Source organism: Alkanindiges illinoisensis, assembly GCF_004377485.1.
Lineage (GTDB): Bacteria > Pseudomonadota > Gammaproteobacteria > Pseudomonadales > Moraxellaceae > Alkanindiges > Alkanindiges illinoisensis_A.
Window position 1 is genome coordinate 1 of sequence record NZ_SNTY01000067.1, and the last position, 112,935, is coordinate 112,935.

Below are 112,935 nucleotides of genomic sequence, written 5' to 3' on the forward strand. Positions count from 1 at the left end.
CAATTACGCAAAATAATTCGGTACTATTGAACATCAGGACTAGAGTTGTGAGTTTGGTGTGGTAACTCAACTGATGGCTCTAGTCCTCTTATTTTTCAAGTCAATTGCTTATCCGCGATTCGGGTTATTTAATCTTTTTAACCATAAAAATAAGGACATTGAAAATGAAGAACCTAATCCCTATTTGACTAAAGAGCTAACATGGGATGATGAAAAAATAACAGAGATTCGATTCAATGGCACTCAAAGAATTATGCGCTATAAAGACATCATAAGAGTGAGTAGCATCTTTGATAGTTTTGACTTACCAGTACCAAAGTGGACTATACAAGATGATAATTTAGAAGATCTTACAACAATAAATTTTTATAATGACCTACAGCCTAATTTGACTGATTTAGTTATTGATATGTTGAGTAAAAAATTAAAAGGCTATGACAATGAAGAAGTACATCAAATGATTTTAGAAGCAATGGGCGCTACCATGGGATTGTTTCACTTATGGCAACGAGATGATCTAAATCAAGTGCTAAAACTTATAAGAGAGGCTAATAAACCTAGAATGGAAGCAGAAATTGAGAAAATCATCAGAGAAGCTGAACAGGAAAAAGCAAATAAATGGTGGCGGAAATGGTTTAATTGACTTAATCATCTTGCTAATCATAAAAATAAATAAAGCATAATCTGGAAAAGTTTAAGAAGCGATTAAAAGCTCTGGAGGTGAAAGTTGCAAATGAAGGTATTTAGCTGCCCGCACACAAGGCAACAAGAATAAATAACCTAATCCAGAAAGAATGAATATAAGGGGAGAAGTAATCTCCTAAGCATTAGTCATGTTTTCAGTATCATAAAGTGTTCTATAATTACCCAATATCTATTAATGTGCAGGGTTATCTTCATTTAATGTGCTGTTATAATGCCCCTTAAAATCTAACGCCAGCCAAGGAAATCCCATGCGCTTTGACCAACGCAGTAACGATCAACTCAGACCTGTAACGTTTACCCGTCAATATACCCGTTATGCTGAAGGTGCTGTGCTGGTTGAGTTTGGCAACACCAAGGTGCTGTGTACGGCCAGTGTGGAAAGCAGCGTGCCACGCTTCCTAAAAGGTACTGGCCAGGGCTGGATTACTGCCGAATATGGCATGTTGCCGCGTTCTACCCATACCCGCAATGACCGGGAAGCGGCGCGTGGCAAGCAATCTGGCCGCACGCAAGAAATCCAGCGCTTAATTGGCCGTAGCCTGCGCGCGATGGTTGACCTCAAAAAACTGGGTGAAAACACCATTACCATTGACTGCGATGTATTGCAGGCTGATGGTGGCACCCGTACAGCAGCCATTACAGGTGGCGCGGTAGCACTGGTTGATGCGTTGACTGCATTGCAAGCACAAAAAAAACTGAAAAGTGATCCGCTAAAAGGCTTGGTAGCGGCGATTTCTGTAGGCATGTATCAGGGTGAAGCCCTGCTGGACTTGTGCTACGAAGAAGATTCCAAATGCGAAACCGACTTGAACGTGGTGATGACCCAATCTGGTGAATTTATTGAATTGCAGGGTACTGCCGAGAGCAAGCCTTTTAACCGCGCGCAATGCAACCAGATGCTGGAACTGGCCGAAAAAGGCATTGCCGAGCTGATTCTGGCGCAGCAAAAAGCACTGGGCTGGTAAGCATTGTCTTGGTGAGCCTTATCTTAAAGGGTGTTTTTTTGATAAGTGCTGTTTGATAAACATGGCGCTAGCTTAACCGCAAATTAAAAAAGGCGAGAAATATCTCGTCTTTTTTTATGCTGCAAAACTTTCAGGGTAGACCGTCACAAAACTCATGCACAGGCATGGAAAAACTGTTTTATGGTCAATTCGTGAGATGTTGATCTTAAATGTTTAGTTTGATATGAACCAATAAAAACGGTGAACTGGCCGTATGGCTTGAAACCACCTGATGGAGAAGTCCATGTTTAAGCGTACCACCTTGACCCTGCTCATGGCTGGCCTGATGGCGAGTTTGGTGGCCTGCAATAATTCGTCCAATAGCACGGCTGCGGAAGCTGCCCCTGTCGTGGACAGCAAAACCAGCTTTAGCAGCCGTAAAGTCACCCAGTTTAATGAACCGTGGGCCATGACCTTTTTGCCCGACGGCCGCTTGCTGGTGACTGAAAAAAAAGGCCAGTTAAAGCTTTATGATACTAAAACCGGAAAAACCGGCAGCATTACTGGCATCCCGCAAGTGGCTTATGGCGGACAGGGTGGTCTTGGCGACATCGTGCTACATCCGGACTTTGCCAAAAACGGTCTGGTCTATTTAAGTTATGCTGAAAGTGGTACAGGTGGCAAAGGCGCAGTAGTAGCGCGCGGCAAGCTAACACTGAACAACACGGGTGGCGGCCAGTTATCCCAGCTTCAAGTCATCTGGCGGCAAGTGCCCAAGGTCTCAGGCGATGGACATTTTGGCCACCGTATTGCTTTTGATCAAAGCGGCCTGCTGTGGATTTCCTCTGGCGAACGGCAAAAGTTTGATCCCGCGCAGGATATGCGCACCAATCTTGGCAAAATCATCCGGCTTAAGGATGACGGCAGCATTCCAGCGGATAACCCATTTGCCAGCCAGGGCGGTGTGGCGGCGCAGGTCTGGAGCCTTGGCCATCGTAATCCACTGGGGCTGGCTTTTAATGCCAAAGGTGAACTGTGGGAAATTGAAATGGGTCCCAAGGGCGGCGATGAGCTTAACCTGATTGAAAAAGCCCGCAATTATGGCTATCCGCTGGTGTCTAACGGCGATCATTATGATGGCACACCCATTCCTAACCACGACACCCGGCCTGAATTCAAGGCACCTGCCGTGAGCTGGTCTCCGGTGATTTCACCCTCTAGCCTGATGTTTTATAGCGGCAACCAGTTTCCAGCCTGGAAAAATAGTGCCTTTGTTGGGGGCTTATCTTCAGAGGCGCTCATTCGTATTGAATTTAATGGCAATATCGCACGCGAGGCTGAACGCTTTGAGATGGGCGCACGTATTCGTGAAGTAGAACAAGGCCCGGATGGGTCAATCTGGTTGCTGGAAGATGGGCCAAATGCCAGCTTGCTGCAACTTCAGCCGAAAACATAGCGGCTTAAGTGTGATAAGCCGCTACCCTGCATCAGCTTGATTAAGGGTAACGGCTTAAAAATATCGTTAAAGCTGTTTTAAGTTGCATCCACATGCTGCAACAACTGCTGGGTCGGCGTTTGAAAATAAAGATCAAAACTGGCACTCACTGTCTTATCTGACTGACTGAACTTTTTAAAAATGGTCGTGAGCGGTGCAATATAAGTATTCATCCAGTCACTTGTAGAGCGACATTGCTGCGGATTGCGTAAATTTTGCTGTAACTGAATAAGCTCCTGATAAATTGGGCTAATGTCCTCATTAAATACGAATAATTCCATGGTCATTGGCTCAATTGCATTGACCACTATATTTTCTGCAAATCTGCCTACCGTTTTTAAGCAAATGCCTGTTCCCGTAGTATACGAATAAAGCAGCCGGGTTTTTTCAAGTTGTGCATGCTCACCAATTTCCAGACGTCTTGCCTCACAACCATCACGCAATAATGCAGGTAATTGCTCAGGATTATTATTTTGTTGAAAAGATTTAAAAATTCTTTCAAGTACAAGGCTTTCACCCGTACCAGTTATTATGCCCTGCGGCCAGAAACGGATTTTTTGTAAGGTATCGGCATGGCGACTCTTAGCCAAACTGTTTTCAATGGTTATGCGATTGTCGGCAGCCACCACGACACTGTCTTCAAGCTGGGTTGCAACAATAAAAGTCATTTGGTAAAAATTCAGAGTTTGGTTAGAATGCGAACTAATTTGAATAATGCATCATAATTAAAGATAAGGCCAATAAGATGAATCAGCAATCAGCCCTCGATGATTTGGGGTTTGCCACGCCTGTATTAAGTGCAGGCGGCTCACAAGTCAAAATCAGTGCTCAAGGCATTGAAGTCATAACTGGCGGCAAGTTTGAAGCCAAAGCCGGACAGCATCAGTTTTTAGGAGGCGAGAAGGTAGATGTTTTAAGAACATTTTTGCCTGATATCAGAGTAGATTCACATCATAGAAATTTTAAAGCCATAAATGCCACCACAAATGAAGTGATCGCAGGTATTCCGTATTCTATTTTGAATAAAAGAACAGGATTAAAAATTTATGGTTATACAGATGATGAAGGACTAACCAAAACTATTCATACCCCTGAGCCTGATGAGCTGGAAGTCAAATGGTTTGATCAGGAGGATATGACCCATGGGGGCTAAAGTTACATCAAGTCAAACCGTTAATAAAACGAGCTTACCAACGCAAAATGTTCACCTTACACCAGAAGCAGAATTACATTTATTAATAGGTAGTGCTTATGGTGAGGGCGATACAGAATCTCCTTATGGCCATACAGCAATCTATATTAAGCTTAAAGGTCAGGATTATATCTACGACTTTGGACGATATGGAAAAGTTAAACCTGAGAAATTTGGCTGGATTACTTTGGAAGGTGCCAGTAGCCCCAGGGGAGAGGGTGTATTAAGAGTATGGAATAATTTTCAGGCATATATTGCTGATGAAAACAGACAGGGTTTAAATAGTGCCAGATCCCGAACAACCTATGGCTATGGATACAAGATTTTTGATAATCAGGCCAGTAAAGTGATTGCGTACTATAATAATTTAATTAAAACAGCAAAACCTGCAAGAGAAACAGTGCATTATAAAAGCTATATTCTAGCGCAAGATTATTTTGCATTAGGCCCTAACTGTACTACCCAAAGTCTGGAAGCAGCCAGACAGGCAATCCCTGATATCGTTAAACATTCTGAAAGGTTTATAAACCCCGATAAGGTGTTTCCAGTCACAGCAAAAGCAGCATTTAAGTTGAGTAACTATCAGACGCCCAGTTTTATATTTTACCAGATAACCTGAATGACTATCTAAAAACTGCGCCTGCGATAAGGATTGATATGAAAAACATCTATAGATCTCAAAAAAAGTAAATCTTAATGATGAAAAAACAAAATTTATTTTTAACAGGGCTGTTTTTGATTATTTTCATTCAGGCCGCAGTCAATATTTATCTATGGAGTAAGGAAGAAGTGCCCAAAATACATGTGCTGGAAAGACCTTTGCTGATTTCATCCAATGCAGGAAATTATGCGCAATATACTGTCCTGCCTGAAGGTACTGTTTTATATCAAGATAGTGATCATTTAAATGCAAGAGTGAAGGTTTATTTTAATCTTCAGGGAGTGAATTTTGATTTTAAAGAGCAGGATGCTGATATTTTGAAACAACCCAGTGAAGTAACAGCTATTAGAACGGTAGATTTACCGCAAATAATGAAATCTGTGCCACTCACCAAAAAAGATATTTATTTAATTATTAAACATGATGAAGATATTAGTGATGCTGTGCGCTCTATGTTTTTTAAAAAATATAAAATATTGCCGGCTGATTATGAAAATAAAAACGATGAGTAAATAAAAAATGGAAACTTATGGTGAATATCTCATTTTTTGATTTTGATGGCACGATTACGCAGAGTGATACATTTACACCATTTATTTATAGAACGGTTGATCCCAAACGACTCAAATGGGGCAAGCTAATGCTGCTTCCTTATATCGTGGGATACAAGCTGGGGTTTATATCTGGCTCAGTAATCAGGTCAAAAATCTTTAAATCTGGATTTCAGGGGGCTAATGCTGCGCTGTTACGCAAAGCCGCCCTTGAGTATAGCCAGAATGATCTGCCACAGGTGATTCGCCCAAATGCCATGCAGCAGATTGACTGGCACTTGGCACAAGGCGATAAGGTTGTGGTGATTTCTGCGTCAATAGATGTGTATCTAAAGCCATGGTGTAAATTACATGGGCTGGATTTGATTTGCAACGAAATAGAAGAAAACCACGGCGTGTTGACCGGGATGTATAAGCATCAAGATTGTAGTGGCATCATCAAGAAAAACAGAATACTTGAGAACTATAACCTCTCTGATTTTGAAGAGGTCTATGTTTATGGCGATACCATTGAGGACAGGGAAATGCTGTCACTGGGCACCAAACGATTTTATCAATGGCAAGAAGTAGCCAATGATTTTTTTGCCTGAAATATAGAATAAATGCAGGCTGGGCAATGCACCCAGCACGTTACACTCAGCTTACTTCACCAGTCGCATCGACAAATCAATGGCTTTCACATCCTTGGTTAAAGCGCCCATGGAAATATAATCCACGCCAGTTTGCGCCACTTCACGCAGGTTATGCTTGCCAATATTGCCAGAGGCCTCCAGCTTGCAGCGACCAGCCACGTGCTTTACAGCATCTGTCATTTGCTGATTAGTAAAGTTATCCAGCATCACAATGTCAGCACCTGCCTGCAATGCTTGATCCAGCTCGTCAAAGCTTTCCACTTCCACTTCAACAGGTTTACCGGGTGCAATCTGGTGCGCAGCTGCTACTGCCTGCGCAATGCCTCCTGCCGCCATGATATGGTTTTCCTTAATCAAAAACGCATCAAACAGGCCAATGCGATGATTTTGTCCACCGCCAATCGCCACGGCATATTTTTGTGCAATCCGCAGGCCGGGCAGGGTTTTGCGGGTATCCAGCAACTTGGTATGCAGGCCATCAAGCAGCACCACATATTCGGCCACTTTAGTTGCCACAGCAGAGAGAGTCTGGATAAAGTTCAGGGCCGGGCGCTCGCCAGTCAGCAGGCTACGGGCATTGCCTTCTAGTTTCAGAAAAGCCTCATTGGCTTTAAGCTGCGTGCCTTCAGCATGCAGCCAGTTGAGTTTAACCGCTGGATCAAGCTGTTGAAAAAGGGCATTGACCCAAGGCTGGCCTGCCAGCACCATGTATTCCCGGGTGATCACAACAGCCCGCGCCTGTTCATGTTCAGGGATCAAACAGGCAGTAATATCACCCGTGCCGATATCTTCATTTAAGGCCTGTTTAATATTATGTGAAATCGCGCATGCAAGCAGCTCAGAAGAGATCATATCGCCAACCAGAAATTTGAATAAACTAAAGATAAAACAACAAATATTGGTGTAAAATCGTGACCGATTATACATAATTCAAGCGTTAAAAAACTCGCCAAGAATCGCCAAACAAGTATATAGTAAGCGTTCAAGGATCGATAACTGTATTAGTGTGTATGGCCATGAGTAGTCAAAATCAGATACCGAGTGGATCTGCAATATTGCTGCGCTTTAGTGACATATTGCGCCCTCAAGTGCTTGCATATTTTCAAACCAGATTTCAGTCGTTTCTTGCTGAGCTGCCTTCCTACCTGATGACAGCATGTGAAGGAATTCCTGATGGTCAGCAGCAGGCCTATCTGGACATTATTGTATTATTGCGCCATCGCCGTGATGAGATCAATGGCCAGGTTACTGGGCTGTTCAATGAAAAATGGCAAAACTTCCAGCAACTGGCGCATCAGCCCCAGGAGCAAGGCACGTCTGTAGCTGGGCTATCGCTGGATTCCATTGCACTGGTAGGTTCTGACGAGCTTGAACTCAATGTGGTTATCGAAACGCTATCTACCCGTTTACTGCATCAGGCAGATCAGGTCATTACTGATGCCTTTAACCGCCTGAGCGCTTTACTGCCTGCCCTGAAATATGCCGATCAGTTGCCTTTTCATCCCAAGGTATTATTACACCTGGTGCCGGAGTGCTTTGGTGACAATAACCTGACCATCCTGCAAAAAACTGTCTTGCTACGGCAGTTTGCCACGCTGTTGGACATGCGCGAAGTAACTGCCCTGGTGAGTAATGCACTGGAGCAGGCGCAAATACCTGTGCCGGTTGTTGCTGCCCGGGTGAGTGATGATAGTAGCTTTATTGAGGAAGAAGAACCCGATCTGGTGGATGTGCTACGTGATATCCGTGACCTGAACCAGAAAAATGCAGGCAGCGGCTCGGCAGATGGTAGTAGTAATGGCAATACCAGCGGGCAGGTGACTGAACTTAATACCGATCTGAATTCACCGTTGCTGCAAACCACCACCACAGGTGGCATTGTGGTTGATCCGGCACGTCTGGTGCAGCAAGCCCAGCATTTTGCCCAGATTAGTCAAAGTGTGGCCAGTGTTCCCTTGATGCCACAAAACATTTTTCCGCTGGCGCAGGAACAACTGATTGCTACCACCGAGCTGATGACCCGCCTGAGCAAGTTGCAGGACATCCAGCCGCTCACGCCAGTGGCCGTAAATGCTGATATTCCATCCGTGGCTGAAGTACGCGAGCACATTCGCGGACAATTACAGAATGATGAAGACACTGTTGAGCTGATTGGCCAGAAAGACACCGATATCATCAATCTGGTATCGGCCATGTTTGACTATATTCTGGATGATCAGGATTTGCCGACGGCCATGAAGGCGCTGATTGGCCGCTTGCAGATTCCCATGCTGAAAGTTGCCTTGCTGGATGACCAGTTTTTTAAGACTGAAAAACATCCGGCCCGCTTGCTGCTTAACAGTCTGGCCAAGGCCGGGGTTGGCTGGGATGAAAAAGCACCTGCATCAGACATTCTTTACAAGAAAATTGAAGAAACCGTTTTTAAAATTCTGACCGATTTTACCAGCGACATGAGCGTGTTTACCGAGTTGCTGGAAGACTTCAACAAGTTTTATGAAGAACAGCAGGCACGCATTGCCCTGATAGACCAGCGTACCCGTGAGGCTGAGGAACGCCGTGCCAAGGCCGAACTGGCGCGCAGTGAAGTGCAACTGGTGTTAAACCAGAAGCTGACTGGCCGTCGCTTGCCGATGGCAGTGATTCGCCTGTTGCAGGAAGGCTGGCGTCATGTGCTGTATTTGTCTTTCTTGAAGGATGGCAAGGATGCAGAATCATGGCGGCAGGCCGTAAAGGTAGTAGACGCGTTAATCTGGTCGATGATGCCGGTTAAAAAAGACCCGGCATGGCTGGATCGCTTAAAAAGTGTTGCGCCCAAGCTAAGTAACAGTTTGAAAAAAGGATTGTCTTCAGTTAATTTTGATCCCATCAAGTCTGAGAGCCTGCTGCGTGAAATTGACCGCGTGCATCAGGAAACCATTGATGGTCTTGAAACGCCCGTGGTTGAAGTGCTGACCGAAGACCAGGATGTGCGGGCTGATGGGGTAGATCGGATTGCAGTCGATCAGGCGGTAAGCGGTTCAGGCAATGATTTCAAGAGTGTGGTGTTACCCAAGTCGGAACTGGTGGATTTATACCAAGGTGAAACCTTGCCTGCTAGTGACAAGTATGTACAAATGGTCAAGCACCTGAAAGTGGGGGCTTGGATTGAGTTTAGTGCCACCGATCAGCTGGAACGTCACAAGCTGGTGGCACGTATCCGCAGTATGGAAAAGCTGATTTTTGCCAATCGGCGCGGCATTAAAGTGGCTGAAATGTCACAAATGCATCTTGCGGTTGAGCTGAGTCAGGGCCGTGCCCGTCTGGTGGATGACCAGCCACAGATTATTGACCGTGCCCTGCAATCAGTGGTGGGTGGCCTTAAACAACTTACCGCCTAACCAATAAAGTTATTCTTACTTTTATTTGAATCAGTGAGGTATTGCATCAATGGACACGGGCACTGACGCATTACCTGTTTCTGCCTGGTCACCCCTAACCATTAATCCGGATGGCTGGCTGCAAGTTTCCAGTCCTGATAATGGCTGTTCGATTTCAATCCGGCATGTAGTCTCTCCCAATTTTAACCCACGCCCTGAGCAGACCAGCGTCCGCCTGATTGTGCTGCACAATATCAGCCTGCCGCCAGCCCAGTTTGGTGGCGGTTATATTGAGCAGTTTTTTCAAAATCAGCTTGATCCCAATGCCCATCCGTATTTTCAAACCATCCATGAACTGAAAGTATCGGCGCATGTGCTGATTCTGCGCACGGGTGAAATTATCCAGTTTGTCTCATGCCATGACCGGGCCTGGCACGCGGGACGTTCCAGTTATCTGGGTGTGCCGGAATGCAATGATTATTCGGTTGGGATTGAATTAGAAGGCACGGATGACCAGCCATTTACTGATGAACAATATGCGGCTGTGATTGCCGTTATTCTTGGTATTCAGCAGGCTTATCCGCATACCCGGCAGCATTTGGCCGGGCATTCTGATATTGCACCCGGGCGCAAGACTGATCCGGGCCAGCATCTGGACTGGCAGCGCATTCGCCGGGCCATCGCCAGTTATTATGCGGATGCATCGTAGGAAAAAGCAACTATAGCTACTATCAGCTACTGCCCAGTTTGAAATTTGAACAATAAACGTTTAAAACGAGAAATACCATACCGGTAAAGTGTTGGTTCAAGTCATCAATAATAAGGGATGATGTCCACTGTACTGGACTGTTTTAGCAAGGAAACTCATTCAAAAGGAAAGTCCCATGCGCTATGCCTGCCAGCGATTACCTGTACCCGGTGTTGCACCGGAAGATGTGGCTATTTTACCTAGTGGCGAGTTGGTGACTGGCCTTGCTGATGGCCGGATTTTCCGGATTAATGCCACCACAGGGGCCAGCCAGTTAATTACTACGCTGCAAGGGCGGCCTCTTGGCATTGAGGTGCAGAATGAAACCCATCTGATTGTATGTGACGGCCAGTTGGGCCAGTTATTACGGGTTAATATCCAGACTGGGGCAGTGCGGGTACTGGTGGATCAGATTAATGGCAAACGGATACGGCTGTGCAACAATGCCAGCATTGCCCGTGATGGCCGGATTTTCTTTAGTACTTCATCACAGCATCATGCGGTGGATGAATGGCAGATGGATTTAATTCAACATCCCAAAAGTGGCGCACTGCATTGCCTTTACTCGGATGGCCATGTGGAAACCTTGCTGGACAAGCTGGCCTTTGCCAATGGCGTAACCCTGTCGTCTGATGAATCCATGGTACTGGTGGCAGAAACCGGCAGCAATCAGGTGATGCAGGTGAATATTGTATCAAGGCATGCCAGCCTGTTTAGTGCACTGCCCGGTGTGCCTGACAATATGTCCACGGGTCAGTCCGGCATCATCTGGATTGCAATTCCCAGCGCCGCTGACTGGCGCCTGCACTGGCTCAAAAAATTGCCTTATGGCGTGCGGACAGGCCTTGCCCATACGCTTGGCCGCCTGAACATGCCAGTGAAGCGACATGCACAGGTGCTGGGTTATAACGCTCATGGCAGGCTGGTGCACAATATTGAAATCAACCCGGCTGACTATCACATGATTACCGGCGTGCGCGAACATGCAGGCAAGCTGTTTTTAAGTAGCCTGCATGAAGATGCCATTGGAGTTGTGCAGTTATAACTCAGAATTGCTGAACATAGGCGCTTGGACAGTCACTGGTAAACAGTAACCTGCAAGGTTAAGGTGAATTAAAACACGGGTAGCGCAGCGATATTACAACGGCTGCTATTAATTTCATCTACAATAGCGCATTTTTAGTCAGCAGTTGCTTGGGGATATGGCTTTGTGGCGCTCGACCTTTATTTTTAGTGCAATGACCATGCTGTCGCGTATTCTGGGCCTGGTCCGGGATATGGTGTTGCTAAATGTATTTGGCGCAGGCGGGGTATTTGATACGTTCGTGGTGGCCTTTCGCATTCCCAATTTTTTCCGTCGCCTGTTTGCCGAAGGGGCATTTTCACAGGCTTTTATTCCGGTACTGACCGAATATAAAACCCAGCGCGCCCATGCCGAAGTCCAGTTGCTGATCAGTAGTGTGTCCGGCACGCTACTCACCATTTTAATGCCGCTGACCATTATTGCGCTGTTTGCAGCACCTGCCATCATGTATGTGTATGCGCCGGGCTTCCATGACAACCCGGAAAAATTTGGCATTGCGGTTGAGCTGTTCCGCCTGACCTTTCCCTATTTGCTGTTTATGTCGCTGACCGCGTTTTCCAGCAGTATCCTGAACAGTTATGGTTCATTTGCCAGCACGGCATTTGCCCCGGTTTTGCTGAACATTACCCAGATTGCAGCAGCATGGTGGTTTGTTGATTTTTTTGAAGGCAAGCAGCAAATCATGGTGCTGGGCTGGGCCGTGCTGGTGGCGGGTATGCTGCAACTGGCGCTGCAAATTCCCGAGCTGTGGCGTAAAAAACTGCTGGTGCCACCCAAAGTGGACTTTAAGCATGAAGGCGTAGAGCGTATTTTACGCCTGATGCTGCCTGCGCTGTTTGGCGTATCGGTAACGCAAATTAACCTGCTGCTCAACACCATCTGGGCGTCTTTTATGCAGGATGGTTCAGTGTCGTGGCTGTATACTGCCGAGCGCATGACCGAGCTGCCGCTGGGCCTGATTGGCATTGCCATTGCCAGTGTAATTTTACCCTCACTGTCCGCCCAGCATGCCGAAAAAAACCATGAAAAATTCCGCAATATGATTGACTGGGCAGCGCGGGTAATCATGCTGGTGGGCATTCCATCCAGCTTGGCCATGATGGTGCTGGCCGAACCCATGATTCAGGCCTTGTTTCAACATGGTGCGTTTAGCGCGCGTGATGTGGAAATGACAGCATGGGCCTTACGCGGCATGTCCGGTGGTATTCTGGCCTTTATGCTGATTAAAATCTTTGCGCCCGGTTTTTATGCCCGGCAGGATAGCAAGACCCCAGTCAAAATTGGCCTGATTTCAGTGTTTGCCAATATGCTGCTTAACGTAGTGCTGATTGGAACTTTTAAGCTGATGCACTGGGATGCTGCCCATATTGCACTGGCCATTTCTTCAACGGGATCGGCGTTTGTCAATGCAGGTCTGCTGTACTGGTACTTGCATAAGCAGCAGGTGTACCGCTTTGGCAGTCACTGGAAAAAAATCTTTGTGCAGTACGGGTTTGCAAATGCTGCCATGGTGGCTGCCCTGCTGGCCGCGATACAATTTTACAATGGCGATGTGTCGCAATGGATGCGCATTATTGAGCTGCTGGCCTTGTGTGCGCTGGGTGCGGTGGTGTATGGCATTGCGCTGTTGCTGGCCGGCTTTAGACCGCGTCAGCTGCGCCATGACTAGACTCACGACTCACTTTTGCCAAACTTTATTTTTAACAGGATGAGGTAGCCATGACCCTACAAACCGAACTTGAGCAGCGCTTGCAGGCTTTGTCCCCAAGTCATTTGCTGATTGAAAACGAGTCACATGGGCATGGTGGCTATTTTCCCGGCAAGGAATCACACTTTAAGGTGGTGGTGGTGAGCAGCCAGTTTGAGGGCTTGCGGCTGGTACAACGGCACCAGAAGGTGTATGGCGCGGTGGGTGACCTGATTGCACCCAGCCGCATTCATGCGCTGGCAATTCATGCCTATAGTGCGGATGAATGGACGGGTGATGCACCAGACAGCCCGCAATGTGCGCATCAGCCTAAATCTTAAATTTAAACAGCATATTCAGGCATTTGCTTTAAATAACCTTTAGTTTAAATAGCCAAAGCGCGAGCTATCACGCAATCAATAAGAGGACATGGGGTGGATTCACACTTAATTTTAAAAATTATTCACATGACCTTTGGCAGTCTGGCACTAATTAGTTTTTTAATCCGGGCTGCCTTGCTGTTCCGCGCACCGCAAAACCAGCCTGCAAAAGCAGGCCGTATTGTGCTGGTGGCCTTGCAGCATCTGTCCTTTACCGTGCTGGTTTTGACCGGCATGGTCTTGTTGTACCAGAACCAGTTTGTGGTGCAGCCCTGGTTTTATGGCAAGATCATTTTATTTGTGGTGATTTTATCGGCTACCATCAAGGCGTTTGGCAAACGGGACATGAGTCTGGCCCAGCGTAAGGCGGGTGCTTTTGTGGCAGCCATTGCCTTTGCCGGCTTACTCACGCTGGTGGTGTTGAAACCTGATTTTTCCGGTAACGTAGCTTCCCAGCAAAATGCTCAGTCCGTTGCTGTTGTTCCACAAATTCAACCAATTCAGCAAAACCAGTTAACTGCCATGACTGTTATACAGTCTGCAACACATTAGCCTGACAAATAAACTAATCTCAGAATCAGGTAGGCCAGCTTTTATTGAAGGGGAAAACAAATGCGTCGTGTGGTATTTAATCAAAAAGGTGGTGTCGGCAAGTCCAGTATTACCGTGAATCTGGCAGCGATTAGTGCAGCCCGTGGCAAGCGTACACTGGTGATTGACCTGGATTCGCAAAGTAATTCCAGCCAGTATTTGCTGGGCGAAAAAGCCACCTATGGCCAGAATAATCCGGTGCTGGAACCTAATATTGAAACTTTTTTTGATGAAGTATTGAATGCCGCGCAAGGTAAGGGCCTGATTGGCTCGGCGCTGGGTTCCATTTTAAAAAACAAGGAACGCGGTCTGGATGCAGTGATTCACAGCACGCCATTTGACAACCTGTTTGTGATTCCTTCCAGCCCAAATCTGGGCGCGCTGGAACATCCGCTACAAAGCAAGCACAAGATTTTCAAACTGCGCGATGCATTGAATGAATTGGCTGGCCAGTACGATGAAATTTTTATTGATACGCCGCCTGCCTTTAACTTTTTTACCCTGTCGGCATTAATTGCAGCAGAAAAAGTGATTATTCCATTTGACTGTGATGTGTTTTCCCGCCGTGCCCTGCAAACCCTGCTGGAAAATGTGGTGGAAACCCGCAGTGACCATAATCCGGCGCTTGAGGTAGAAGGCATCGTGGTGAACCAGTTCCAGAGTCAGGCCAAGCTGCCACAGCAGGTGGTACAGGAACTTAAAGACGAAGGACTGCCGGTGTTTGATACCATGCTGCCAACCTCGGTGGTGATGAAGGAATCGCACCAGAAAAACCAGCCACTGATTCATTTAAATGCCGACCACAAACTCACGCAGGCCTATGTGAACCTGTTTGATGAAATCAGCAAGGCTTAATATAAGCTATTTAAACTAATGGGAAAGAGGGCATCATCGTGGCTTTAAAACATCGGGCTTTACAACATCATTTTCTATCTTTTGGCGTGCTGATGGCCAGTGGACTTGTGATGACTGGCTGTGCCTCCAGCGTCAAGCCCATGTATGTGTCACCCACCCAGTATCAGGCATTCAACTGCGCCCAACTGCATGCTGAATATGGCCGCATTGCGCAGTACATCCAGCGTGGCGTCAGCAGTCCCAGAACCACTGGTGTGGGGGTAGGCTTAGGCGTGGGGGGTGGCTTTGGACGTGGTGGCTGGGGTATTGGCCCCAGTGTATCGGTGAATGTGGGCCAGTCGCAGCGCACGCAAAACTCCGAGCTGTCCCGCGTGTTGGGAGAGCAGGATGCCATTGCACAGGCCGCGCAATTTAAGGGTTGCCCGATTATGGCCGCCAGTAAAAAGTAACAGGATAAAAGATTTAAATGATAAGAAGCCGGGCAAATAGTCCGGTTTTTTTCAACCCTGACGCAGACACAGCCTGTCGCGCTGAATTTTTCCTCTCTTTTAACCCTGTTTGAAATCTTGCTAAGCTAAAAATCATTATTACTGCCCAGCAAAATTATCATCATGTCTGAACGCATCCGCGAAAAACTGCAAATTCTGGCCGATGCCGCCAAATATGATGTGTCCTGTTCATCCAGTGGCAGTAACCGAAAAAATACCAGCAAGGGCGGCGGGCAAAAAGGTGTGGGAGACACGGGTTCCGGCATTTGCCATACCTATACCGAAGATGGGCGCTGTGTGTCGCTGTTAAAAATCCTGTTTACCAATGTGTGCATTTTTGATTGTGCCTATTGCGTGTCACGCCGTAGCAATGACATCAAGCGCGCCTCCTTTACCGTGGATGAAGTGGTGCAACTCACCATGAATTTTTACCGGCGCAACTATATTGAAGGCTTGTTTTTAAGCTCGGGCATTTTTAAAAACGCCGATTACACCATGGAGCGTATGCTTCAGGTGGTGAAAAAACTGCGGCTGGAAGAACATTACAATGGTTATATTCATTTAAAAACCATTCCCGGTGCCAGTGAGGCCTTGATTCAGGAAGCCGGACTTTATGCTGATCGCATGAGCATTAATCTGGAAATGCCCACCGAAGCCGGACTAAAGCTGTTAGCCCCGGAAAAATCACATGCCGAGGTAAAACATGATCTGGGCATTGTGCACCGCAATATTGTGCAGTTTAAGCAGGATCGCAAGCTCATTCGCAGTACGCCGAAGTTTGTTCCTGCAGGTCAAAGCACGCAAATGGTGGTAGGTGCAACGGCAGATACGGATAAGGATGTGTTGCTGCTGGCTGATCAGTACTATAAGAATTTTCAGCTTCGGCGAGTATATTATTCCGGCTATATTCCAATCAGTCACGACCAGCGTATGCCTGCCATTGGCACACCGCCGCCTTTAATCCGGGAAAATCGCCTGTACCAGACTGACTGGCTGCTGCGGTTTTATGGTTTTGGCGTGCAGGAAATTGTCAATGAACAGCATCCCAACCTTGAGCTGGAGATTGATCCCAAGCTGGCCTGGGCCTTGCGCAATCCGCATTTATTTCCCATTGACATTAACCGCGCAGATTACCCGATGATTTTGCGGGTACCGGGCATTGGGGTGAAATCAGCGCGCAAGATTGTGCAGGCGCGGCGCTTTGGCAAGTTGCATAGCGATCAGTTGCAGCGTATGGGGGTGGCCTATAACCGGGCACGGCATTTTATTCGCTGTGCCGATACGCCCTTTAGCTTGCGCAATCCCACGCCTGAACAAATCCGTAGCAGTATTCTGGCGGTGGCCAATTCCAAGTATGCCACTACCTTATCGCCACAGTTGCAGCTTGGCTTTTAAGTCATGTGTTTTCAAGTACCCGCATGATTAGCTATATTTTTGATGGCAGTTTTGCCGGATTACTGTGCTGTATCTTTCGCGCCTATGCCTTTAAGGAAAGGCAGCGGCTTAAGGACGGTCAGCTGCGGATTTATTGTGAAAAAGACTTTCAGCCGGAACTGTTTGCACAGGGCTTAGGTGCATGGGGTTCGGATGAACAAGGCCTAAATGAGCAGGGCCTGGATGATCAAGGCAGGCTGGCCGAAGAAATTACGATTATCAGTAATGACGCCAATGCCAAACGGGTCTGGACGGCCTTGTGCCAGAAAACCAGTGGTAATTTTAGCCGGCAGTTTTATTTTAGCTATTTGTCCGAGCAGGCCGCCACCTTTCAGCACTTGTTTGAGCTGGCCTGCTATGTGTTTGACCATCAGGATGCGGTGCATGCCAATTATGGTCATCCAGCAGTATTGGCCGTTACGCAAATGGCCAAAAGTGTGAGTCGGGAAAAACACCGGATGGAAGCCTTTGTGCGCTTTAAAAAAACCAGCGAGGGCATTTATTTTGCCGTGATTAGCCCGGATTTTAATGTGCTGCCGTTGATTGCGCCGCATTTTAAACGCCGCTATGCCGACCAGCACTGGCTGATTTATGATGAAAAACGTCAGTATGGCCTGTTTTATGATTTAAAGCAGGTGCATGAAGTTCAGCTCTCCAGTGAAGCCAATAAATCCATGATTGAGCAGGCCCGGCTCACCGCCAGCAGCATTACCTTAGACGCACAGGAAGCGCTGTATGACCAGCTGTGGAAGGATTATTTTAAAAGCACCAACATTGTTGAGCGCAAAAATCTGAAACTGCATATCCAGCAGGTGCCGCGCCGTTACTGGAAATATTTGAGTGAAAAAAACTAGGCACAGCGCATCAACCCATAATAAATAAACAGCCATCAATCAATCGTGTTAAGCCAGTAAGCAGGTTTAAGCCAGTTGCTTAAGCAAAATTTAAGCTGGCGCTTTTACCGTTTGCATACCCCAAGAGATGGCATTAAATAGCAATGGCAATCACCACAACCCAATATTCCAAAACATTCTGGCTGTTCAATGCGGCTGGATTGCTGGCCTATGCGCTGCTGCTCATCCAGTTTTTCCCGGTCAATGGGCCGCTGGATCACTGGTTGATTGCCCCGTGGGTGGATAACACTGGCCACTTTTTTGCGCGTGACAACTGGTGGCTGACCCATATTGCCCATCATGGCGTTAAGAATGTGATTATTGGCCTCATTGTTATACTAATGATTCAGTTGATCGGCAGTTTTTACCGGATCAACTGGCATCACTATCGCTGGCCAAGCGGCTATGTACTGCTCTCTACTGCCTTAACCACCACACTGGTGGGGCTGCTAAAATCACAATCTGAACATGCCTGTCCATGGAGTCTGGTGCAAGTCCAACAGCAGCATGTGGTCTGGCTGGATCATTTGACCAAGGCGGGGCATTGCTTTCCCGGTGGCCATGCGTCTGCCGGATTTGCCCTGATTGCCCTGTTTTTTGCCTATTGGAACCAACAGCCCAAGCGCGCAGTGTGGTATTTGCTGGCCACGTTGATTCTGGGTTTTGCCATGGGCTGGGGGCAAATGATGCGTGGCGCGCATTTTTTAAGCCATAATTTATGGACACTATGGGTAGCGTGGGCCGTAAATCTGGGCTTATGCGCTATCATTCAAATGTATGGCTGGTACGCTCAGCACAGACAGAGCGTTCAGTTAGTACGGCAGGCTCACCTTAACCATTAAGCCACCGAGCCGTACTGACTGGCTAAATTCCAGCGAGCCGCCCAGATGCTGTACCGCGTTTTTTACAATGGCAAGCCCCAGCCCACTACCGACAATGTCCTGATGGGTTTGCGGCAGGCGCACGAAGCGTTCAGTCAGTTTGGGATAATCGGTGGCTGCTACGCCAGGCCCACTGTCCTCTATACTCAAATAAACCCGATGTGCATCCTGAGTTAAACAAATGGCAATTTCACCGCCTACTGGTGTGTACTTGATGGCATTGTCGATCATGTTAAACAGGATGGATTGCAGTTGTACCGGATCAGCGGCAACCTGAAGCTGCGTAATACGGCTATCCAGTCCCAGCTCAATCTGTTTTTTGCGGGCACTCAGCATTAGCTGTTCAATCACAAAATGCACCTGTACGACCAAATCTGTTAGCGGTTGCGGGCTGGCAGACTGGGTTTCCTGATGCGCCAGTGTCATCATTTGCAGCACCAGATGCTGAATGCGCTGTAAGCCCTGCGTTAAGCTGGCAAAGTTGCGATCCTGCGTTAATTCAGCCGGCAGGGTCTTTTGCAGGACTTTAAGTTGCAGATTAAGGGCAGTAATGGGTGAGCGCAGTTCATGCGCTGCATCGGCAATAAACTGCTGCTGTTGCTGCTGTGCCTGTTCAATGCGTTGAAATAGCTGGTTAAATTCATCAATGGCAGGCTTGATTTCCAGCGGTAAATGCCGGGTGTCAATCTGGGTTAAATCACCATGATTGCGTGAGGCAATGGTGCGCTGCAGCGCATCAACTGGCTTAAACAAGCGTCGAATCAGCAAGCCCAGTCCCAGCACCAGAAAAGGCACCAGCAGCACATACGGAATCAGCATGCTCAAGGCCAGTTCCTGTGCCAGATGCCGTCGTACCTTAAGCTGCTGGCTAATCTGGATTTGCCGGTCTGGGAGCGGCAACACAAATACTTTCAGTTCCCCCCGCGATGAATGCACCTGCTGGAACTGTGGCTGGGCCATGCGGGGCAGGCGAATGCGATCCGGGTCTTCACGCAGGACCTGCTTGCGCTGGCTGGCATGGGCTGACGGATAAGTCCAGATGTCAATAAACACATCGGTTTCATCATAACGGTGGTTGGGCCGAAACGCAGAATCCAGATGGTCAATAGAGGTTTCCGCCAGAAAATATGCCATTTCCTTCATTTGCTGATCCAGAATTTCCTGGGTTTCTTCCAGTGCAATCCTGTAGGCTGAATAGCCCAGCAGCAAAAACAGCAAGACACTAAAGGCGGTCAGGCTAAACAGCAGCTTTTGCCGCAGTGAGCGCTGCTGGGGTGACAGGATGCGAAAGGCTGGCAGCGTTAGGGGCATAAACACAAATCCGGCTTAATCAGAGGGCTGGTCAATACAATAGCCGATTCCACGTACGGTACGGATAAAATCCTTGCCCAGTTTTTGCCGCAGATGATGAATGTAGACTTCAATGGTGTTGCTGCTCACATCACTTTGCCAGTCATACAGTTTTTGTTCCAGATGGCTTTTGGAAAAAATCTGGTGGGGATGCATCATCATGGGTTCTAAAATGGCCCATTCCTTGTTGGACAGCTCAATTTCCTGTTCCCCTTTAAACAGGCGATGCGTAGTCGGATACAGGCGAATGCCGCCAATCTGGTAATAATCCTGCAAGGCTGCCGGACTGGTGCGCCGTAACAAGGCATGAATGCGGGCAATCAGTTCCTCAAAGTCATAGGGCTTGACCAGATAGTCGTCTGCCCCCTGATTCAGGCCGCGTACACGGTCTTTTAAGGTGTCACGTGCGGTAATGATCAGCACGGCAACCTGGCTGTCACTATTGATACTGTCATTGCGAATACGGCGCAGCACCTCCATGCCCTCCAGCTCAGGCAGGCCCAGATCGAGCAGTACCAACTGATAATCATGCCGTGCCAGTGCATCCATGGCGGCCAGCCCGCTACGCACCCAGTCGACGCTAAATCCTTCATGCTGAAGCAGAATCTGGGTGGATTCGCCAATCATGGGGTCATCTTCAACAAACAGTAATTTAATCATCAGCAAACCTATGCGTGGCACAGTGACAGCATGTTGAACTGCGGATCAATGACCCGGGTATTAATATGTAACACAGACAGCAGGGTGGGGAACAGATTGTCCTGACTGCGCGGCAGGCCTAATTGCTGTTGCAGGCAGGGCAGCAGCGTGGGCTGTTGCTGCTGCCACGCCTTGGAAAACCACAAAATCATGGGAACATGGGTTTGCTGGCTGGGTGCCAGTACATACGGTGCGCCGTGCAGGTACAGGCCATGTTCACCAGTTGATTCGCCATGATCGGAAACATACCACATCCCGGTTTGAAAGCCGGTTTGCTGTTTTAAACGGGCAATCAGGCCAGCCAGGATGTGATCGGTATACACAATAGTATTGTCATAGCTGTTGATCAGGCTGGCATGGCTGCAATTCTGGATGGCATTGGTATCGCAGCTTGGCACAAATTTCTGGAATGCCGCTGGATAGCGCTTGTAATAGGCTGGGCCATGGCTGCCCATCTGATGCAGCACAATCAGCTGGTTTGCTGGATGCGGCTTATTTTTCAACTGGCTAAGATAGGCATCCACACTATCCAGCAGGATATCGTCATAACACTCGCCATTATTGCACCAGCGTTGCTTGTCTGCCAATGGCAAACCAAAGCGGCTTACCCGGTCACAGGTTCGCTTGCAGCCCGAATTGTTATCAATCCAGGTCACTTCATAGCCTGCACGCTTGGCAATATCTAGCAGACCCTCGCGATGGCTGGCCAGTGAGGCATCATACTGCTGGCGCGGCATACCGGAAAACATGCAAGGCACCGATACGGCGGTTTCAGTGCCACAAGATGCCACGTTAGAAAAGTTCAGCACATCCAGCTTGGCGAGTTCTGGATTGGTGTCCCTGTGATAGCCATTTAAGCTAAAACTTTCAGCGCGTCCGGTTTCTCCAACCACCAGTACCATCAGGCGCGGCAAGTCAGTAGCGGTGCCTGTCATTGTAGTGCCTGTCATTTTGGCATCAGTGCCGTAATGCAATAACGGCTTGTCTTCCAGCTTAAAGTAATGCTTGCCGTAACTCAGCAGCCCGCTAATACTGTTATTGGGATTGAGTTTTTCCTTTAAATTGCGGTGTTCGCGGAACATCGGCGCATACTGGCCATAATAGGTAAATACCAGCCCTGCAATAATGGCCAGTGTGGCCACGCAGGTCAGCAGTTTTTGCAACAGCACGGTTTTAATAGAAGCTTTGGGCAACCTGACCTGCCAGATCACCAGGAGGGGTAAAATAATGGTCAGCACGCTAAGCTGGGCAGCGCGCCAGGACACCAGATCCAGCATCTCATGCAGGTCGGTTTGCATCATGTTCAGGATTTGGCCCTGATTAATATCAATGCCCAGTTCCGACACAAAATAATTGCCCATGGCACTCATCACCACCAACACACCTGCCACCCACTTGGCATTGAAGCGCCAGCTCAGCAATTGCAGCGCAAACAGGTAATAGGCAAAGATAATTAGGCCAGTTGCCAGCAGGAAAATGGCAGCCGCAAGGCCATGATAGGAGCTTAAGGCAGCAATGGCCTGATAAAACGGAATATTTACCGCACTGGCCAGCCAGAAAGCCACCATTGCATTGAATTGCAAGACGCTAAGTGCAACCGAAAGCTTGAACGTGCGGGAACGGTGATAAGGAAAATCAGCAAACATGGCAGGTCATTAGTGTCACGGGAATGGCCTGCACACTAAGCAGCCTAGCTTAAATTTAGCTTAAGGAATTTTGCCCGCGTAGCCTTCAACCCAGATAATGGTCGATATCAAGCTGCAACAACGCGCAGATTTTTTAAATGGCGTGCCTGATCATTCCATTGATGCAACGCGTTGTCATTATTTTTGCAGTAGGAAGAACAGGCCTGATTTTATACAGTGTGTGCAGCAACCCTAAATACTTATTAGACCTGATTCTGGAGCACCGTATGTTTAATCCCAATGTTTTTCTGGCAAACCTTATTCGTCAACCCGCACTGGCAACCATTATTCAATTGCTGGCACGCCTTGCACTTGCTGCTATTTTTGTGAGTTCGGGCTGGAGTAAGCTCAGTGACTATGCAGGTACTGTGGCCTATATGGAGGCCATGCAGGTGAGTGGCAGTTTGTTACCGCTGGTAATTTTTGCTGAGCTGGGCGGTGGTCTTGCCATTTTACTGGGCTTTCAAACCCGCGTGGCTGCACTGGGTCTGGCGGTGTTTAGTATACTGACGGCCTTGCTGTTTCATGTCGGCGGCAGTGATGCTGCCCAGCAATACAACAACAGTATCCATTTTATGAAAAATATTGGGCTGGCAGGTGGTTTTCTGGCGCTGATGCTGCTGGGTGCAGGCCGCCTGAGCATTGATCATTGGCTTGAAAAAAAATAACACCATTGATAGTAGCGAGGATTCTGGTAATGCAGCAGGTTTGGAGTGAATAGATCAGGCCCGCTGATTTAGGGTTTAGGCTGCCGTGTCCTCATGCTAAGTAACCCAACCTGATAGCCTGCCTGCCGTAATGCTCGCGTTGCTTTCATATTTAAATACAGCAAAATCAGGGTACTAATAACAGGAACAAACTGGGCAATCACACTAACAAACGTGGTGATGCTATTAAAGCGTAAGCCACGTGCCATTAAAAAAATCCCAAAAATCGCCAGCATAAAGGCTAGGCAATACAAATACAGCACAATATCGTGTGATATTCCCGCTGTTTTGCCCAGGCTTGCTCTAAGCAGCAACAGTAGCAATTGCAGCCCAATGGCATATATCGCCAGCTTCCGGCCACGGCCTGCAAATTGAAGCTGTGCCTGTTGGGCTTCTTCACGTGCTTTGCTCAAACTTCGGGCTGCCGGGTTGGCTATTGATGCAGTAGATACAGGATTGTTAGCTTGATCTGGGGCAGGGACAGATGCAACCGGGTTAATTGCAGCCTGCTTGTCTGTGGCGCGTTGGTTTGCAGCGCTGTTATTTACAGAATCGTCAGTTGGCATGCGTCATTCCTGCGCTGGGGCAGCCGGGCAATGCTGCGGATTAAAGGCCTCGGACAACAGCACAAACTGATTGCGGTTTTGCAAAATCAGCCGGAATGAAATGTATTTTTGCACAAAAATCTGGCGGATCTCCGGAGTATAGCTGTTGCAGATAATGTCCTGAAAATGACGTGACACATAATTGGCGGTAGTATTGCCATCGGCATACTGAAAATCGTTAAGCTGGTTATCGGTATAGGTAAAGCTGATCTGATTGTGGCCATACTTGGCAATGTCGGGCAAATCAACGTGTTTGGCATCCGTCATTTTTGCCAGTGCCTTATGCTGGTTTAAATACGCCAGAATATCCTCAAAAGAAGTAGGCAAAGCGGACGCAGGCGCGGCAGCTACATTTGGATTGCTGGCGTTGACCTTTGATGCAACGGCGTTGTTTACAGGTTCTATCGGGACAGGAGACACAGCCTGTTTATGAGCAGAACCGGCTACTGGCCAAAATGCCTTAAGCAATGCAAAGGGAATCAAGGCAAGCACTGCTGCCAGCAGCACATAGCGCCGAACATCCATGTTCTGAACGGTTTGCAGCATAAGCAGGCTGCCCTGTAGGAAGATGGCTTAACATGACAAAATTACCGCACGCCGTCCAGTAGGCAAGCCTTAATTTTTTAATCCATTGATTAAAAGCTATTTTTTGGTGGGTGTTGCACCCTGCCAGCGACTGTCCTGCAAGCGGGCAGTTTCCTGTTCACGCGCGTTTTGTGCCGGGTTATAAAACCGCTTGCCCTGCAATTCGGGCGGTAAATAGGTTTGCGCCACAAAATGATTGGGAAAATCATGCGCGTATTTATAACCCGCGCCATAACCCTGCTGTTTCATCATTTTGGTTGGGGCATTGCGCAAATGTAGCGGAACCGGTAAATGTGAGGTTTTTTCAGCGGCTGCCAGCGCGGCATCAATCGCCAGATAGGTGCTATTACTTTTGGCACTGGTGGCGAGATATACTGCGGTTTGCCCCAGAATAATCCGGCATTCGGGATAGCCAATCGCCTGCACCGCCCGGAAGCATTCACCCGCCAGCAACAGGGCATTCGGGTTGGCATTGCCAATGTCTTCACTGGCCAGAATCAGCATACGGCGTGCAATAAATACCGGATCTTCACCACCCTTAATCATGCGTGCCATCCAGTAGAGCGCAGCATCCGGGTCACTACCACGCATGGATTTAATAAACGCCGACACAATGTCATAGTGCTGCTCGCCACTTTTGTCATAGCGGGCAATATTTTGCTGGGCGCTGTTAATCACCAGATCATTGTCAATAATAATCGGTTCAATGGCTTGCGTGCTGATCACCAGTTCCAGCAGATTCAGCAGCTTACGCGCATCCCCGGCTGCCAGTTGCAGCAGGGCATCAGTTTGCTTTAGCTCAATATTTTTTTCTTTTAAAAACGCATCCTGTGTGAGTGCCCGCTGGATCACCTGCAATTGTTCTTCAACCGTTAGCGATTCCAGCACATAGACCTGACAGCGCGACAGCAAGGCACTGTTCACTTCAAACGACGGGTTTTCAGTAGTCGCGCCAATCAAGGTAATTTTGCCTTTTTCCACCGCCGCCAGCAGTGCATCCTGCTGCGACTTGTTAAAGCGGTGGATTTCATCAATAAACACCACAGGCGTGCTGAGTTCGCTGCCCTGACCAATTAGCTCGCGCAATTCCTTTACGCCCGTACTAATGGCCGACAGGCTAATAAATGGCCGGTCTACCGCTTCGGCCAGCAATAAAGCCAGCGTGGTTTTGCCCACCCCCGGCGGCCCCCAGAAAATCATGGACGGTAAATTGCCCTGATCAATCATCTTGCGCAAGGGCGCCTGTTCGCTCAGCAGGTGTTGCTGGCCGATCACTTCAGACAATTGGCGGGGGCGGATACGTTCGGGCAGGGGAATAGCTGGATTCATAATTGTCATTTGAATGAATTTATAGTCAATCATAACCAATTTTAAAGGGCTGTCAGTGATTGCCTGCTAGAAATGATGATGAGTTGCGTAGAGTTTAAGTATCTGGTTTTAAAAAGAACTAAAGGATACATGCCTTTAAGGGTGCTGAATCCGGTACAGTTTCACGGCAATCAGGGTAAGTGCCAGCCAGAACAAATAGGACACCGCAAAGCTGCTGGGTACAAACTCATCCAGATGAACAAACAAAACAACCAGGGGATTGATGGACACGCTACCCACTGGCGAGATGACTCCATCGACTAAAAATGGCATGGGAAACCCGGCAGCCACGACTGGGCAGCCTTGCTCACAGCCCATGATTTCGGGACGCACGACCTGAGCTTGTGCCGGAACCAGCAGGGACAAATAAGTCAGGATCAGTGCAACCAGCATCCAGCGGATAAATTTGATTTTTTTCATATTGGTGTTCATGCTAGAAACGCTAAAACAAGCTTAACTATTATCAGTACAGGCAGTGAAATCAAGCAGATCAATATATTCAAATTGTGTTTAATATAAACGTAGAACCAAAATATGAAATAGGGATATTAATCACGCCACTGGTGATTTTCTCAAGACTACCCTATTGAAGGTGATTTAATTGAAAACTACGACATGAATCTAGCGCACCCAGCGCACCACATATTCCTCAATGTCATCAGGGTCAATATCGTGCTCAGAAATACAGCGCCCAGCCGCAGACTTTTTGGCAGGAATATCTGATTGTGCCTTGCCGGTCATTAACGGATGCCAGTCCGGCAAGTCCAGCCCCAGTTGCACGCGCTTGTAGCCACATGTCTTGGGCAGCCAGTTGAGTTGTGGCACCAGTTCTGGGGTGAGTTGTAGGCAGTCCGGCACAAACTGCTTGCGGTTGGCGTAGTTGCTGCACTGCGCCGTTTTTGTATCCAGTAGCTGGCAAGCCACTTTGGTATAGACCACTTGTCCGCTGTCTTCATCTTCCAGCTTGACCAAGCAGCATAATCCACAGCCATCACACAGGGCTTCCCATTCGGCAGCGTTTAACTGCGCAAGCGAATAATGCTTCCAGAATTGCGGGCGAAGTAGGGACATGGCTGGTACTAAAAAACAAGTGGCAAGTTGAAGGCACAGTATAACATAGCCCTCATGCAGCCCGTTTAATCGTATGGGTCAAGCACGCAGCACTTGCCCGCTGACAATATCCCTGATTTTGCTGGGCGCAGTACTTTGACCCAGTGGCCCATCCAGTATCGCCAGTTGCTCACCAAAATAATTTACAATCTCTGTGCTGTTTTTGGCGGGTGGCAGTCCAGCCGGATTGGCACTGGTGGACACAATCGCCCCACCAAAGCCCTCACACAACTGGCGTACCAATGGATGCGTGGTCACCCGAATGGCCACCCGGTTATGGTGGCCGCTAATCCATGTAGGTACGGCATGCGTTAACGGCACTAGCCAGGTGCTGGCCTGCTCTTGTTCAGTAATATCCCAGGATTGCTGCATCTGGGCAATTTGCGCTGCACTCAAACCTGTCAGAAACGGTTCAACCTGTTTAAGGCTGGCCGCAATCAAAATCACACCTTTTTCGATAGGACGGTTTTTCAGCTGTAGAATTTGCTCAAAGGCTTGCTGGTTATAGGGATCACAGCCCAGCCCCCAGACGGCTTCAGTGGGATAAGCCAGCACCTGTCCACTGTGAAGGGTTTGAATCGCCTGCGAGAGATCAAGCTGCATGATACGTACCTTGCTTATTTTAATGGGAGCTATTTTAAATAAGTCTGGCTATAAAAGATAAGATGGTGCGTGCAGAATTTAAAGCGGTTTTCGTTGGTGTATCACCTTTTTATATAGAAGCGTGCAAAGACGCTCTACAGGCATTACTCAATATAAAACATTAGCTTAAAAATCTATTGACGGCAGCGTAGGTACAAACCGCCTTGCTGTACCGCAAAGCCCAGTAGCTCCAGTTCCATCAGATGACTGGTGAGCGTGGCCACATCAATCGCGATGCGGTCTACCAGATCGTCCAGACTGATGCCTACCCAGTCCAGTGTCTGATAAACCGGTTGTAAATGCGCTGAAACTTCTAGAGCAGGCGCTAAAGCAACTGAAGCAGGGTCAACTGAACCAGCGGATTTAGCTTTATGCTGTGCGGACGCCTGGCTGGCCACGGTATGAGCTTCGGGCGCAATAATTTGCTGGGGCAGGTTTTGCGCGTGCTGTTGCTCCTGCAGGTGCCAGCGACGTGGCAAGTCCAGTTCATCCACGATTTGTTGCGGGTCATCGACCAATAAGGCACCGTCCCGAATCAGCTGATGGCAGCCCCGGCTTTGTTCATTGTAAATATGGCCGGGCACTGCAAAGACCTGCCGATTTTGCTCCAGTGCATTTTGCGCCGTAATCAGCGAACCACTTTTTAGCGCGGCTTCCACCACCAGCACACCCAGTGATAGACCGCTCACAATGCGGTTACGGCGTGGAAAATGATATTCACGGGCTGCAGTGTTGGGCATAAATTCAGAAATCACTGCCCCGCCAGAGGCTATAATTTTCCAGTACAGGGGCTGATTGGCACTGGGATAGCACAGGTTGACGCCTGTTCCCATCACGGCAATGGTCTGGCCCTGACCAGCCTGCAAGGCACCCTGATGCGCACTGGCATCAATGCCATGCGCCAGACCACTGGTGAGCACAAAGCCCTGTTGTGCCAAAGCCTGTGCAAACTGGGCGGCAATCTGGTAACCACTCTGGCTGGGCTTACGGCTACCCACCATGGCAATTTGCGGCTGATTGAGCGCATGAATACTGCCGCGTACAAACAAAAACGGGGGCGGGTCAGGAATATGCTTGAGTTGCTTGGGATAATGCAGATCATTTAGCGCAATGACATGATCCTGCGCATGATCAAGACTTTTAATCGCCTGTTCAAACTGGCTGGCCAGCGCCGGGTTTTGCTGCCAGTCCTGCAGTTTCTTGGCATGGGCATGATGTAGCCGCAAGGATTGCCACGCGGTGGTAGAAGCCCGCAAGGCTTGATCAGCGCTGCCAAAATGTGCCATAAGCGCCGTAAAGGCGCTTACAGAATGCTGAACCACAAACCACAGGGCCAGCTCATCAACCAGTCGTTGCGACCAGTGAATAGCCATATAAAGACCCTGAATTAAAGCTGGTCGTTAATATCGCCCAATGGAGAGCGAATTTCGTCTTCCACCTTAATCGGCAGATCACTTTCCAGCACAATGGCATAACTGACGCGATTAAATGTACGGAAAATCATGGCCATGCCGATGCGCTCGCTGGGGAGCTGAACTTTCTCACCGGTTTTGGGGTCAGTGGTCACCTGGCCACGCTGATAGATGGCAAATACTTGTCCCGGTACTGCACCATCAGCCGTCCCCCGGTCAAGTGCAACCACACTGTTTTTGGCCGCAGAGCTAATGGAATCCAGAATGCGAATGACTTTACCGCCACTGGCCACCTGATCCGGCTGGGTGGGATAGAATGCATTGGGCAGCGGAGTGGTGTCCTCAAGCATGACACGGTCGCCCTTGCGCACTTCACCATCAAAACTACGGGTTAGTTCAATGGTGGCAATATCCCCGTTTAAGGCCGTAATGGTGCCGGAAGCCACCTGACGCAGTTCACGTCCCAGGTTATCAACCACTTTGTTACGAACGGTCACCAGATAATCAGCGCCCTCGCGGTACACGCCATATTGCTGGCCAATGACCAGGCCCTGACCACGAACATAAACCGACTGGCCAACAGCAGCAATCACCCGGTTATCGCGATTCCCCAGAATATAAGGCGTACCTTCAATATCTTCCACATTCACCACACGGCTGTGCCTGAGCCATTGCTGGATGCTGGACAGGGGAATGACAGGAATGGCCAGATCCAGCGGTAATATGCGAATACGCGGGTCAAGCCTGACACTGCCATTCATGCGGCGTTCAATTCCGGCACAGCCATCGCCTTCATCACGGCCCACCACAGTACGGCCATTAATCAGACAGATCAGCAGACGGTCACCCGGATAAATCCAGTGCGGATTTTTGACATGGCGGTTCACGGCCCAGATTTCCGGCCAGCGCCATGGCTTGCTTAAATAACGGCCAGCAATATCCCACAGGGTATCGCCTTTTTTAACAATATAAACACTGGGAGCATCGACACGCAGGCTGGGTGGTGTGCGATTGGGTGAATCAGCAAAAGCAAAATTCGGGATTGCAAAGGCAACACCAACGGCCAAGGAAAGCGCCAGTAATCTACTTGTGATTTTGCCAGTAGTTTTGGCAATGTGATGCTGAGTGGCAGCAGGTTGTTGTGATGTTTTCATGTGCTTGTTAGAGGCCATATTCATGAACAATACTGTTCTCATTATGATAATCCCTAATACTGAGCGATGTACTTTGCGCTATACTATCATACTGTAAGCATAGCCCAATGAAGCGCTCCCCCCGTGACTGGTTTACAATAAGCGTTTATTGAAGCGAAGTCCAGCCGCTTTAACCTGAGAATGAGTACTGCATGGCACTTTTACCAATTTTAAATTTTCCGGATCCACGTTTGCGCACCAAGGCCAAACAGGTTGAAGTGGTTGACGACCAGATCCGCACACTGGCTGCCGACATGCTGGAAACCATGTATGCGGCGCCGGGCATTGGACTGGCTGCTTCACAGGTAGACCGTCATATCCAGCTGATTGTGATGGACCTGTCGGAAGAAAAAAACCAGCCGATGGTATTTATTAATCCCAGGATTACCCCGCTGACCGAAGACACCCAGCCGTATGAAGAAGGCTGTCTGTCGGTGCCGCAGATTTTTGACAAGGTTGAACGTCCGGCCCGGGTGAAAATTGAGGCGCTGGATCTGGACGGCAAGACTTTTACACTGGAAGCTGATGGCTTGCTGGCGGTATGTATTCAGCATGAAATGGATCATCTGGATGGCAAGTTGTTTGTGGATTATCTGTCGCCCTTAAAACGCCAGCGTATCCGTGAAAAAATTGCCAAGGCTGAACGCATCCGTGAAAAAGAAAGAGTAAAGGTGCGTCGCTAGCACTTTTTCCGGTTTAAGTAATATTTAAAACAAGCGCTGCTGTATAGATAGGTTTATAGGGCAGCGCTTTTTAATGCATAAATTTTCATTTTTATAACTCCAATAAAATCACCTGTAATCTGTTTTTATTAGCTTAGTGCATTATTCTAACTACTAGACTTTTTTCATAAGTTGTACCAACTCGCCTTCGGCAGGCTCAGGCAGCGTTGGTTGAGCTTGTCGAAACCAGACTTATGCAAGAGATCTACTGTTAAATCAACTTATTAAGCACCAATTAAGCTCTGCCATATAGCCGCTTGCGGTAAAATGCTATATTGCCTGTAGCCATAACCAAGGCTAGCCTATTCACGCACTGCATCAGAAGCCATGCTATGAAAAAGAAACGCTATGAAAAACTGGCTGATGACATTGCCGAATTAATTCATATAGGCGTACTTCAGGCGGGTGAGCGCGCACCTTCCATACGCAGTGCCTGTGCTTCATGGGATGTCAGCCCGGCTACGGTGTTTAAAGCATATTATTTGCTGGAAAGCCGGGGCTTGATTCAGGCACGGGCAAAGTCCGGCTATTATGTGCTGCCCCAATCTAAAGCCACAGTGTTTACCTCTAATGCAGTGACCACGCCATCCGAAAAAAGCGCTGTGGCTATGAATACCCCAACCATTGTGCAAGTCAGTGATCTGGTATTTTCACTACTGGAATCTGTGCGTGACCGCAGGATTGTGCCACTGGGTTCAGCCTTTCCAGACCCGGCGCTATTTCCGGTACAACGGCTGGCCAAGTCGGCTGCGCATGTCTTGCGCTTTGTGCAGCCAGAAACGCTGGTGACAGATATGCCGCTTGGGGTGCTGGAGTTGCGCCGGCAAATTGCCCAGCGTTATGCACTGGCGGATGTATTGCTTTCGCCAGATGAGGTCATGATTACGACCGGAGCGATGGAAGCATTAAATTTATGTTTGCAAGCCGTGACCAGACCCGGTGATTATGTGGCGATTGAATCCCCAGCATTTTATGCCAGCTTGCAGGTGCTGGAACGCTTGCAGCTTAAAGCAGTAGAAATTCCGGTGGGTGCGCAAGGCATGGATATTGATTTGCTGCAACAGGCACTGGCGCAATATCCGGTCAAAGCCTGCTGGTTGATGAGCAGCTTTCAAAATCCTACAGGTGCCAGCCTGAGTGATGTCAAAAAACAACAACTGGTTGAGTTGCTTACCGCGCAGCACATTCCTTTAATTGAAGATGATGTCTATCACGAATTGTATTTTGGCAATGTTGCGCCCAGGCCTGCCAAACATTTTGACCATGACGGCTGGGTGATGCATTGTTCGTCATTTTCCAAATGTCTGGCGCCGGGTTATCGGGTGGGCTGGGTGAGTGCCGGGCGCTTTAGCCAGCAGGTGCAGCGCCTAAAACTGATGACCACCATTTCGCCATCTATTCCGGCGCAGGCCGCACTGGCGGATTATTTGCAGCATGGCGGTTATGATCGCCATTTGCGCAAGTTGCGCCAGCATTTACAGCAGCAGTATCAGGCCATGGTTCAGGCGATTCAGCGTCATTTTCCAGCAGATACGCAAATTTCTGCACCAGACGGTGGCTATTTTTTATGGCTAACCTTAAATCCGGCGATTAATAGCTTAAGCCTGTTTCAGCAGGCATTGGCAGCGGGAATCAGCATTGCGCCGGGGCCAATGTTTTCAGCCAGCCAGCAGTTTGCCAATTGTATAAGGTTAAATTATGGTGCAGTAAAGCTTGAAGAGATTGAGCCTGCGATTCAACGGTTAGCAGGGTTAATTAATGCTGCGGAATAATAGTTTGAAACTGGATTTTTAAAATGACTACGGATACTGGAAATTAGAGGCTAACAATTAGAATTGGCGATGTAATTGTAAAGTGCTATCCAGTGCAATGAACTTTACGGAGTTTGATCGCATTTAGTAAATGAAGATCGTTTTCAAATTACCTGTAATATTAAAAAGATTGCTAGAAAGCTTGATTTTGGAAAGTATGAATGTATGAAGATATCTGGGTTTTTATGGCACCTGGAGCAACATTTGCTTCAGGGACTTTTAAAGAACTTAAAATCGCTGAAGAATGGATAGAAAGACATAAATTAACAGGTGTTTTGACTAAATACCCTGTGAACGTAGGAGTTTATGATTGGGCCATTGAGATGGGTAAATTTAGGCCAAAACCTAAAAAAGAAATTGACTCAAAATTTATAGGGCAATTTACAACGGCTTTGATGAGCCATCATCATTATGAAGATGGTATTTGTGTGGGATAACATTTTCTATCAGCTTAATTATAGAGGTAATTAGTGGAAAAACCTAAGCCAAGTGATAAAATTTATGGCAATGAAGCATGAGTCAAAAAATCACTTACCTCGACCCATGCCTAAAATGCTCCTTATTATCTGATACTCAGCTTAACGCCAATTGATACCAAATTTACTTCCGATTCCGTCCATACGCATCATGGCTTGATACCCATTCATTCGACACAATCGCTGAAGCCAGTGAAAGCTCACCACATAGCACGGTGGCAGCAATAATTTCTGCCAGCTTATATGCCTTGCCAGCGCCATAGCAATCCATGGCTTGCAGGCATTCGCGCTGGGTGGGCAGGCCGGTACCACCACCATAAGTCGCCACAATCAGGGATGGAATGGTGACTGACATATAATAATCGCCATTGTCCTTGAGTTCGGTATAAACAAAACCGGCACTGGATTCGGCCACATTGGCAATATCCTGCCCACAGGCTAGAAACACTGCCGCCACGCCGTTGGCAAAGTGCGCGCCATTACTGACTGAACCACACATGAATGCACCCAGATTGGACAGGCCACGCTGATGCATTAAATCCTCAGCGGTACAGTGCATGATTGGCTGAAACAGTTCGGCTGGAATGGTGATTTCCGCCACCACGCGCTTGCCACGACTGTGCAGGTTGTTTACTGCCGAGTGTTTTTTGTCAGTATCAAAGTTGGCTGCCAGCGTAAAGTGCTCTAAACCGGGTGGTTGCTGCGCCAGAATCCACTGGCAGGCCGCGTGGGTGGCTTTGGATACCATGTTTTGCCCGGCAGCATCGCCTGTGGTCATGTTAAAGCGCAACCAGCGCATCTTGCTGGCGGCATATTGTTCAATGTCGCGCAGCTTGCCGCTGCGAGTAGTGGTTTCGGCAGCGGCTTTGATCTCTGAAAAATGGGCATCGACCCACTGACCAAAATCGCGGGCGGCACGGGCATCCTTAAATACAAATACGGGCGCACGCTGCATGGCATTGTCAATTACGGTGGTGGTAATGCCACCCGCTGCACGGGTCAGGCTCATGCCACGGCTATAACTGGCCACCAGTGTGCCTTCAGTGGTGGCCATTGGCACATAAAACTCGCCTTGCGCATGTTCGCCATGCACCAGTAATGGCCCGGCAAAACCCATTGGCACCTGCACAATGCCGCTAAAGCCTTCAATATTGCCGGGTAGGGCTTCGGGTGGAATAGAGTATTGTCCGGTGTGATGCAACGCATGGCCGCTGTTATTTTCAACCACAGTACGGCGTGCGGCAGCCATGTCATGCGTGTAATCATTGCTTTTATTGCGTGGCAGTTTTTCCAGCGCCATGTGGTTATCCTTAATTTTTAATCAGTGGCTCAATGCATAAACCCGGTTATAAGCCATGTACCCTGCACAGGCAAGCGGCTTTTAACGTAAAATCAGTAAGGCCCCAGTCGTCATAAAGTTGCGATGTTTGCTGGGGCCTTTTAATGTTTACTGATAGGCAAACTGGGCAAAGAAGCGGAATGCCCCGGCAATTGCACCCATGGCCAGCACGCCCAGCACCCACAAGCCTACAAACCATAACAGTTGACGTGCTTTGCCCTGTGCCGGAGCAGGCTTGCTTTCAGGGACTTGCTTACCTGGATTCATGGCATACTCCTCATTATGTTAAGTTAATGATAGCCTTCGCTGCCCACATGGATTTTGCCGCGAAATACCCAATACGACAGCGCGGTATAGGCCAGAATAATCGGAATTAAAATTGCTGCGCCTACCAGTGTAAACGCCTGACTGCTACGCGGTGCCGCGGCATCCCAGATGGTAATGTGGGGTGGAATAATCATTGGCCACAAACTAATGATAAAACCGCTAAACGCAATGAAAAACATGAGCAGGGCGTAAATAAATGGTCTGGCCTGCTGCTGTTTCTGGCAGGCACGCCAGATCGCATAGGTACACCACAGCACTAAAATAGGCACAGGCAGGAAGTAAAAAAACTGCGGCATGCTAAACCAGCGTTCGGCAATGGTGGGATTGTTGAGTGGTGTCCACAGGCTGACAATGCCAAAAATCACCAATAACGCCAGTCCCAGCTTGGGCATCAGGCGGTACATTTCCTGTTGCAAGTCATGACTGGTTTTCAGGATCAGCCAGCCACAGCCCAGTGCTGCATACGCCACCAGCACGCCAATTCCGGTAAACACAGAAAACGGGCTTAGCCAGTCAAACGCGCCGCCAGCAAAACGCTGGTCAACAATGGTAATGCCCTGAATGTAAGCACCCAGGATGATGCCTTGCAGCATGGCAGTGGCAATGGAACCGCCAATAAAGGCCATGTCCCACAAATGCTTGGTGCGGTTGGCCTTAAAGCGGATTTCAAAGGCAACACCACGGAAAATCAGCGCCACCACCATTAAAATAATGGGCAGGTATAGCGCTGACAGCACCGCTGAATACACCAGTGGAAATGCAGCAAACAAGCCCGCACCGCCCAGCACCATCCAGGTTTCATTGCCATCCCAGACCGGAGCTACGGTGTTCATCATGACATCGCGTTCCGGCTGCTGGGGAAAAAACGGAAACAGGATGCCAATGCCCAGATCAAAGCCATCCATCACCACATACATCAGCACGCCAAAGGCAATAATGCCAGCCCAGACCAGTGATAAATCCAGCATGATTAGCGCTCCTCATCTGATGGCAGTTTGCGGGGGTCAGTGTTGTCGGTAGTGTTGTTAGCACCTGTTGAGGCGTCAGGTGCTGAGGGACGCGGGGAGGGATTGTCAACTGGTGCCTCATCGGCAGCAGTTACCGGACGCATCGGGGTTTTAAACTGACCAGGGCCGCCGGTTTGCTGATCCTGTGCCAGTGGCTGCGGCCCTTGGTTGAGCAGTTTTAGCATGTAATAAATACCCACGCCAAATACCACACAATACACCACCACAAAAATAATCAGGGTCAGGCCCACTTGCTCGGCACTCACCGGCGATAGCGCATCCCTGGTTCGCAACACGCCATATACTACCCATGGCTGGCGACCCACTTCGGTGGTAATCCAGCCTGCCAGCAGACTTACAAAACCGCTGCCGCCCATCAAAAAGGCAAACCGATGGAAATTCCGGCTGTCATACAGGCGATTTTTGAGGCGTAAATACAGGCTAATAAACCCGAGCAAAATCATCAGCAGGCCAACACCCACCATGATCCGGAAACTCCAGAACACAATCAGGCTGTTGGGGCGATCTTCGGGGGCAAATTCTTTTAAACCTTTGATTTCGCCTTCTAAGGAGTGTGCCAGCAGCAAACTGCCCAGATAAGGCACACCGATGGCATATCTGGTTTCTTCTGCCTGCATATCTGGAATGCCAAACAGCAGCAATTCCATCGGTTCATGCTTGTTGGTTTCCCAATGCCCTTCAATGGCAGCCAGTTTGGCCGGTTGGTGTTCAAGGGTATTTAAGCCATGCTGGTCACCAATGATGGCCTGCAACGGGGCAAGCACTGCAATTAGCCACAGCGCCATGGAAAAGGTTTTTTTAATCAGGGCATCACGGCGGCCCTTAAGCAAATGCCAGCCACCCGCACCAGCCACCAGTAAGGCAGCAACCAGAAAAGCTGCTACCACCATGTGCGCGAGACGGTAGGGGAAGGACGGGTTAAAAATAATCGCCATCCAGTCCACCGGGACAATGCGGCCACCTTCGATGGCAAAACCCTGCGGTGTTTGCATCCAGCTGTTACTGGACAAAATCCAGAAGGTGGAAATACAGGTGCCTACCGCCACCATCAGCGTGGCAAAAAAGTGCAGCTTTGGCCCCACCTTGTTCCAGCCAAACAGCATGATGCCCAGAAAACCGGCTTCCAGAAAAAAGGCGGTCATCACTTCATAGGTCAGCAAAGGGCCAGTGACTGCCCCGGCAAAGCGGGAAAACTCGCTCCAGTTGGTGCCAAACTGGTAACTCATTACCACCCCGGACACCACGCCCATGCCAAATGCCACGGCAAAAATCTTGATCCAGAAAAAATACAGATCACGATAGACAGGATTTTTGGTTCTCAGCCACGAGGCTTCTAGCACGGCCAGAAAACTGGCCAGTCCAATGGAAATGGCCGGAAAGATAATATGAAAGGATACGGTAAAGGCAAACTGTATCCGCGCCAGCTCAAGCGCCGTTAGGCCTAAAGTCATGCTGCCTCCGCAATGCTAAAGATCAATTCATCAAGACCAGGATATAAAAATCAAAAATACAGATTGAAATAAAAATTACAGTATTTGTATTTCAATCCATACCGCACACTAAAATAATCAGGCTGGTGTGCACTGAATATTTAAACCATGCCTGTTTAAATGATGTTTAACCGATTTATTAAAATCAGGCTGTTAATTTTTGTTTTGTATCATTTGATTATATAAGTGGGTTGGTGAATAAACAGAATCAGCTGATATAAATAAAAGCAGATCAGTTTTAAATTGATTAAATTAAAACCGTTTAAAAATAGACAAATTTTTTTTTGAGGTTAAACTAGGCTCACTTGATAAATCATGAGATGGTCGTGCAGCGACAACATGTCGGCTTAATACTGGGTTTAATAGCCTGGTGTATGCAGCTGGTGGTTTTTGTCCAGCCATTTTTACCGGGTCATAGCGTACCTGGTTTTGGTGTTTGTCAGATCATTATCGATGCGTTTGGCTCCTCTCTTTCTGGACAGGCTGCTTCCCACGCGCAAGGTCAGTCGCATAGCCAATCCGGGAATGTGTTGGCTGTTCAAGCTCAGCAATCTCAATACCGTCAGCTTCAATATCATCAGTCTCAACAGCGCCAGTCATTTCAGCATGATTCGCCTCCACATCAGCATGCAATGGCTGATGCGATGGCTGGGTCAGCAGCGCCAGTCCACACGGTAGACCATCACTTTAGCCATTTGTCCTGTGGCTTTTGTACGCTGTATGGGCATGCCATTCCACCGCCTGATTTGCAGCCTTTCTGGTCTGCTGCTGCCTTAACGGTTTACGTCACTTTACCGCGCTTTTACTATGCTGCGATTCCTGCCTTAACACCTGATTATATTACTCCGCAAAGTCGCGCCCCGCCGCCTGATTATATTGCCTAGCGGTATCACTAAAATTTTATTTAAATAAACTGCTTTTTATAATGAATATAAAAGGTGTGGTGATTATTTATTAAAATTTTATAACTCAAAATTATTGGTTAATATATTCTGGATTAATGATGACTCATTTTAATCAGCCGAGCAGCACTATATCTTTATCAAATTCGATAGTTTTAAATAACCCTGCTTTAAAACTGTCAACCATGGCATTATCAGTGGCCTGTATTGTCTATACAGGATTTCATGGCAATCTGGCCCATGCCGAAACCTCACCTGCGGCTACAGATAATGTGGTCACACTGCCGTCTGAACTGCCATCTGATCAGGTTGCTGCGTCTGACGAACGGAGCAGTACGATGTCATCTGCGGCCATTCCAGACTGCCATCACGAAAGTATGCACAGCGGGCGTACGGGTCAAAACTGTGAGCTGGCCCCGATTGTGGTGACGGCCAGCAATCCGCAAAACAGTCAGGCGTACCTGATTCAGGCTGATCCCAAGCAGCCGATTCAGCCCGTACCTGCCACCGATGGCGCCGATTATCTCAAGCACATTGCCGGTTTTAATGCCATTCGTAATGGCGGCACCAATGGTGACCCGGTGTTTCGGGGTATGTTTGGCTCACGCCTGAAAATATTAACCAATGGCAGCGAAATGCTGGGTGCTTGTCCGGCACGGATGGACGCGCCAACTTCCTATATTTCCCCGCAAAACTTTGATGAAATTACCGTGGTTAAAGGCCCGCAAACTGTCTTGTTTGGTGCGGCTTCAGCGGCCACCGTGAATTTTGCTCGTATACCGGAACGCCTTACAGGGGACACTATCACTGGGCAGGCCAGCGCCACCGCTGCATCCAACCAGCGCTTTGACAATGACTTTGAAACCATTTTGGGCAACCAGCAGGGTTCTATTCGCCTGAATGCCAACACCTCACGGTCGGATGACTACAAGGATGGCAATGGTAAAAAAGTGCCGGCCCAGTGGCGCAAGTGGAATGCAGACCTGAGTGCCACTTACACACCCACCGATGACAGCTGGATTGAACTGAGCGCGGGCAAGGGCGATGGCGAAGCTCGTTATGCAGGCCGCAGCATGGATGGCAGCCAGTTTTTACGTGAAAGTGTGGGCGTGCGTTTTGCCCAGAACAACCTGTTGCCGTGGCTGCAAAAGCTGGAAGGGCAGGTCAACTATAACAATGCCGACCATGTGATGGACAATTTTACCTTGCGCACACCCAGCCCCATGGATATGGGCGGTGAGCATGAGCATACTTCTGGTGTCATGGATGGCATGGACGGCATGGATGATTCAGATGGCATGGGCAATATGGATTCGGCCATGGCCATGGAATTGGCGCGCAAAACCATCAGTGGCCGTCTGGCGGTTACCCTGAACTGGCTGGATTACACCCTGGTGAGCGGTCTGGATGCCAGCCACAGCGAACACAAGGGTCGTATGGGCGGACAATATACCTATAAAGATGCAGTATGGGACAAGGATGCCGAGTTTGAACAAACCGGAATTTTTGCCGAACTCAGCAAACCATTGGGTGAAACCCGCAAAATTATTACCGGCCTGCGCATCGACCAGCATGAGGTCAAATATCTGGCTCGTGATGCCGCCACCAATGCCTATCCCACACCTTATGGCAAAACCCGTCGTGAAACCCTGCCCAGCGGATTTATCCGGCTGGAAAACAGCTGGCCTGATCAAAACCTGAATGGCTATGTGGGCGTGGGGCATGTTGAACGCATGCCGGATTACTGGGAGCTGTTTAGCCCGGTACATAGCGGCAGCACTAGTGCCTTTTTGGGCGTTAAGCCGGAACAAACCACGCAGCTGGACTTGGGCTTAACCCATCGTGCCGGGCCATGGTCAAGCTGGATTTCTGCCTATGCTGGCCGGATTAACAACTTTATCCTGATCAGCTATCACCAGCATGCAGGCCATGCAGGCAAGAGTGCTGGGGCTAAAAATATTGATGCCAGCATTGCCGGTGCAGAAGCCGGAACAAGTTATCAATTCACGGATAACCTAATTGCCGACCTGAATGTGGCGTATGGCTGGGGCCGTAACGAGACTGACAACCGGCCGTTGCCACAAATTGCCCCGCTGGATGCCCGCATTGGACTGACCTACCAGCAGGAGCAGTTAAGTGTCGGCGCCTTGCTGCGTCTGGTAGACCGGCAGGATCGGGTGGCGCTCAATCAGGGCAATATTGTGGGCTATGACCTCGGCAAAAGTAGCGGTTTTGGGGTGTTTTCCGTTAATGCCGCCTATCAGTTTAATCCCCTGCTGAACCTAAGCATTGGCGTGGATAACCTGCTCGATAAAGCCTATAGCGAACACCTGAACCGTGCAGGTAATTCAGCCTTTGGTTATGCCGCTACCGAAATCATCAACGAAATGGGGAGAAACTTCTGGGCAAAGGTAACAATTAAGTATTAATTGCTGCCGTGTCATCAGCTTGTCCCAAAAAATAAATAAACTGGCAGGATACCGCCAAAGTATTGAAACGGTGCAGGGAAGGCACCGTTTTTGCCCCTGTAAAAGCAGCGGAAAAATGCTGTTAAAAATGCCTGAAAATTGCTGGCCAAAGGTCTTGTAACGCTGCATAAATACAGGCAAAATCCGCGCTTTACAGGCTGTGTTCTAAAACACTTGAGGCAGCGTGTTAAGATAGTTAAATGATTCGTTAGTACTGTGTTGTTTTACTTGAACCTTTTCAGTAAACCCGACATAGTAAAAACTCTTCGCGGCCTAACCATTGGCTACTTTTTGTTTTTCTAATCGCCGAGTTAAATGCCCATGCGCCTTGAAAACTACTGTTCACCCGAAGAATGGGAAAAAATTCAGGAATTCTCCAAAGACAAGGAGACTCCATTCCTGGTGGTGGACCTGGAAGTTATTCGCCAAAAATATCAGGAACTGGCGACCTGTTTTCCGACTGCCAAAGTGCATTATGCCCTGAAGGCAAATCCGGGCGCTCCAGTGGTTAACCTGCTGCGTGAACTGGGTTCAAATTTTGATATTGCCTCCATTTTTGAACTCAACCGCGTACTGGAATGTGGTGTAGAGCCAGACCGTATTTCCTACGGCAACACCATCAAAAAAGCCGCGCATGTGAAGTATGCCTATGACAAGGGCGTGCGCCTGTTTGCCACCGATTCCAAGGCGGATTTGCAAAATATTGCAGATCAGGCGCCGGGCTCCAAGATTTTTGTGCGTATTCTGGTAGAAGGCGGTGAAACGGCTGAGTGGCCATTGTCACGCAAGTTTGGCTGCCACCCGGACATGGCGATTGACCTGTTGGTACAGGCCAAAAATCTGGGTCTGGTGCCTTATGGCATTTCATTCCATGTGGGCAGTCAGCAAAAAGACATCGCGGTATGGGATGCTGCCTTGTCCAAAGTTAAATACATGTTTGACTGGATGAAGTTTGAAGAAGGCGTTTCCCTCAAAATGATTAATATGGGCGGTGGTTTCCCAGCCAACTATATTTCTGAGGTTAACCCGATCCAGATTTATGCTGAAGAAATCTTGCGTTACCTGCATGATGACCACGGTGATGACCTGCCGGAGATTATTCTGGAACCGGGTCGTTCGCTGGTGGGTGAATCAGGTGTGCTGGTGTCTGAAGTGGTACTGATTTCGCGCAAATCCCGTACTGACTTGAACCGCTGGGTGTATCTGGATGTTGGTCTGTTCCAGGGCTTGATTGAAACACTGGGCGAAGCGATTAAATATCCAATTTATACGCCAAAAATGGAAGAAAAAGTTCAGGAAGGTACTGTGGTACTGGCTGGCCCAACCTGTGATTCTACCGATATCATGTATGAAAACTCGCACTACCAATTGCCATTGAATCTGGCAGTGGGTGACCGGGTTTACTGGTTAACCACAGGTGCTTATACCAATTCGTATTCTTCGGTTGAGTTTAATGGCTTTCCGCCTTTAGCTACTTATTATCTGGATTGATTTCCTGGAATGTTAAAAAGCCGTGTCGATTGATGCGGCTTTTTTATGGAGATTTTTTATTCAATGTTTTAATCAATTATAAAAATTAAAGTATTTACTCTAAAAAAGTAGCATAATTAAAATTCTAATAATAAGGAAAGGATGCAACATGACTCAGTCGGTCTATGATTTTGTCATTATCGGTGGTGGTTCAGCAGGCTGCGTGCTGGCTGGCCGCCTCTCGGAAGACCCCAATGTGTCGGTGTGCCTGCTGGAAGCCGGTGGCAATGGCAACAACTGGATGGTCAACACGCCTGCTGCTGCGGTGCTCAGTATTCCCACGCGCCTGAACAACTGGGCCTTTGAAACCATTGCTCAGCCCGGCTTGAATGGCCGTAAGGGTTATCAGCCACGTGGTAAGGGACTGGGCGGCTGCTCGGCCATTAATGCCATGGTATATGTGCGTGGTCACCGCGATGACTACGACCAGTGGGCAGCACTGGGCAATACCGGCTGGTCATACGATGAAGTATTACCCTACTTTAAAAAATCCGAGCACAACGAGCGCATTAATAACGAATACCACGGCCAGCATGGGCCATTGAATGTGTGCGACCTGCAAACTGACAATCCCCTGCAGCAAACCTACTTGCAGGCTGCCGAGCAGGCTGGTTATCCCTTAAATGATGACTTTAATGGCGCTACGCAGGAAGGGCTGGGCGTGTATCAGGTGACCCAGAAAAATGGGGAACGCTGGAGTGCTGCCCGTGCTTATTTACTGCCGCATCTGGGCCAGCGTCCCAACCTGCACGTGATTACGCAAGCTTCGGCTACCCGCATTTTAATTGAAAACAACCGCGCCACTGGGGTTGAATACCGCCAGCAGAAAAAACTGCATACCGTGCAGGCGCGCTGTGAAGTGCTGCTATCGGCCGGGGCATTTCAGTCGCCACAAATCCTGATGCTATCCGGGATTGGCGCGCGTGCCGAACTGGAGCAGCATGGCATCAAGGTTATTAAGGATTTGCCAGGTGTGGGCAAAAACCTGCACGACCACCCCGACTTTATTTTTGGCTATAAGGTCAAACTGATTGGCGGCACATTTGGCCTGTCACCTGCTGGCACGTTTGACCTGATGAAACAATTGCGTTTGTATCGCAGCAATCGCCGTGGCCTGATTTCCACCAATTTTGCCGAGTGTGGCGGCTTCTTAAAAACCCGGCCGGAGCTGGACAAGCCCAACCTGCAACTGCATTTTGTGGTGGCGCTGGTGGATAACCATGCACGCACCATGCATGGCGGTCATGGCATTTCCTGTCATGTCTGTCTGCTCAATCCACGCAGTCGCGGTTCGGTGAAAATTAGCGGACCAAGCATCGATGATCCGATCCTGATTGACTTCAAGTTTCTGGAAGATGAACAGGACATGCAGGACATGGTGGATGGTTTCAAGGTCACCAAAAAACTGATGGATGCCCCGGCATTTGCCCCCATCATCAAGCAGGATATTTTTTCCGGCCATGTGAAAACCGATGATGACATTCGTGCGCTGTTACGCCAGCGGGTTGATACCGTGTATCATCCGGTAGGCAGCTGCAAGATGGGTATTGACGGCATGGCAGTGGTTGATCCTGAGCTGAAAGTATACGGCATTGAAGGCCTGCGCGTGGTAGATGCCTCGGTAATGCCAAACGTAGTGAATGGCAATACCAATGCACCAACCATCATGATTGCAGAAAAAGCCGTGGACATGATTCGGGCAAGCCATCAGGCAACATTTGCTGAGGATGCGGATAAGGTGAGTATTGCTGAAGTGGTGTATGCCTGATGATTGAGATATGACCATTATGGTTATAAGCCATGCTATTGACCGGGTATTCAATACCTTAATAATTTAGCTCCCGGTCAATAGAGTTATGCGAATGTCATAGAATAAAAATTGTACGATTCCTAATCAACAATACAATTCATGCTAAAATGAGCGGTTCTCACGTTTGCTTTATTTCTTTGCCTGGAAAATGGCAGCCTGTTTAGCAAGCCCGTTTTACTGCGCAAGTCCAATTTGCCGTTCAAAGAGCCGCCAGCATGTCTACCGCTTATAAAGATATTGATACCCCAACCCGGTTGTTTGATTACAACAAGCATTGGGCATCATGTTTTGAGCCTGCCCCGTTTTTGCCGATGTCACGTCTTGAGATGGATGCATTGGGCTGGGATGCGTGCGACTTTATTATCATTTGTGGTGATGCCTATGTGGATCATCCGTCATTTTGTTCGGGCATTATTGGGCGGACGTTAGAAGCGCAAGGCTTTCGGGTAGGCATTATTGCCCAGCCGGACTGGACATCAGCCGAGGCCTTCAAGGCACTGGGCAAGCCAGTGTATGCCTATGGTGTTACTGCTGGCAACATGGATTCCATGATCAACCGCTATACGGCTGACCGCAAGATTCGTTCGGATGATGCCTATTCACCGGGCAATGTACCTAACAAGCGCCCAGATCGGGCGGCAATTGTCTATTCGCAGCGTTGCCGCGAGGCTTATCCTGATGTGCCTGTATTGCTGGGCGGGATTGAAGGCAGTCTGCGACGCATTGCGCATTATGATTACTGGTCGGACAAGGTGCGCCGCTCCATTTTGATGGATGCCAAGGCCGATTTATTGATGTATGGCAATGGTGAACGTTCCATTGTTGAGGTGCTACATCGCTTGGCCAAGGGCGAGAACATCAAGGACATTACCGATGTGCGCGGTACGGCATTTATTTTGAATAAAAACGGCAAGCAGGCCAAGAAAGACTTTATTGAAATTGCCAGTAATGACGTAGATAGCATTGGCCGCGTTGACCCGATTATTAACCCGTATGTGATGACGGAAGACCTTGCTGGTTGCGACCTGGAAAATGGAAAAGGGGAGCAAAAGAAGGATTCTGTGAGCCAGTATCAGGGGTTTACCAAAGAACCAGTGGCGAATCCCATTGTGCGTGAAGGCACGCAACTTGATGCCGATACGCAAATTGTGCAACTTAAAGCAGCGCCCAGCAAAGCCATTAAGCATAAGCTACCACCGCGTGAGCTGTCGGTGATTCGCCTGCCGGATTTTGAGCAGGTCGCCAATGACCCCGTGCTCTATGCACATGCTAATCGCATTTTGCATCTGGAAACCAATCCCGGCAATGCCCGTGCCTTGGTACAACGGCATGGTGACCGCGATGTATGGATCAATCCACCGCCGATTCCACTCACCACTGAAGAAATGGATTACGTGTTTGACATGCCTTATGCGCGTTTGCCGCATCCGGCCTATGGCGATGCCCGCATTCCGGCGTTTGACATGATCAAGTTTTCGGTCAACATCATGCGTGGCTGTTTTGGCGGTTGCACCTTTTGTTCGATTACCGAGCATGAAGGCCGTATTATCCAGAACCGTTCGGAAGAATCCATTTTACGGGAAGTGGAAAAAATCCGTGACACCGCACCGCAGTTTACTGGCGTGATTTCCGATTTGGGTGGCCCAACCGCCAATATGTACCGGTTGGCCTGTAAAGACCCGCAAATTGAAAAAAACTGCCGCAAGCCATCCTGTGTATATCCAGGTGTGTGTGATAACCTGCATACCGATCATGCACCACTCACCCAGCTTTACCGTAAGGCACGCGCCATTAAAGGCATCAAGAAAATCCTGATTGGTTCCGGCCTGCGCTATGATTTGGCAGTATTGAATCCTGAATATGTGCGTGAACTGGTGACCCATCATGTGGGGGGTTATCTTAAAATTGCGCCGGAACATACCGAAGAAAATGCCCTATCCAAAATGATGAAACCGGGCATTGGCACGTATGACCGCTTTAAGCAAATGTTTGACCGCTTTAGCAAGGAAGCCGGCAAGGAACAATACCTGATTCCGTATTTTATTGCCGCGCATCCGGGCACCACCGACTACGACATGATGAACCTGGCCATCTGGCTGAAGAAAAACGGGTTCCGTGCCGATCAGGTACAGACCTTTTATCCAAGTCCAATGGCAACCGCCACCACCATGTACCACACCTTAAAGAATCCGCTGCGCAAGGTATCGCGCCATTCTGAAACCGTGGATATTGTGAAAGGTGAAAAACGCCGCCGCTTACACAAGGCGTTCTTGCGTTATCATGATCCTAACAACTGGCCATTGTTGCGTGAAGCCCTAAAAAGCATGGGCCGCAGTGACCTGATTGGCAACAGCAAGCAGCACCTCATTCCGACCTATCAGCCGCAAGGTACGGAAGGCGAATACAACTCAGCCCGTAAGAAAAACTCCAGTGTGGCAGGCGATTCGCAAAAGCGCAGTCATTCCCAGCCACGTAGTACGCCATCAAGCCAAACTAAGCGTCCCCAAAAGGGCCAGATCCTGACCCAGCATACGGGTCTGCCACCGCGCGAGCAAAAAGACAGGGATCAGGATCATAAAACCCGTCCGGCCAGAACCAAGCAAAGAGCGCGTTAATTTCCAGCACAAATCTAAAAAAGGACTCCAATGAGTCCTTTTTTACGGTCTGGTTTTAGGAGTTGGGCGCAAAAGCCGCCTGAAAGCTGGGACGCTGTTTCAGGTTATCGGTATAGCGTAAAATGACGGGATGCGGTTCAAGGCGCTGAAAGCTAAGCATATACATTAGATGTGAGCCAACAAACACATCAGCAGCAGTAAATTGCTCGCCACACAAATAGGGATTTGCTTCACTTAAGCCACTGATTAACGCATGCAAGGCGGTTTCATAGTTACCATAACCGACAAAACCTTCCTGCTCTTTGGAGGGTGTGGCGCCCAGGACCTGATCAGTGGTGGCCATTGACCACGGGCCAGCCACCATAAACAGCCAGCGATAATACAGGCCGCGCTTGGGATCATTCAGTGCAGGGGCCAGCCCTTTGTCGGCATATTTATCCGCCAGATAGGCACAAATGGCCGCTAATTCATAAATGACCACCTCGCCATCCACCAGCGCGGGTACTTTACCAAACGGGTTAATTGCCAGATATTCAGGCGCTTTCATGCTGGTGCCATATTCCAGTTGCACCCGCTCACAATCAATTCCCAGCTCTGCCAGCATAATGTCAACCACACGGCTACGTGATTCTGGATGGGTATAAAATGTCATTTGACTCATTGTTGGTTTTCCTTGCTGTTGTTGTCTGTCCTGCATCATAAGCTGTCGTTGTGTCAGTTTCTGTCAGCAGTGATGGTAATGCGCTGGCTGATGCACCATTGTTGAAATAACTGTTTTTTATACGATGGATAATATTCATCAATCACTTTGCAGGCCTGTACCCGATCCAGCCGGAAATGCCGGAAATCACCGCGCAGCTCACACCAGGCGGCCAGGATCATCTTGTCGTTAAAATAACCAATAGTAAATGGCCAGACCATGCGCTCCCCTTGCTGTCCGGCTTCATTTTCATAACTAATGTGCAGCTTTTTTTGCTGGCGCGTGGCCAGCCGGATGCAGGCCACAATGTCCTGATTCACCGGCAACCATTGATTGATGGCATACAGCGTGGTTTGCTCAAACAGGCGCTGCTGCGGTTCAGGCAAGATAGCTTGCAGTTTAGCCAGAATGGACGTTGCGGCCTGTTTCAACGGATCATCCGGTAAATGGGCCACCCAGCGCGTACCCAGAATCAGGGCTTCAATTTCGTTTTCAGTCCACATCATCGGCGGCAGGAAAAAACCGGTTTGTAGCTGAAAGCCCAGGCCTGCTTCGCCAGCAATATTGGCGCCCTGATGTTTAAGTGTTTCAATATCGCGGTAAATGGTGCGCACGCTTACATCCAGCCGATGAGCCAGCGTTTCCGCAGTGACCGGAAAGTGATGTTCCCGCAGCAATTGAAGAAGTTGAAGCAGGCGCTGGCTACGGTTCATGGTCTGTATACAGGGGCAAAGAATAAAATTGAATAGTTATAGCATTGTTTTCTAAGAATTTAGAAGGCTATTCTGATGTATTGGCAATCCCATAATTAAGGCTATTACCGCTGGACAGTTGCTTATGGATAATAAATCAACCTGCCATAAAAATGAAAAAATCCCAATAGGGATGTAGAAAAATGCGTTTGGGATTTTAATCTGAATCTGGTGATTGCGTGTAGTAATCGATAAAAATTTAGCCAGTTTTTTAATGATTCAACATAATTTAAAACCAGCTTACGCACTAGGCTAGGGCACAAGTGGTAAGGCTGGTTAATTGCGCCTGATAAAACTTCTGGCGTTGCTGCAGTTCCTGAATGCGCTGCTGTAGCGTATGGCGTGATGCCTGCTGATGGAATTCATTCAGCTTTTTATTAAGTATACGGATTTCCTGCACACAGCGGACTTGCAGCTTATACAGTCGTTCCCGATACACTTCCGGATTTTCAGCCTTGGCCAATTGGCTGCTCACATCAATACTCATGATTTCACCTCTTGAATGATCACAGGGTTTTTTGAGCCTTATTTTTAGCAAAGGCATATGACGGTCTGGTGACAGCTTGCAAAATCAGTCCAGAAATTGCGCACTGAAATGTAAAAAAATATCACCAGCCAGTTGCCCAATTTCAACCAAGCCCGTACAGCCGCCTGCATGAATTGCGTCACAATCAACTTAGTGAACGTCCAGTATTGCCGGGAGATTGCCCATGATGCATGCCAACAGATCAGCCAGCACTGCACAAGCTGCCAAGTCCGGCAAAAATCAGGTGCCACGCCGTGCTGCGCGGGTACACTCAAACAGCTTTGATTACAGTCTGGATTTTAAGCAAATTGATTTTCGCCAGCATCCTGAACTGTACCGGGTAGGCCGGGGTGAGCAGGGCGTGTTACTGGTGGAACCATATAAGTCAGAGATTTTGCCGCATTGGCGTTTTGCCGATGAGGACAAGGCACGGCTGAGCAGTGAAAAGATCTTTGAGCTGTTTTTAAATTATCTGGACAATGATGACTTTGTTGGGGCCGACATGGCGCGCAAGTTCCTGCAAATGGGTTACACCCGGGCGCGGCGTTATGCCAACCACAAAGGCGGCAAAAAATATGATGGCCCGGTACCGGATGATAAAAAAGGCTTAAGTGGGGCGCATGGCCGTGATGAATTGCCACGCACCCCGGAAGACCCAGTCAAGGCTGCGGCTGCGCGAATTTTTAAGGCCAAGTGGGATGAAGCCAAAGTACATCCGCGTTATCTTGCGCTTAAGCAGCAATTTGAGCAGCAGGTGCAGTCAGGCACTTTCAATGGCAAGGCCTGAAAAACAGGGCTGTGCTTTTGCTGTATTAATGGGCAGGGCTGAAAAAATCTGGTGCAGGCTGGTGATATTACCTTAATCCTGCTCCTGAAAATGCATTGTTAAAAAAAGCCGTTAAGCGTTAGGGAGCAGATTGAATTCTTAAGCCTGAGTGCATTGTCCGGCGGGTCCTTAAGTTTGGCTTACTTATTGCTTTAGGGTAATGAGTCCAATAAGGAAAGAGGGATACCCGGTTTTGCGGCCCGGTAAGCCTTTTGATGCCAGCCATGCTTGAGGAAACAATAGAATGAAAAACAGTTTTGGGCACAATGATTATGTGAATGCGGAATTTTTTTCACTGGCCAGCCAGTTGTATGTGCGCTTACGCCGTCAGCAGGGGCGGGTAATTGACAGTGTATATATGACCCAGAATCAGGATTATGCACTGGAAATCCTGCGGCTGGCGCGGATTGATGCCGATGCCGATATGGCAGGATTGATCCAGCGTATTGAGCGGTTCGTTCCGGCTGCGGTCACTGAAATTCCCGTATTACAGGAAAGAGTGAGTCGTGCTACTGAACAGGGCAGCAGTGCCTCAAGCGTGTATTTCTCTGCTGGAAGTGAAGACAAATATGCACAGCAGGAAGTACCGCATCATTATATTGGCGCGTTGCGTTAAGCCTGTAACCCCATAATTATAATGCTGGCTTAGGATGATTCAGGCAATCCTACTTCGGCTTGTTCCTGCCGTTTGCATTGTTTGTCTTCCGGCTCAAGCTGCCAGAAAATCCAGGTGGCAGCCATGGTCATGGCGCCCATACAAATAAAGGTGGCATGGAAAGCACTCAGCACATTGGCTTGAGAGTGCAGGGTTTGATAATGCGCGGTAAAACCGGACAGGATTGCCCCGGCTGCTGCTACCCCCAGACTCATGGACAGCATCATAATCATTGAAAGCAGGCTATTGCCGCTACTGGCATGGCGCTGTTCCAGATCTTTCAGGGTGAGAGTATTCATGGCGGTAAACTGCACCGAGTTAAACATGCCAAATACAAAGAAATGTATGGCTTTTAACCAGGTGGGCTGGTCGGCAGGAATCAGCGCAAAACTGGCAATGCCCAGACCTACAATTAACGTGTTGCTGACCAGCACGCGCCGGTAGCCAATGCGCTGGATTAACGGCGTGATAATCCGCTTAACCGTCATGGCACCCAGAATCAGCGGCATCATCATCAGGCCTGCCTCTACCGGGCTATAGCCCAGTGCCAGTTGCAGCATCAGCGGCATTAAAAAAGGAATGGAACCACCGCCAAGCCGGGCAAACAGGTTGCCAAAAATACCAATACTAAAGGTGCGGTTTTGAAACAAATCAGCCCGAAACAGCGCATTGCTGTGCTTATGCGCATGAAAGCCATAACCGACCACGGCGGCAATACCCATGATCAGCAAAATAAGCATCACGGCCACCATGCTATGATCGGACAGGCCATCCAGTGCCAGCGACAAACACACCATACCGACTACCAGCAACACATAGCCACTTATATCAAAGCTGGGGACAGCCGGATTTTTTAATACCGGCATCACGCGCAGGGTTAACAGTGCCCCAATGATGCCAATGGGCAGGTTAATCAAGAAAATCCAGTGCCAGCTGGCCACTTCCACCAGCCAGCCGCCCAGTGCCGGGCCAACCAGTGGGCCAATCAACCCCGGAATGGTAATAAAGCTCATGGCTGCCAGAAACTGGGGTCGCGGCACAATCCGCAAAATGGCCAGCCGCCCAACGGGCAGCAGCATGGCACCGCCCACGCCCTGTAATACCCGCGCCGCAATCAGCTGGTTCAGGTTTTGCGACAGGGCACAAAATAACGATGCCAGCGAAAAAATCACAATGGCACCCAAAAAGGCATAGCGGATGCCAATACGGTCTGCCAGCCAGCCACTGGCCGGAATCACTGCTGCCACCGACAATACATAGGCCACCACCACGGATTGCATTTGCAGCGGACTTTCCCCTAAATTCTGTGCAATGCTGGGCAGGGCAGTATTTACAATCGTGGAATCCAGCGACTGCATAAAAAAGCCCAGCGCCACCAGCCACAGCAGGGTTTTATAATCAGGATCAACCTTGATTGGCGACTGCACTGGCTGACTCGAAGATGCGGCAGGAATAGAATTGGCCACAAGCGACCTCACAGGCAACAGGCTGAAGCAAAGCCAGCTCAAATCAAACGAAATAAAAAGCCAAGAACAATAGGGGCAGCGATGTCTCATAAGAAATAGGCCCCATAGCAGCTAGCCACAGTGTAAAGCTTAGGACTGATCTGGGCTGTAACAAGCTGTTGTATGATGATAAGTTTTGCTTGTTTGATTAAAGCCTGACTAAAAAACCTGACCTGCCTGACCTGTGCTGTCTCTTGCAAAACTAAAGTACAATCAGCCCAGTGTTGGATTGAACCGAGAGAGAAATGACCCCGGCCTGCCGCCTGCTGAACCAGCAGAAAATCAGCTACAGCATCCATGAGTATGAGCACGACCCCGCCTGTAGTAACTTTGGACTGGAAGCCGCCCAGAAACTCAACCTGCCGCTGGAACAGGTGTTTAAAACCCTGCTGGTGACGGATGACAAACAGTTTTATGTCACCATCTTGCTAGTCAGCCATACCTTGAACCTGAAAAAAGCGGCACAGACACTGGCTTGTAAAAAACTGCATCTGGCTGATATCAAGGATGCCGAACGCATCACGGGTTATCTGGTGGGTGGCATTAGTCCGGTAGGCCAGAAGAAACGCCTGACCGCCCTGATTGATGCCTCGGCGCAGTCATTGGCAGTCATGTATGTCAGTGGCGGGCGACGCGGGCTGGATATTGGTTTAAAACCACAGGATTTGGCAGCCGTCATTCAGGCGCGGTTTGCTGATATTCTGGATGAGCATTAATATCCTTTGATGGTTAGTGAGCTTGTCGAACTACAGACTCAGGAGCCGTGTCAAACCACAGTTGCTGAGCTTGTTAAACAATAGGCTTAGAAAAGGATCAAACCCTAATTTTGCAAGCCTTTTACTCAAGGAAAATTCCAATTGAACTTAAAAAAATATTACTGGGCTTACTTTGGCCTTTATATTCTGTTGAATGTAGTTTTATTGGCAATCAGCTTTTTTATTGATTTTGGCAGTAGCCTGTCGTTTTTAACGGCTTTTATGGCTGCGATTACTACCGGGCAACTGTTTGTTAAAGACCAATTCAGGGCGCCCAATCCCGCTGAAAAAAAGCGGCTGCTCTGGGCATCACTGGCCATTAGCTGGGGCAGTTCACTGGTGCTCACGCTGGTTGCACTGGCATTCATGGCATGGGCTGGCGAAAATATGGCATTCTTAAGTCAAACCCTAAGCTCGGGCATTGGACTTGTCATTATCCTGATTGTGTTGGTTATTTTATTCTTAATCAGCTATGCCATGATCAGTTGGGCCTACGGCGGTATGGCACGCATGCTTGCGGTTAAAATCAAAAAAAGCTGATGCTAGGCGAGCGCATGCCATTTTAAACCTGAGTTACGGCTATACATGCTCGGTTTGTAGGCTGCCGGGTTGCTGCGTGGCAAGCTGGATGGCCTGCATCACTTCCTCGACGGTCTGGCATACCACCACCTTGGCACAATGTTCAGGGCTTAAAAATCCTTCATTCACCGCATGCGCCAATTGGTCAATCAGTCCCTGATAATAGTTTTGCACATTAAACAGCACGATGGGCTTGCTGTGCTGTGCCAGTTGCCCCCACGTTGCAACTTCCAGGATTTCCTCAAACGTGCCAAGGCCACCGGGCAAGGCAACAAAAGCACTGGCACGCTCTGCCATCATGGCCTTGCGCTCGTGCATGGTGTTCACCACATACAATTCGGTGAGTGTGGCATGGGCAATTTCATTTTGCAGTAAAAATGCCGGGATCACACCTACGACTTCACCACCCTGCGCCAGCACAGTATCGGCCACCTGACCCATCAGGCCAATACTGGCGCCACCGTAGACCACCCCCAGATTGTTTTGGGCCAGCCGTTGTGCCAGTAAAATGGCCTGTTCACGGTAAATCGGCTTGTTGCCTGCACGTGAGCCACAATACAAGGCCACTAAGGGTATGGTGGTTTTCAGGCTCATGGCATGGCCAGATGTTTTAGTATTAGGTTTTTCAGTTTGTGTATTAGAAGATAAGCCAGTATGGGGCTTGGCATAAGGCTCAGTATTGGAATTTGAGCCGAGATAGGAAGACGCTGCTTGATTCATTATTTCTCATGATCCATTCGTAGGAATGACTAGTGCCTTAAATAAGCACTGTCATAGTAGTAAATTTTGCAAGGATTATAATGGCCCGCCCAGTGTTCATATGGCCTTGCTTTTCCATGACGGATAGCCATAACAGGCACGGCTTATAGCGTAATAATAGCGGGTAATTGTGCAATTTTTGAGTGGCGCTTTGCGTGCTTTTGCAGCATTTTACAGGGCTTTATTTGTTGTATTGCTACGATTCGTCAATTGGTCATCAATTGGGTGTAACATAATGCGCTTAAGCATTTGCTGGCTTGCTTTTATTTGCTGATTCTATAATGAATAGCCTGCTGATTTTAAACATATGCTATTTGGTTGGGCTTGAATTTTCTTTATAACAAAATGCTTTAAAAAAAGGATTAAACCTACAAACCATAAGTTACTTATCTTTTAAAGACTTCTTAATCAACTTTCCATAATAGCCAGGCACTTTAAGCCAGCCGGGCACTCACCAGCACATAATGAACCAGTCCGTACTTTGCCAGAAAAGCACACAGCCGGGCAGTCATTTTAATTTTAAGCCAGTCTGCTTTTGCAGCCAGTATGAGTGTGTTTGGCGCGTTGAGTTGCTCAATATAGCGAGCAAATCCTGTAAAAACTTCAGCATCAAGTACTTGCAGGCGGATGTCGGTAAAGCCTGCTTGCTGTAAGGTTGTTTTGATCTCATCATTTTTCAGCAGGTTTTGCGCGGGCACATAGGCCAGATTGAGCAGCTTTAGCGTGAGGATTTGATTTAAAAGCGAGGCTTGTGACCAGTCATTACTTTTGCTTAAGGTAGTAAAGGCAATTCGCCCTTGTGGTTTAAGCGCAGCCATGTTCACGGCCAGAAAATCACAAAAATGGGCGTGGTAGGCGGCATCCACACAAACTACCGCATCAAAAGCATGGTTTAACGCATTGTCCGGTAGCGGCAACTGGTCAAATGCGGCCTGATAAATCCCATTAAGCTGTGGCAAGTTTGCTGCCTGTATGCGTGCAATGCAGGCAGGCTGGATTTCAAACGCGCTCAGGTGCTGAGTGCCAAACTGCTTTGTCCAGTACACCAAGCTGGCACCTTGCCCACAGCCCAGATCAAGTACATGGTCATTGGGTTGCAGGTCAGCTGCCAGCCCAACCTGTTGCGCCAGTTGTGTACAGGCAACCTGATACGGACTGGTTTTAAAATCAGTGGTTTTAAGATCCGGGATATTGTGCCAAAAGCCCAGATTACTCCAGGCCAGCAGGTTCGGGTCACCCAACAGCGTGCTGGCAATGGCAAAGCGGTGCTTTAATTGCTGATGGCGTGATAAAACGGGTAGCCATTGTTTAAGCTGCTTGGCAAGGACAGGTTTGAATGTGTTTTTCATGGATGGGCCTGTCAGCGTGCCAAGCCCTGCGTTTGCACCAGTAATGGCGCTTTACCGGCAAAAGCTGCCCTAACGCCCAATTGGTTGGCCACCCACATAGCGGAAGTCACCGCAGATTCCAGAATGGGCAAACCTTCACACGACCATGAACCGCAAAAGAATACGCGCTGGCCGGGCTGCTGTTGCAACTGCCGCAACTGGCGCAGCAGTCTTGTGGTGTGTTGATCGACAATGGCGCGGGTGAGCTTAACCCGTGAAATCACCAGCTCGGGTTTGGGCTCAAATACCGGATTCCAGGTTTGAAATACTGGCGGCTTGCCCACCAGCGTAGGTTCAATGGCATTAATCCAGATGCTGAACATTTGCTGGCTAAACTGCCGGTTCATGCTGTAGTTAAGTACTGTCCAGTCCTTGCGCTGAACAGGCATAAAACGGGTATCACGGTGAATCACCAGTTCGCCACAATCAAACTGAAACTGTTTTAAAATTGCCAGCTCAGGCGCAAACTGCTGTACATCCACAAAATCCATTTGGGTGGTGGGCGTGGCCACAATTACATAATCATACAGGCCCTGTTCACCACGTACATTGCGCACCAGCACCTGCTGGCCCTGTTGCTGCACTTGTTCCACTTTGGCGCCACTAATGCTGGGCATATCCTTAATTAACGCATTCACCAGCGCTGGTGTGCCACCCTGCATGCGCAGCAACGGTTCGCCATCCAGCAGTTTTTCCAAAAACGCCAGCAAAGGCTTGGCTGGCCAGCGGGCAGTATGTTGTGGTTCACAGGTGCAAATGGTATTGATCACTGGCAGTACTGTGCCATACCAGAATAGCGGGTCAAAATTGTGCAAGCTGGCAAACTCAGCCAGACTCATGTCCTGATGCGGATGCTGCTTAAACTGCTTAAGGGCTTTTTTAAGTTGAAACAGTCCTTTAACCAGCTTGAGCGTATCGCGGTTAATAAAGCGCAGGCTGGCCGCAGTGGGCAAATTGCCCAGACGGGTGCGCTGGCTTTTAAACCATGGTGTCAGGCGTGGGGAACGGTCAATTTCTCCATCCAGCCAGTTGCATGACATGAAGGTATTCACCCGGAACACGGGCACCTGCATGTGGCTGGCCAAAGCCAGTGTGTTGCGCCACAGTGAGGGATTCATAACCCGTAGTGGAGCATCGACAATGCCGCCATCCAACAGCACCGTATGGCTATCCATGCCGCGCCCCTCTAAGGCTTCATAAATAGTCACCGCAAAGCCGGCCTCTTTCATCAGGCGTGCTGCGGCAAGGCCTGCCATGCCGCTTCCAATGATTGCAACGGTTTTTGTCATGTGGCTTTTTGTCATGTTGAATCGTCAGTTCCAGAGTCAGTGGCATCAGGTAAAACAGGGTGCCACAGTGCCTTAAAACAAGGCGAAAGTCCATGACTGGCATGACATCCATGCCCTGAAGGAAGTGGTCAGGACAACAGCAATTAACCCATAGTTTGGTCAACGGATTCCTTGCAACAAGCAGCCCTACAGCTTAACCCTAACTTAATTTTGAGGATTTATAAGTACATAGCTTTATCATTCACATGATTGGTAACATAATTTAATGAAACCTGTCGGAAAAAACTTAATGAAGCTGGCGTAAATCCTGCTTTATACTGCTATCACTTTTGGTCAGAAATTTTTTCTTATGAGTAGTGGTTGTTGTCCTTTGGCACCCTATAGTCCTGATGACTTATCTCTCCTTACTTCCTGCCGGGCCTGTTATATGATGCTGTCATCCAGCAGGTTCGCAGATTGCCATAACAAGATAGCCACGATGCACTGCATTCAGGAGGCTACAGCATGATGTTTGAATGGATTTCTGACCCGTCCGCCTGGCTTGGCCTTGCCACGCTGGTCATTCTGGAAATTGTGCTGGGTATTGATAACCTGGTGTTTATTGCCATTCTGGCCGAAAAATTACCTCCTGAGCAACGCAACAAGGCACGCCTGATTGGTCTTGGGCTGGCGTTGCTGATGCGCTTTGTGCTGCTGGCGTCCATTGCCTGGATTGTCACCCTCACCGAACCGCTATTCAACGTCATGGGTTACGACTTCTCCGGGCGTGACCTGATCCTGATGTTTGGCGGTGTGTTCCTGTTATTTAAGGGCACCATGGAGTTGCATGAACGGCTGGAAGGCCGACAGGCACCCAAGGAAGGCAATGTAGTGCATGCCGCTTTCTGGGTGGTGATTGCCCAGATCGTGGTGCTGGATGCCGTGTTCTCGCTGGATAGTGTGATTACTGCCGTGGGCATGGTGCAGCATTTGTCCATCATGATGATTGCCGTCACCATTGCCATTGCCATCATGATGCTGGCTTCCAGACCGTTAATGGCATTTGTGTCCAAACACCCAACGGTGGTGATTCTTTGTCTGGGCTTTTTGATGATGATTGGCTTTTCGCTGATTGTCGAAGGCTTTGGCTTTCATATTCCCAAAGGCTATTTGTATGCAGCCATTGGCTTCTCGGTCATTATTGAAGCCTTTAACCAGACTGCACGCCGCAACCGCGAACGCCTGATTACCACCAGTGACCTGCGTGAGCGCACCGCCGATGCCGTCCTGCGCCTGCTGGGTGGCCGCCGTGCTGATGTAGAACCGGTAGAATTGGGTGAAACTGCTGATGTACTGGCCAAGGAATCGCTGGCCAATGAAGTGTTTACCCCGGAAGAAAAGGGCATGATTCATGGCGTGCTCAGCCTTGCTGAACGCCCGGTCAAGTCGATCATGACGCCGCGCCCTGATATTGAATGGATTGATCTGGAAGAAGATGAAGAATCCATTCGCCAGCACATCATGAACATGAATCACTCACGGTTGCTGCTGGCGCGTGACAATCTGGACAATCTGGAAGGGATTGCCCTCAATCACAACCTCCTGAATCACTATCTGGAAACCGGTAAGCTGGGCGTCGAGCAGGCCTTGCGCCAGCCACTGGTGGTGCATGAAAACATCAAGGTACTGAGCCTGATGGAACAGTTACGTCAGGCGCCGCTGCAAATGGCCATTATCCTCAATGAATATGGCTCGATTGAAGGGATTGCCACACCCATTGATATTCTGGAAGCCATTGCCGGTGAATTTCCCGATGAGCATGATAATGACGACTGCGAAGTACAGCTTGAAGATGGCTCGTGGATTGTGGATGGTTCCAGCGACATTCGCCGTGTTTCCCTGTTGACTGACGTGGATCTGGTCGATGATGCCGAGCAATATTCCACGCTGGCAGGTTATTTGTTATTACAGCTGGGTCACTTGCCAGAACAGGGCGAAAAAGTAGTGAGCGATGGTCTGGTGTTTGAAATTATTTCGCTGGATGGCCGCAAGATTGAGAAGGTAAAAATCCAACCTTCTAGCGGCATGGAAGATCTGGCCAACGACCAGTAAGGTACAAACAAAATCCAGTAGGCCTGTTGCTTAGGCCATACTGGGCATTAAATGGCGATGTAGCCAGCGCATGCCTTTTGGCGTAATCAGCACTTGTGAGCGAAATCCGGTTTCACCGGTGCTATGAGTAAACTCTACCGGACGCTGCACCAGTAGCCCGGCATTGAGCTTGTCCTGATAGCCCAGCCAGTGTTTGGCGGGTTTGTAAATCAGCTTTAAGGCATGCAATTGTTGAATAAAGGCCTTGGGTGCGATGCCAAAATACTTGGCAGCCTCGGTTAAACAAATGGAGCGATCAATCAAAGCCTGCTTTTCCTGCTGAAACAGGGTGAGCTGACGATAATAATCACCATTGGGTAAACTCGACATGAAAAACCTCGTTTGGTTGAAAAAACATTATGCAATTACTGCCTTGACCGAGCACTTCAGACAACGCAATCCGCATTAAGTTCTTTATATATTAGGGTGTTTAAAAAATAATCAAGCTAATAGCCGTGAGTTAATAATCATAAAAATCAAAGGCATAAACTTAAAATAGCAGTTAAAAAGTTACTACTAAATAGGTGTGGCATAATAAAATTAAATTAGAGAAACTACAAAACAGCTAAGGTAATTTTAGTAAATTTTTATAATCCTCAGCAGCTGAGAAAACCTAATTCAAGCAATAACTTAAGCTGAGTAATGACATGACAAATCACTATAGCCGAATGGTCTATGTCAGTAAGGCCACTTTTAAACCCTTTCAGGCAAGCCATAGTAATGACAGGGTTTTAATAAAGAACTTATTAAGATCCTAAGTCAAATATATCAATTCGTGTCTTTTGGTTAGAGAACTGCAAAGTAGGCCGCCATCTTTAGAAAATCTGTATAGGATGAAAGTCTGGACGATATGGAGAATTAACCATGAGTGAACAAACGCCAGATCAACTCATCCGTATGACGTATACTAGTAAAGCAACGTTCACACCACTTAATGATAAAAAAGAAGGTTACGATAGAAATATTATCAATATCTTAACCACTTCACGCCGCCAAAACCGAAAAAATAAGCTAGTGGGTGCGCTATACTTTGGTAATGGTTATTTTTTTCAATGTTTAGAAGGTGCCAAGCAACATATTGATGCGTTATATGCCAAGCTGGAAAAGGATGAGCGTCATACTGAGCTAAAGGTATTATCACTTGAGCCGATTGAAAAATTTGCTTTCTCATCTTGGGAAATGAAATATGCAGCTATTGATCAAGACGTACCCTCCTTTTTAAAAAGCTATGGATTAGACAAGTTTGACCCCTATCATTTTACGCCAGAAATGACGGCTGAGTTAATCCATATACTGCAAAGTGCTAATGAAGGTATGGCAGAGGCCTAGTTAAAAAACTGATAAGACAGTCGACTCAACGAACAATATACGCCTTACCATGACCATATTCTGGCTTAAATAAAGTGCGGGCTTTTGCCTGATGGCAGGTTTGCGCGAAAGCCCGTAAAATTTACGTTTTGCATTCACAGGTGTGGATATGGCGCTTGAATGGGCTTTAGCCTTTATTGGGCTGGGAGCATTTGCCGGTTTTATGGCAGGCTTGCTGGGGGTGGGCGGTGGCGGCATTATGGTGCCATTGCTCACCACCATTTTTCTGGCCATGAGCATTGAACCGGTTAATGGGTGCATCTGGCATTGGGCACTTCCATGGCCACCATTGTCACCACCTCGTTTTCCAGTATGCGTGCGCACCATGCCAACGGCGCAGTGCTGTGGGACATCGTCAAGCGTATGGCACTGGCAGTGATTGCAGGGACGTTTCTGGCAACTTTCATAGCCGCGCAAATTCCATCATTATACCTTGCCATATTCTTTGCATTGTTTATGGGCTATGTGTCCATTCAAATGTTTTTAAACAAGAAACCCAGCCCCAGCCATAAGCCTGCATCCAGTACCGAGTTGCTGGGTGTCGGGGCAGGAATTGGTGCCATTTCAGCACTGGTGTCAATTGGCGGCGGTTCGCTCACTGTGCCGTATTTAAGCTGGCGCAATGTTGATATTAAAAAAGCCATTGGCACCTCAGCAGCCATGGGTTTGCCGATTTCCTTAGCAGGTGCATGTGGCTATTTACTCAACCATGATGCTGATCTGGCCACAATTCCCTACACCATTGGCTTTGTCTACTGGCCTGCCGTATTGCTGATGTCGATATGCAGTTTCTTTACCGCGCCACTGGGGGCAAAACTGGCGCATCGCTTGCCAGTAGCTACCTTAAAGAAGGTATTTGCCATATCACTGATGCTGCTGAACCTGAAAATGCTAACCGCGTTACTGTAATGGCGTTGTTTTAATCACTTTGTTTTAAGAGATTTTTAATAAGAACTCTATTTAACGCTAAAAGCGCCTTTGCAAAATTAAAAGCCAATAAAAAAGCGGTGACTGTCTCAAATGCTGGCTGAAACAGTACACCGCTTTTTAATCAGGTCTAACCCCGATTTAAGCCTTACAGTCGCATTTCAATGCCCTGATTGGCCAGATATTGCTTGGCTTCCGGAATGGTATGCTGGCCAAAGTGAAAAATGCTGGCCGCCAGAACGGCATCGGCACCGCCCTGCAAAATACCATCAGCCAAATGCTGCAGGTTGCCCACGCCACCTGAGGCAATCACTGGAATATTTACGCTGGCAGTGATTTGCTTCATCAGGCCCAGATCGTAGCCAGCTTTGGTGCCATCAGCATCCATACTGGTCACCAGTAATTCGCCAGCGCCCAGGCCTGCCATTTTAATTGACCATTCCACGGCATCAATGCCAGTGGGCTTGCGGCCACCATGCGTAAAGATTTCCCATTTGTTGTCGCCCACTTTTTTGGCATCAATCGCCACCACAATGCACTGTGCGCCAAAACGTGCCGAGGCTTCACCCACAAACTCTGGAGTAAACACCGCAGCCGAATTAATGCTCACCTTGTCGGCGCCAGCATTGAGCAACTGGCGAATGTCTTCCAGCTTGCGCACGCCACCACCCACGGTTAAGGGCACAAACACGCTGGTCGCCATGCGCTCGACAGTACGGTAAGTGGTATCACGGCCATGATGGGTTGCGGTAATATCCAGAAAAGTGATTTCATCTGCGCCCTGTTCGTTATAGCGCCGCGCCACTTCCACTGGATCGCCAGCATCGCGGATATCTACAAACTGCACGCCTTTGACCACACGGCCGTTATCAACATCAAGGCAGGGAATAATACGTTTGGCCAGCATAGCAAGTTCCAGTCAGGGCAGGAGAGTGGATGAAAGATGAAATACATGAACAGGCACGCACAATAGCGCCATAACACGTTATTCTAGCGCTTGTATTTCAACGGCTATATTCTAGCAAATTTGACAGGCAAAAGCGTGCAGGCAGGGGATTCATGTCAGTTTATACCACGGTGGCACTGGAACAAGTACAACAGCTGGCAGAGCATTACCAGCTAAGGGTCACTGGTCTTATCCCCATTCAAGCCGGGATTGAAAACACCAATTATTTTGTGCAACTGGACACGCCGCAACAGCTGGTACTGACCATTTTTGAGGAAATGAGCCTCAATGACATTCACGAGCTGATTCCGCTGCTTGAGTATCTTAAACAGCAAGGCCTGCCGGTTGCTGCACCACTGAGTGATCAGGCCGGACAGGTCATTCATTTTATCCAAACCAAGCCTGCACAACTGGCACCCCGCCTAATGGGCCAGCCGCCCATGCAACCCACTGTGCGGCAAGTAAGTGAAATGGCAAACACACTGGCCCGGCTGCACCTCACCTTGCGCACTTATCCGCTGCACCGCGACAACAATCATGGACAGGTCTGGTGGCAGCATAGCCGTGATGAACTCATGCCCGGTTTAACGCCAGCAGACCAAGCATTATTAATCCAAAGTTTTGCGCAGTTTGAAGCCGCACAGCAGCAGTATCCGGATCGTCCCTGTGGCCTGATTCACGGTGACTTGTTTCGTGATAACACCCTGTTTGATGGCAATACCCTGACTGGGCTGCTGGACTTTTCTGAACTGGCCTATGATGAGTGGTTACTGGACATTGCCATTTGCCTGAACGATTTTTGCAGCCAGTGGCCGAATGTGTCACTGGATTTAGAAAAAGCGCAGGCATTTATTCAGGCCTATCATCAGGTGCGCCCCTTAACCGGGGATGAGCAGCAGGCCTTGCCGATTTATCTGGCCATGGCTGCTTGCCGTTTCTGGCTATCCCGCCTGCAAATTGCCGCACGTAACCAGTTAGAAGCCCGTAATGGTGAGCATATTTTGCAAAAAGATCCTGCCGAGATGCGTGCCATGCTGGCAGATCGATTACACTCGCCACTTACAATTAGTGGGCTGGAATAAACAGGCATGCGTTATCAGGGACAAGTTATTGAGTGGAATGATGACAAAGGCTATGGCTTTATTCAGCCTTTGAACCCGGGTCAGGGTGAAAATAGAATTTTCCTGCATATTAAGTCATTTTCGCAGCGTGGGCCACGGCCACTGGCAGGTGCACTGCTGGAATATGAAGTGATACAGGATAGCAAGGGCCGACTCAATGCCCAGCGGGTGAGCTATGTACGGCGTCAGTCAGCTCAGACAACTAAGCCGTCTGCAACTGGTCAGAGTAAAGCATGGCGCGGCTGGCTCATCACCTTATATGGCGCTTTTATCATGGCCTTGCAATTAACCCACCAGTTGCCAGTCTGGGCAATTGCAATTCCAGTACTTCTCAGTGGATTGACCTACCTGATTTATGACATGGATAAGAAAGCAGCACAGCAGGGCAAACAGCGTATTCCTGAAAAAAACCTGCATCTGCTGGCACTAATGGGTGGTTGGCCGGGCGCACTGTTAGCACAACAAAAACTGCGGCATAAAAGCGCTAAAACTGAGTTCCAGCAAGTATTCTGGGCAACAGTAATGATGAACTGGGTTTTACTAATTATTCTGAGTATGCCGCTATTTAGGTAGTTGTTTCAGCAATTGTTTTAATAGCTTATTAAAATTAAAGCGCATCTGAAACCCGTATGCGCTTTAAAAAACAAAACTCTTTTTTATGAAATAGCACAATTAAATGTGCTGTTCATCCAGCAGTAATTGTGCCTCACGCAGGTTTAAGCTGCCTTCATAGATGGCACGGCCGGTAATCGCGCCCAGAATACCTTTTTGGCCCTTGAGCGAGCGAATGTCTTCAAGGTTGGTTACACCACCAGAAGCAATAATCGGCAAGCCGCAATAATCGGCCAGTTGCACGGTTTGCTCTACGTTAACGCCCTGCATCATGCCATCACGGGCAATATCGGTGTATACGATGCTGGACACGCCGGCATCAGCAAAGCGCTTGGCCAGATCAGTAGCCTTGATGTCCAAAACATTGGCCCAGCCATCAGTGGCAACCATGCCGTCTTTGGCATCAATCCCAACAATAATATGCCCGGCAAATTCCTTGCAGGCTTGCTCTACAAATTCCGGTTCCTTGGCGGCCTTGGTGCCAATAATCACAAAGGAAACCCCGGCTTCTAGATAATGGCGAATGGTGTCCATGGAGCGAATACCGCCACCAATCTGAATTGGCAATTCAGGGTGTGCGTTGGCAATGGCTTCTACTACATTCTTGTGGATTGGCGTGCCGGCAAATGCGCCATTCAGGTCAACCAGATGCAGGCGGCGTGCACCTTCATTTACCCAGTGTGTTGCAGTAGCCACAGGGTCATCTGAAAATACCGTATCATCTTCCATGCGGCCCTGTTTTAGACGCACGCACTTGCCGTCTTTTAAATCAATTGCTGGAATAATCAACATGGCAAGCTATCCTCAGTATTAAGCAAATGTGATAAGCAAAAATTATCTATCAAAAAATTAAGTAATAGATCTTAAAAAATAAACTGCCTAAAAATCATACAGCAGTTTAAATATTCCATTCCACAAAGTTCTTCAACAGTTGTAACCCAACCGTGTGGCTTTTTTCCGGATGAAACTGCACTGCAAACAAATTATCTTGGCTTAAGGCGCAAGTAAATGGTTGGCCATAGTCACAGGTTGCGGCTGCAATCGCAGGATTTTTAGGTTGCACATAAAAGCTGTGTACAAAATAAAACCGGCTGTCTTGCGCAATATCGCGCCACATGGGGTGAGCAGGGTCAGACTGGTGCACTTCATTCCAGCCCATATGCGGTACTTTTAGGCCAGCCTGATCGGGGAAGCGCAGCACTTCACCTTCAAAAATACCCAGACAGTTCACACCGCCATTTTCCTGTGAATGCTGCATTAAAGCCTGCATCCCCACACAAATGGCCAGTACCGGCTTGTTAAACACCGCCTGTTTTACTGCTTCATCCACGTGTACGGCCTGCATGCCGGCCATACAGTCACGCATGGCCCCCACACCGGGAAACATGATCTTGTCAGCCTGTGCAATTACCTTGGGGTCATTGGTCACATCAACTGTTGCGCCCACAAATTCCAGTGCCTTGGCCGCCGAGTGCAGGTTGCCCATACCATAATCCAGCAAGGCAATACGTGTTCTGGCTTGGCTCATTTACAGGCTACCTTTGGTGGAAGCAATGGTGCCTGCTGCACGCGGGTCCAGCTCACAGGCCATGCGCAGTGCACGGGCAAACGCCTTGAACACGCTTTCAATCTGGTGATGGCTGTTTTTGCCTTTCAGGTTATCAATGTGTAGGGTCATCAGGGCATGGTTGACAAAACCCTGAAAAAATTCAGAAAACAGGTCAACATCAAACGTGCCAATGCGCGCACGGGTAAATGGAATATCCATAAACAAACCGGGACGGCCGGAAATATCCACCACCACACGCGACAGCGCTTCATCCAGCGGTGCGTAAAAATGCCCATAACGGCGGATGCCTTTTTTATCACCTAATGCCTTGGCAAAGGCCTGACCCAGCGTAATACCGCAGTCTTCTACCGTGTGGTGATCATCGATTTCCAGGTCGCCCTTGCACTCAATATCAATATCGAACAAGCCGTGGCGTTTAATTTGGTCAATCATGTGGTCTAAAAAAGGCACACCGGTATTGAGCACCCCTGCACCAGTACCGTCCAGATTGACGCGTGCGCGGATTTGCGTTTCACTGGTATTGCGCACCACTTCACTGACACGTTCTGCCATCGACAAAGCTCCTGAAAAACATTAATTATAACGTATTCTCTGGCAGTAGGGTGAAGCCTTTGGTAGAGTTAATTCATTCAAAAAGACCAGTGGGAGGCTGCTATGCCAATTACCGTTCACGCGTATTCTGAGCTTAACGACGAAAGCCTGCGCTCACAGCTGAGCCGGCTTTATGAAACCAGCCCTGAATTTGGTGATGGCGATGATGCCGTACAACAGCTGGAAACGGCCATGCAGCAGGGTAGCCTGATTTATACGGCTGAGTTTAACCAGAAAATTATTGGTGCTGTGTGGGTCAGCGGGCAGGAGGACACCCGCTTGGTGCATTATGTGGTGGTGCATCCATCCAACCGTGGCCGTGGCGTGGCCGAGCGCCTGATTGAAGGCGTATGCGATGCCGAAGAACAAAAAGGCGTCAAGCATTTCAAACCCGGTTGTGGTGCGATTCACCGCTGCCTGTCGCATTTGGGCAAGATTTAAGCTATAAAGTAACGTTCTGTTTAAAAAAGACACATAAGAACGCTTTTTAAGGAATAGCACTTGACTTGAAGTAGGTATTTCTATTTAATTCACACCCATCGGCGCGATAGCTCAGTCGGTAGAGCAACGGATTGAAAATCCGTGTGTCGGCGGTTCGATCCCGCCTCACGCCACCATATGCGTAAGACCTGCGCTAGTTTGCAGGTCAAAAAACCCCTAAAGTTACAGGCTTTAGGGGTTTTTTATTATGCGTTGTAAGTAAACCAATCATTGGGTTTTTTATAAGGCTTTAGTCTTCACCGGTTAGGCGTTTTTTAATTTTGTGCAAGGTGCTCACTTCAGCCTTGGGATCAACTGGCGGCTTGCGCACCAAGGGTAGCCCTACGCTCACTTCAAGGCCACCATCAGGATGATTGCGCGCATTGACATAACCACCATGCAGCTCAGCAATTCGTTTGACAATCGCCAGGCCCAGTCCGCTGCCTTGTGTAGTTCGGGCACTTTCACCGCGCACGAATGGCTGCATGAGGGATTCGATATCGTCTTCATCCACGCCGCTACCGCTGTCACGTACGGTAATGATGATATAAGCCCCTAACAGGCTGGCAGACAGGTACACAGGTTCTGCGCCATAGCGTTTGGCATTGTTAACCAGATTGCCAATCATGCGCTTAATCGACAGGCTGCGCAGGCAAATTTGTGGTAATAGTTGCGGTTGATAAATAATTTTCAGTGGCTTGAACTGGACAATAATTTCCTGCATCAGGGCATTAATATCGGTAATCTGTTCTTTTTCATCCGAGCCATCGCGCATATAGGAAATAAACTGGCTCAGGATGGCATCCATGTCATCCACGTCATAAATCAGGCCTTGCTGCAAGTCTTCGTCCGGTAACAGCTCGGCAGTCAGGCGAATACGGGTGAGCGGGGTACGCAGGTCATGTGAAATCCCGGCCAGCATGATGGTACGCTCCTGTGCGGCCTGTTGCAGGGTACTAATCATGTGGTTAAAGGCTGAGTTCACCTGACGGATTTCAATCGGGCCGTGATTGGTTTCCAGATAAGGTGCCTTGCCAGTCTGGGTAAAATCGCGGGCGGCATTTTGCAAACGACGTAACGGACGGTTAAGCTGGCGTACCAAAGTTAGAATAATAATTGAGCTAACGAGCGGAATACCCAGTAGCCAGCCTAAAATCAGCTCGGCACTATATTCGGCATAAAAATCCAGGGGTTCGCGGACCCAGGCCTTACCCAGCGATGGATAGTAAATCCAGATTTGTGGGGAAGGCTTAAATTCAAAGTAAACCGTAACGGGTTCATTGAGTTCCCGTGACAGTTCCTTTTCCAGCCGTCCGGTAAAAAACTCGGCAATCAGTTTTTCGCGTGGCGTGGGAAATTCACTGGGTTCACGGATGATTTGCACACCCACGCGCTGTTCCAGCCAGTCATGCAGGTCAAAGGCAAAAGGGTCTTCGGTAACTTGCAGGTCGGTTTGTTCCAGCAGATCCAGCTCAATGGCCAGATAGCGCGCATGCTGGCGGATTTCAGGCAGGTATAAAGTGCGCCAGAAAAATGCCAATGACATGAACAAACTAAAAAATACTACACCAGAAACCAGTACCGTGGTTCGCATGGCGGTGGAGCGTGGCTTAATTTTATCCAGGAACAGTTCCCAGCGGGTACGAGGCCGGGGCTGATAAGGGGATTCCAGCTCAAAAGCCTTTTTTTCGCTATTTTGATGACGCTGGCTAGTAATTTTTTGAGCGTGTTGTGGCAAGATTTGCCATCCTTTTTATAAATTTCCGGATTAAAGCATTAGGATTCAATCCGGAATATTGCCCGGACTTTTAATACTCCGGCTAAGACAGGTCATGCGTTTAACTTATTCTGCACCATCCGGCACAAACACATAGCCTACACCCCAGACAGTCTGGATATAACGGGCACGCGCCGGATTTTCTTCAATCAAGCGGCGCAGGCGTGACACCTGAACATCAATGGAGCGCTCCATGGCTCCCCATTCACGACCGCGCGCCAGATTCATGAGTTTGTCACGGGTCAAGGGTTCACGTGGATGTTGCACCAGTGCTTTTAATACTGCAAATTCACCCGTGGTTAATGTGACCACCTGACCTTCACGGGTGAGCGTGCGAGTGGATAAATCCAATGACCAAGGGCCAAAGCTCACCACTTCAACCTGCTGACTGGGTGCACCCGGAATTTCACGCACTTGACGACGCAGTACCGCGCGGATACGGGCTAGCAGTTCATTAGGATTAAACGGTTTGGGCAGGTAATCATCGGCACCGGCTTCCAGCCCGGCAATACGGTCACTGTCACTGCCACGGGCAGTCAGCATAATAATGGGCGTGTCGATATTGGTGTTACGCAGGCGACGGCAAATGCTGATGCCATCTTCCACCGGCAACATGAAATCCAGCACAATCAGGGAAAATAATTCGCGTTGCAACAGACGATCCATCTGGGTACCGTCGTGTGCAGTCTTAACCACAAAGCCCTTGTCTTCCAGAAAACGCTGTAGCAGGGTACGCAAGCGGACATCATCATCAACGACCAGAATTCGTTCAACCCGGTCTGCTTCAGGGCGTAGGAGTTGCTCTTCTGCAGGCACAACGAGACTCATGTTTGACTCCTTTTTGGATCTGTAGTCCAGATCCGGTAATTTTATAAATGCTGTTAAATGCTGACTGTTAAACAATGAAGTAGTTGCTTACATTTAGGGCAAGATGAGTAAAAATACAAATAAATTCAGGCAATAGATACCAAATATATACAGGTTAATCCACTAAAATCATCATAGTTCCAGATTTTGCAGCAAACCCGTTAAAAAAATGCCAGATTTCAAGTAACTAAATCCAAAATAGCGCTTTTTTATGACATTAAAACAGCCTTGGCAGTTCATGAATAAAATTTAATAAAGCATATTCAATTCAAGAGTACAGGACGTATAATCGCCACTTTCATTTTTGTCGTGGAAACGATGTATGACTGAGCTGGTTCAACAACTGGCAAGCGAGCTTGCGGTTCGTCCTGCCCAAATTGAAGCGACCATTCGCTTGCTGGACGAGGGTGCCAGTGTTCCCTTCATTGCACGTTATCGCAAGGAAGTGACTGAAGGACTGGACGACACCCAGTTACGTCAGCTGGAAGCACGTTTGATTTATTTACGCGACCTAAATGAACGCCGCCAGAAAATTATTGATTCGATCCGCAGTCAGGACAAGCTCAGCGATACCCTGCTGGCACGCCTGAATGCTGCCGATAGCAAAACGGCGCTGGAAGACTTGTACCTGCCGTATCGTCCCAAGCGTACCAGTAAGGCAGCGCTTGCCCGCGAAGCTGGCCTTGAACCCTATGCGCTAAAAATCTGGCAGGAAGACATTGACCCCGAAGCGGCACTGGCTGGTTTTGTTCCTGCAAGTGGCACTGAAGAACGCTATCCTGATGTAGCGAGCCAGCTGGAAGCCATTCAGCATATTCTGGTGGACTTATGGGCAACCCGGCTGGAACTCACCGAACAGCTCAAGCAGGGCTTTGCAGCAACGGCCCAACTGGTCAGCCGTCTGGCCGGTGAAGAAAAGCGCGAAGTGGGCAAGAAATTCCGTGATTATTTTGAATCCAGCGAAAGTCTGGCCAAACTGGCCAATCACCGTTTGCTGGCCATGTTGCGTGGTCGTCAGGAAAATGTGTTGACCCTAAAAGTGGACGGTGAAGATGCCCCACGGTTGGCCGAAATTTTTGCTGATCTGCAACTTAATGAGATGCAGCCAGAATCACGTCAGCAATTTTTAAAACAAACTGGCGAATTGCTATGGCTGGGCAAATTGCGCCCGCATTTTGAACATTCCCTGTTGACAGAAAAGCGTCTGGCTGCCGAAGCCGATGCGATGAAAGTGTTTGCAGAAAACCTGCGCCATTTGTTGCTGGCCGCGCCCGCCGGTGGCCGCTGCACACTGGGTGTTGATCCCGGCATCCGTACCGGTGTTAAGCTGGCAGTCGTCAATAGTGCCGGTGATGTACTGGCACATAGCACCATTTATCCATTTGCCCCAAAAAATGATACCGAAGGTGCACTGGCCGAGCTTGAGCGCCTGTGCCGTGAGCATCAGGTGGATCTGGTGGCAATCGGCAATGGTACAGCCAGCCGTGAAACCGAAAACCTGCTGGGTGAGCTTGCCAAAAAGCATCCTGAATTAAACCTGACCCGCGTCACCGTGAGTGAAGCAGGTGCATCGGTGTATTCGGCCAGTGAACTGGCAGCACAGGAGTTGCCTGAACTGGATGTGAGCATTCGTGGTGCGGTATCCATTGCCCGCCGTTTGCAGGACCCACTGGCCGAGCTGGTGAAGATTGATCCCAAATCCATTGGTGTTGGCCAGTATCAGCATGACGTGAACCAAACCGGGTTGGCGCGTACACTGGATGCAGTGGTAGAAGACTGCGTGAATGCGGTAGGTGTTGATGTGAATACCGCATCGCCTGCCTTGTTGTCACGGATTGCCGGTTTGAATAAAAATATTGCCCAGCAAATTGCGGATTATCGCCGTGAACATGGTGTATTTAACAATCGTCAGCAACTGAAAAAAGTACCGCGTCTGGGTGATCGTACCTTTGAACAGGCGGCAGGCTTTTTACGCATTCAGGATGGTGAAGCGCTGCTGGATCGTTCAGCGGTACATCCGGAAAGCTACCCACTGGTTGAAAAAATTCTGGCCAGATTGGGCAAGAGTCTGGATCAGGTACTGGGCAAAGCGGATGTATTATCCGGTATTAATGCCGAAGAATTTGTGGATGAGCAATACGGCTTGCCCACAGTCCAGGATGTACTAAGTGAATTGTCCAGACCGGGACGTGATCCCCGTCCTGAGTTCCGCATGCCCAAATTCCGTGCGGATATTCAAAGCATGCAGGACTTAAACGACAATCTGGCCAAGAGCACGCTGCTACTGGAAGGTGTAGTGACCAACGTTACCAATTTTGGTGCATTTGTTGATATTGGCGTGCATCAGGATGGCTTGATTCATGTGTCTGAGCTTTCCAGCCAGTTTGTGAATGACCCGCACAAAATTGTTAAACCCGGCCAGATTGTTCAGGTTCGGGTAATGAGTGTGGATGTAGAGCGCAAGCGCATTAGCCTGAGCCTGCGCTTGAATCCGGAAGAAAAGCCGGAGCGTGCACCGCGTTCATTCAACAATGAGCAACGCAAGCAAGCCAAACCTGCAACCAGAAAATCCGGTGAGCATACGCCGAAGCGTCAGGATAGACCATCGGCAAAACCGCATGACAAGGCTGCCAAGCCCAGTGAACCAAAAATTGGTGGACTGGGTGCCCTGTTGCTACAGGCCGGTGTAAAAAAATCGGGTTAAGCTAAAAACCCGATAACATGATTCAGGGCTAAATAGCCTGATGAAAAGCCGGATACCTTGTCGATGTTATGTCAGGGCATCCGGCTTTTTTCGCTTTAATTTATTGTATTGATTAATAATTAATTGATAAACAGGTCTTTAGCCAGTCTGTCTGCATGTTCTGGCGAACAGGCATAATCAGCTAGATCGGTAATACCTGCCAAGTTAAGGGTTTGTTCATCTAGCAGGCTTTGGCCAGTGATGTGACCACAAGCGCCTGTAATCAGATTATAAACGGCATCAGCCATAATATCCGGCTTGCGGCTCATGTGCTGCGCTGCCTCAGTTCCAATATTCTCACTGACAGCGGCAGTATTAATCAGGGTGGCTGGCCACAGGGTATTGCAGCAAATTCCATCGGCCTTTAATTCTTCAGCCAGTCCCAGGGTAAGCAGGGTCATGCCATATTTTGACAGTGCATAGGGTCCATACAGGCCCAGCCAGTGCGCTGACAAGTTAATGGGTGGGGCAAAACTAATGATATGCGCTTGCGCTGATTGTTTCAGATAGGGGATGGCTGCTTTAGCGGCAATAAAAGTTGCGCGATGATTAATCGATTGAATCAGGTCATATTTTTTAAGATCGGTGTGTTGGATATTGCCTAAATGAATCGCCCCGGCATTGTTAATCAGTACATCCAGCCCGCCAAAATGTTCAGCCGCCTGATCAATGGCCTGGGTAAGCTCTAGTGCATCGCGAACATCAACCTGTAATGGCAAAACCTGTGCACCAAGCTGACGAATTTCTTCAGCAACAGTATAAATTGAGCCGCCCAGCTTTGGGTGTGGTTCAACAGATTTGGCAGCAATCACAATATTGGCCCCAGCCTGTGCACAGCGTAAAGCTACAGCCCGGCCAATGCCCCGGCTGCCCCCGGTAATAAATATTGTGGTGTTGTCCAGTGTTTTCATGGCTTAGCATTCCCTGTGTGATAGATAAAAAATAAGCCTTAGCCTGCGATATAGGCGGGATGGTTTTTTTCAGGCTGAATGACCTTATCACCCCTGCTGCCAAACGTGGCCATATAATTTAACTGGGCCTGCCGCCCACGCCGTTGCTGCCAGCTTTTTAGCACAGGAAGCCGGCGCTGAATACGATAGCCAATAAGGTTTTGTGGAATCAAGAATGCCGGAAACCAGGGCAGCACATATTTGGGCAAGCCCAGTTGCTGCATTTTTTGTGCACTTAGGAACAGGCGGGAAATGCTTAGGTGCTTGTGATAGCTATAATGTCTTTGCAGGGTTTGCCAGCGTTTAAATTCCTTTTGCAGCGGTTCCTGAGCCAAGGCTGACCCAAGGGCCTGACTGGTCCAGTCCGGTGCAGCCTGAGTGAATAAGCTCTGATAAAGCAGGATATGACCATCCCGTTCGCAATCCACCAGCCAGCGTGGATCAACTCCCATTAACCAGCCCAGATATTTCCAGAAATGCATGACAGCTTGTGATTCCTGGCGGGTTGGCACAATGCCTAGACCACGCAAACCCAGCAGAAACAGGCTACAAAAGGCCAGATTGGTTGCTGCCATGTCGATCTGGCAAATCGGCAAACCCCAGTGCTCTGCATTCCACTCCGGTTTGCGGTGCAGGTTACGGCGTACCAGTGCATGAATCAGCCGGACATGGATCGTGGATTTAAAGCCGGCGGAAAACCGTTCCAGACCATGAGGAGCAGTGCAATCCATCCACCATTTACTGGTTTCAGCTAGCCGCTGGGATGCTCCCTTATTCAGTGCCCCGGTCATTACCAGTGCCTGATTAAAGCCTGCCAGTAAATAGCCTCCCATCAGGGCCAGGTCACGCAGCACATAATTGGCATTTAGGCCAACAGAATGCATAAACGCAACAGCCTGCTGCAACTGGGCCTGATCCAGCCATTCGGGTTGGGTTTCCACATGGGCAAAAAATTGTTGCAGAATGTCAGGACAGTCCTTAATTGATACAGTACCTTCATGTAGCGCCTGTTCAAACAGTTGTTTGCGCTGTCGGGTATTGTCCTCAAACAGCCAGTCCACCAGCGCATCCATCAGCGTATCGCCCTGCCACAAGCCGTCAATTAAGTGTTGATATTGCTGTTCAGTCATCATAATTGGCTGTTGCAGTAGTTTTTCCAGCAATGTCACCGCGGGTAAAAAACGGCGCGTGTGCTGAAAGCTTTTTGCCCGCTTGGGCACCGGGCGTGATTCGAGCTTGTTCATCAGAAATACCACGAGCAATAAGAAGTGGCTTTATCATAATGCGAATAATAATTCGTATACAACTCGCATTTATTTTTTAAGAATTTTCTTTATCTATTTACTGTTATTTAATAATTTTATGGAAATAAAAAAGCTGCATGGCAGATAAATACCATGCAGCTTTCGTGTTTGGATTAATCAACTACAGTAAAAAAACCAGATTAAATGCTTTAAAACTGTTTTTTACTAATCGGTTAACTTACCAGTGTTCACCTGGAACCAGACGGGCAAAGGCACGTTGCGCCAGATTCAGCTTGCCTGCTTTTTTGCTCTTACTGTCGCCAACGGCTGCTGTAGAGCTTGGGAACAGCTGATAACCCACTGACATCACAAAGTCATTAAACTTGGGCACCAGTGCATAGCTGACCGCAGCAAAGGTACCCACTTTGGTGGCAATACTCTTTGGCTTCTTGATGATAGCCTTTGCCACCATATCTGCCGCTTGTTCAGGGGACAGGGTAGGCACATATTTATACATTTTGGTGGGCGCAATCATTGGCGTGCGCACCAGTGGCATATAAATAGAGGTTAACTGAATGTTATGCGCATGCACTTCGGCAGACAGGCAGCGGCTAAAGGCATCCAGTGCTGCCTTGGACGCCACATAAGCCGAAAAACGGGTGGCATTGGCCAGCACACCAATCGAGCTGATATTGATAATATGACCGTTTTTACGGTTAATCATGTGAGACAGCACACTTAAAATCAGGCGCACGGCACCAAAATAATTCAGTTGCATGGTGCGCTCAAAGTCATGGAAGCGCTCAACCGATTCTTCCACGGCACGGCGGATTGAACGTCCGGCATTATTCACCAGAATATCAATATGACCGACTTCAGCCAGAATTTTCTGTGCACATTCATCAATTGATGCCATGTCATTGAGATCACAGGGAAATACGGATGCCTTACCGCCTGCCTGTTCAATTTCCTGTTTCACTTCTTCCAGTTTTTCACGGGTGCGTGCTACCAGCAACACGTGAGCACCTGCACCTGCCAATTGCTTGGCAACAGTTAAACCGATACCACTGGAAGCACCAGTAATCAAGGCAACTTTATCCTTAACCACTTTGGGTAACATCTTTTGAATCTGGCTGGCCATATTTAAGTCTCTTTCAAAAAAAGCAATATAAAAAATTCCAGGCATTTATGTAGTTTTGCCTAAATATATAGTATAAAAAATCCAAAAAAAATATATACCTTTCGTCGGATTAAAAATTAACCTTTAAATAATTAAGTAACTGATATAAACTAATTTTAGTTACAAGATCTAGAGTAATTATTCTAAAAAATTGCACAAAAAATAATCGAGCATTTACTCTAGTATTCAAACCACATACATTTTTAATACGTATAAAAAATAAACTACTTAAAACGTCACTTTATATGCGGCCAAGGTGAGGTGTAAAAACCCATTCCCGATAAAATTATGGCATTGCGCAGTTGCTTTACACGAGTTTTGCCAGAAATCCGCTATACTATGCGCCAAATTTGTTTCAATGCTTTTTGTGCAGCGTTTTTATTTTAGCGATTTAAGAGTAGTGAATTGATTTTCACTGCAAAAAAGTAATTTAGGAGTCCTACGTGGCCCAATATATTTATACCATGAACAAGGTATCCAAGCTGGTTCCGCCCAAGCGCGAAATCCTCAAGGATATCTCTTTATCATTTTTTCCGGGTGCCAAGATTGGTGTGCTGGGTCTAAATGGTGCCGGTAAATCAACCTTGCTGAAGATCATGGCAGGCGTTGACAAGGACTTTAACGGTGAAGCGCGTGCCCAGCCCGGCATCAAGATTGGCTATCTGGAGCAGGAACCGCATCTGGACCCTGCCAAGGATGTGCGCGCCAACGTGGAAGATGGCCTGCGCGAGCCGCTGGATGCACTGGCACGTCTGGATGAAGTGTTTGCCGAATACGCTGCCGAAGATGCCGACTTTGATGCATTGGCCAAAGAGCAGGAAAAACTGGAAGCCATTATTCAGACCTGGGATGCCCACAACCTGAATAACCAGATGGAACAAGCTGCTGATGCCTTACGTCTGCCAGCCTGGGATGCTGATGTCAGCAAGCTGTCCGGTGGTGAGCGACGCCGTGTGGCACTATGCCGTTTGCTGCTGTCCAAGCCCGACATGCTGCTCTTGGATGAACCAACCAACCACTTGGATGCTGAATCCGTATCGTGGCTGGAACGCTTCCTTAAAGACTTTGCTGGCACAATTGTGGCCATTACCCACGACCGTTATTTCCTGGACAATGTGGCCGAGTGGATTCTGGAACTGGACCGTGGTCATGGCATTCCCTATCAGGGCAACTACACCAACTGGCTGGAACAAAAAACTGCCCGTTTAGAGCAGGAACAAAAGCAGGAAGAAGCGTTTGCCAAAGCCCTGAAACACGAGCTGGAATGGGTGCGCAAGAATGCCAAGGGTCAGCAGGCCAAATCCAAGGCACGTATTGAACGCTTTGAAGAACTGAACTCGCGTGAATTCCAGCAGCGCAATGAAACCGCTGAAATTTACATTCCACCTGGCCCGCGTTTGGGTAACAAGGTGATTGAAGTTGAGAACATCAGCAAGTCTTTTGGTGACCGTTTGCTGTATGAAGGTCTCACCTTTAGCGTGCCACCCACTGGTATTGTAGGGATCGTTGGCCCCAATGGTGCCGGTAAAACCACCCTGTTCCGCATGATTACCGGTGAAGACAAGCCGGATACTGGATCAGTAAGCGTGGGTGAAAGCGTCAAGGTGGCCTATGTGGGCCAGATGCGCGACACACTTGACCCTAAAAAAACCGTCTGGGAAGAAGTATCTGACGGGCTGGATATTATTACCATTGGTGAGTACTCCACACCGTCACGTGCCTACATTGGCCGCTTTAACTTTAAGGGTCAGGATCAGCAAAAACGCGTTGGCGAGCTGTCCGGTGGTGAGCGTAACCGCTTGCAACTGGCCAAGACCCTACGTCAGGGCGCCAATGTCATCCTGCTTGATGAACCATCTAACGATCTGGACGTTGAAACCTTGCGTGCGCTGGAAGAAGCCATTCAGGTATTCCCCGGTAGCGTGCTGGTGGTGTCGCATGATCGCTGGTTCCTTGACCGGATTGCGACCCATATTCTGGCGTTTGAAGATGAAGGCCCGCAGTGGTTTAATGGCAACTACAGTGAATATGAAGCCTACCGCAAAAAAATGCTGGGTAACGATGCCGGACCAAAGCGTGCCAAGTACAAGAAAATTGGTGGCTAGAACTATCTAGTGACCAGTGTCAGGAAAAGGCGCCCAGTTGCGCCTTTTTTTAAATAACAAACATAAGAGAAAGTTTAATTAGTCTAGAAAAATATTGGGTGTTTACATGATAAATATTAGTTTAATGATAAAAGCGGCTTTACTAAGCATGCTCATGTTAATGGCCAGCCAAATTGCTATGGCACGTGAGTTACTGACCGAAGATCAGCTACGCCAGGTTGCTGAAAATGTGGCGACTAACAATCAATATGGTCAGCCTATTAATTATTTACAACATACTGCTGAGCAGAATAAGGACAATAAACTGCAACGTCATCCAATCGTATTTACAGGACGACAGTCCGCATTACTTAATGGGCAAACTACCCCAGCAATTGTAGCGGAAGAAAATTATTGTGACCGGCTGCTCTCGGGTGCACTCCTGTACTAAAGAGGTTATATGAGGATGGTCTAGTGGGTGGTTAGTATTTCGATAGAGCGCTAGCCTATGCTCAGGTTTTTATGCAACTACAGGTTTATGTAATTAATTATTATATTTATCAGTGAAATGATAAGCGGCGCAAATTTAATCATTGCTTGTTTTATACTCGGTTTAACTGAACTTTAAGGGTGAGACATAAAAATGATTAAGCCGCGAATGATTTACCTGTCTAGTATGGGATTATTGCTGGGTAGCACCCTGTTTTCTTCGATGGGCTATGCAGCCACCGAACTGTCAGACCGTGCCTTGCGCTATGAAACAGAAGCCAATCCAGCTAAGGCCAATGTTGCAGAGGTGCTGGATTGTCCTAAAGACATGCGTGAGGCAGAATGTACCCGGTTGCAATATGAGCGTTATGCCAATCAGACCGATCGTTCTTATAATGAATTCCTGAAAAATGAAACCAATAATCCGCTACGTAATCGGGTTATTAAGCAGCCATTATTAACCCAGCCACTGGACAATCCTAGTGCGCCAGCCGAACCGCGCCCTAATCTGAACAATTTGCGCAATCAACCGCAGACATTACCTGACCGTTTGCCATCAACCAGTATTGGTACACAGCCCTAACCAAAAGCGCACTAGTTGGGCAACTGTGCGCTTATTCGAAGCTTCTAAATAAAGTGTAATATTTGTATAGCTTTTTTAAATATATGCCGCTATAATGCGCCACGCACTTTTTTCCGTTCATCGCCTGAACATTCAATTGATTTACGATTGCGCGTTTACAGTCCTCAGGATGACTATTCTTCGCGCCTCTCATCTCTAGTCAGTCCACACTGACCATCTTTTTCAGGCTGCTGCCGTAAGCTGTTGTGCGTATATTGCATCGTATTTGTAAGCCTAAGCCCACTGACAAGAGTCAGATCTCTGCTTTGCTGCCTGATGCCGATGTCTATTTTATGACTTTATTGGAGCGCCCAACATGGGGCGAGACTCTCTATGAGCAACATTTTTGCTGATTTTCCTTTAGCTGAACAATATCAAAAAGCCCTAACTGATCTGGGCTTCACTGCACCAACCCCTGTGCAGGCTGCAGCTATTCCTGCCGCATTAGACGGTAAAGACCTACTGGTATCTAGCCAGACCGGTAGCGGTAAAACCGTTGCCTTCCTGTTGCCAACCTTAAATCCTCTGGCAACCACCAATCAATTGCAGTCTGCCAAAGACCGCATGAAATCAATCACTGCGCCACAAGTGCTGGTGCTGTGCCCAACCCGTGAATTGGCTCAACAGGTGAGCCAGGATGCAATTGCACTGGTTCGTCATGTGCGTGGCCTGCGCATTGCGACTATTGTTGGCGGCATGCCATTTGGTAAGCAAATTGCCCAGTTAAAAGGCGCTCAGGTTGTGGTAGCAACACCAGGCCGTTTACTGGATCTGGTGAATCGTCGTCAATTGAGCCTGCATGAAGTAGATGCGCTGATTGTTGATGAAGCTGACCGCATGCTGGATCTGGGTTTCTCCGAAGACCTTGAAGCCATTAGTGATCTGGCGGCCAACCGCAAGCAAACCCTGATGTTCTCTGCAACATTTGCTGACCGTATTATTCGTCTTGCTGAAAAGATGATGAACGAGCCTGAGCGTATTGCCATTGAAACTGGTTCAACCACTAACGTGGATATTGAACAAACCCTGCACTGGACAGATGGTTTTGAGCACAAGAAAAAACTGCTGGCGCATTGGTTAAGCGATGAAACCATGGATCAGGCAGTGGTATTTGCCAGCACTCAGGAAGATACGGATATGCTGGCCGAAGAGCTGGCTGAAGCGGGTCATCAGGTTGTAGCACTGCATGGTGCCATGCCACAAACCGTACGTAACCGTCGCATCAAGAGCCTGCGTGATGGCCGTGCACGTGTACTGGTTGCCACTGACGTTGCTGCCCGCGGTCTGGATGTTCCTGGTATTAGCCATGTGATCAACTTTGGCTTACCAATGAAAAACGAAGACTACGTACACCGTATTGGCCGTACTGGCCGTGCAGGCCGTAGTGGTCGTGCGATTACGCTGGCATTGCACCGTGAGCGCGGCAAAATCCGCGGTCTGGAAGAATACCTGAGTGCCCGTCTGGCTGTGACCGAAATTGCGGGTCTTGAGCCAAGCCCACCACCAGAGCGTCCACGTGGTGCTGGCCGTGGGAATGGTAATGGCCGTGGTGGCCGTCCGGGTGGCGGTGGCCGTCGCTTTGAAGGCGAATCCCGTTTTGGTAGTGGCGAGCGTCGTCCGTTCAACCGTGATGGTGGTGATCGTTCAGATAGCCGTCCAGCACGTCCGTTTAACCGTGACGGTGGTGACCAGCGCCGCAGCTTTGGCAATAGCGAAGGTGGCGAGCGTCGTCCGTTCAATCGTGATGGCGGTGATCGTTCAGATAGCCGTCCAGCGCGTCCGTTTAACCGTGACAATGGTGACCAGCGTCGCAGCTTTGGCAATGACGACAATCGTGGTAACCGCGTAGACTATCGTAGTGAACGTCCAGCGCGTTCATTTGGTAACAGCGAAGGCGGTGATCGTCGTCCGTTTAACCGTGACGGTGGTGACCAGCGTCGCAGCTTTGGCAATAGAGAAGGTGGCGAGCGTCGTCCCTTCAACCGTGATGGCGGTGAGCGTCGTTCATTTGGCGGTGATCGTTCAGATAGCCGTCCAGTGCGCCGTGAATTTGGTGGAGAGCGTAGCTTTGGTGCTGAGCATACCCCGAATGTTGAGCGTAAAACTCGCCGTTTTAAAGAACAGGCTTATGCTAACAAGGCACGCGCCAATAACTATGATGACTAAGTTCGTCATGGTTTAATGACCAAATGACCTTATTCTAACCTGCTAATTCATTGTATTGTTTTAGCAGGTTGCCCAAAAAGCCGGTACTATGCCGGCTTTTTTGACATCTGTACTTTGCGTAATTTTTTAATGCGAGCCTGTTGTTAGTCCGATTTTTGCATCTTGTTCATTGTGGCAATACGCTATACTATGCAACAAATAGCAGGGCACAAAATAGCAATGCGTTATCCAGCGGATTGATGAAATTGGTAAAATGCTAACAAGGAAAACAAATGCCTTATCTTTTTGTATTTTTAGTCGGCTTAAATGCGGTTTATTTGGGCTTTCAGCTCTTAAAGGAAAAAGAACCGTCAGTGTTGCCCGAATTTAATATCCAGCAGGCGGAAGTCTACCCGGAAACCATTCAACTGGTGGAAAAGTAATAACTTATTCTTCACTATTTAAGCAGCTTGCTATAAAACAAAAGCACTACGTTCCCTACTTATAGTGCGATATAAAGTATGCTAAAGTTGTTTTTTTAATATTTTGTTACGGATTATTGTGCGCATGGTTAATCCCCAAAATCGGACACAAGATTCGCATACGTTAACCGATGATTCATTAATCGAAGTCAAAGATCTGGTTTTTTACCGGGGTGACCGTCCTATCTATGATGGCGTCAACATGCAGTTCAGGCGTGGGCAGATTACCGGCATTATGGGGCCTTCCGGCACGGGTAAAACCACGCTGCTACGCCTGATTGGCGGGCAACTTGTACCTGACAGTGGAAAAGTGTTATTTGAAGGGCAAAATATTGCCAGCCTTGGCCGTCAGCAACTGTTTAAGGTGCGCGCCCGCATGGGCATGCTGTTTCAAAGTGGCGCCTTATTTACCGACATGACGGTATTTGAGAATGTGGCCTTTCCATTACGGGCGCACACCCGGCTGCCTGAACACCTGATTGCCGAGCTGGTTGGCCTAAAGCTTGAGGCGGTGGGCCTGCGTGGCACTGAACAGCTCATGCCGTCAGAGCTATCCGGTGGTATGAATCGCCGGGTGGCGCTGGCCCGTGCCATTGCGCTGGATCCAGACCTGATTATGTATGATGAGCCCTTTGCCGGACAGGACCCGATTGTGATGGGCGTATTGACCCGTCTGATCCGTGCCCTGCGTGAAGCCCTGGGGCTTACTACCATTATTGTATCGCACGATGTGGATGAAACCCTGTCGATTGCTGACTATGTGTATGTAGTGGCAGAAGGCAAAATCATGGGTGAAGGCACCCCTGAACAGCTAAGAGCCTCGCCATCTGCTTTTGTACAGCAGTTTTTAAATGGCTATGCCGAAGGCCCGGTCGAGTTTCAATATAGCCAAACTCCCTATCTGGCGACATCTCTACTGGGAGAACCGACATGAACGCGGTGCAGCATCTTGGACGTGCCGTCATTGAGCGTATTGAAGGCATTGGAGCAGCGCTGCTATTGTTGCTGCGTACCTTGCTGGCTGTGCCATCGCCCCGGGGTTTTGGCCTGTTCGTCGAGCAAATGTATCGGGTAGGGGTATTGTCCCTGCTGATTATTAGCGTATCCGGCCTGTTCATTGGACTGGTACTGGGCTTGCAGTTGTATTCCATTTTAATTCGGTTTGGCAGTGAGTCGATGCTGGGCACTGGTCTGGCATTAACCTTGTTACGTGAACTGGGACCGGTCGTAGCAGCCCTGCTGTTTGCCGGACGTGCCTGTTCCAGTATCTCAGCAGATATTGGCTCAATGAAAGCCTCTGAACAACTGTCCAGTATGGAAATGATCGGGGTTGATCCGTTACGCCGCATTGTTGCGCCACGCCTGTGGGCAGGTATTGTCAGCTTGCCCTTATTAACCATTATCTTCTCGGCTGTGGGTATTCTGGGCGGCAAGTTTGTTGGCGTGGACTGGCTGGGCGTGGATGAAGGATCGTTCTGGTCCAGCATGCAGGGTTCGGTGAGTTTTGGTGAGGATGTCCTTAACGGCATCATTAAAAGTGTTGTGTTTGCAGTTACCTGTACCTGGATTGCGGTGTATCAGGGCTATGCCTGTGATCCCACGCCAGAGGGCATTGCCACTGCCATTACCCGTACTGTGGTTTATTCGTCCCTGTGTGTGCTGGGACTTGATTTTGTTTTGACTGCGGTCATGTTCGGAGGATTGTCATGAGGACACGAAGCAGTGAACTCACCGTAGGCATTTTTGTGATTGTAGCGGCCATTGCGCTGTTCTTTCTGGCCATGAAAGTTAGTGGACTGTTGGGCAGCAATTATGGAGACACTTATACGCTAACCGCACAATTTAACAATGTGAATGGATTAAAACCGCGTGCTAAGATTACCATCAGTGGCGTTACCATTGGCCGGGTTACGGATATCCATCTGGACCCTAAAACGCTACAGGCTGAAGTTGTTCTGGAAATTGACAGTAACGTCAAAACCATTGATGACGATGCCTATGCCATGGTGGCGACTAACGGAATTCTCGGTGAAAAATACCTGAAAATCGTGCCCGGCGCCGGTGAAAAGTACTATAAGGCAGGCGACAGGATCACCCAGACTCAAGGTTCCATGGACATTGAAGATTTGATCAACAAGTTTATTACCGGAAATGCTGGCGCTAACAAGACAGCGTCAGCAACGCCTGCGGTACAGGCACAACCGGATGGCTTTGCAGAAGGGTTTTAGGCCATTTTGCAAAACATGATTTTCATCAGACAGTATTGATTGCAATATTGCCTTACTCAATGAGAGGAATAACATGAAATTTAAAGCATTGCCAACCACATTAAGTGCCAGCATGCTCGCAGCCATGGTTGCCAGCACCAGTGTGCAGGCTGCACCTGAACCTGCCCCAGTATTTGTAAAACGTATTTCTGATACGCTGGTTGACCGTCTGGTCAAAGAACGCGCCAATTACCAGAAGAATCCGGCAGTGCTCAACACCATCGTTAAAGAAAATATCGAGCCATATGTTGATTTTGAAGGTTTTGCCCGTGGCGTTATGGGACAGTACTATCGTCAGGCAACCCCTGCCCAGCGTACTACCTTTACCCAGACATTCCGCCAAAGCCTGATTCGAACCTATGCCAAAGGTCTGGCTGCCTATAACAATGAAAGCTATAGCATTCGCCCGTTTACGCCAGGTCGTGATCCCAGCAAGGCTGTAGTGAGCATGGACTTTAAAACCAGTAATGGCACGATTCCAGTCACGTATCAGCTAATTCAAAGTGGTGAAAGCTGGAAAGTACGTAATGTGTCGTTAAATGGTATTGATATCGGGCTTACCTTCCGCAACCAGTTTTCCTCAACAGTGCAAAGCAACAAGGGTAATCTGGATAACGCCATTAAAAACTTTACCCCATCTGCTGATGCTGCGGGCAACCGTTAATGGTGGGGGCACAGCTTAAAGTTCAGGATCAGGTAATAGCCTTAACGGGTAGCATTGAATTTGACAATGCTGCCTCGGTCTATGCACAGGGCTTAAAGCTGTTGAAGCAGCAAAATCACTCGCCCGTATATCTGGATTTATCTGGTTTGCAATCGAGCAATACCATTGCGCTGGCAGTATTTGTACAGTGGCTAAGGCAATGTGCAACCGGGCAGCAGTTTTATTTGCAGCATGTCCCACAAAAAATGCAGGCTATCATTCAGGCATCCAATTTACAGGATGCCTTTGGTTTAAAAGCCTGATGTTAAAATACTGATAAAATCTTATTCAATTATTAGATCAAGAGTTGGTCTTAACCAACTCGAGCTCGTCTTGGATTTTCTGATTTTTTGATTTTCGGCACATCTTGCGCCATTTCAATTGAGGTGGCACGCATCATTAACGGCTGGATAAGTGGTGAACTGAGCAGATTGATCACCTGACGGGCCTTTTGGGTATTCTTGCTGGCTGGATTGATATAACCGCGCAAAATGATTTCTTCATTGGAAATATAGACAAACTGGTCGCCAGGGCGTAGCCATTTGTCCAGAGTAACTGCACACTGAACCTGCTTGTTACGCGCCATACGCCATGCAGCTAGTGAATCGCTAGTAGTTACCAGACGTGTATTGGCAGGAATATTGGGAACACTTTTCAGGAAAATATTGCTTACCCGGCTTCCTTTGGGGGATACCGCAATGGTGCTTATCTTGGCCTGAAACAAGGTATCTAGTAAGCTTACACGCTTAGGCAGCGGATTATTAGGGCACCATAGAATTACTTGGCTGGCAGCAACAATCTGACTGTTGTTTTCCAAAAATTGATTAACTTTTGGTGTGCCGTAGCCTGTATTTTCAATAAAAATAATTAAATCAGCATTAACATTTTTTTTATTAAAGTCAGTATAAATGTCAATATTAGGGCGTGCCACAACATCAACATTCATGCCTAATTGTTGAACTAAGCGTGGCTTAAGGGATTCCAGTACCGGAGAAAAACCTTGACTAATACCTACGCGCAAGGTTTCTGCATGCACAGGCATAACCGACAAAGCGAAGGCAAGCGATAACACTTTTGATAATTTCACTTTGAAACCTTTATGTTAAATTATGTGAATTATTGTAAACCTATTTGTTAAAAATACAAATAATAAATCTGCACTTTTGTTAAATCCACTTTTTAGTACGGAAATAAATTAAAGGTCCAATAAAAAATAACAGCACAATAAATATCACTAAAAAGAAACTGTAGTGTCCATGCGCAAATGGCAGACTTTCAGTATTCATGCCATAAATGCTGGCAATCAGCATTGGCGGGGCGAGCATGCTGGGTAAAATGGAGAAACGACGGATCGTGTCACTTTGCTCCGTGTTAATAAACCCTGAAGTGGTATCAAGTAAGAAACGTACTTTTTGATACAAAAAAGTATCGTGTTCAACCAGTGAGCGCACGTCTTCGGTTAATTCCCGCACATCAACATCATAAATATGGCTGCCCAGTGCACGTGGACGGCTTAGGAAAGTGAGCACACGGCGCAAGTCAATCAGGCAGAGCTGCGCCTTACCTAACACATCTTCCTGTTGGGCCAGCCGCGTTACCATGTCATCCAGATCCAGTACATTTTCCCGATGATGATTATTGAGCACTTCAGTGGAATACTTTTCAAGATCGCGGTGCACGTCTTCCAGAATATCGGCCAGTTCATCCACCTTGGCTTCCAGCAAACCCAGCAAAATCCAGATCGGGTCTTTATAGTCAATGTCATAATCATTGCGGCGGGCACGGGCGCGAAAGGCACGAAACGACACCATTTTTTCGCCACGCAGGGTATACAGTCGTTCCTTGCTTAAAATAAAGGCAACGGTTTGCGCGGTGGCTAGAATATGGCTGTTGTCTTCGTCTTCATTGTCAGCTTGCAGGCTTTTGTTCTTGGATAAAAAATAGGTGCTGATATGCAGAATACCATCATCATCACGATAGTAGCGGGCTGAAGAGGAAATGTCTTCCAGGGAGCGAATGGTGGGCAGGGTTTGGCCATAGGCATCTTCTACCCACTGCTGTTCTTCCTGCGTGGGGGCAATCAGGTCAATCCAGACCAGCTCCTGCTCGAGGTCAAAACTACCCCGGACGGTGGTGTCCTGTAAGCTGCCGCGCTCGGTGGCAAAAAAAGCTTCGAGCATACGATAAGAGCTCCCTTGCGCAAAAATAATGATCAGTTAAACAGCGCCTAAACCTGGCGCCTATTCTATTCATCTATTTGAATAATGGGCAGGGGGCAAGAGCGCTTTTTACCAAAAAATCTTGCCATTTCGTCCATTTCTGCTGGAACCCATCCTGAGTATTATGCCCGTGCAATCACCAGACTCTGGATCTGTTGCACGCCAAGTTTATCCAGTTGCTGTTGCATGGCAGCCAGTGTACTGCCCGTAGTCATTACATCATCAATGATCAGAATTTTGCGATAAATGACCCGGCACTGATCGGTATTTATATAGAAAGCATCCTGCAAATTGATGAAACGCTCCGTCTGTGACAAACCTTGCTGGGCAGGTGTGTGATGACGACTTAAGGGCTGCCATAGTGGAATTTGCCATGTTTTGCTTAATTGCTGCGCCAGTAACAGGGTGGGATTAAAGCCCCGTGTGACCAGTTTTTCAGGTGAGCTGGGCACGGCCACCAATGCCTGCACAGCAGGCTTGGGCGTTTGCAGCAAAATATCATGCAGTATGGGTAACAATTCCAGTCGTTGCTGGTATTTATACTGGTGAATCAGGCGATCAACCGGCCAGACATAATGACAGGCCGCCTGTACTGAATGCGACATGCTTCGATTTGGCAGGCTGTGATGAGGCAAGATGTGATGAGGCATGCTTTGATGAGAGAGTGCAGTGGCTTGTAATAACCACGGCAATTCCTGCCAGCAGTTTGCGCATACACTACGGGCAGGCTGGGCGGGATAAAGCCGGCACAATAAGCAAGCCGACGCATGCCCTTGAGCTAAAGACCGTATCGCCTTGATCAGGGTTCGCATGAGGGCTTAAACATAGGCATAACGAGGTGCTTCTGGCAACCAGCGCTGGAGTAGGGGTTCAGCCAGTTCAGCATGATCTTTAAGGATCAGTGCAGCAATACGCTGTGCCTGTGGCAGCAGGTATTCATCCCGTTGCAGGTTGGCCAGCCGAAAACCCAACAGACCAGTTTGCCGTGTGCCCAGAATTTCACCGGGACCACGCAGCTCAAGATCTTTTTCGGCAATCACGAAGCCATCGGTACTCGCTCGCAAGGTGGCCAGTCGTTCGGTGCCGTTTTCAGACAGTGGTGATTTGTACAGCAATACACAAAAGCTGGCGGTACTGCCACGACCCACGCGCCCACGAAGCTGGTGCAGTTGTGACAGTCCCAGCCGTTCGGCATTTTCAATGATCATCAGTGAGGCATTTGGCACATCAACACCCACTTCAATCACAGTGGTGGCAATCAGCAAATGCAGTTCATTGTTTTTAAAGGCACGCATCACGGCCTGCTTTTCTTCCGGCTTCATGCGGCCATGCACCAGTCCCAGCTTTAGGTGTGGCAAACGCTCTGACAGCTCGGCAAAGGTATCCTCGGCAGCCTGTGCATCCAGACTTTCCGATTGTTCGACCAGCGTACACACCCAGTAGGCTTGGCGGCCTTCAGTACAGTTGGCGGCAACCCGTGCAATTACCTGTTCGCGCTTTTCAAACGGAATGGTCACAGTGGTAATGGGCGTGCGTCCCGGGGGCAGTTCATCAATAATGGACGTATCCAGATCGCCATAGGCACTCATGGCCAGTGTGCGCGGGATAGGCGTTGCGGTCATTACCAGCTGGTGCGGTGTCGTGCCTGCATTGCCTTTTTCACGCAAGGCCAGCCGCTGGTCAACACCAAAGCGGTGCTGTTCATCAATAATCACCAGGCCAAGCTTTTTAAAAGCCACATTGGCCTGAAACAGGGCATGGGTGCCAATTACCAGTTGCGCCTGTCCGGTTTTAACCAGATGCTCAGACAGTTCGCGCGCCTTGCCCTTTTGCTTGCCAGATAGCCATGCGACCTGAATGCCCAAAGGTTCAAACCACTGGCTAAAATTAATAAAATGCTGTTCAGCCAGAATTTCAGTGGGGGCCATTAGCGCAACCTGCCAGTTGCTTTCCAGCACATGACAGGCCGCCATGGCAGCAACCAGCGTCTTGCCTGCACCCACATCACCTTGCACCAGCCGCAACATGGGCTTGCTGTGTTGCAAGTCCTGCAATATTTCTGCACTCACGCGCTGCTGGGCACCAGTGGGTTTAAAGGCAAGGCCAGCCAGGAGTTCTGCAATCAGTTGCTGGCTTGGCTGAATGACAGGCGCTGCAATAGATTGAATATAATGCCGCCGGGTGAGCAGGCTAATTTGATGTGCCACCAGTTCCTCAAAAATCAGCCGCTGCTGGGCAGGATGGCGGCCCTCAGCTAAATCAAAGACATTGGCATCCACTGGTGGCTGATGGATATAACGCAAGGCGGCCTGCATGTCATAGTGCTTCACGCACTGGCTCGGCAGCAGTTCCGGCAAATGCTGGGAATAATGTTTTAAGGCCTGATCGACAAACTGGCGTAACTTGGCTTGCGTTAAGCCTTCGGTGGTGGGATAGATGGCGGTCAGGCGTGAGGCCGGTAGCGGCTCATCCGGACTGACAAACTGGTATTCGGGGTGATACAACTCAAGGCCACGCGCACCCACCCGCACCTCACCAAACACCCGCACGCTGCTGCCCACCCGGAATTTTTCCTTAAGGCCTTTATACACCTGATAAAAGCGCAACGTGATCTTGCCCATGCCATCATTGATCTGAATGGCCATGGACGTGCGCTTGCCCGGTGGAAAGTCAACCGACTGAATGGTGCCCTGCAAGAGCGCTGTCTTGCCCACAAACAACTGGCTCATGGGAATGATGCGGCTGCGGTCTTCATAGTCGCGCGGCAGGTGAAACAGCAAGTCGACCGGTGTGTAAATATGCAGCTTGGCCAGCAATTGTGCGGCAGCTTCTCCTACACCCGATAAGTCACGAACAGTTATACTCATGCGCAAAGTGTAATGGCAGTTTGTTAAAAATGCATGTGTTGATTATAGGACTGGGCAATATTGGTAGCCTGCTTGCGACAAATCTGGTCACTAGGGGCCATCAGGTGACAGGGATTAATCGTAGTCCACGCTCTATTGCCGGGGTCAATGCCATTGCCCAACCCGTTCAGCAGTTGCATCTGGCTCAAGTGGCGCCCATAGATTGGGTCTATGTGATTCTATCTCCGGATAGCCGAACAGCAGAAAGTTATCGGCATGTGTTTATGGATAGCCTTGCACCCTTACAGCAAGCCCTGCATGCGCATCCGGTACAGCGTGTGGTTTTTATTTCTTCCAGCAGTGTTTATGGCAGTGGACAAGGTGAGTGGATGGATGAAACCACGCCGCCACAGCCGGACACGCCCACAGCACAGGTATTGTGGCAGGCTGAACAACAGTGGCGCAAAGTCTGGGGTAGTCGATTAACTGTGGTGCGACCCAGTGGAATATATGGCCCCGGACGGTTGCGGCTAATTGACTGGGTGAAACAAGGCAAGCCAGTCAAGCTAAACCAGTGGACCAATCGCATTCACAGTGACGATCTTGCCGGGTTTCTGGCTTACCTGAGCACTTTGTCAGAACTGGCGCCGCTGTATCTGGCCACCGACCAGCAACCCAGCCTGCAACACGAGGTATTGGCATATTTGGCCCAGCATTTGCAGGTTGAAAACGTCCCGATACTTGAAGCACCCATGAGCGGTAAACGGCTAGATGGTCAGCGACTTGCACAAACGGGCTACCAGCTACAATATCCGGATTATCGGCAGGGCTATGCCATGATGCTGGCATTCTCTTATGAAAACAGGCGTTAAGCGTTAATTGGTAAAACAAATACCTGCACGGCAGTTTGACTATTTTTTTGATAAATATGGGTGGTTTTGGCACTTGCAATGTGAATGGTTTTGGTTTCTGATTGGGGATTAGCAATAGTATCCTTTTACCATTGCTAACAAATGACAGGCGTTGTCATGGGGAACACCTTGATTCCGGTACAGGACACTGGACATAACTAACTGAAAAATGGTTATTGGCAGGGTTGCCTGAAATACTTCTGGTACTGCGTGTAATGGGCTACACGGCACAACAAGATAGGAAATGGCTATCATGAATAAGAAAGGTAAGTCGTCAGTAAAAAAACTGCTGATGCTAACAGGACTTTTGGGGTTGATGGGTAGCGCGAGTGCACAAACCATTTGCGCATTTGACCTTGGTGGGGCATCAGGCGACAACTACGCCCTGATGAAAGATTATGTGCTAACGGTTAAAAAGTGGAATGTTGACATTACCCTAAAACCTTATAGCAATGAAGGCGCTGCCTTACAGGATTTCAAGTCCGGCCAGTGTGATGGACTGGTGGCAACCAGTTTTGTGACCCGCAACTTCAACAGCTACACAGGATCAATCAATGCGATTGGTGCTATTCCCAGCAACGTTATTGCCCGTAACCTGCTTATGCTGATGGGTAATCCCAAACTGGCAAGTGACATGGTGGAAGGCGATTATGAAGCTGCCGGGGTCATTCCAATTGGCTCGGCTTATCTTACCACCAAAGACCGTACCATTAACACGCTGGCTAAAATTGAAGGCAAGCGGATTGGCGTGCTTGAAGTTGATCCGGTACAGCGCCGGATGGCTATCAAGGTAGGCGCCAAACCGGTACTGATGACCATTGACAATGCTGGTAACAAGTTTCAAACCAGCCAGATTGATATTTTGCCAGCACCCAGCATGGCGTTTACCCCTTTGGAAGTTTATCGCTCCATGGGGCCTAATGGCGGGGTAGCACGTTTTCCCTTAAGCTTTATGTCACTCAATCTGATTTTAAAGAAAAATGCCTATCCCGCAGGCTTTGGCCAGAAAAGCCGGAGCTGGTTTTCCAGTCAGGCACCGCGCCTGATGAGTAAGGTTGCCCGTGATGATGCTAGCGTTCCAGCCAAGTACTGGTTCGATATTCCCAGTGAAGATCAGGTGGGCTATTTACGTATTTTACGCCAGATGCGTATTGAATTTGTGCAAAATAAGACTTATAACCCTCGCATGATGAGTCTGTTAAAACGCTTGCGTTGCCAGCAGGACGCTACCAATTATGAGTGCGCCCTGAAAGACGAGTAACCGCAGGATTTATAACCGGAAAAGGACAAATAATAGTTATAGCGAGGGAAAATGAATTTTTTTCAACGGAAAGAGCAACAGATACAAGCCCTGACAGGTAAGGGGTTTGTAAGGTTGGCTCTATCATCGTTGCTGTTGTCTGGCAGTGCAATGGCCACCAGTGCGCAAGCGCAAACCCTGTGTGTGTTTGACTTAAGTGGTGCTTCTGGCGATTACTTTGCATTTATGAAGGATTATGCACTGGCGGCCCAGAAATGGTCAGTCATGATTGACTTAAAAGCCTATAACAAGGAAGAAAAAGCAATCAGTAAATGATGAATCTGCTCAAACGCCTGCGTTGCCAGCAAAATCCGCAGGAGCCGGAATGCAAGACCCGCGATGAATAACTTGCTGCTATCACAATGCCTAAAATTGTAGGTCAGTTATAAAAAAATCCCCTTGCTGAGATAACAAGGGGATTTTTTTATGGCATGAACAACAGGTTATTTACTGCGCTTGCGCCGGGATTTTTGTTTTTCCAGCGCGGCAATGGCGGCAATCACTTCGTCATCACTAAAGTTGGTGATGTGCTGCAAATGATTCATGGTGTCTTCATCCAGCACCAGACGGGCATTGTCTGCCATGTTAATCAGGGTTTCGTCAAAGAACAGCACCTGATTTTCATCCAGACGGATATAGCCTAACTGGGTCAGGGCGCCAATAAAGCTCTGGAACAACGTTTTATCAAAGAATTCCGGTGAGTTAAATTCATACAGCACCGACAGGCGCTGACCAAGCAGGTGGCTTAAGTCCTCAATCTGCTTGGCAGTCACCCGGCCGGAACCGCGCTGGCGCAGCAAAGCCAGCGTCATAAAGTAGCGTTCCAGACTTTGCTTGACCGGCGTGGCCAGTACACCTAGCTGGTTATAGCTTTCACTATTGGGTGCAGGGCTATACAGGGTTTCGCGGCCATCATCCATAATCAGCTCACAGCCAATCAGGGCTTCGACCACATGGTCAATCACGTCCGGCAAGTGATCTGCTTGCCATTTTAAAAACAGCTCGGCTTGCAGGAATGGATACAGGGTTTGGATCACACTGTTGATGTCTTCCCGGGTGATCTTGCCATTGTGTTGCACCAAGGAGGCAATGAGGGACGGGAGGATAAACAGGTGCAGAATGTTGTTGCGGAAATAGGTCAGCAACACCGCCTGATTGTCTTCAATGGCAATAATATCACCCAGCACATGATGCACACGCTTGATGAGTTTAAGCTTTAAGCCATAGCCAATAATTTCCCGGCCCGGCAGGGAAGTGACTTCAACCCGCTCATCATAGGGTGCCATTTCTGCCAGACGACGGTAGGTGTCCAGTTGCTTGATGCAGACTTCTTCATCCAGCGCATGCTTGGGCGTGGATAACAATACCAGCGACAGCAGGGATACCGGGTTAATGACGGCAGCCCGGTTAATGTTCTGCATGATTTCCTGCGCGACCGCATTCACCGCAGTCGATGCTTCTTCTGGCAAGGGCTGGTCATTACTGGTCAGGCGAATCTTGTCAGCATTATGCTGCTCCAGCATTTTATCCAGAAACACCGGCTCGCCAAAGCTGACATGCACCTTGCCGAAAATCCGCTCAATCTTGCGCGCGGCCTGAATCAGACCAAAAATGGATTCGGCTTCCTTGGGTTTGCCTTGCATTTCACCGACATAGGTGCCGCCTTCCATCAGGCGCTCGTAGCCAAAATAGGTGGGAATAAACACCACTGGCTTGCCCCCGCCACGCAGTTTGCTGTGAATGGTCATGGCCAGCATGCCAGTACGTGGACGCAGCAGGCGACCTGTGCGTGAACGGCCACCTTCAATAAAGTATTCCAGCGGTGTGTTACGCACCAGAATGCTGTGCAGGTATTCCTTGAGCACAGCACTATACAGCTCAAGCCCCTTGAACGAACGACGGATAAAGAAGGCACCACCACCGCGCAGGAACTGGCCCAGCAACGGCAGGTTCAGGTTATCACCGGCTGCAATGTAGGGAATCATCAAGCCGCGTTTGTAAATCACATACGACAGCAACAGGTAATCAATGTGGCTGCGGTGGCAAGGCGTATAAATGATTTCATATTTTTCGGCCAGTTCGCGCACGGTCTGGAAGTGATGCACTTCAACTCCGTCATACAGTTGCGTCCATAGCCAGGCCAGCCCGCGCTCAAACACCCGCACGCTGGATGGTGAGTAATCAGAAACAATTTCATCCAGATAACCTGCTGCCATTTGCTCAGCCTGCGCTGGGGTAATATTGCTGCGGATCACTTCCTGCTTGAGTGCATTTTGCACATCACGCGACTGAATCAGCCCGCTCACCACGTTGCGGCGATCGGATAAATCCGGCCCTAAAATGACTTCACGCTGCTTGGCCAGATATTCAGTCAGATTGCTGACAATATAGGTAGCCGGGGCAAGGTTGGGATATTTCACCAATGCTTCATTCAGCATCTGGCGTAGTGACCGCGCTTCATGGAATTCCAGATAAGTCTGGCGGCCATGCACGCCAATATTAACCAGTTGCTTGAGCGCACTTGGCGTTGCCCAGGAATCAGTGACCAGCAGCCTGAACCAGGATTCTTCCTTTTCAGGTGCGCGGCCCCACAGCACTGTCACGGGAACCAGTTGAATGTCCAGTTCCGGGTTTTTTTCCAGTGCTTCAATCAGCCTGAGCAGGCGAGGCGGAAAGGTATAGTTATTGGGATAAAAATTATTGCGCTGTGCCCGTTGCTGCAAAAACAAAATGGAAGCATCTTCGTTTAGCAGTGGACTATCCATGCTGTCCAGTGCTGGCGGCAATTCCAGGCGACGAGTTTCACTGTCCAGCACCAGTGCATTGCTGCGTGAATAGTTTTGCAGGATATAGCATACTGGCTGGCTGGACGTTACTCCATTTTCGGCATCTACAACAGCGGCAACCCCAGCAGCAGAAAGCTCCTGCGCTTTTATCGCGGTGGATAGCTTGTCGGTTGCCCCGGATTCACCCAAAAGCTGCGGGGTGACAAAGGTGCTCAGCAGCTTGCCGGAAACCCGACGATACATCTGGGAAAAACTATTTTTCTTTGCCATTCACTCATCCTGCCTGCTGATTCTGCTGGTTTCTGATTCTGCTGTTAATGTTGCCTGTTCAAGCAATGCATTGGTTGACTGTGCCTATTATTACCCAGCACTGCATAAAAAACCTTGACCGTTTGCATAAAATTTGCCGATAAAAGGCGCAATAACACATAGTTACTACTGGGCTTGCCAATTTTAACACTGCTCAAGCATGCCATAAGCCATTGCATCATCACATTAGCGTTTTGGATAACGCATGGTTTAAGGTAGGGCTGATTATGGAGAAACATAAACACATCCATAACGGCCATAGCACTGATGCTGTTGCCCTGAACTGCTATAACAACAGTACTGCTAAAGTGATACGCAGTTGCCGCGCTGTTTTTAATAAACTGATCTTTATAGAGTAATTCTACAGATGATCATGGTCTTTTATGATGCCGCCACTTACGCCCACTTCAAGTCTCGCCAATGAAAAAAAACCTGAGCTGCTAAACAGCCCGCGCGAGGTACACTGCCTGCTGTATGACCGCGCTAGTGGCAAGGTAGTGGGTGCAGTGGCGTTAGATCAGGTAAAGACAACACTGGCAGAACAACCGGATTACTTTGCCTGGATTTACCTGCTGCGCCCGGAAAGTGAGGTTTTGCAGCAAATCAAGCAGGATTTTGGCTTGCATGAACTGGCCATTGAAGACACCACCGCATTGTTCCAGCGCACCAAAATCGAGTCCTATGGCGATACGCTGTTTGTGGTGTTTAGTACCGTAAACCAGAATGTCCAGCAGGATAAACTGGAATTTGGTAGCAGCAATATCTTCCTGACCGACCGCTATATTATTTCGGTACGCCAAAGTGATGCACTGTGTGAAAAGCAGGTAGCCAGCCTGTGTGAAGCCAGCCCGCATCAGGTCATGTATGGCCCGGCCTATATTTTTTATGCGCTAATGAATTGTCTGGTTGAGCAATACCTGCCTGCCATTGCCCATTTGCATGAACGCTTGCAGGATTTGAAGCAAAACATTTTTACCGACAAGTTTCATCGGCAAACGCTGATTGACCTGTATGGGCTCAAGGAAGAACTCACCAACTTTTATCTGGCTGTAGTACCTACCAAGGAAGTTACCTGCTACCTGATTGCACATCAGGCGGTGGAACTGCTTGAGGTCATTCCCAATGAAGTGATTCCGTATTTTCGGGATATTCAGGACAAGGTTTTAAGCACGCTGGACATTATTCAAAGTCAAAGCGAAATGCAAAAATCAGCCATGGACATTCACATGGCACAGGTAAGCCTGAGCCAAAATGAAATCGTCAAGCGGCTGGCATCTTGGGCGGCAATTCTGGCGGTGCCGACCTTAATTTCCAGTGTGTACGGCATGAACTTTGACAATATGCCGGAGCTGCACTGGCCGGCGGCCTATTTTATCGTGCTGGTAATTATGGTGGCTATCAGCTCATTTCTGTATTATCGGCTCAAGCAGATCAACTGGCTATAGCAGCAATTTTCTCATTTCCAATCCAGTTTGCTATACTGGCCAGACGTTACTTTACAGTCATGTTTTTTGGCGGCATGCGGCCATAGTTATGTTTATGGTTAAAAAACATGAGTTATGACATGGGTTTATGATGAATCAATTAACAACCGAGCTGGTTGAGCTACTTACCCTCGAGAAGCTTGAAGAAAACCTGTTTCGTGGCATTAGCCGTAATATTGTGGGCAAGCGTGTGTTTGGCGGGCAAGTGCTGGGACAGGCGTTGCGTGCAGCGGCCATGACCACTGACCGCCCGGCCCATTCGCTGCATGCGTATTTTCTGCATGGCGGCGATATCAAGGCACCAATTATTTATCAGGTAGAACACCTGCGTGATGGCAAAAGCTTTGTCAGCCGTCAGGTTAAGGCCTTACAGCATGGCAAGGTGATTTTTACTGCGCTGATTTCCTTTGCCCCACAGGAAGAAGGCCTAAATTACCAGACCTCTGAGCCGGAATATCCTGCGGCGACCACCCTCAAAACCGAGCAGGAACTTAAGGAATCCATTGTGAATTTCCTGCCGGAAAATGTGCGGGTCAATTTTATGCGCGAGCGCCATATTGACATGCGCTATGTGAGTGTCACCAATCCGTTTGCACCGCAGCCGGAAGCGCCTTCGCGTGCGCACTGGATGAAAACCTGGGATAGCTTGCCCGATGATGAAGGCTTGCATCAGGCCATTGTGGCGTTTAGCTCGGATTTTGCCCTGATGGGAACCGGACTGATGCCGCATGGGATTAGCTTTATGACGCCCAACCTGCAAGCCGCCAGTCTGGATCACACCATTTATTTCCATAAGCCAGTGCGTGCCGATCAATGGCTGCTGCATGACATGGATGCCACCGTCACTGCCAGCGCACGTGGCCTGAACTTTGGCCGCATGTGGCAAAATGGCGAGCTGGTGGCCAGCACCGTGCAGGAAGGCTTAATGCGCGTACGGGAAACCGAAGAGCGCTAAGCGTCTATCAGCAGGGCATGTTAAAAAGCCATTCTTGGGTTTATAAGAATGGCTTTTTTATTGTTTTTAAATAAACTTTATAAAAATTCATAGCAAAAAAATATTTTACAGGGTGCCGGATTACAGCCATTATGCTTTTGCATCCAGCCACCATTAATGAGCACCATGAAACTATTTAAGTCTTTAAATACGCAAATTTTTATTGCTGCTGTCTTGGGCGTATTGTTTGGCTTATTACTGAATACACTGCCGGTTGAGTCAGCTTTTCACAGTGCCAGTCTGTATGGACTTGGTATTGCCAGCAGTATTTTTATTGGTTTACTCAAGCTGATTCTGGTGCCACTGATTTTTACTTCGATTGTGGTGGGCGTATCCAACCTGCAGGCGCATGAGCATGGGCACCGCGTGTGGAAAGTTACAGTAATCTGCTGTTTAACCACCACAACGATTGCAGTAACGATTGGTATTTTGTGTGCACACTTGTTTCAGCCGGGGCAAGGCTTGCACATTGACCTGTTCCAGCAGGCGATGAGTGGCTTTGAGGCCAAGCAACAATTTTCGCCGTCGGAATTTATCAGTCAGTTTATTAATGGCCTTCTGGTTAACCCCTTTAAGGCCATGGCGGAAAACAACGTGCTGGCTGTGGTGGTGTTTGCCCTGTTGGTTGGCGCGGCGCTAGTGGCTGGTGGCCCGCGTTATGAGGTTGTGCATGGGTTTTTAAACCAGTCGTTTCAGCTGGTGATGCACATTGTCGGCTGGATTATGTGGCTGGCTCCGATTGGCATTTTTGCCTTGATGGCCAAACTGGTTGCCAGTGAAAGTCTGGATGTACTGGGCAGCCTTGCCAAGTTTGCCGTGGTGGTGACTGGCAGTACCATTTTTCATGGTCTGGTGGTGTTGCCAGCTTTACTCTGGATTTTTGGCAGAATGTCCCCGCTGACATTTTTCCGTGGGGCGCGGCCTGCCTTGATTACCGCATTTGCCACCAGTTCCAGCTCGGCCACCATGCCGGTGAGCATGCGCTGTGCTGAGCAAAATCTCGGTGTGAATCCCGGTGTGGTGGGATTTGTGGTGCCGCTGGGGTCACAAATGAACATGGATGGCACGGCATTGTATGAAGCCGCCGCCGCGCTGTTTATTGCCAATCTGGTTGGGCTTGATTTAAGCATTGGCCAGCAGGTGGTGGTGTGCCTGACCGCCATGATTGCCTCTTTAGGAGCGCCCGGTATTCCCAGTGCGGGTATGGTGACCATGATTATGGTGCTGCAATCAGTGGGCTTGCCGGCTGAAGCCGTGGCAATTTTATTGCCGATAGACCGCATTCTGGATACCGTGCGTACTGTGGTGAATGTGCAGGGCGACATGATGATTAGCGTGGTGGTGCAACGTTTTTCTGGAATGAATGGATCAGCAACCGAAAGTACGCCAGCCGTTCAACCCTCAGTCTCAACGTCACCGGATTAACAACTATTATCGTGCTGAGAAATCAGAGGGTTTTTCCAGTGGATAAATCGCATTGCTCAGGTCATCCATTTCTGGGGCAAAAAATTTCAGCAGAAATTCGGCATCAAAATCACCAATATTCTGATGTAATTCTGCATTGAAGTAGCGCTGGTTTTTTTAATAGGAATTATCTCAATAATCATGGTTTTTCATGCTCTAAAAGCGTAACAACTTGCATCATTAACCCCTGCAATACAATACAAAAACTGAGTCTGAATCCATGCAAACTGAAATATGCCGCTTAACGGCAGATGAACACGATGCTGCGTATCGGCAAGCTGCCTATGAACTGTTACAGCAGAATGGCTGGGCGCACCGGATCAGCAGTCTTGAGCAATTTACAGCTTTGGTGAATGCCTCAGCATGTAATTTTATTGCGCTAAAAGACGGTCAGGTGATTGGTTATATTCGTGGCATCACCGATGGCTTGTCGAATGGTTATATTTCCATGCTGGTGGTTGACCCAGCCTATCGCAAGCAGGGCGTTGGCCGCGATCTGGTGCAAGCTGTCATCAATAGCGCGCCCGGTGCAACCTGGGTATTGCGTGCAGGGCATGAAGGCTCAGCCAATTTCTTTGAGAAACTGGGCTTTGAAATATCGACTATGGCAATGGAACGTAACCGCAACTCATAGATTTTCCAGATTTAAATCCTTAATAAGAGATGATGCATGCGCTGGTTGTTTGTAATAATTTTGGTAGCGTTGTTTGAGCTGTTTAGCTATGGCGCTGCACAGGGCTTGAACTGGGGGCTTGCCAGTATTTTAAGCCCGCAGTCGGCGCAGTACCTGCTTTGGGGCGTGTTTGCAGTTAGCAATGGGTTGTTGATGATTGCCATCCTGCGGCTTTTTAGCATGGGTCTTAAGCTGGCTATGACATGGCTGACTTTATTATGGCTGGTGATTTTAACCACTGTGGCCGTGGCTGGCGTGAATGTGATTCTTCGCTATGGCCTAAGTACCTTGTATCAACAGCCGTTTTACCAGAATTATGGCGTATTGCTGATGATGGTACTGGGCTTTGCAGGCCTGGTTGGTTTAAGCCTGTATAACGCCTACAGGCTTACTGTGCGCAAGTTACGCATTACTATTGATAAGCCTTTAAGTACGCCGCTACGCCTTGCCATGGTTTCGGATTTGCACCTGGGCCTGCTGGTGGGCAAATACCATTTGAATCAATTAAGCAATATTATCCAGCGTGAACAGGTGCAGTTATTGCTGATGCCCGGCGACATTATGGATGATGACATCAAGTACTACCAAGCCCGCCAGATGCAAACCAGTTTGCAGCACTTAGTAAGTCAGGTGCCGTTTGGCGTATATGCCACACTGGGCAACCATGACTTATATGGCAGTCGTGCAGAAATCACCAACGCATTGCGGCAGGCAGGCGTGCAGGTATTAATTGATGAGGGTATGCTGGTGAATCATCAGGTATGGCTGGCAGGGCGGCTGGATGACATGATCGGCAATCGCAAGGCCACAGCGGAATTAATGCCCGCAAACCTGAATCAACCGATTATTTTAATGGATCACCGTCCTAGCCATATCAATGAAAATAGCCAGCTACCGATTGATTTGCAGGTTTCCGGTCATACCCACAATGGACAGATTTTTCCGGCCAATTTTATTGTGAAATACTTAAATACCGTGGCGTATGGCTACAAGAAAATCCGTAATACCCATGTGGTGGTGAGTTCCGGCTTTGGCTTTTGGGGCGTGCCATTTCGCTTGGGATCACAATCGGAAGTGTGGGTGATTGAGATGGTAGGGGCAGGTATTTAAGTGGCTTTAGTTAAAATTATAGTTTAAATTTTTGAAGCTGTTTATAAGCACGAGCTAGACTGTCAGAATGCTCAATCGCTGATTCAATACACCAATTTTCTCTTACAAATTCAGTTAGGCGAGCATTGTATCCAAGACCAACTTTGCTTGTAATGTTAGTAGGCGAAGGTAGTAGATCTTCTTTAAGTTGACGATTACCATAGCGATTAACCAAATCAAGAAGATATTTTTTTGGATCTTGTTCTAACTCACTATTTAAAGGAATTTTATTAATAGGAGCATTAATCCAAGCTGATAGACCTTGACGGTCTGCTAATAACCAGCTTTCTGTTTCACGGACAGCAACTCGAAAGTAAAACTGTTCTGGATGATTTGGTTCAACCAACCAATCTTTGATTAGTGCAGGAGCACAAATTACCTTATCTAAGTCTGTAAGTAATAATATCGGTGCATGATGAGCAAGTTTAATAAAATTTGGTAATTTTTTTTTAAGTTGCCCATTACCGCCAGTGATGATAGGTTTAATGAGAGTATCTGGTGCTAAATGCTGAAGTAAGCGTTCGCCACAAGCTTGAGCTAAAGGATCCTCGCAGGCTAAAAAAAAATACACTATTATTACTCTGCCCAAAACCCAAGTTGATTAATCTGAGTGGGTCGAGTTTGAGGTAGTATTACCTCTGCTACTGTTAACCCCGCCTGTAAAGCAATTCTATCTTCCTCACTAACAGATTGTATAGTTGTACCTTCTTTTTCTGGTTTTAGAATAACTAAACTATTTGCATCTATTCCTTCATTACTAAGGAGGTGCTCACTATGAGTAGTGATAATTATTTGCCTACGAATTTTACGATTAGAACGCAAAATTCGGTTGATTAATAAAGGAATTTGTTCAACAACAGCTTGATTAAGTGAAAGCTCAGGTTCTTCCAGTAAGAGTAGGCCATTGCTATCTTGTAAGGACCACAATATACCTAATAATCTAAGTGTTCCATCTGAAAAGCTATCTTCACGTTGCCATCCAGCATTAGGTCGATAGTGCTCGTACCGTGCTTCTAAATGAGGGTGCCCCATTTCATCCTTAGTAAATCTCAATTCTTTAAATTGAGGGACAGCCTGTGACAAAGCATTGCCGATTTTTGCTAAACGTGCATTTCGGGTTTTTTCTTGAATTTTTGCTAAACGCTCTAAAAAGCCCTGTCCAAAAGGATCATCTTCAATCCGGTTTCCACCAATTTTTTCACTATATTTAAGAAGTTGAGGTACTAAGTGTAAATAAGTAATATTAGAAAAAAACTCAGCAATGTTTCTAAAATCTTTATTAGCACGAGTTTGCTCTAAAGCAGTCTCAGTTAATAAAAGTTGGTCCTTTTTATCTTCAGCATTAGGTCTTTTGAGTAAACGGTGACCTCCTTGCCATACTTCTTCACATGAAACAAAGGTGCGGTGTTTACCTTTTCCTTCAGGTTTAAATCCTAAGATATACTGCCAACTAATATACTCATCATCTGGCTTATCAACAAAATTAATTTCAATCTTAACTTCAGTATCCTGACGTGCATGTAAACATCTAATTTTGGGAACTGTACCTCGATCATTGACCGCTTTTTGTAAACCACCACCTTCAGGTTTTGCAATATCTCTTAAAAAGCGGAATACGTCTAAAAAATTAGACTTACCAGCTGCATTCGCTCCTAAGATATAAGAAACGTCAGCTAACTGCGCATCAGCTTGGCGAAAATTCCGCCAATTTTTTAGTTTTACACTTTTGATAAACATTTTTAGCCTCTAATTCCACAAGATTCTAACAGCACTATTTTAATAAATTCCTTAATCCAGATCCTCATCACCCACTTCAGGGATGTCGTCAATATTAATGCCTTCAAGCCTAACCGCATCAATATTAGTATCAGGATGCAATAAGCTGCTTTCTTGACTCTCTAAAGTATTATCCATCGGATTAATGGCCTTACCGTCTTCATCCACCACATAGTTCAGGCGACCCGCCATCACCATGGCCAGTTCTTCCAGACCCAGCTTACTTAATGATGAAAACAGCTGAATGGAAAAATCCAGCTTCATTTTTTTCAGTTCTTTTTTAACATCCAGCAAGGCAGCGCTGGCAGGCCCACGGTTCAACTTATCGGCTTTGGTGAGCAGGATATGCACAAACAAATGCCGATCTTTGGCCCATTCCAGCATCATGCGGTCAAAGTCCTTTAATGGGTGACGCACATCCATCAGCAACACCAGACCGGTCAGGCTCTTGCGTTCAATCAGGTAATTTTGCAGCTCTTTTTGCCAGACTTTTTTCATTTCTTCCGGTACAGCAGCATAGCCATAACCGGGCAAATCCACCAGACGCTGGTCGGGATTGCCCAGGCTAAAAAAGTTGATCATTTGCGTGCGACCCGGACGCTTGGAAGCCCGCGCCAACTGATTTTGATCGGTAATACAATTGATAGCACTGGACTTGCCGGCATTGGAACGACCCGCAAAGGCAATTTCAAAGCCAGTATCCTCCACACACAAATTAAGCTTGGGTGCACTCATTAAAAACTCAGCCTTGCGTAACCAGCTTAAGGCACTGAGGGCATAGGCAGAGGTTGCCGTATTTTCTTTTTTGGCATAAGAAATCGGCTTGAAGTCGTGACGCTGAAACTTGGGTATTCTGGCTTTAGGGCGCATAGTCAAACAGGGCTCTAATGATCTGGGAGAGTGTTATCTGAACGGTATGAGGTGAGAAAATCATCTGGGTGCAGTATAAAGCCTTTTGCACGGCCTGTGTTTTTTCTTCGTGGCCTGTAGCGGGGATTGGTCAAGGATAGTAAAAACCGATTTAATGTCTAGCAGCTTAATGTGTGCCAGTACTACTGCGCCAGCATTAAATCCAGCACCGGAATGCGGTTATCGCCCTTGATAGCCTGTTGCAGTGGCGTTTTAATCATGTCGGCTAACGTGTATTGATCCAGATAATCAAAAAACACCTGCAAGGCTTGATCCAGCGCTGGTTTGAGCGCACAAATGCTAATCAGGGTGCAGGGTGTGCTATGGCAGTCTACCAACTGAATTTGCTGCTGGGTATTTTGCTCCAAGGTTTTAATCACCTGACCCAGCCGGTATTCACTGGCAGGACGTGCCAGACTAATGCCGCCACCCTTGCCACGTGTGGTTTGTACCCAGCCTTGTTTGCCCATAAAATGCACCACCTTCACCAGATGGTTATGCGACACCATAAGCTCATCTGCCATTTCACTAATGGTAAAAGGCGTAGGACGGGGCGGCTGGGTCAGATAAATCAGTACCCGCAAGCCAAGATCGGTAAACCGGTTTAATTGCATGATTCAGGTACACAAGGGTAGAAGAGGCAAAGAACACAAGATTCAGGGAACAACACAGGTTGCTTAAAATAAAAGCAGGGTTAATCCTATCACAGATTAACCCTTAATCGCCGATAAACTAAATAAGCCTTCTAAACAATCAGTCGCTCAAATGCAGTTCTGCTTAATAGCCGTAGTGATTTAACAGCCCTTAGCTAAAATGCACACCACCAGTACCAAAGGCTTCACTATGGATTTGCTCAGGCTTAATCCCGCGTGCCACCAGTGCCTTGTGCTGTTCATGCATAAAAGGAATCGGGCCACACAGGTAATAATCGGCATCTACTGGCAATTGTTCAGCCGGTAATTCAGCCAAATTCAAACGTCCGGCATGGTGATAATCCTGACCCAGTACATCGCTTGACTGGGGATGCTCATAGGCAGTCCACAGGCTCAGATTCGGCTGCTGGGTTTTAAGGTCATTTAAATGCTGCTTCATGGCATGTACCTGACTGCCCCGGCAGGCATGAATAAAATGCACGGGTTTTGGCATGTCCAGACTCACCAAATGATTGAGCATGGCAATCATCGGGGTTAAACCTACACCGCCACTAATCAGCACATTGGTTTTATGGCTGTCAAATAGGAAGAAGTTGCCAGTCGGTGCAGTCACTTCAATTTCATCATTTTCCTGCATCGCATGCAAAGTATTGGATACCCAGCCGCCAATTTTGTCACCCTGTGCATCTTCACGCTTCACGGAAATGCGCAAATGATCGGCACGTGAGCTATCCGACAGGCTGTACTGGCGCGGCTGCTTGTGACCCAGTTCCGGTACGGTCACACGCACGGAAATGTACTGACCAGCCTGATGCGGCGGGAGTTTGCCACCATCGCTAGGGATCAGGTAAAACGAGGTAATTTCACTGCTTTCTTGAACCTTTTTAGCAATCTTGAACTTGCGCCAGCCGAGCCAGCTGCCTTGGGTCTGCTCGTGTTCCTGATAAATCTTTTGCTCAGTTTCAATAAACACATTGGCCAGTTGCCCATAAGCCGCTGCCCATGCGGCAATCAGCTCATCTTCCATCGGCACTTTCAGTACTTCACTAATGGAATGCAGCAGGTTTTCACCCACAATATTGTAATCCGGTGCCTGAATATTCAGGCTCACATGCTTGTGCGCTACCAGCTCAATCACGGGTGCCAGCACAGAAGGGTCTTCAATATTTTCGGCATAAGCCAGCACCGCGCCTGCCAGAGCCTGTGCCTGTGCACCACTACGCTGATGCGCCAGATTAAACGTTTCCTTCAAGTCCGGGTTGTTGGTCAGCATGCGGTTATAAAAATAGCTGGTTAAGGCAACCCCGTGTTCACGCAATACAGGAACAGTGGCTTTAACGAGGTCTTTCTGGCTCTGGGTTAACATGGCAAGCATCTCTGGCTGTGCTATAAGATGTATATAAAATACATCTTATAAAATCCAGCTGTCAATCTTAAATTCCATAATTTTTTTAAGTGTTTAATTGAATCAACTTAACTCATTGATAAAAATTAACTAAATTTTTTGCAGTGCCTGTTGCAAATCAGCCACAAGATCATCAATAGCTTCTAGTCCAATGCAAAAGCGCACTAAAAGTCCTTCGTAATGATGGCCAGGTTGCCGCATGTGCTCCAGTTGATAAGGCATCACCAGACTCATCGGGCCACCCCAGCTATAGCCCAGCTTGAACAACCGCAGGGCATCACAAAATGCATCCACCTGTTGCAGGGAAAATTCAGGTTTAAACAGCACGCTCACCAGTCCTGCTGCGCGATTGCTTTCACCACACACCTGTTGCCAGAACGCATGTCCTTTAGCATCAGGCAGGGCAGGGTGCAGTACCTGTGCAAAACAATCCTGCTGGCTTAGCCACGCTGCCAGTTGCCGCGCATTGCTATCTTGCTGCGCATAACGAAGCTGAATACTGGGCAGGCTACGAATAATCCGCTCGGCATCATCACCGCCCACGCCAATGCCCTGTAAGGTATGGGTACGCAGCACGGCCAGATGCAGGTTGCGTTGCCGGGTTACAATACTGCCCATCAGGACATCAGCGCCGCCACTGGGATACTTGGTTAAGGCATGCACGCTGATATCGACACTCAGGTGTTCTGCTGAAAAATCAAACGGGCAAAAGGCCAGCCCGGCGCCCCAGGTGTTATCCAGTACGGTCAGCACATTGGCTGCCTGTGCCTTTTCTACCAAACCCACCAGATCAGGAAATTCCAGCGTCACTGAACCAGCTGCTTCCAGCCAGATCAGCTTGGCCTTGGCAGAGGGCGTAAAGCTGCTGGCATCCAGCGGGTCATACAGAAAGTAATCAATGCCAAACTGGGTTTTAAGCTGTCTGATCAAATCCTTGTTTGGCCCGTAAATATTATCAGGCAGCCAGACTTCATCGCCCTGCTGTAAAAACGTAAAGTTCACCAGATTAATGGCAGACAGCCCACTGGGCGCCAAAATGCAATACTCACCGCCCTCAAGGGCAGCAATCCGGTCAGCCAGCGCATAGGTGGTTGGCGTGCCATGCAAGCCATAGCTATAGTCGTAATCATCCTGCCAGCTTCGGTTGCGCATGGCCTGCGTCGACTCAAAAAACACTGTAGATGCCCGATAAACCGCAGGTTGAACCGACCCAAACTTTTGTGGCACCTGTTTTTCAGGATGAATCAGGCGGGTAATAGCACAGGATTTATCCATTTTATTTTCAAGAGTAGCATCGTGACGGGGCTGAACAGAATCGGGCATGACAAATCCATCAAACAAGGTTTACTGCACGCTAAATAAATAACACCATTCTGGCAAGTTTTAGCAGTTTTATTTTTACTCCATCAATTCAAGACGGCTCTGTCATATAGACTGCAAATTGGCAACGGTTTTAAAGGAAAAGATAACACAGTCACAAAAGCACACATGGTTTAATGGCTGTTTAATAATGAGTTCAGCGCACATACTGACTAGCCGGAGGTAAACTGATGCAGACAGCACTACGGGTTCATTATTTCCAGCATATCTTGCACGAAGGCTATGGCAGCCCGGAACATTATTTAAAAGAAAAAGGCGCAGTATTCAGCTATACCGAATTTTTTGCACTGGACAAAGGCCAGCAGGCCAGCAATTTGCCCAGCACCGATGAGATTGATTTACTGATTGTCATGGGCGGGGTGATGAGTGTAAATGATGAAGCCACTTATCCCTGGTTAAAACAGGAAAAGCAGTGGATTCGGGAATTCATGGCCAAAGACAAGCCAGTCATTGGCTTGTGTCTGGGTGGGCAACTCATTGCTAGCAGTCTGGGTGCGCAGGTTCATAAGAACAAGTATGAAGAAATTGGCTGGTGGTCGATTTTCAAGGTTGATGGGGCTGCCCAGCATGATCCGTCACAGCACATTTTTGATTTTCCAGACGACCTGATTGCCTTAAGCTGGCATAACGAAACCTTTGAGTTACCAGAAGGTGCGGTATTACTGGCCGGCAGTGCAGCCTGTTCAAGGCAAGCCTACCAGTACAAGCACAATGTGCTGGGCTTCCAGTTCCATCCAGAAATCACCCCAGTCAATCTGGCATTGTTCCTGGAAGAAAAGCCGGATATGGAAAACAAGGACGGAACCTATATCCAGTCATTCCATGAACTGATGGCCACCTCGCTCGATACCTTTAAGCCTGCAAACGAAATGCTCAACCGCGCCATTGATTTTGTATTGCAGGCTACTGCACAGGCACAAAGTCCCAATTCTGCCAAAGCCGCTAAAAACAACGTTCAGCCCACGTAAGTTTGCTTGCTTTTAAGCCAGTTTGTCCCTACAATAGCCAGCCTTCGAGAAACTTGGTTTTCTCAAGCGGCTGTGTTTTGCCTGTCAAAACCAGCCATGACAGTCGTGGCATCGTTCACGACCTTAGTGATTTTCACTGCCTTTGACCCTCAAGCTTGAGGCGCGTCAAGGGTGATTCTTTATTATTTGGCTTGGAGTAACTGGTATGGCTAACCAGAGAATCCGTATCCGCCTGAAGTCGTTTGATCATCGTCTGATTGATCAGTCTGCCCAGGAGATCGTAGAGACCGCTAAGCGCACTGGTGCGCAAGTTTGCGGCCCGATTCCGATGCCTACTCGCATCGAACGCTTTAACGTACTGACTTCCCCACACGTCAACAAAGACGCGCGTGATCAGTATGAGATCCGTACCCACAAACGCATGGTTGATATCGTACAGCCAACTGATAAAACAGTTGATGCGCTGATGAAACTTGATCTTGCTGCTGGTGTAGACGTACAGATCGCACTGGGCTAATCCTCGATTAGTTGGTGCAGTGTTAAGGCTTTCGGTAAGTTGATGCAACTAAATGCTTTTCTAAATAGCAAAACTGCTCAACAAGCCGCTTTTTAAGAGGTTAAACAAATGGCTATTGGTCTAGTCGGTCGTAAGTGCGGTATGACCCGTATCTTCACAGAAGCCGGCGTCTCCGTGCCAGTCACGGTGATCGAAGTCGATCCAAACCGTATTACTCAAATCAAAACACTGGAAACTGATGGCTACCAGGCTGTGCAGGTTACCACTGGCGAACGTCGCGAATCTCGCGTCGCCAACGCCCAGAAAGGTCACTATGCCAAAGCAGGTGTTGCTGCAGGTCGTGTTGTGAAAGAGTTCCGCGTTAACGAAGCTGACCTTGATGGTCGTGAAGTTGGCGGTACTATCGGTGTGGACGTGTTCACCGTAGGTCAGATCGTTGACGTTACTGGTCAGAGCAAAGGTAAAGGCTTCCAGGGTGGTGTTAAGCGCTGGAATTTCCGCACACAAGATGCAACTCATGGTAACTCGGTTTCTCACCGTGTACATGGTTCTACTGGTCAAAACCAGACACCTGGTCGCGTGTTCAAAGGCAAGAAAATGGCCGGACACATGGGTGACGAGCGTGTAACCGTACAAGGTCTTGAAGTGGTATCTATTGACACTGAACGTTCTGTTCTGGTGATCAAAGGTGCTGTACCCGGTTCGATTGGTGGCGACGTTATCGTTCGTCCGACCATCAAGGCCTGAGGGATATTAACGTGAATCTGAAGACTGTTTCTGGTGCAGCTGTTGAGCTGTCCGACGTTGCCTTCGGCAGAGAATTCAACGAAGCCTTGGTACACCAAGTAGTAACTGCTTATCTGGCAGGTACTCGTCAAGGCTCTAAAGCACAAAAATCTCGTGCTGAAGTTTCTGGTGGCGGTAAAAAACCTTTTAAACAAAAAGGTACTGGTCGCGCCCGTGCGGGTTCTATTCGTAGCCCGATCTGGCGTGGAGGTGGTAAAACTTTTGCAGCCCGTCCTCAAGACTGGTCTCAAAAAGTAAACCGCAAAATGTATCGTGGTGCGATGCAATGTATTCTGGCTGAACTGGTTCGTCAGGAACGTTTGGTACTGGTTGAAGATATTGCTGTATCTGCACCAAAAACCAAAGAATTGCTTGGCAAACTAAACGACCTGAATGCAACTCGTGCATTAATCGTGACTGATGCTATAGATGAAAATCTGTATCTGGCTGCGCGCAATATTCCTCACGTTGACGTGGTGGATGCTGCTGCTGTTAATCCAGTTAGCCTGATCGCGTTTGATAAAGTTGTGATGTCCGTAAATGCTGCCAAGAAACTTGAGGTAGAACTAGGATGAATAACGCACGCTTGTATCAAGTCCTAAAAGGACCACACTACTCTGAAAAAGCTCAGGTACTGGGTGACACCCTTGGCGTTCAAGTGTTTAAAGTTGACGTCAATGCCACCAAGCTTGAGATTAAAAAAGCGGTTGAAACTCTTTTTGGTGTTCAGGTTGAATCTGTCAACACACTAAACCAGAAAGGTAAAACCAAACGCTTTGGCCGTACTGTTGGACGTCGTTCTGACAGCAAAAAAGCATACGTCACCCTGAAAGCTGGCCAGGATGTTCAAATGGCTGACTTGGGCGATACCGCTGAGAGCACAGCGGAGTAAGGACGAAAATTATGCCTATTCAAAAATGTAAACCAACGTCTCCAGGACGTCGCTTTGTAGAGAAAGTGGTTCATCCACATCTGTTCAAAGGCCGCCCTCTGGCTGCGTTGACTGAAAATAAGAAAAAAACTGGTGGCCGTAATAACAACGGTCATATCACCACACGTCACGTAGGTGGTGGTCACAAGCAGTTGTACCGTGTAATCGACTTCAAACGTACCAAAGATGGCATTCCAGCCACTGTTGAGCGCATTGAATATGATCCTAACCGTACCGCACACATCGCACTGTTAAAGTATGCCGATGGCGAGCGTCGCTACATAATCGCCCCTAAAGGCCTGAATGTTGGTGATAGCGTACAGTCAGGTAATGATGCGCCGATCCGTACTGGTAACTGCTTGCCACTGCGCAACATGCCACTGGGTTCTACCCTGCATAACCTTGAGCTGAAAATTGGTAAAGGCGCGCAATTAGCACGTTCTGCCGGTACTTCTGTTCAATTGCTGGGTCGTGATGGTAGCTACGCAATCATCCGTTTGCGTTCTGGCGAAATGCGCAAAGTGCATATCGAGTGCCGTGCAGTTCTGGGTGAAGTTTCCAACTCGGAAAACAACCTGCGCTCACTGGGTAAAGCTGGTGCAAGCCGCTGGCGTGGTGTTCGTCCTACCGTTCGCGGTATGGCAATGAACCCGGTTGATCACCCGCATGGTGGTGGTGAAGGCCGCAACAAGGGTATGCATCCAGTAAGTCCTTGGGGTCAAAAATCCAAGGGTTATAAGACTCGTAGCAACAAGCGTACGACTAACATGATCATCCGTGATCGTCGCGTCAAGTAAGGAATTAGAATATGCCTCGTTCTCTGAAAAAAGGCCCGTTCGTCGATGCGCATCTGTTTGCCAAAGTCGAAGCTGCTGTAGCTGCCAACTCTCGCAAGCCGATCAAAACCTGGTCACGTCGCTCGATGATTCTGCCGGACTTTGTGGGTCTAACCCTCTCTGTTCATAATGGTCGTAACCATGTTCCTGTGATTATCACTGAACACATGGTTGGTCATAAACTTGGTGAATTTGCGCCAACCCGTACCTATCGCGGTCACGGTGTTGACAAGAAATCCAAACGGTAAGGTGTCAAAATGGAAGTAACTGCTAAATTACGCGGTGCGGCCATCTCGGCCCAGAAAGCTCGCCTGGTCGCTGACCTGGTCCGTGGCAAGCCGGTTGGACGCGCACTTGAAATTCTGTCATTCAGCAATAAAAAAGCAGCTGTTCTGGTGAAAAAAGCACTGGAATCTGCAATTGCGAATGCAGAACACAACAATAGCTTGGATGTTGATGATCTGAAAGTTTCTACAATTTATGTAGATGAAGGCATTACCTTAAAGCGCATTTTACCGCGTGCTAAGGGTCGTGCAGATCGCATCAGCAAGCGTACCTGTCACATCACCGTTAAGGTAGGGGTTTGATATGGGTCAGAAAGTTCATCCAATCGGTATCCGCCTTGGTGTAGTGAAGCGTCATAACGCCAACTGGTATGCCAATCCAAAAAACTATGCTGAATATTTGCTAAAAGACCTACAGGTTCGTGATTTCTTGCACAAGAAATTAAAAGCTGCCATGGTTAGCAAGATCCTGATTGAGCGTCCTACTGGTGCTGCCAAAGTCATCATTAGCACTGCCCGTCCAGGTATTGTCATTGGCAAAAAAGGCGAAGACATTGAGAAGCTGCAACGTGAGCTGACCCAGATTATGGGTGTGCCTGCACAAGTCAGCATCAATGAAATTGACAAGCCTGATCTTGATGCCCGTCTGGTTGCTGAAAGCATTGCTTCCCAACTGGAAAAGCGTGTGATGTTCCGTCGTGCCATGAAGCGCGCTGTACAGAACTCCATGCGTGCTGGTGCCAAAGGGATCAAGGTTGAAGTATCTGGTCGTCTGGGCGGTGCAGAGATTGCCCGTACCGAATGGTATCGTGAAGGCCGTGTGCCATTGCATACCCTGCGTGCAGACATTGACTACTCAACCATGCGTGCTGAAACAACCTACGGTACGATTGGCGTTAAAGTATGGATTTTCCGTGGTGAGATCCTGGGCGGTATGCGTCAGGTATTGAATCCGGCTCCTGCTGATGAGCGTCAGCCTAAGCGTCGTGGTGGTCGTGATGACCGTCGTAACGAAGGCCGTAATGATGGTGAAAACCGTCGCGGACGTGGTGAAGGCCGTGGACGTGGTGAAGGCCGCGCTGCTGCAGACAAGGGAGAATAATCCATGTTGCAACCAAAACGCACCAAATTCCGTAAAGTGCACAAAGGCCGTAACACTGGTCTGGCAAATCGCGGAAGCACAGTCGCATTTGGTACGATTGCGCTGAAATCTGTTGAGCGTGGTCGTATTACAGCTCGTCAAATTGAAGCTGCTCGTCGTGCCATTAACCGTCGTGTTAAACGTGGCGGTAAAATCTGGATCCGTGTATTTCCAGACAAGCCAATTACTCAAAAGCCTTTAGAAGTCCGTATGGGTAAAGGTAAGGGTAGCGTGGAGTACTGGGTTTGCGAGATTCAACCTGGCAAAATCCTGTACGAAATGGAAGGGGTTTCAGAAGAACTGGCTCGTGAAGCGTTCACACGTGCAGCAGCCAAGCTTCCGTTCAAAACCGCTATTGTGACTCGGACGGTAATGTAATGAATACCAAAGATTTACGCGAAAAATCGGTTGAAGAGTTGAATGCTGCGCTTGATGAGCAACAACTGAATCAATTTCGTCTACGTATGGCGAAAGCAACTGGTCAACTGGGCAAAACGCACGAAGTGCAAGTTGCCCGTAAAGCCATTGCACGCATTAAGACTCTCCTCACCGAGAAACAGGGGAACGGACAATGAGCGAACAAAATACTCAACGTACGCTGACTGGCAAAGTGGTTAGTGACAAAATGGAAAAATCCATTACTGTCCTGATCGAGCGCCGGGTTCAGCATCCTGTGTATGGCAAAATGATCCGCCGTTCCACGAAGTTACACGCCCATGATGAAAACAATGTTGCCAAACTTGGCGATATCGTCACCATCAAAGAAAGCCGTCCTATTTCTAAAACCAAAGCCTGGACTTTGGTTGAAGTTGTAGAAACAGCTGGGCAAAACTAGTTCTTATTGCATCATCGGTTAAATTCAGGTAGCATTTGCGCCTTTCGAATTGACCGATGATGCTCGGTTTTGGAGTAGGGCAATGATTCAGACCGAAACGATGCTCGACGTGGCAGACAACAGCGGCGCTCGCCGTGTTCAGTGCATTAAAGTACTGGGCGGTTCGCATCGTCGTTACGCTTCCGTTGGCGACATTATCAAAGTGACCGTGAAGGAAGCAATTCCACGTGGTCGTGTCAAGAAAGGCGATGTAATGAACGCAGTTGTCGTTCGTACAAAATTCGGTATTCGCCGTCCGGACGGTTCTCTGATCCGTTTTGACGACAATGCTGCCGTGTTGTTAAACAACAACAAGGCACCGATTGCCACCCGTATTTTCGGGCCAGTGACTCGTGAACTTCGTACTGAACAGTTCATGAAGATCATCTCATTGGCACCAGAAGTTCTGTAAGAGGCAGTCATGGCGAAGATCAAGAAAGGCGATCAGGTTATCGTGATCGCAGGTAAAGAAAAAGGCAAACAGGGTACTGTTCTGTCTGTTACTGGTGACCGTGTTAAGGTTGAAGGCCTTAACCTGGTTAAGAAGCACAAAAAAGCCAACCAGGCTACGGGCGCTGAAGGCGGTATCGTAACCCAGGAAGCTGCGCTTCATATTTCTAACGTGGCGGTTTTTAACGCTACAACCCAAAAGGCTGACCGTGTTGGTTACCAGATTGATGAAAACGGCGTTAAAACCCGTATTTACAAATCAAATGGTGAATCAGTGGCGGTAGCGAAGTAATAGGTTGATCGGCAATGGCCAGACTTAAAACACGTTACAACGAAGAAATCAAAGCCCAGTTGCAAGAGCAATTAGGCTTGAAAAATGTGATGGAAATTCCTCGCATTACTAAAAT

Annotated in this window: 116 protein-coding genes, 1 tRNA gene and 2 pseudogenes (1 of these 119 only partly in view); 73 read left to right on the top strand and 46 right to left on the bottom strand. The window is 48.4% G+C overall.

Going from position 1 to position 112,935, the window contains the following annotated elements:
- Positions 1–73: 73 nt before the first annotated feature.
- The 3 genes from E2B99_RS12100 (at position 74) to E2B99_RS12110 (ending at position 3,105) form a co-directional block, all read left to right on the top strand.
- Positions 74–643: a hypothetical protein gene (locus tag E2B99_RS12100; RefSeq protein ID WP_134245252.1), complete on the top strand. Its 570-nt coding sequence runs from the start codon at positions 74–76 to the stop codon at positions 641–643.
- Positions 644–953: 310 nt separating this feature from the next.
- Positions 954–1,670 carry a ribonuclease PH gene (gene rph / locus E2B99_RS12105; RefSeq protein WP_026472240.1) on the top strand — a complete coding sequence of 239 codons (717 nt, stop codon included), beginning with the start codon at positions 954–956 and terminating at the stop codon, positions 1,668–1,670.
- Between the two features lie 283 nt (positions 1,671–1,953).
- Positions 1,954–3,105 (top strand): PQQ-dependent sugar dehydrogenase, encoded by a 1,152-nt coding sequence (locus E2B99_RS12110; protein WP_134245254.1) that lies wholly within the window; start codon positions 1,954–1,956, stop codon positions 3,103–3,105.
- Positions 3,106–3,182: 77 nt separating this feature from the next.
- Here the strand turns inward: E2B99_RS12110 and E2B99_RS12115 are convergent, their stop codons facing one another.
- A complete protein-coding gene (locus E2B99_RS12115) occupies positions 3,183–3,812 on the bottom strand; it encodes a hypothetical protein (protein ID WP_134245256.1) in 630 nt (209 codons plus the stop codon).
- 77 nt (positions 3,813–3,889) lie between these two features.
- On the opposite strand from E2B99_RS12115, the gene E2B99_RS14765 reads away from it, so the two are divergent.
- The 4 genes from E2B99_RS14765 to E2B99_RS12135 all read left to right on the top strand — a co-directional run bounded on the left by E2B99_RS14765 (position 3,890) and on the right by E2B99_RS12135 (position 6,138).
- Positions 3,890–4,297 carry a hypothetical protein gene (locus tag E2B99_RS14765; RefSeq protein ID WP_205669681.1) on the top strand — a complete coding sequence of 136 codons (408 nt, stop codon included), beginning with the start codon at positions 3,890–3,892 and terminating at the stop codon, positions 4,295–4,297.
- On the top strand, positions 4,287–4,955 hold the full coding sequence (locus tag E2B99_RS12125; protein ID WP_240687824.1) for a hypothetical protein: 669 nt from the start codon (positions 4,287–4,289) through the stop codon (positions 4,953–4,955). Before E2B99_RS14765 ends, E2B99_RS12125 begins: the two co-directional genes overlap by 11 nt.
- Positions 4,956–5,032: 77 nt before the next feature.
- Complete coding sequence (locus E2B99_RS12130) at positions 5,033–5,509, top strand: hypothetical protein (RefSeq protein WP_240687825.1); 477 nt, start codon at positions 5,033–5,035, stop codon at positions 5,507–5,509.
- A 17-nt stretch (positions 5,510–5,526) separates the two neighbouring features.
- Positions 5,527–6,138 (top strand): HAD-IB family phosphatase, encoded by a 612-nt coding sequence (locus tag E2B99_RS12135; RefSeq protein ID WP_134245258.1) that lies wholly within the window; start codon positions 5,527–5,529, stop codon positions 6,136–6,138.
- 51 nt (positions 6,139–6,189) lie between these two features.
- Here the strand turns inward: E2B99_RS12135 and nadC are convergent, their stop codons facing one another.
- Positions 6,190–7,032 (bottom strand): carboxylating nicotinate-nucleotide diphosphorylase, encoded by an 843-nt coding sequence (gene nadC / locus E2B99_RS12140; RefSeq protein WP_134245260.1) that lies wholly within the window; start codon positions 7,030–7,032, stop codon positions 6,190–6,192.
- A gap of 164 nt (positions 7,033–7,196) precedes the next feature.
- Here nadC and E2B99_RS12145 point away from each other — a divergent pair, with 164 nt between their 5' ends.
- The 11 genes and pseudogenes from E2B99_RS12145 to E2B99_RS12195 all read left to right on the top strand — a co-directional run bounded on the left by E2B99_RS12145 (position 7,197) and on the right by E2B99_RS12195 (position 18,538).
- A complete protein-coding gene (locus tag E2B99_RS12145) occupies positions 7,197–9,557 on the top strand; it encodes a DUF1631 family protein (protein ID WP_240687826.1) in 2,361 nt (786 codons plus the stop codon).
- 49 nt (positions 9,558–9,606) lie between these two features.
- On the top strand, positions 9,607–10,245 hold the full coding sequence (gene ampD, locus E2B99_RS12150) for a 1,6-anhydro-N-acetylmuramyl-L-alanine amidase AmpD (RefSeq protein ID WP_134245264.1): 639 nt from the start codon (positions 9,607–9,609) through the stop codon (positions 10,243–10,245).
- Between the two features lie 175 nt (positions 10,246–10,420).
- Complete coding sequence (locus E2B99_RS12155) at positions 10,421–11,329, top strand: SMP-30/gluconolactonase/LRE family protein (protein WP_134245266.1); 909 nt, start codon at positions 10,421–10,423, stop codon at positions 11,327–11,329.
- Between the two features lie 157 nt (positions 11,330–11,486).
- Positions 11,487–13,037: a murein biosynthesis integral membrane protein MurJ gene (murJ, locus tag E2B99_RS12160; RefSeq protein ID WP_134245268.1), complete on the top strand. Its 1,551-nt coding sequence runs from the start codon at positions 11,487–11,489 to the stop codon at positions 13,035–13,037.
- 50 nt (positions 13,038–13,087) lie between these two features.
- Positions 13,088–13,396 (top strand): BolA family protein, encoded by a 309-nt coding sequence (locus tag E2B99_RS12165; RefSeq protein ID WP_134245269.1) that lies wholly within the window; start codon positions 13,088–13,090, stop codon positions 13,394–13,396.
- Between the two features lie 93 nt (positions 13,397–13,489).
- Positions 13,490–13,873: pseudogene (locus tag E2B99_RS12170) on the top strand (SirB2 family protein); the annotation flags it as partial.
- 174 nt (positions 13,874–14,047) lie between these two features.
- Complete coding sequence (locus E2B99_RS12175) at positions 14,048–14,881, top strand: ParA family protein (RefSeq protein ID WP_134245271.1); 834 nt, start codon at positions 14,048–14,050, stop codon at positions 14,879–14,881.
- A 92-nt stretch (positions 14,882–14,973) separates the two neighbouring features.
- Positions 14,974–15,330, top strand: coding sequence for a hypothetical protein (locus tag E2B99_RS12180; protein ID WP_134245451.1), 357 nt, complete (start codon positions 14,974–14,976; stop codon positions 15,328–15,330).
- A 162-nt stretch (positions 15,331–15,492) separates the two neighbouring features.
- Positions 15,493–16,764, top strand: coding sequence for a putative DNA modification/repair radical SAM protein (locus E2B99_RS12185; protein WP_134245272.1), 1,272 nt, complete (start codon positions 15,493–15,495; stop codon positions 16,762–16,764).
- Positions 16,765–16,787: 23 nt separating this feature from the next.
- Positions 16,788–17,657 (top strand): TIGR03915 family putative DNA repair protein, encoded by an 870-nt coding sequence (locus E2B99_RS12190; RefSeq protein WP_134245274.1) that lies wholly within the window; start codon positions 16,788–16,790, stop codon positions 17,655–17,657.
- A gap of 143 nt (positions 17,658–17,800) precedes the next feature.
- Positions 17,801–18,538, top strand: coding sequence for a phosphatase PAP2 family protein (locus E2B99_RS12195; protein WP_134245276.1), 738 nt, complete (start codon positions 17,801–17,803; stop codon positions 18,536–18,538).
- On the opposite strand, the gene E2B99_RS12200 is transcribed toward E2B99_RS12195, so the two are convergent.
- The 3 genes from E2B99_RS12200 to E2B99_RS12210 are packed head-to-tail and all read right to left on the bottom strand — an operon-like array spanning position 18,509 to position 22,272.
- Complete coding sequence (locus E2B99_RS12200; protein ID WP_134245278.1) at positions 18,509–19,888, bottom strand: sensor histidine kinase; 1,380 nt, start codon at positions 19,886–19,888, stop codon at positions 18,509–18,511. The genes E2B99_RS12195 and E2B99_RS12200 overlap by 30 nt on opposite strands.
- Before the next feature lie 15 nt (positions 19,889–19,903).
- Positions 19,904–20,587, bottom strand: coding sequence for a response regulator transcription factor (locus E2B99_RS12205; protein ID WP_134245280.1), 684 nt, complete (start codon positions 20,585–20,587; stop codon positions 19,904–19,906).
- A gap of 8 nt (positions 20,588–20,595) precedes the next feature.
- Entirely contained in the window at positions 20,596–22,272 is a 1,677-nt protein-coding gene (locus tag E2B99_RS12210) for a phosphoethanolamine transferase (RefSeq protein WP_134245282.1), read from the bottom strand.
- A 266-nt stretch (positions 22,273–22,538) separates the two neighbouring features.
- On the opposite strand from E2B99_RS12210, the gene E2B99_RS12215 reads away from it, so the two are divergent.
- Entirely contained in the window at positions 22,539–22,979 is a 441-nt protein-coding gene (locus E2B99_RS12215; protein WP_134245453.1) for a DoxX family protein, read from the top strand.
- A gap of 68 nt (positions 22,980–23,047) precedes the next feature.
- Here the strand turns inward: E2B99_RS12215 and E2B99_RS12220 are convergent, their stop codons facing one another.
- The 8 genes from E2B99_RS12220 to E2B99_RS12255 form a co-directional block, all read right to left on the bottom strand.
- Positions 23,048–23,584, bottom strand: a complete 537-nt coding sequence (locus tag E2B99_RS12220; RefSeq protein WP_134245284.1) for a hypothetical protein — start codon at positions 23,582–23,584, stop codon at positions 23,048–23,050.
- A gap of 3 nt (positions 23,585–23,587) precedes the next feature.
- Complete coding sequence (locus E2B99_RS12225) at positions 23,588–24,169, bottom strand: hypothetical protein (RefSeq protein WP_134245286.1); 582 nt, start codon at positions 24,167–24,169, stop codon at positions 23,588–23,590.
- A gap of 96 nt (positions 24,170–24,265) precedes the next feature.
- Positions 24,266–25,537 carry a replication-associated recombination protein A gene (locus E2B99_RS12230; protein WP_430981481.1) on the bottom strand — a complete coding sequence of 424 codons (1,272 nt, stop codon included), beginning with the start codon at positions 25,535–25,537 and terminating at the stop codon, positions 24,266–24,268.
- A 135-nt stretch (positions 25,538–25,672) separates the two neighbouring features.
- Positions 25,673–25,996 (bottom strand): hypothetical protein, encoded by a 324-nt coding sequence (locus E2B99_RS12235; protein WP_134245288.1) that lies wholly within the window; start codon positions 25,994–25,996, stop codon positions 25,673–25,675.
- Positions 25,997–26,197: 201 nt separating this feature from the next.
- Positions 26,198–26,647 carry a YcgN family cysteine cluster protein gene (locus E2B99_RS12240; protein ID WP_134245290.1) on the bottom strand — a complete coding sequence of 150 codons (450 nt, stop codon included), beginning with the start codon at positions 26,645–26,647 and terminating at the stop codon, positions 26,198–26,200.
- A gap of 78 nt (positions 26,648–26,725) precedes the next feature.
- The gene (locus tag E2B99_RS12245; RefSeq protein ID WP_430981483.1) at positions 26,726–27,292 is read right to left on the bottom strand and encodes an L-threonylcarbamoyladenylate synthase; all 567 of its coding nucleotides are present in this window, start codon (positions 27,290–27,292) and stop codon (positions 26,726–26,728) included.
- Between the two features lie 170 nt (positions 27,293–27,462).
- Positions 27,463–28,701, bottom strand: a complete 1,239-nt coding sequence (gene dprA / locus E2B99_RS12250; RefSeq protein WP_134245294.1) for a DNA-processing protein DprA — start codon at positions 28,699–28,701, stop codon at positions 27,463–27,465.
- A 14-nt stretch (positions 28,702–28,715) separates the two neighbouring features.
- Positions 28,716–29,894 (bottom strand): LysM peptidoglycan-binding domain-containing protein, encoded by a 1,179-nt coding sequence (locus tag E2B99_RS12255; protein ID WP_134245457.1) that lies wholly within the window; start codon positions 29,892–29,894, stop codon positions 28,716–28,718.
- A 191-nt stretch (positions 29,895–30,085) separates the two neighbouring features.
- Here E2B99_RS12255 and def point away from each other — a divergent pair, with 191 nt between their 5' ends.
- The 3 genes from def to E2B99_RS12270 all read left to right on the top strand — a co-directional run bounded on the left by def (position 30,086) and on the right by E2B99_RS12270 (position 32,903).
- Complete coding sequence (gene def / locus E2B99_RS12260) at positions 30,086–30,616, top strand: peptide deformylase (RefSeq protein WP_134245296.1); 531 nt, start codon at positions 30,086–30,088, stop codon at positions 30,614–30,616.
- 371 nt (positions 30,617–30,987) lie between these two features.
- Positions 30,988–32,427 carry a PLP-dependent aminotransferase family protein gene (locus tag E2B99_RS12265; RefSeq protein WP_134245298.1) on the top strand — a complete coding sequence of 480 codons (1,440 nt, stop codon included), beginning with the start codon at positions 30,988–30,990 and terminating at the stop codon, positions 32,425–32,427.
- A gap of 200 nt (positions 32,428–32,627) precedes the next feature.
- The gene (locus E2B99_RS12270; RefSeq protein ID WP_134245300.1) at positions 32,628–32,903 is read left to right on the top strand and encodes a DUF7710 domain-containing protein; all 276 of its coding nucleotides are present in this window, start codon (positions 32,628–32,630) and stop codon (positions 32,901–32,903) included.
- Between the two features lie 163 nt (positions 32,904–33,066).
- Here the strand turns inward: E2B99_RS12270 and E2B99_RS12275 are convergent, their stop codons facing one another.
- The 4 genes from E2B99_RS12275 to E2B99_RS12290 all read right to left on the bottom strand — a co-directional run bounded on the left by E2B99_RS12275 (position 33,067) and on the right by E2B99_RS12290 (position 37,087).
- Positions 33,067–34,242, bottom strand: a complete 1,176-nt coding sequence (locus tag E2B99_RS12275) for a hydroxymethylglutaryl-CoA reductase (RefSeq protein WP_134245302.1) — start codon at positions 34,240–34,242, stop codon at positions 33,067–33,069.
- Between the two features lie 147 nt (positions 34,243–34,389).
- Positions 34,390–34,548, bottom strand: a complete 159-nt coding sequence (locus E2B99_RS15130) for a DUF2474 family protein (RefSeq protein ID WP_134245304.1) — start codon at positions 34,546–34,548, stop codon at positions 34,390–34,392.
- A gap of 23 nt (positions 34,549–34,571) precedes the next feature.
- On the bottom strand, positions 34,572–35,576 hold the full coding sequence (cydB, locus tag E2B99_RS12285; RefSeq protein WP_134245306.1) for a cytochrome d ubiquinol oxidase subunit II: 1,005 nt from the start codon (positions 35,574–35,576) through the stop codon (positions 34,572–34,574).
- Positions 35,577–35,578: 2 nt separating this feature from the next.
- Complete coding sequence (locus E2B99_RS12290; RefSeq protein ID WP_134245308.1) at positions 35,579–37,087, bottom strand: cytochrome ubiquinol oxidase subunit I; 1,509 nt, start codon at positions 37,085–37,087, stop codon at positions 35,579–35,581.
- Positions 37,088–37,452: 365 nt separating this feature from the next.
- Between E2B99_RS12290 and E2B99_RS12295 the strand changes: the two genes are divergently transcribed.
- The 5 genes from E2B99_RS12295 (at position 37,453) to E2B99_RS12315 (ending at position 46,451) form a co-directional block, all read left to right on the top strand.
- The gene (locus E2B99_RS12295; RefSeq protein WP_134245310.1) at positions 37,453–38,010 is read left to right on the top strand and encodes a DUF2946 domain-containing protein; all 558 of its coding nucleotides are present in this window, start codon (positions 37,453–37,455) and stop codon (positions 38,008–38,010) included.
- 356 nt (positions 38,011–38,366) lie between these two features.
- Entirely contained in the window at positions 38,367–40,457 is a 2,091-nt protein-coding gene (locus E2B99_RS12300; protein ID WP_430981484.1) for a TonB-dependent receptor domain-containing protein, read from the top strand.
- Between the two features lie 360 nt (positions 40,458–40,817).
- Positions 40,818–41,987, top strand: a complete 1,170-nt coding sequence (locus E2B99_RS12305) for a type III PLP-dependent enzyme (RefSeq protein WP_240687828.1) — start codon at positions 40,818–40,820, stop codon at positions 41,985–41,987.
- Between the two features lie 148 nt (positions 41,988–42,135).
- Entirely contained in the window at positions 42,136–43,794 is a 1,659-nt protein-coding gene (locus tag E2B99_RS12310) for a GMC family oxidoreductase (RefSeq protein ID WP_134245316.1), read from the top strand.
- Positions 43,795–44,051: 257 nt separating this feature from the next.
- Complete coding sequence (locus E2B99_RS12315) at positions 44,052–46,451, top strand: YgiQ family radical SAM protein (RefSeq protein ID WP_134245318.1); 2,400 nt, start codon at positions 44,052–44,054, stop codon at positions 46,449–46,451.
- A gap of 55 nt (positions 46,452–46,506) precedes the next feature.
- Here the strand turns inward: E2B99_RS12315 and E2B99_RS12320 are convergent, their stop codons facing one another.
- The 3 genes from E2B99_RS12320 to E2B99_RS12330 form a co-directional block, all read right to left on the bottom strand.
- The gene (locus E2B99_RS12320; RefSeq protein ID WP_430981482.1) at positions 46,507–47,112 is read right to left on the bottom strand and encodes a glutathione S-transferase family protein; all 606 of its coding nucleotides are present in this window, start codon (positions 47,110–47,112) and stop codon (positions 46,507–46,509) included.
- 53 nt (positions 47,113–47,165) lie between these two features.
- Complete coding sequence (locus tag E2B99_RS12325) at positions 47,166–47,864, bottom strand: helix-turn-helix transcriptional regulator (RefSeq protein WP_134245320.1); 699 nt, start codon at positions 47,862–47,864, stop codon at positions 47,166–47,168.
- Positions 47,865–48,150: 286 nt separating this feature from the next.
- Positions 48,151–48,390: a hypothetical protein gene (locus tag E2B99_RS12330; protein ID WP_134245322.1), complete on the bottom strand. Its 240-nt coding sequence runs from the start codon at positions 48,388–48,390 to the stop codon at positions 48,151–48,153.
- A 226-nt stretch (positions 48,391–48,616) separates the two neighbouring features.
- Here E2B99_RS12330 and E2B99_RS12335 point away from each other — a divergent pair, with 226 nt between their 5' ends.
- Together E2B99_RS12335 and E2B99_RS12340 are read left to right on the top strand one after the other, a co-directional pair.
- Positions 48,617–49,216, top strand: coding sequence for a DUF4385 domain-containing protein (locus E2B99_RS12335; protein ID WP_134245461.1), 600 nt, complete (start codon positions 48,617–48,619; stop codon positions 49,214–49,216).
- Between the two features lie 283 nt (positions 49,217–49,499).
- Positions 49,500–49,871 (top strand): hypothetical protein, encoded by a 372-nt coding sequence (locus E2B99_RS12340; protein WP_134245323.1) that lies wholly within the window; start codon positions 49,500–49,502, stop codon positions 49,869–49,871.
- Between the two features lie 29 nt (positions 49,872–49,900).
- On the opposite strand, the gene mdtD is transcribed toward E2B99_RS12340, so the two are convergent.
- Positions 49,901–51,466, bottom strand: coding sequence for a multidrug transporter subunit MdtD (gene mdtD / locus E2B99_RS12345; RefSeq protein WP_134245325.1), 1,566 nt, complete (start codon positions 51,464–51,466; stop codon positions 49,901–49,903).
- 194 nt (positions 51,467–51,660) lie between these two features.
- Here mdtD and ybaK point away from each other — a divergent pair, with 194 nt between their 5' ends.
- Positions 51,661–52,131 carry a Cys-tRNA(Pro) deacylase gene (gene ybaK / locus E2B99_RS12350; RefSeq protein ID WP_134245327.1) on the top strand — a complete coding sequence of 157 codons (471 nt, stop codon included), beginning with the start codon at positions 51,661–51,663 and terminating at the stop codon, positions 52,129–52,131.
- A gap of 141 nt (positions 52,132–52,272) precedes the next feature.
- Positions 52,273–52,710, top strand: coding sequence for an ABZJ_00895 family protein (locus E2B99_RS12355; RefSeq protein WP_134245329.1), 438 nt, complete (start codon positions 52,273–52,275; stop codon positions 52,708–52,710).
- Between the two features lie 39 nt (positions 52,711–52,749).
- On the opposite strand, the gene E2B99_RS12360 is transcribed toward E2B99_RS12355, so the two are convergent.
- The 3 genes from E2B99_RS12360 to E2B99_RS12370 form a co-directional block, all read right to left on the bottom strand.
- A complete protein-coding gene (locus E2B99_RS12360; RefSeq protein WP_134245465.1) occupies positions 52,750–53,343 on the bottom strand; it encodes a TIGR00730 family Rossman fold protein in 594 nt (197 codons plus the stop codon).
- Positions 53,344–53,942: 599 nt separating this feature from the next.
- Entirely contained in the window at positions 53,943–54,857 is a 915-nt protein-coding gene (locus E2B99_RS12365) for a class I SAM-dependent methyltransferase (protein WP_134245331.1), read from the bottom strand.
- An 11-nt stretch (positions 54,858–54,868) separates the two neighbouring features.
- Positions 54,869–56,185 (bottom strand): FAD-dependent oxidoreductase, encoded by a 1,317-nt coding sequence (locus E2B99_RS12370; protein ID WP_166739048.1) that lies wholly within the window; start codon positions 56,183–56,185, stop codon positions 54,869–54,871.
- A 504-nt stretch (positions 56,186–56,689) separates the two neighbouring features.
- Here E2B99_RS12370 and E2B99_RS12375 point away from each other — a divergent pair.
- On the top strand, positions 56,690–58,276 hold the full coding sequence (locus E2B99_RS12375; protein ID WP_134245335.1) for a TerC family protein: 1,587 nt from the start codon (positions 56,690–56,692) through the stop codon (positions 58,274–58,276).
- A 30-nt stretch (positions 58,277–58,306) separates the two neighbouring features.
- On the opposite strand, the gene E2B99_RS12380 is transcribed toward E2B99_RS12375, so the two are convergent.
- Entirely contained in the window at positions 58,307–58,645 is a 339-nt protein-coding gene (locus E2B99_RS12380) for a phage antirepressor KilAC domain-containing protein (protein WP_026472289.1), read from the bottom strand.
- A gap of 534 nt (positions 58,646–59,179) precedes the next feature.
- Here E2B99_RS12380 and E2B99_RS12385 point away from each other — a divergent pair.
- The 3 genes from E2B99_RS12385 to E2B99_RS12390 all read left to right on the top strand — a co-directional run bounded on the left by E2B99_RS12385 (position 59,180) and on the right by E2B99_RS12390 (position 60,592).
- Positions 59,180–59,644 (top strand): BLUF domain-containing protein, encoded by a 465-nt coding sequence (locus tag E2B99_RS12385; RefSeq protein WP_134245337.1) that lies wholly within the window; start codon positions 59,180–59,182, stop codon positions 59,642–59,644.
- Positions 59,645–59,792: 148 nt separating this feature from the next.
- Entirely contained in the window at positions 59,793–60,062 is a 270-nt protein-coding gene (locus E2B99_RS14770) for a hypothetical protein (RefSeq protein ID WP_205669682.1), read from the top strand.
- Positions 59,963–60,592 carry a sulfite exporter TauE/SafE family protein gene (locus tag E2B99_RS12390; RefSeq protein WP_205669683.1) on the top strand — a complete coding sequence of 210 codons (630 nt, stop codon included), beginning with the start codon at positions 59,963–59,965 and terminating at the stop codon, positions 60,590–60,592. The genes E2B99_RS14770 and E2B99_RS12390 overlap by 100 nt, the downstream gene beginning before the upstream one ends.
- A gap of 166 nt (positions 60,593–60,758) precedes the next feature.
- Here E2B99_RS12390 and hisF read toward each other — a convergent pair whose 3' ends face one another.
- Positions 60,759–61,517 (bottom strand): imidazole glycerol phosphate synthase subunit HisF, encoded by a 759-nt coding sequence (gene hisF / locus E2B99_RS12395; RefSeq protein ID WP_134245339.1) that lies wholly within the window; start codon positions 61,515–61,517, stop codon positions 60,759–60,761.
- 152 nt (positions 61,518–61,669) lie between these two features.
- Here hisF and E2B99_RS12400 point away from each other — a divergent pair, with 152 nt between their 5' ends.
- Complete coding sequence (locus E2B99_RS12400; protein ID WP_134245341.1) at positions 61,670–62,638, top strand: homoserine kinase; 969 nt, start codon at positions 61,670–61,672, stop codon at positions 62,636–62,638.
- A 6-nt stretch (positions 62,639–62,644) separates the two neighbouring features.
- A complete protein-coding gene (locus tag E2B99_RS12405) occupies positions 62,645–63,250 on the top strand; it encodes a DUF1294 domain-containing protein (protein WP_134245343.1) in 606 nt (201 codons plus the stop codon).
- A 99-nt stretch (positions 63,251–63,349) separates the two neighbouring features.
- Here E2B99_RS12405 and hisA read toward each other — a convergent pair whose 3' ends face one another.
- The 3 genes from hisA to hisB all read right to left on the bottom strand — a co-directional run bounded on the left by hisA (position 63,350) and on the right by hisB (position 65,411).
- Positions 63,350–64,081 (bottom strand): 1-(5-phosphoribosyl)-5-[(5-phosphoribosylamino)methylideneamino]imidazole-4-carboxamide isomerase, encoded by a 732-nt coding sequence (hisA, locus tag E2B99_RS12410; RefSeq protein ID WP_134245345.1) that lies wholly within the window; start codon positions 64,079–64,081, stop codon positions 63,350–63,352.
- A 106-nt stretch (positions 64,082–64,187) separates the two neighbouring features.
- Positions 64,188–64,817: an imidazole glycerol phosphate synthase subunit HisH gene (hisH, locus tag E2B99_RS12415; RefSeq protein WP_134245347.1), complete on the bottom strand. Its 630-nt coding sequence runs from the start codon at positions 64,815–64,817 to the stop codon at positions 64,188–64,190.
- Positions 64,818–65,411, bottom strand: coding sequence for an imidazoleglycerol-phosphate dehydratase HisB (gene hisB / locus E2B99_RS12420; RefSeq protein WP_134245349.1), 594 nt, complete (start codon positions 65,409–65,411; stop codon positions 64,818–64,820).
- 102 nt (positions 65,412–65,513) lie between these two features.
- Between hisB and E2B99_RS12425 the strand changes: the two genes are divergently transcribed.
- Together E2B99_RS12425 and E2B99_RS12430 are read left to right on the top strand one after the other, a co-directional pair.
- A complete protein-coding gene (locus tag E2B99_RS12425) occupies positions 65,514–65,891 on the top strand; it encodes a GNAT family N-acetyltransferase (protein ID WP_134245351.1) in 378 nt (125 codons plus the stop codon).
- A gap of 100 nt (positions 65,892–65,991) precedes the next feature.
- Positions 65,992–66,067 (top strand) — tRNA-Phe (locus E2B99_RS12430).
- Between the two features lie 113 nt (positions 66,068–66,180).
- Here the strand turns inward: E2B99_RS12430 and E2B99_RS12435 are convergent.
- Together E2B99_RS12435 and ompR are read right to left on the bottom strand one after the other, a co-directional pair.
- Positions 66,181–67,602, bottom strand: a complete 1,422-nt coding sequence (locus E2B99_RS12435; RefSeq protein WP_240687831.1) for an ATP-binding protein — start codon at positions 67,600–67,602, stop codon at positions 66,181–66,183.
- A 171-nt stretch (positions 67,603–67,773) separates the two neighbouring features.
- The gene (gene ompR, locus E2B99_RS12440; protein ID WP_134245353.1) at positions 67,774–68,535 is read right to left on the bottom strand and encodes an osmolarity response regulator transcription factor OmpR; all 762 of its coding nucleotides are present in this window, start codon (positions 68,533–68,535) and stop codon (positions 67,774–67,776) included.
- 361 nt (positions 68,536–68,896) lie between these two features.
- Here ompR and E2B99_RS12445 point away from each other — a divergent pair, with 361 nt between their 5' ends.
- Positions 68,897–71,278, top strand: coding sequence for a Tex family protein (locus E2B99_RS12445; RefSeq protein WP_134245355.1), 2,382 nt, complete (start codon positions 68,897–68,899; stop codon positions 71,276–71,278).
- A 119-nt stretch (positions 71,279–71,397) separates the two neighbouring features.
- Here E2B99_RS12445 and E2B99_RS12450 read toward each other — a convergent pair whose 3' ends face one another.
- The 3 genes from E2B99_RS12450 to E2B99_RS12460 all read right to left on the bottom strand — a co-directional run bounded on the left by E2B99_RS12450 (position 71,398) and on the right by E2B99_RS12460 (position 74,652).
- Positions 71,398–72,228, bottom strand: a complete 831-nt coding sequence (locus tag E2B99_RS12450; RefSeq protein WP_134245357.1) for an SDR family oxidoreductase — start codon at positions 72,226–72,228, stop codon at positions 71,398–71,400.
- Positions 72,229–72,266: 38 nt separating this feature from the next.
- On the bottom strand, positions 72,267–73,511 hold the full coding sequence (locus E2B99_RS12455; protein WP_134245359.1) for an oxygenase MpaB family protein: 1,245 nt from the start codon (positions 73,509–73,511) through the stop codon (positions 72,267–72,269).
- 238 nt (positions 73,512–73,749) lie between these two features.
- The gene (locus tag E2B99_RS12460; protein WP_134245361.1) at positions 73,750–74,652 is read right to left on the bottom strand and encodes an SDR family NAD(P)-dependent oxidoreductase; all 903 of its coding nucleotides are present in this window, start codon (positions 74,650–74,652) and stop codon (positions 73,750–73,752) included.
- A 482-nt stretch (positions 74,653–75,134) separates the two neighbouring features.
- Here E2B99_RS12460 and ettA point away from each other — a divergent pair, with 482 nt between their 5' ends.
- The 10 genes from ettA to E2B99_RS12505 all read left to right on the top strand — a co-directional run bounded on the left by ettA (position 75,135) and on the right by E2B99_RS12505 (position 83,746).
- Positions 75,135–76,796, top strand: a complete 1,662-nt coding sequence (gene ettA, locus E2B99_RS12465) for an energy-dependent translational throttle protein EttA (protein WP_134245363.1) — start codon at positions 75,135–75,137, stop codon at positions 76,794–76,796.
- 106 nt (positions 76,797–76,902) lie between these two features.
- Entirely contained in the window at positions 76,903–77,226 is a 324-nt protein-coding gene (locus E2B99_RS12470; RefSeq protein WP_134245365.1) for a hypothetical protein, read from the top strand.
- 192 nt (positions 77,227–77,418) lie between these two features.
- Positions 77,419–77,847, top strand: a complete 429-nt coding sequence (locus E2B99_RS12475; RefSeq protein ID WP_134245367.1) for a hypothetical protein — start codon at positions 77,419–77,421, stop codon at positions 77,845–77,847.
- Between the two features lie 372 nt (positions 77,848–78,219).
- On the top strand, positions 78,220–80,052 hold the full coding sequence (locus E2B99_RS12480; RefSeq protein ID WP_134245369.1) for a DEAD/DEAH box helicase: 1,833 nt from the start codon (positions 78,220–78,222) through the stop codon (positions 80,050–80,052).
- A gap of 272 nt (positions 80,053–80,324) precedes the next feature.
- Positions 80,325–80,474 carry a hypothetical protein gene (locus tag E2B99_RS14660; RefSeq protein ID WP_156935829.1) on the top strand — a complete coding sequence of 50 codons (150 nt, stop codon included), beginning with the start codon at positions 80,325–80,327 and terminating at the stop codon, positions 80,472–80,474.
- Positions 80,475–80,598: 124 nt separating this feature from the next.
- Positions 80,599–81,447, top strand: coding sequence for an ABC transporter ATP-binding protein (locus tag E2B99_RS12485; protein WP_134245371.1), 849 nt, complete (start codon positions 80,599–80,601; stop codon positions 81,445–81,447).
- On the top strand, positions 81,444–82,223 hold the full coding sequence (mlaE, locus tag E2B99_RS12490; protein WP_134245373.1) for a lipid asymmetry maintenance ABC transporter permease subunit MlaE: 780 nt from the start codon (positions 81,444–81,446) through the stop codon (positions 82,221–82,223). The genes E2B99_RS12485 and mlaE overlap by 4 nt, the downstream gene beginning before the upstream one ends.
- Positions 82,220–82,741, top strand: a complete 522-nt coding sequence (gene mlaD, locus E2B99_RS12495; RefSeq protein WP_134245375.1) for an outer membrane lipid asymmetry maintenance protein MlaD — start codon at positions 82,220–82,222, stop codon at positions 82,739–82,741. The genes mlaE and mlaD overlap by 4 nt, the downstream gene beginning before the upstream one ends.
- Before the next feature lie 73 nt (positions 82,742–82,814).
- The gene (locus tag E2B99_RS12500) at positions 82,815–83,444 is read left to right on the top strand and encodes an MlaC/ttg2D family ABC transporter substrate-binding protein (RefSeq protein WP_026472312.1); all 630 of its coding nucleotides are present in this window, start codon (positions 82,815–82,817) and stop codon (positions 83,442–83,444) included.
- Positions 83,444–83,746 (top strand): STAS domain-containing protein, encoded by a 303-nt coding sequence (locus E2B99_RS12505; RefSeq protein ID WP_134245377.1) that lies wholly within the window; start codon positions 83,444–83,446, stop codon positions 83,744–83,746. The genes E2B99_RS12500 and E2B99_RS12505 overlap by 1 nt, the downstream gene beginning before the upstream one ends.
- 50 nt (positions 83,747–83,796) lie before the next feature.
- On the opposite strand, the gene E2B99_RS12510 is transcribed toward E2B99_RS12505, so the two are convergent.
- From E2B99_RS12510 to recG, 4 genes are all read right to left on the bottom strand, one after another.
- Positions 83,797–84,570, bottom strand: a complete 774-nt coding sequence (locus tag E2B99_RS12510; RefSeq protein WP_134245379.1) for a hypothetical protein — start codon at positions 84,568–84,570, stop codon at positions 83,797–83,799.
- Positions 84,571–84,649: 79 nt separating this feature from the next.
- Positions 84,650–85,663 (bottom strand): CorA family divalent cation transporter, encoded by a 1,014-nt coding sequence (locus tag E2B99_RS12515; protein WP_134245381.1) that lies wholly within the window; start codon positions 85,661–85,663, stop codon positions 84,650–84,652.
- Between the two features lie 161 nt (positions 85,664–85,824).
- Positions 85,825–86,307 (bottom strand): ComF family protein, encoded by a 483-nt coding sequence (locus tag E2B99_RS12520; protein ID WP_134245383.1) that lies wholly within the window; start codon positions 86,305–86,307, stop codon positions 85,825–85,827.
- A 213-nt stretch (positions 86,308–86,520) separates the two neighbouring features.
- The gene (gene recG, locus E2B99_RS12525) at positions 86,521–88,569 is read right to left on the bottom strand and encodes an ATP-dependent DNA helicase RecG (RefSeq protein WP_134245385.1); all 2,049 of its coding nucleotides are present in this window, start codon (positions 88,567–88,569) and stop codon (positions 86,521–86,523) included.
- 29 nt (positions 88,570–88,598) lie between these two features.
- On the opposite strand from recG, the gene E2B99_RS12530 reads away from it, so the two are divergent.
- From E2B99_RS12530 to E2B99_RS12540, 3 genes are all read left to right on the top strand, one after another.
- Positions 88,599–89,420 (top strand): NAD-dependent epimerase/dehydratase family protein, encoded by an 822-nt coding sequence (locus E2B99_RS12530; protein ID WP_134245387.1) that lies wholly within the window; start codon positions 88,599–88,601, stop codon positions 89,418–89,420.
- Between the two features lie 292 nt (positions 89,421–89,712).
- Positions 89,713–90,720 (top strand): putative solute-binding protein, encoded by a 1,008-nt coding sequence (locus E2B99_RS12535; protein WP_134245389.1) that lies wholly within the window; start codon positions 89,713–89,715, stop codon positions 90,718–90,720.
- Positions 90,721–90,834: 114 nt separating this feature from the next.
- Positions 90,835–91,035 carry a hypothetical protein gene (locus E2B99_RS12540; RefSeq protein WP_134245391.1) on the top strand — a complete coding sequence of 67 codons (201 nt, stop codon included), beginning with the start codon at positions 90,835–90,837 and terminating at the stop codon, positions 91,033–91,035.
- Between the two features lie 167 nt (positions 91,036–91,202).
- On the opposite strand, the gene plsB is transcribed toward E2B99_RS12540, so the two are convergent.
- Positions 91,203–93,815 (bottom strand): glycerol-3-phosphate 1-O-acyltransferase PlsB, encoded by a 2,613-nt coding sequence (gene plsB / locus E2B99_RS12545; RefSeq protein ID WP_134245393.1) that lies wholly within the window; start codon positions 93,813–93,815, stop codon positions 91,203–91,205.
- Positions 93,816–94,237: 422 nt separating this feature from the next.
- On the opposite strand from plsB, the gene E2B99_RS12550 reads away from it, so the two are divergent.
- The 3 genes from E2B99_RS12550 (at position 94,238) to E2B99_RS12560 (ending at position 97,757) form a co-directional block, all read left to right on the top strand.
- Positions 94,238–95,299: a magnesium and cobalt transport protein CorA gene (locus tag E2B99_RS12550; protein ID WP_134245395.1), complete on the top strand. Its 1,062-nt coding sequence runs from the start codon at positions 94,238–94,240 to the stop codon at positions 95,297–95,299.
- Between the two features lie 130 nt (positions 95,300–95,429).
- Positions 95,430–96,293 (top strand): acyl-CoA thioesterase, encoded by an 864-nt coding sequence (locus E2B99_RS12555; protein WP_134245469.1) that lies wholly within the window; start codon positions 95,430–95,432, stop codon positions 96,291–96,293.
- A gap of 165 nt (positions 96,294–96,458) precedes the next feature.
- A complete protein-coding gene (locus E2B99_RS12560) occupies positions 96,459–97,757 on the top strand; it encodes a dicarboxylate/amino acid:cation symporter (protein ID WP_134245397.1) in 1,299 nt (432 codons plus the stop codon).
- 6 nt (positions 97,758–97,763) lie between these two features.
- On the opposite strand, the pseudogene E2B99_RS15135 reads toward E2B99_RS12560, so the two are convergent.
- Positions 97,764–97,895 (bottom strand): annotated as a pseudogene (locus E2B99_RS15135) (hypothetical protein); the annotation flags it as partial.
- Positions 97,896–98,016: 121 nt separating this feature from the next.
- Between E2B99_RS15135 and E2B99_RS12570 the strand changes: the two are divergent.
- Positions 98,017–98,430, top strand: a complete 414-nt coding sequence (locus E2B99_RS12570; RefSeq protein WP_134245399.1) for a GNAT family N-acetyltransferase — start codon at positions 98,017–98,019, stop codon at positions 98,428–98,430.
- Between the two features lie 36 nt (positions 98,431–98,466).
- Positions 98,467–99,579 (top strand): metallophosphoesterase, encoded by a 1,113-nt coding sequence (locus E2B99_RS12575; RefSeq protein ID WP_134245401.1) that lies wholly within the window; start codon positions 98,467–98,469, stop codon positions 99,577–99,579.
- Positions 99,580–99,595: 16 nt separating this feature from the next.
- Here E2B99_RS12575 and E2B99_RS12580 read toward each other — a convergent pair whose 3' ends face one another.
- From E2B99_RS12580 to E2B99_RS12605, 6 genes are all read right to left on the bottom strand, one after another.
- Complete coding sequence (locus tag E2B99_RS12580) at positions 99,596–100,189, bottom strand: DUF4276 family protein (protein WP_166739051.1); 594 nt, start codon at positions 100,187–100,189, stop codon at positions 99,596–99,598.
- A 5-nt stretch (positions 100,190–100,194) separates the two neighbouring features.
- Positions 100,195–101,355, bottom strand: a complete 1,161-nt coding sequence (locus tag E2B99_RS12585) for an AAA family ATPase (RefSeq protein WP_134245405.1) — start codon at positions 101,353–101,355, stop codon at positions 100,195–100,197.
- Between the two features lie 51 nt (positions 101,356–101,406).
- Positions 101,407–102,264: a ribosome biogenesis GTP-binding protein YihA/YsxC gene (yihA, locus tag E2B99_RS12590; protein ID WP_134245473.1), complete on the bottom strand. Its 858-nt coding sequence runs from the start codon at positions 102,262–102,264 to the stop codon at positions 101,407–101,409.
- A gap of 182 nt (positions 102,265–102,446) precedes the next feature.
- A complete protein-coding gene (locus E2B99_RS12595; protein ID WP_134245407.1) occupies positions 102,447–102,917 on the bottom strand; it encodes an Rrf2 family transcriptional regulator in 471 nt (156 codons plus the stop codon).
- A 190-nt stretch (positions 102,918–103,107) separates the two neighbouring features.
- Positions 103,108–104,322 (bottom strand): NO-inducible flavohemoprotein, encoded by a 1,215-nt coding sequence (gene hmpA / locus E2B99_RS12600; protein WP_134245474.1) that lies wholly within the window; start codon positions 104,320–104,322, stop codon positions 103,108–103,110.
- 129 nt (positions 104,323–104,451) lie between these two features.
- Positions 104,452–105,636: a PLP-dependent transferase gene (locus tag E2B99_RS12605; RefSeq protein ID WP_134245475.1), complete on the bottom strand. Its 1,185-nt coding sequence runs from the start codon at positions 105,634–105,636 to the stop codon at positions 104,452–104,454.
- A gap of 275 nt (positions 105,637–105,911) precedes the next feature.
- On the opposite strand from E2B99_RS12605, the gene E2B99_RS12610 reads away from it, so the two are divergent.
- The 15 genes from E2B99_RS12610 to rplE form a co-directional block, all read left to right on the top strand.
- On the top strand, positions 105,912–106,709 hold the full coding sequence (locus tag E2B99_RS12610) for a type 1 glutamine amidotransferase (RefSeq protein ID WP_134245408.1): 798 nt from the start codon (positions 105,912–105,914) through the stop codon (positions 106,707–106,709).
- Between the two features lie 205 nt (positions 106,710–106,914).
- Positions 106,915–107,226, top strand: coding sequence for a 30S ribosomal protein S10 (gene rpsJ / locus E2B99_RS12615; protein ID WP_026472332.1), 312 nt, complete (start codon positions 106,915–106,917; stop codon positions 107,224–107,226).
- A gap of 108 nt (positions 107,227–107,334) precedes the next feature.
- Positions 107,335–107,973 (top strand): 50S ribosomal protein L3, encoded by a 639-nt coding sequence (gene rplC / locus E2B99_RS12620; RefSeq protein ID WP_134245429.1) that lies wholly within the window; start codon positions 107,335–107,337, stop codon positions 107,971–107,973.
- 11 nt (positions 107,974–107,984) lie between these two features.
- Entirely contained in the window at positions 107,985–108,587 is a 603-nt protein-coding gene (gene rplD, locus E2B99_RS12625) for a 50S ribosomal protein L4 (RefSeq protein WP_026472334.1), read from the top strand.
- Positions 108,584–108,904, top strand: coding sequence for a 50S ribosomal protein L23 (gene rplW, locus E2B99_RS12630; protein ID WP_026472335.1), 321 nt, complete (start codon positions 108,584–108,586; stop codon positions 108,902–108,904). Before rplD ends, rplW begins: the two co-directional genes overlap by 4 nt.
- 11 nt (positions 108,905–108,915) lie before the next feature.
- Positions 108,916–109,740, top strand: coding sequence for a 50S ribosomal protein L2 (rplB, locus tag E2B99_RS12635; RefSeq protein WP_076877597.1), 825 nt, complete (start codon positions 108,916–108,918; stop codon positions 109,738–109,740).
- Positions 109,741–109,751: 11 nt separating this feature from the next.
- Complete coding sequence (gene rpsS / locus E2B99_RS12640) at positions 109,752–110,027, top strand: 30S ribosomal protein S19 (protein WP_026472337.1); 276 nt, start codon at positions 109,752–109,754, stop codon at positions 110,025–110,027.
- 9 nt (positions 110,028–110,036) lie between these two features.
- Positions 110,037–110,366 carry a 50S ribosomal protein L22 gene (gene rplV, locus E2B99_RS12645; RefSeq protein ID WP_026472338.1) on the top strand — a complete coding sequence of 110 codons (330 nt, stop codon included), beginning with the start codon at positions 110,037–110,039 and terminating at the stop codon, positions 110,364–110,366.
- Between the two features lies 1 nt (position 110,367).
- Positions 110,368–111,165 carry a 30S ribosomal protein S3 gene (rpsC, locus tag E2B99_RS12650; RefSeq protein WP_166739052.1) on the top strand — a complete coding sequence of 266 codons (798 nt, stop codon included), beginning with the start codon at positions 110,368–110,370 and terminating at the stop codon, positions 111,163–111,165.
- Between the two features lie 3 nt (positions 111,166–111,168).
- Positions 111,169–111,582 carry a 50S ribosomal protein L16 gene (rplP, locus tag E2B99_RS12655; protein WP_026472340.1) on the top strand — a complete coding sequence of 138 codons (414 nt, stop codon included), beginning with the start codon at positions 111,169–111,171 and terminating at the stop codon, positions 111,580–111,582.
- Positions 111,582–111,779 carry a 50S ribosomal protein L29 gene (rpmC, locus tag E2B99_RS12660; protein ID WP_134245431.1) on the top strand — a complete coding sequence of 66 codons (198 nt, stop codon included), beginning with the start codon at positions 111,582–111,584 and terminating at the stop codon, positions 111,777–111,779. The genes rplP and rpmC overlap by 1 nt, the downstream gene beginning before the upstream one ends.
- On the top strand, positions 111,776–112,039 hold the full coding sequence (gene rpsQ / locus E2B99_RS12665; RefSeq protein ID WP_134245433.1) for a 30S ribosomal protein S17: 264 nt from the start codon (positions 111,776–111,778) through the stop codon (positions 112,037–112,039). The genes rpmC and rpsQ overlap by 4 nt, the downstream gene beginning before the upstream one ends.
- An 82-nt stretch (positions 112,040–112,121) precedes the next feature.
- Positions 112,122–112,490, top strand: a complete 369-nt coding sequence (gene rplN / locus E2B99_RS12670) for a 50S ribosomal protein L14 (protein WP_005018345.1) — start codon at positions 112,122–112,124, stop codon at positions 112,488–112,490.
- Positions 112,491–112,499: 9 nt separating this feature from the next.
- Positions 112,500–112,820, top strand: coding sequence for a 50S ribosomal protein L24 (gene rplX, locus E2B99_RS12675; RefSeq protein ID WP_026472343.1), 321 nt, complete (start codon positions 112,500–112,502; stop codon positions 112,818–112,820).
- A 14-nt stretch (positions 112,821–112,834) separates the two neighbouring features.
- Positions 112,835–112,935 carry the start of a 50S ribosomal protein L5 gene (rplE, locus tag E2B99_RS12680; RefSeq protein WP_026472344.1) on the top strand. Its footprint extends 436 nt past the window's final position, so the window shows 101 of its 537 coding nt (coding positions 1–101); its start codon is at positions 112,835–112,837; the stop codon falls past the right edge of the window.

What these genes read in the sequence shown, in the direction of transcription:
- E2B99_RS12100 (WP_134245252.1), top strand. Translation starts at nt 74, where the DNA reads ATGGCTCTAGTCCTCTTATTTTTCAAGTCAATTGCTTATCCGCGATTC.
- rph (WP_026472240.1), top strand. Translation starts at nt 954, where the DNA reads ATGCGCTTTGACCAACGCAGTAACGATCAACTCAGACCTGTAACGTTT.
- E2B99_RS12110 (WP_134245254.1), top strand. Translation starts at nt 1,954, where the DNA reads ATGTTTAAGCGTACCACCTTGACCCTGCTCATGGCTGGCCTGATGGCG.
- E2B99_RS12115 (WP_134245256.1), bottom strand. Translation starts at nt 3,812, where the DNA reads ATGACTTTTATTGTTGCAACCCAGCTTGAAGACAGTGTCGTGGTGGCT.
- E2B99_RS14765 (WP_205669681.1), top strand. Translation starts at nt 3,890, where the DNA reads ATGAATCAGCAATCAGCCCTCGATGATTTGGGGTTTGCCACGCCTGTA.
- E2B99_RS12125 (WP_240687824.1), top strand. Translation starts at nt 4,287, where the DNA reads ATGGGGGCTAAAGTTACATCAAGTCAAACCGTTAATAAAACGAGCTTA.
- E2B99_RS12130 (WP_240687825.1), top strand. Translation starts at nt 5,033, where the DNA reads ATGATGAAAAAACAAAATTTATTTTTAACAGGGCTGTTTTTGATTATT.
- E2B99_RS12135 (WP_134245258.1), top strand. Translation starts at nt 5,527, where the DNA reads ATGGTGAATATCTCATTTTTTGATTTTGATGGCACGATTACGCAGAGT.
- nadC (WP_134245260.1), bottom strand. Translation starts at nt 7,032, where the DNA reads ATGATCTCTTCTGAGCTGCTTGCATGCGCGATTTCACATAATATTAAA.
- E2B99_RS12145 (WP_240687826.1), top strand. Translation starts at nt 7,197, where the DNA reads ATGAGTAGTCAAAATCAGATACCGAGTGGATCTGCAATATTGCTGCGC.
- ampD (WP_134245264.1), top strand. Translation starts at nt 9,607, where the DNA reads ATGGACACGGGCACTGACGCATTACCTGTTTCTGCCTGGTCACCCCTA.
- E2B99_RS12155 (WP_134245266.1), top strand. Translation starts at nt 10,421, where the DNA reads ATGCGCTATGCCTGCCAGCGATTACCTGTACCCGGTGTTGCACCGGAA.
- murJ (WP_134245268.1), top strand. Translation starts at nt 11,487, where the DNA reads ATGGCTTTGTGGCGCTCGACCTTTATTTTTAGTGCAATGACCATGCTG.
- E2B99_RS12165 (WP_134245269.1), top strand. Translation starts at nt 13,088, where the DNA reads ATGACCCTACAAACCGAACTTGAGCAGCGCTTGCAGGCTTTGTCCCCA.
- E2B99_RS12175 (WP_134245271.1), top strand. Translation starts at nt 14,048, where the DNA reads ATGCGTCGTGTGGTATTTAATCAAAAAGGTGGTGTCGGCAAGTCCAGT.
- E2B99_RS12180 (WP_134245451.1), top strand. Translation starts at nt 14,974, where the DNA reads ATGGCCAGTGGACTTGTGATGACTGGCTGTGCCTCCAGCGTCAAGCCC.
- E2B99_RS12185 (WP_134245272.1), top strand. Translation starts at nt 15,493, where the DNA reads ATGTCTGAACGCATCCGCGAAAAACTGCAAATTCTGGCCGATGCCGCC.
- E2B99_RS12190 (WP_134245274.1), top strand. Translation starts at nt 16,788, where the DNA reads ATGATTAGCTATATTTTTGATGGCAGTTTTGCCGGATTACTGTGCTGT.
- E2B99_RS12195 (WP_134245276.1), top strand. Translation starts at nt 17,801, where the DNA reads ATGGCAATCACCACAACCCAATATTCCAAAACATTCTGGCTGTTCAAT.
- E2B99_RS12200 (WP_134245278.1), bottom strand. Translation starts at nt 19,888, where the DNA reads ATGCCCCTAACGCTGCCAGCCTTTCGCATCCTGTCACCCCAGCAGCGC.
- E2B99_RS12205 (WP_134245280.1), bottom strand. Translation starts at nt 20,587, where the DNA reads ATGATTAAATTACTGTTTGTTGAAGATGACCCCATGATTGGCGAATCC.
- E2B99_RS12210 (WP_134245282.1), bottom strand. Translation starts at nt 22,272, where the DNA reads ATGTTTGCTGATTTTCCTTATCACCGTTCCCGCACGTTCAAGCTTTCG.
- E2B99_RS12215 (WP_134245453.1), top strand. Translation starts at nt 22,539, where the DNA reads ATGTTTAATCCCAATGTTTTTCTGGCAAACCTTATTCGTCAACCCGCA.
- E2B99_RS12220 (WP_134245284.1), bottom strand. Translation starts at nt 23,584, where the DNA reads ATGCCAACTGACGATTCTGTAAATAACAGCGCTGCAAACCAACGCGCC.
- E2B99_RS12225 (WP_134245286.1), bottom strand. Translation starts at nt 24,169, where the DNA reads ATGCTGCAAACCGTTCAGAACATGGATGTTCGGCGCTATGTGCTGCTG.
- E2B99_RS12230 (WP_430981481.1), bottom strand. Translation starts at nt 25,537, where the DNA reads ATGAATCCAGCTATTCCCCTGCCCGAACGTATCCGCCCCCGCCAATTG.
- E2B99_RS12235 (WP_134245288.1), bottom strand. Translation starts at nt 25,996, where the DNA reads ATGAAAAAAATCAAATTTATCCGCTGGATGCTGGTTGCACTGATCCTG.
- E2B99_RS12240 (WP_134245290.1), bottom strand. Translation starts at nt 26,647, where the DNA reads ATGTCCCTACTTCGCCCGCAATTCTGGAAGCATTATTCGCTTGCGCAG.
- dprA (WP_134245294.1), bottom strand. Translation starts at nt 28,701, where the DNA reads ATGGCTATTCACTGGTCGCAACGACTGGTTGATGAGCTGGCCCTGTGG.
- E2B99_RS12255 (WP_134245457.1), bottom strand. Translation starts at nt 29,894, where the DNA reads ATGAAAACATCACAACAACCTGCTGCCACTCAGCATCACATTGCCAAA.
- def (WP_134245296.1), top strand. Translation starts at nt 30,086, where the DNA reads ATGGCACTTTTACCAATTTTAAATTTTCCGGATCCACGTTTGCGCACC.
- E2B99_RS12265 (WP_134245298.1), top strand. Translation starts at nt 30,988, where the DNA reads ATGAAAAAGAAACGCTATGAAAAACTGGCTGATGACATTGCCGAATTA.
- E2B99_RS12270 (WP_134245300.1), top strand. Translation starts at nt 32,628, where the DNA reads ATGTATGAAGATATCTGGGTTTTTATGGCACCTGGAGCAACATTTGCT.
- E2B99_RS12275 (WP_134245302.1), bottom strand. Translation starts at nt 34,242, where the DNA reads ATGGCGCTGGAAAAACTGCCACGCAATAAAAGCAATGATTACACGCAT.
- E2B99_RS15130 (WP_134245304.1), bottom strand. Translation starts at nt 34,548, where the DNA reads ATGAATCCAGGTAAGCAAGTCCCTGAAAGCAAGCCTGCTCCGGCACAG.
- cydB (WP_134245306.1), bottom strand. Translation starts at nt 35,576, where the DNA reads ATGCTGGATTTATCACTGGTCTGGGCTGGCATTATTGCCTTTGGCGTG.
- E2B99_RS12290 (WP_134245308.1), bottom strand. Translation starts at nt 37,087, where the DNA reads ATGACTTTAGGCCTAACGGCGCTTGAGCTGGCGCGGATACAGTTTGCC.
- E2B99_RS12300 (WP_430981484.1), top strand. Translation starts at nt 38,367, where the DNA reads ATGTCATCTGCGGCCATTCCAGACTGCCATCACGAAAGTATGCACAGC.
- E2B99_RS12305 (WP_240687828.1), top strand. Translation starts at nt 40,818, where the DNA reads ATGCGCCTTGAAAACTACTGTTCACCCGAAGAATGGGAAAAAATTCAG.
- E2B99_RS12310 (WP_134245316.1), top strand. Translation starts at nt 42,136, where the DNA reads ATGACTCAGTCGGTCTATGATTTTGTCATTATCGGTGGTGGTTCAGCA.
- E2B99_RS12315 (WP_134245318.1), top strand. Translation starts at nt 44,052, where the DNA reads ATGTCTACCGCTTATAAAGATATTGATACCCCAACCCGGTTGTTTGAT.
- E2B99_RS12320 (WP_430981482.1), bottom strand. Translation starts at nt 47,112, where the DNA reads ATGAGTCAAATGACATTTTATACCCATCCAGAATCACGTAGCCGTGTG.
- E2B99_RS12325 (WP_134245320.1), bottom strand. Translation starts at nt 47,864, where the DNA reads ATGAACCGTAGCCAGCGCCTGCTTCAACTTCTTCAATTGCTGCGGGAA.
- E2B99_RS12330 (WP_134245322.1), bottom strand. Translation starts at nt 48,390, where the DNA reads ATGAGTATTGATGTGAGCAGCCAATTGGCCAAGGCTGAAAATCCGGAA.
- E2B99_RS12335 (WP_134245461.1), top strand. Translation starts at nt 48,617, where the DNA reads ATGCATGCCAACAGATCAGCCAGCACTGCACAAGCTGCCAAGTCCGGC.
- E2B99_RS12340 (WP_134245323.1), top strand. Translation starts at nt 49,500, where the DNA reads ATGAAAAACAGTTTTGGGCACAATGATTATGTGAATGCGGAATTTTTT.
- mdtD (WP_134245325.1), bottom strand. Translation starts at nt 51,466, where the DNA reads ATGAGACATCGCTGCCCCTATTGTTCTTGGCTTTTTATTTCGTTTGAT.
- ybaK (WP_134245327.1), top strand. Translation starts at nt 51,661, where the DNA reads ATGACCCCGGCCTGCCGCCTGCTGAACCAGCAGAAAATCAGCTACAGC.
- E2B99_RS12360 (WP_134245465.1), bottom strand. Translation starts at nt 53,343, where the DNA reads ATGAGCCTGAAAACCACCATACCCTTAGTGGCCTTGTATTGTGGCTCA.
- E2B99_RS12365 (WP_134245331.1), bottom strand. Translation starts at nt 54,857, where the DNA reads ATGAAAAACACATTCAAACCTGTCCTTGCCAAGCAGCTTAAACAATGG.
- E2B99_RS12370 (WP_166739048.1), bottom strand. Translation starts at nt 56,185, where the DNA reads ATGACAAAAACCGTTGCAATCATTGGAAGCGGCATGGCAGGCCTTGCC.
- E2B99_RS12375 (WP_134245335.1), top strand. Translation starts at nt 56,690, where the DNA reads ATGATGTTTGAATGGATTTCTGACCCGTCCGCCTGGCTTGGCCTTGCC.
- E2B99_RS12380 (WP_026472289.1), bottom strand. Translation starts at nt 58,645, where the DNA reads ATGTCGAGTTTACCCAATGGTGATTATTATCGTCAGCTCACCCTGTTT.
- E2B99_RS12385 (WP_134245337.1), top strand. Translation starts at nt 59,180, where the DNA reads ATGAGTGAACAAACGCCAGATCAACTCATCCGTATGACGTATACTAGT.
- E2B99_RS14770 (WP_205669682.1), top strand. Translation starts at nt 59,793, where the DNA reads ATGGCGCTTGAATGGGCTTTAGCCTTTATTGGGCTGGGAGCATTTGCC.
- E2B99_RS12390 (WP_205669683.1), top strand. Translation starts at nt 59,963, where the DNA reads ATGGCCACCATTGTCACCACCTCGTTTTCCAGTATGCGTGCGCACCAT.
- hisF (WP_134245339.1), bottom strand. Translation starts at nt 61,517, where the DNA reads ATGCTGGCCAAACGTATTATTCCCTGCCTTGATGTTGATAACGGCCGT.
- E2B99_RS12400 (WP_134245341.1), top strand. Translation starts at nt 61,670, where the DNA reads ATGTCAGTTTATACCACGGTGGCACTGGAACAAGTACAACAGCTGGCA.
- E2B99_RS12405 (WP_134245343.1), top strand. Translation starts at nt 62,645, where the DNA reads ATGCGTTATCAGGGACAAGTTATTGAGTGGAATGATGACAAAGGCTAT.
- hisA (WP_134245345.1), bottom strand. Translation starts at nt 64,081, where the DNA reads ATGTTGATTATTCCAGCAATTGATTTAAAAGACGGCAAGTGCGTGCGT.
- hisH (WP_134245347.1), bottom strand. Translation starts at nt 64,817, where the DNA reads ATGAGCCAAGCCAGAACACGTATTGCCTTGCTGGATTATGGTATGGGC.
- hisB (WP_134245349.1), bottom strand. Translation starts at nt 65,411, where the DNA reads ATGGCAGAACGTGTCAGTGAAGTGGTGCGCAATACCAGTGAAACGCAA.
- E2B99_RS12425 (WP_134245351.1), top strand. Translation starts at nt 65,514, where the DNA reads ATGCCAATTACCGTTCACGCGTATTCTGAGCTTAACGACGAAAGCCTG.
- ompR (WP_134245353.1), bottom strand. Translation starts at nt 68,535, where the DNA reads ATGAGTCTCGTTGTGCCTGCAGAAGAGCAACTCCTACGCCCTGAAGCA.
- E2B99_RS12445 (WP_134245355.1), top strand. Translation starts at nt 68,897, where the DNA reads ATGACTGAGCTGGTTCAACAACTGGCAAGCGAGCTTGCGGTTCGTCCT.
- E2B99_RS12450 (WP_134245357.1), bottom strand. Translation starts at nt 72,228, where the DNA reads ATGAAAACACTGGACAACACCACAATATTTATTACCGGGGGCAGCCGG.
- E2B99_RS12455 (WP_134245359.1), bottom strand. Translation starts at nt 73,511, where the DNA reads ATGAACAAGCTCGAATCACGCCCGGTGCCCAAGCGGGCAAAAAGCTTT.
- E2B99_RS12460 (WP_134245361.1), bottom strand. Translation starts at nt 74,652, where the DNA reads ATGGCCAGCCAGATTCAAAAGATGTTACCCAAAGTGGTTAAGGATAAA.
- E2B99_RS12470 (WP_134245365.1), top strand. Translation starts at nt 76,903, where the DNA reads ATGATAAATATTAGTTTAATGATAAAAGCGGCTTTACTAAGCATGCTC.
- E2B99_RS12475 (WP_134245367.1), top strand. Translation starts at nt 77,419, where the DNA reads ATGATTAAGCCGCGAATGATTTACCTGTCTAGTATGGGATTATTGCTG.
- E2B99_RS12480 (WP_134245369.1), top strand. Translation starts at nt 78,220, where the DNA reads ATGAGCAACATTTTTGCTGATTTTCCTTTAGCTGAACAATATCAAAAA.
- E2B99_RS14660 (WP_156935829.1), top strand. Translation starts at nt 80,325, where the DNA reads ATGCCTTATCTTTTTGTATTTTTAGTCGGCTTAAATGCGGTTTATTTG.
- E2B99_RS12485 (WP_134245371.1), top strand. Translation starts at nt 80,599, where the DNA reads ATGGTTAATCCCCAAAATCGGACACAAGATTCGCATACGTTAACCGAT.
- mlaE (WP_134245373.1), top strand. Translation starts at nt 81,444, where the DNA reads ATGAACGCGGTGCAGCATCTTGGACGTGCCGTCATTGAGCGTATTGAA.
- mlaD (WP_134245375.1), top strand. Translation starts at nt 82,220, where the DNA reads ATGAGGACACGAAGCAGTGAACTCACCGTAGGCATTTTTGTGATTGTA.
- E2B99_RS12500 (WP_026472312.1), top strand. Translation starts at nt 82,815, where the DNA reads ATGAAATTTAAAGCATTGCCAACCACATTAAGTGCCAGCATGCTCGCA.
- E2B99_RS12505 (WP_134245377.1), top strand. Translation starts at nt 83,444, where the DNA reads ATGGTGGGGGCACAGCTTAAAGTTCAGGATCAGGTAATAGCCTTAACG.
- E2B99_RS12515 (WP_134245381.1), bottom strand. Translation starts at nt 85,663, where the DNA reads ATGCTCGAAGCTTTTTTTGCCACCGAGCGCGGCAGCTTACAGGACACC.
- E2B99_RS12520 (WP_134245383.1), bottom strand. Translation starts at nt 86,307, where the DNA reads ATGTCGCATTCAGTACAGGCGGCCTGTCATTATGTCTGGCCGGTTGAT.
- recG (WP_134245385.1), bottom strand. Translation starts at nt 88,569, where the DNA reads ATGAGTATAACTGTTCGTGACTTATCGGGTGTAGGAGAAGCTGCCGCA.
- E2B99_RS12530 (WP_134245387.1), top strand. Translation starts at nt 88,599, where the DNA reads ATGCATGTGTTGATTATAGGACTGGGCAATATTGGTAGCCTGCTTGCG.
- E2B99_RS12535 (WP_134245389.1), top strand. Translation starts at nt 89,713, where the DNA reads ATGAATAAGAAAGGTAAGTCGTCAGTAAAAAAACTGCTGATGCTAACA.
- plsB (WP_134245393.1), bottom strand. Translation starts at nt 93,815, where the DNA reads ATGGCAAAGAAAAATAGTTTTTCCCAGATGTATCGTCGGGTTTCCGGC.
- E2B99_RS12550 (WP_134245395.1), top strand. Translation starts at nt 94,238, where the DNA reads ATGATGCCGCCACTTACGCCCACTTCAAGTCTCGCCAATGAAAAAAAA.
- E2B99_RS12555 (WP_134245469.1), top strand. Translation starts at nt 95,430, where the DNA reads ATGAATCAATTAACAACCGAGCTGGTTGAGCTACTTACCCTCGAGAAG.
- E2B99_RS12560 (WP_134245397.1), top strand. Translation starts at nt 96,459, where the DNA reads ATGAAACTATTTAAGTCTTTAAATACGCAAATTTTTATTGCTGCTGTC.
- E2B99_RS12570 (WP_134245399.1), top strand. Translation starts at nt 98,017, where the DNA reads ATGCAAACTGAAATATGCCGCTTAACGGCAGATGAACACGATGCTGCG.
- E2B99_RS12575 (WP_134245401.1), top strand. Translation starts at nt 98,467, where the DNA reads ATGCGCTGGTTGTTTGTAATAATTTTGGTAGCGTTGTTTGAGCTGTTT.
- E2B99_RS12585 (WP_134245405.1), bottom strand. Translation starts at nt 101,355, where the DNA reads ATGTTTATCAAAAGTGTAAAACTAAAAAATTGGCGGAATTTTCGCCAA.
- yihA (WP_134245473.1), bottom strand. Translation starts at nt 102,264, where the DNA reads ATGCGCCCTAAAGCCAGAATACCCAAGTTTCAGCGTCACGACTTCAAG.
- E2B99_RS12595 (WP_134245407.1), bottom strand. Translation starts at nt 102,917, where the DNA reads ATGCAATTAAACCGGTTTACCGATCTTGGCTTGCGGGTACTGATTTAT.
- hmpA (WP_134245474.1), bottom strand. Translation starts at nt 104,322, where the DNA reads ATGTTAACCCAGAGCCAGAAAGACCTCGTTAAAGCCACTGTTCCTGTA.
- E2B99_RS12605 (WP_134245475.1), bottom strand. Translation starts at nt 105,636, where the DNA reads ATGGATAAATCCTGTGCTATTACCCGCCTGATTCATCCTGAAAAACAG.
- E2B99_RS12610 (WP_134245408.1), top strand. Translation starts at nt 105,912, where the DNA reads ATGCAGACAGCACTACGGGTTCATTATTTCCAGCATATCTTGCACGAA.
- rpsJ (WP_026472332.1), top strand. Translation starts at nt 106,915, where the DNA reads ATGGCTAACCAGAGAATCCGTATCCGCCTGAAGTCGTTTGATCATCGT.
- rplC (WP_134245429.1), top strand. Translation starts at nt 107,335, where the DNA reads ATGGCTATTGGTCTAGTCGGTCGTAAGTGCGGTATGACCCGTATCTTC.
- rplW (WP_026472335.1), top strand. Translation starts at nt 108,584, where the DNA reads ATGAATAACGCACGCTTGTATCAAGTCCTAAAAGGACCACACTACTCT.
- rplB (WP_076877597.1), top strand. Translation starts at nt 108,916, where the DNA reads ATGCCTATTCAAAAATGTAAACCAACGTCTCCAGGACGTCGCTTTGTA.
- rpsS (WP_026472337.1), top strand. Translation starts at nt 109,752, where the DNA reads ATGCCTCGTTCTCTGAAAAAAGGCCCGTTCGTCGATGCGCATCTGTTT.
- rplV (WP_026472338.1), top strand. Translation starts at nt 110,037, where the DNA reads ATGGAAGTAACTGCTAAATTACGCGGTGCGGCCATCTCGGCCCAGAAA.
- rpsC (WP_166739052.1), top strand. Translation starts at nt 110,368, where the DNA reads ATGGGTCAGAAAGTTCATCCAATCGGTATCCGCCTTGGTGTAGTGAAG.
- rplP (WP_026472340.1), top strand. Translation starts at nt 111,169, where the DNA reads ATGTTGCAACCAAAACGCACCAAATTCCGTAAAGTGCACAAAGGCCGT.
- rpmC (WP_134245431.1), top strand. Translation starts at nt 111,582, where the DNA reads ATGAATACCAAAGATTTACGCGAAAAATCGGTTGAAGAGTTGAATGCT.
- rpsQ (WP_134245433.1), top strand. Translation starts at nt 111,776, where the DNA reads ATGAGCGAACAAAATACTCAACGTACGCTGACTGGCAAAGTGGTTAGT.
- rplN (WP_005018345.1), top strand. Translation starts at nt 112,122, where the DNA reads ATGATTCAGACCGAAACGATGCTCGACGTGGCAGACAACAGCGGCGCT.
- rplX (WP_026472343.1), top strand. Translation starts at nt 112,500, where the DNA reads ATGGCGAAGATCAAGAAAGGCGATCAGGTTATCGTGATCGCAGGTAAA.